120 protein-coding genes, 6 tRNA genes and 1 pseudogene (1 of these 127 running past the window's edge) are annotated in these 112,058 nt (G+C 57.9%); 47 read left to right on the top strand and 80 right to left on the bottom strand.

Translation table 11 applies throughout. From position 1 onward, the window contains the following. A protein-coding gene (locus WCL58_RS17130) for a peptide MFS transporter (RefSeq protein WP_046686847.1) crosses the window boundary here: on the top strand, positions 1–874 show its 3' portion. Its footprint begins 680 nt before the window's first position; only the last 874 of its 1,554 coding nucleotides appear in the window; its start codon lies off the left edge, out of view; the stop codon is at positions 872–874. Positions 875–925: 51 nt separating this feature from the next. Here WCL58_RS17130 and WCL58_RS17125 read toward each other — a convergent pair whose 3' ends face one another. The 4 genes from WCL58_RS17125 to WCL58_RS17110 are packed head-to-tail and all read right to left on the bottom strand — an operon-like array spanning position 926 to position 2,487. After that, positions 926–1,324, bottom strand: coding sequence for a VOC family protein (locus WCL58_RS17125; protein ID WP_038875445.1), 399 nt, complete (start codon positions 1,322–1,324; stop codon positions 926–928). Continuing rightward, positions 1,315–1,743, bottom strand: a complete 429-nt coding sequence (locus tag WCL58_RS17120) for a YeeE/YedE family protein (protein ID WP_084826413.1) — start codon at positions 1,741–1,743, stop codon at positions 1,315–1,317. Before WCL58_RS17120 ends, WCL58_RS17125 begins: the two co-directional genes overlap by 10 nt. 2 nt (positions 1,744–1,745) lie before the next feature. Continuing rightward, the gene (locus tag WCL58_RS17115) at positions 1,746–2,180 is read right to left on the bottom strand and encodes a YeeE/YedE family protein (RefSeq protein ID WP_060440216.1); all 435 of its coding nucleotides are present in this window, start codon (positions 2,178–2,180) and stop codon (positions 1,746–1,748) included. Next, positions 2,170–2,487: an ArsR/SmtB family transcription factor gene (locus WCL58_RS17110; protein ID WP_048233328.1), complete on the bottom strand. Its 318-nt coding sequence runs from the start codon at positions 2,485–2,487 to the stop codon at positions 2,170–2,172. Before WCL58_RS17110 ends, WCL58_RS17115 begins: the two co-directional genes overlap by 11 nt. A gap of 137 nt (positions 2,488–2,624) precedes the next feature. Between WCL58_RS17110 and WCL58_RS17105 the strand changes: the two genes are divergently transcribed. After that, complete coding sequence (locus tag WCL58_RS17105; protein ID WP_336851416.1) at positions 2,625–3,419, top strand: AraC family transcriptional regulator; 795 nt, start codon at positions 2,625–2,627, stop codon at positions 3,417–3,419. Here WCL58_RS17105 and leuA read toward each other — a convergent pair. Further along, positions 3,376–5,058, bottom strand: a complete 1,683-nt coding sequence (gene leuA, locus WCL58_RS17100) for a 2-isopropylmalate synthase (RefSeq protein WP_336851415.1) — start codon at positions 5,056–5,058, stop codon at positions 3,376–3,378. The two genes, WCL58_RS17105 and leuA, sit on opposite strands and share 44 nt — an antisense overlap. Before the next feature lie 209 nt (positions 5,059–5,267). On the opposite strand from leuA, the gene WCL58_RS17095 reads away from it, so the two are divergent. Together WCL58_RS17095 and WCL58_RS17090 are read left to right on the top strand one after the other, a co-directional pair. Next, a complete protein-coding gene (locus WCL58_RS17095; protein WP_102984855.1) occupies positions 5,268–5,645 on the top strand; it encodes a MysB family protein in 378 nt (125 codons plus the stop codon). Positions 5,646–5,678: 33 nt separating this feature from the next. Continuing rightward, positions 5,679–6,224 carry a GNAT family N-acetyltransferase gene (locus WCL58_RS17090; RefSeq protein ID WP_197794364.1) on the top strand — a complete coding sequence of 182 codons (546 nt, stop codon included), beginning with the start codon at positions 5,679–5,681 and terminating at the stop codon, positions 6,222–6,224. 6 nt (positions 6,225–6,230) lie between these two features. Here the strand turns inward: WCL58_RS17090 and WCL58_RS17085 are convergent, their stop codons facing one another. The 3 genes from WCL58_RS17085 to WCL58_RS17075 all read right to left on the bottom strand — a co-directional run bounded on the left by WCL58_RS17085 (position 6,231) and on the right by WCL58_RS17075 (position 10,759). Beyond that, entirely contained in the window at positions 6,231–6,428 is a 198-nt protein-coding gene (locus WCL58_RS17085; RefSeq protein ID WP_046688460.1) for a YceK/YidQ family lipoprotein, read from the bottom strand. Between the two features lie 211 nt (positions 6,429–6,639). Continuing rightward, positions 6,640–9,198 (bottom strand): glucans biosynthesis glucosyltransferase MdoH, encoded by a 2,559-nt coding sequence (mdoH, locus tag WCL58_RS17080; RefSeq protein ID WP_087762311.1) that lies wholly within the window; start codon positions 9,196–9,198, stop codon positions 6,640–6,642. Then, positions 9,191–10,759 carry a glucan biosynthesis protein G gene (locus tag WCL58_RS17075; protein ID WP_170310507.1) on the bottom strand — a complete coding sequence of 523 codons (1,569 nt, stop codon included), beginning with the start codon at positions 10,757–10,759 and terminating at the stop codon, positions 9,191–9,193. The genes mdoH and WCL58_RS17075 overlap by 8 nt, the downstream gene beginning before the upstream one ends. A 259-nt stretch (positions 10,760–11,018) precedes the next feature. Between WCL58_RS17075 and mdoC the strand changes: the two genes are divergently transcribed. From mdoC to WCL58_RS17055, 4 genes are all read left to right on the top strand, one after another. Further along, a complete protein-coding gene (gene mdoC / locus WCL58_RS17070) occupies positions 11,019–12,149 on the top strand; it encodes a glucans biosynthesis protein MdoC (RefSeq protein WP_060419569.1) in 1,131 nt (376 codons plus the stop codon). Between the two features lie 304 nt (positions 12,150–12,453). Continuing rightward, a complete protein-coding gene (locus WCL58_RS17065; protein WP_060440221.1) occupies positions 12,454–12,678 on the top strand; it encodes a hypothetical protein in 225 nt (74 codons plus the stop codon). 283 nt (positions 12,679–12,961) lie between these two features. Then, the gene (locus WCL58_RS17060) at positions 12,962–14,683 is read left to right on the top strand and encodes a potassium/proton antiporter (protein ID WP_060440222.1); all 1,722 of its coding nucleotides are present in this window, start codon (positions 12,962–12,964) and stop codon (positions 14,681–14,683) included. Between the two features lie 252 nt (positions 14,684–14,935). After that, a complete protein-coding gene (locus tag WCL58_RS17055) occupies positions 14,936–15,064 on the top strand; it encodes a hypothetical protein (RefSeq protein WP_336851414.1) in 129 nt (42 codons plus the stop codon). A gap of 62 nt (positions 15,065–15,126) precedes the next feature. Here the strand turns inward: WCL58_RS17055 and WCL58_RS17050 are convergent, their stop codons facing one another. The 5 genes from WCL58_RS17050 to cho form a co-directional block, all read right to left on the bottom strand. Then, positions 15,127–15,258 (bottom strand): hypothetical protein, encoded by a 132-nt coding sequence (locus WCL58_RS17050; protein WP_015377413.1) that lies wholly within the window; start codon positions 15,256–15,258, stop codon positions 15,127–15,129. Between the two features lie 69 nt (positions 15,259–15,327). Next, complete coding sequence (locus tag WCL58_RS17045) at positions 15,328–15,831, bottom strand: YlaC family protein (RefSeq protein ID WP_336851413.1); 504 nt, start codon at positions 15,829–15,831, stop codon at positions 15,328–15,330. 123 nt (positions 15,832–15,954) lie between these two features. Beyond that, positions 15,955–16,254 (bottom strand): sigma-S stabilization anti-adapter protein IraP, encoded by a 300-nt coding sequence (locus tag WCL58_RS17040; RefSeq protein WP_016928230.1) that lies wholly within the window; start codon positions 16,252–16,254, stop codon positions 15,955–15,957. A 185-nt stretch (positions 16,255–16,439) separates the two neighbouring features. Continuing rightward, a tRNA-OTHER gene (locus tag WCL58_RS17035) sits at positions 16,440–16,536 on the bottom strand. 112 nt (positions 16,537–16,648) lie between these two features. Next, positions 16,649–17,497: an excinuclease Cho gene (gene cho / locus WCL58_RS17030; protein ID WP_336851412.1), complete on the bottom strand. Its 849-nt coding sequence runs from the start codon at positions 17,495–17,497 to the stop codon at positions 16,649–16,651. Between the two features lie 240 nt (positions 17,498–17,737). On the opposite strand from cho, the gene WCL58_RS17025 reads away from it, so the two are divergent. The 6 genes from WCL58_RS17025 (at position 17,738) to WCL58_RS17000 (ending at position 24,779) form a co-directional block, all read left to right on the top strand. Then, the gene (locus WCL58_RS17025; RefSeq protein WP_336851448.1) at positions 17,738–18,919 is read left to right on the top strand and encodes an efflux RND transporter periplasmic adaptor subunit; all 1,182 of its coding nucleotides are present in this window, start codon (positions 17,738–17,740) and stop codon (positions 18,917–18,919) included. Then, positions 18,916–20,853: a MacB family efflux pump subunit gene (locus WCL58_RS17020; RefSeq protein ID WP_141958779.1), complete on the top strand. Its 1,938-nt coding sequence runs from the start codon at positions 18,916–18,918 to the stop codon at positions 20,851–20,853. Before WCL58_RS17025 ends, WCL58_RS17020 begins: the two co-directional genes overlap by 4 nt. Positions 20,854–20,856: 3 nt before the next feature. Continuing rightward, positions 20,857–22,224, top strand: a complete 1,368-nt coding sequence (locus WCL58_RS17015) for a TolC family protein (protein WP_336851411.1) — start codon at positions 20,857–20,859, stop codon at positions 22,222–22,224. 414 nt (positions 22,225–22,638) lie between these two features. Beyond that, complete coding sequence (gene proP / locus WCL58_RS17010) at positions 22,639–24,141, top strand: glycine betaine/L-proline transporter ProP (RefSeq protein ID WP_060419579.1); 1,503 nt, start codon at positions 22,639–22,641, stop codon at positions 24,139–24,141. Positions 24,142–24,281: 140 nt separating this feature from the next. Then, positions 24,282–24,419 carry a hypothetical protein gene (locus WCL58_RS17005; protein ID WP_162215441.1) on the top strand — a complete coding sequence of 46 codons (138 nt, stop codon included), beginning with the start codon at positions 24,282–24,284 and terminating at the stop codon, positions 24,417–24,419. A gap of 90 nt (positions 24,420–24,509) precedes the next feature. Further along, positions 24,510–24,779 carry a hypothetical protein gene (locus WCL58_RS17000; protein WP_033646469.1) on the top strand — a complete coding sequence of 90 codons (270 nt, stop codon included), beginning with the start codon at positions 24,510–24,512 and terminating at the stop codon, positions 24,777–24,779. 66 nt (positions 24,780–24,845) lie between these two features. On the opposite strand, the gene WCL58_RS16995 is transcribed toward WCL58_RS17000, so the two are convergent. The 3 genes from WCL58_RS16995 to WCL58_RS16985 all read right to left on the bottom strand — a co-directional run bounded on the left by WCL58_RS16995 (position 24,846) and on the right by WCL58_RS16985 (position 26,244). Further along, complete coding sequence (locus WCL58_RS16995) at positions 24,846–25,397, bottom strand: hypothetical protein (RefSeq protein WP_336851447.1); 552 nt, start codon at positions 25,395–25,397, stop codon at positions 24,846–24,848. After that, entirely contained in the window at positions 25,363–25,650 is a 288-nt protein-coding gene (locus tag WCL58_RS16990; protein ID WP_060419583.1) for a hypothetical protein, read from the bottom strand. Before WCL58_RS16990 ends, WCL58_RS16995 begins: the two co-directional genes overlap by 35 nt. 141 nt (positions 25,651–25,791) lie before the next feature. Continuing rightward, positions 25,792–26,244, bottom strand: coding sequence for a PaaI family thioesterase (locus tag WCL58_RS16985; protein ID WP_060419585.1), 453 nt, complete (start codon positions 26,242–26,244; stop codon positions 25,792–25,794). A gap of 232 nt (positions 26,245–26,476) precedes the next feature. Between WCL58_RS16985 and WCL58_RS16980 the strand changes: the two genes are divergently transcribed. Then, on the top strand, positions 26,477–27,817 hold the full coding sequence (locus WCL58_RS16980; RefSeq protein ID WP_025302367.1) for an anaerobic C4-dicarboxylate transporter: 1,341 nt from the start codon (positions 26,477–26,479) through the stop codon (positions 27,815–27,817). A 179-nt stretch (positions 27,818–27,996) separates the two neighbouring features. On the opposite strand, the gene WCL58_RS16975 is transcribed toward WCL58_RS16980, so the two are convergent. The 5 genes from WCL58_RS16975 to WCL58_RS16955 all read right to left on the bottom strand — a co-directional run bounded on the left by WCL58_RS16975 (position 27,997) and on the right by WCL58_RS16955 (position 30,617). Beyond that, a tRNA-Leu gene (locus WCL58_RS16975) sits at positions 27,997–28,082 on the bottom strand. 10 nt (positions 28,083–28,092) lie between these two features. Further along, positions 28,093–28,166 (bottom strand) — tRNA-Cys (locus tag WCL58_RS16970). 361 nt (positions 28,167–28,527) lie between these two features. Next, positions 28,528–28,980 carry a hypothetical protein gene (locus WCL58_RS16965; RefSeq protein WP_060440229.1) on the bottom strand — a complete coding sequence of 151 codons (453 nt, stop codon included), beginning with the start codon at positions 28,978–28,980 and terminating at the stop codon, positions 28,528–28,530. Between the two features lie 86 nt (positions 28,981–29,066). Continuing rightward, on the bottom strand, positions 29,067–29,402 hold the full coding sequence (locus tag WCL58_RS16960; protein WP_180548381.1) for a TfoX/Sxy family protein: 336 nt from the start codon (positions 29,400–29,402) through the stop codon (positions 29,067–29,069). 237 nt (positions 29,403–29,639) lie between these two features. Next, on the bottom strand, positions 29,640–30,617 hold the full coding sequence (locus WCL58_RS16955) for an MBL fold metallo-hydrolase (RefSeq protein WP_141958772.1): 978 nt from the start codon (positions 30,615–30,617) through the stop codon (positions 29,640–29,642). Positions 30,618–30,702: 85 nt separating this feature from the next. Between WCL58_RS16955 and WCL58_RS16950 the strand changes: the two genes are divergently transcribed. Then, entirely contained in the window at positions 30,703–31,620 is a 918-nt protein-coding gene (locus WCL58_RS16950; protein WP_221626940.1) for a LysR family transcriptional regulator, read from the top strand. Positions 31,621–31,672: 52 nt separating this feature from the next. Here the strand turns inward: WCL58_RS16950 and WCL58_RS16945 are convergent, their stop codons facing one another. The 6 genes from WCL58_RS16945 to uvrY form a co-directional block, all read right to left on the bottom strand. Further along, a complete protein-coding gene (locus tag WCL58_RS16945; protein ID WP_336851410.1) occupies positions 31,673–32,548 on the bottom strand; it encodes an alpha/beta hydrolase family protein in 876 nt (291 codons plus the stop codon). A gap of 159 nt (positions 32,549–32,707) precedes the next feature. After that, positions 32,708–33,478, bottom strand: a complete 771-nt coding sequence (locus WCL58_RS16940; protein WP_060419592.1) for a hypothetical protein — start codon at positions 33,476–33,478, stop codon at positions 32,708–32,710. Positions 33,479–33,792: 314 nt separating this feature from the next. Next, positions 33,793–33,868 (bottom strand) — tRNA-Gly (locus tag WCL58_RS16935). 144 nt (positions 33,869–34,012) lie between these two features. After that, positions 34,013–34,561: a CDP-diacylglycerol--glycerol-3-phosphate 3-phosphatidyltransferase gene (pgsA, locus tag WCL58_RS16930; RefSeq protein ID WP_033642639.1), complete on the bottom strand. Its 549-nt coding sequence runs from the start codon at positions 34,559–34,561 to the stop codon at positions 34,013–34,015. A 58-nt stretch (positions 34,562–34,619) separates the two neighbouring features. Beyond that, the gene (uvrC, locus tag WCL58_RS16925; protein WP_336851409.1) at positions 34,620–36,452 is read right to left on the bottom strand and encodes an excinuclease ABC subunit UvrC; all 1,833 of its coding nucleotides are present in this window, start codon (positions 36,450–36,452) and stop codon (positions 34,620–34,622) included. Then, positions 36,445–37,101, bottom strand: a complete 657-nt coding sequence (uvrY, locus tag WCL58_RS16920; RefSeq protein ID WP_004927947.1) for a UvrY/SirA/GacA family response regulator transcription factor — start codon at positions 37,099–37,101, stop codon at positions 36,445–36,447. Before uvrY ends, uvrC begins: the two co-directional genes overlap by 8 nt. 704 nt (positions 37,102–37,805) lie before the next feature. Between uvrY and WCL58_RS16915 the strand changes: the two genes are divergently transcribed. Both WCL58_RS16915 and WCL58_RS16910 read left to right on the top strand, forming a co-directional pair. Further along, positions 37,806–38,030 (top strand): DUF2594 family protein, encoded by a 225-nt coding sequence (locus tag WCL58_RS16915; protein ID WP_004927950.1) that lies wholly within the window; start codon positions 37,806–37,808, stop codon positions 38,028–38,030. A gap of 121 nt (positions 38,031–38,151) precedes the next feature. Further along, positions 38,152–38,493, top strand: a complete 342-nt coding sequence (locus tag WCL58_RS16910) for a GlpM family protein (protein WP_038875376.1) — start codon at positions 38,152–38,154, stop codon at positions 38,491–38,493. Between the two features lie 19 nt (positions 38,494–38,512). Here WCL58_RS16910 and WCL58_RS16905 read toward each other — a convergent pair whose 3' ends face one another. After that, the gene (locus WCL58_RS16905) at positions 38,513–38,944 is read right to left on the bottom strand and encodes a hypothetical protein (protein WP_038875373.1); all 432 of its coding nucleotides are present in this window, start codon (positions 38,942–38,944) and stop codon (positions 38,513–38,515) included. A 170-nt stretch (positions 38,945–39,114) separates the two neighbouring features. Continuing rightward, the gene (locus WCL58_RS16900; RefSeq protein ID WP_060419594.1) at positions 39,115–39,429 is read right to left on the bottom strand and encodes a hypothetical protein; all 315 of its coding nucleotides are present in this window, start codon (positions 39,427–39,429) and stop codon (positions 39,115–39,117) included. 540 nt (positions 39,430–39,969) lie between these two features. Here WCL58_RS16900 and WCL58_RS16895 point away from each other — a divergent pair. Further along, positions 39,970–40,329: a hypothetical protein gene (locus WCL58_RS16895; RefSeq protein ID WP_004927961.1), complete on the top strand. Its 360-nt coding sequence runs from the start codon at positions 39,970–39,972 to the stop codon at positions 40,327–40,329. Between the two features lie 47 nt (positions 40,330–40,376). Here the strand turns inward: WCL58_RS16895 and WCL58_RS16890 are convergent, their stop codons facing one another. From WCL58_RS16890 to WCL58_RS16875, 4 genes are read right to left on the bottom strand one after another with little or no spacing between them, the layout of a single operon-like run. After that, a complete protein-coding gene (locus WCL58_RS16890; RefSeq protein ID WP_141958766.1) occupies positions 40,377–41,645 on the bottom strand; it encodes an NAD(P)/FAD-dependent oxidoreductase in 1,269 nt (422 codons plus the stop codon). Further along, positions 41,638–41,898 carry a (2Fe-2S)-binding protein gene (locus tag WCL58_RS16885; RefSeq protein ID WP_084826452.1) on the bottom strand — a complete coding sequence of 87 codons (261 nt, stop codon included), beginning with the start codon at positions 41,896–41,898 and terminating at the stop codon, positions 41,638–41,640. The genes WCL58_RS16890 and WCL58_RS16885 overlap by 8 nt, the downstream gene beginning before the upstream one ends. Then, complete coding sequence (locus WCL58_RS16880; protein WP_060440233.1) at positions 41,895–43,019, bottom strand: NAD(P)/FAD-dependent oxidoreductase; 1,125 nt, start codon at positions 43,017–43,019, stop codon at positions 41,895–41,897. Before WCL58_RS16880 ends, WCL58_RS16885 begins: the two co-directional genes overlap by 4 nt. Then, positions 43,019–43,966 carry a 4-hydroxyproline epimerase gene (locus WCL58_RS16875; RefSeq protein ID WP_141958765.1) on the bottom strand — a complete coding sequence of 316 codons (948 nt, stop codon included), beginning with the start codon at positions 43,964–43,966 and terminating at the stop codon, positions 43,019–43,021. Before WCL58_RS16875 ends, WCL58_RS16880 begins: the two co-directional genes overlap by 1 nt. Positions 43,967–44,355: 389 nt before the next feature. Here WCL58_RS16875 and WCL58_RS16870 point away from each other — a divergent pair, with 389 nt between their 5' ends. The 5 genes from WCL58_RS16870 (at position 44,356) to WCL58_RS16850 (ending at position 50,655) form a co-directional block, all read left to right on the top strand. Beyond that, complete coding sequence (locus tag WCL58_RS16870; RefSeq protein WP_060419604.1) at positions 44,356–45,210, top strand: AraC family transcriptional regulator; 855 nt, start codon at positions 44,356–44,358, stop codon at positions 45,208–45,210. A 209-nt stretch (positions 45,211–45,419) separates the two neighbouring features. Then, on the top strand, positions 45,420–46,340 hold the full coding sequence (locus tag WCL58_RS16865) for a dihydrodipicolinate synthase family protein (RefSeq protein ID WP_060440235.1): 921 nt from the start codon (positions 45,420–45,422) through the stop codon (positions 46,338–46,340). Between the two features lie 55 nt (positions 46,341–46,395). Beyond that, entirely contained in the window at positions 46,396–48,012 is a 1,617-nt protein-coding gene (locus tag WCL58_RS16860; protein ID WP_141958763.1) for an aldehyde dehydrogenase (NADP(+)), read from the top strand. A 44-nt stretch (positions 48,013–48,056) separates the two neighbouring features. After that, on the top strand, positions 48,057–49,622 hold the full coding sequence (locus tag WCL58_RS16855) for an APC family permease (protein ID WP_060440237.1): 1,566 nt from the start codon (positions 48,057–48,059) through the stop codon (positions 49,620–49,622). A gap of 19 nt (positions 49,623–49,641) precedes the next feature. Next, entirely contained in the window at positions 49,642–50,655 is a 1,014-nt protein-coding gene (locus WCL58_RS16850; protein WP_060440238.1) for an Ldh family oxidoreductase, read from the top strand. Between the two features lie 46 nt (positions 50,656–50,701). Here WCL58_RS16850 and WCL58_RS16845 read toward each other — a convergent pair whose 3' ends face one another. From WCL58_RS16845 to WCL58_RS16835, 3 genes are all read right to left on the bottom strand, one after another. Further along, a complete protein-coding gene (locus tag WCL58_RS16845; RefSeq protein WP_141958761.1) occupies positions 50,702–51,382 on the bottom strand; it encodes a hypothetical protein in 681 nt (226 codons plus the stop codon). A 177-nt stretch (positions 51,383–51,559) separates the two neighbouring features. Further along, positions 51,560–51,988, bottom strand: coding sequence for a universal stress protein (locus tag WCL58_RS16840; RefSeq protein ID WP_033642623.1), 429 nt, complete (start codon positions 51,986–51,988; stop codon positions 51,560–51,562). Between the two features lie 179 nt (positions 51,989–52,167). Further along, on the bottom strand, positions 52,168–52,884 hold the full coding sequence (locus WCL58_RS16835) for an autoinducer binding domain-containing protein (RefSeq protein ID WP_060440239.1): 717 nt from the start codon (positions 52,882–52,884) through the stop codon (positions 52,168–52,170). A 334-nt stretch (positions 52,885–53,218) separates the two neighbouring features. Here WCL58_RS16835 and WCL58_RS16830 point away from each other — a divergent pair, with 334 nt between their 5' ends. From WCL58_RS16830 to WCL58_RS16800, 7 genes are all read left to right on the top strand, one after another. Beyond that, positions 53,219–54,748: a 3-hydroxyacyl-CoA dehydrogenase NAD-binding domain-containing protein gene (locus WCL58_RS16830; RefSeq protein ID WP_084826459.1), complete on the top strand. Its 1,530-nt coding sequence runs from the start codon at positions 53,219–53,221 to the stop codon at positions 54,746–54,748. Between the two features lie 9 nt (positions 54,749–54,757). Continuing rightward, positions 54,758–55,969 carry an acetyl-CoA C-acyltransferase gene (locus WCL58_RS16825; protein WP_336851408.1) on the top strand — a complete coding sequence of 404 codons (1,212 nt, stop codon included), beginning with the start codon at positions 54,758–54,760 and terminating at the stop codon, positions 55,967–55,969. 15 nt (positions 55,970–55,984) lie between these two features. Beyond that, the gene (gene hemA / locus WCL58_RS16820; RefSeq protein WP_197832769.1) at positions 55,985–57,196 is read left to right on the top strand and encodes a 5-aminolevulinate synthase; all 1,212 of its coding nucleotides are present in this window, start codon (positions 55,985–55,987) and stop codon (positions 57,194–57,196) included. Continuing rightward, positions 57,193–58,365, top strand: coding sequence for an MFS transporter (locus WCL58_RS16815; protein ID WP_336851407.1), 1,173 nt, complete (start codon positions 57,193–57,195; stop codon positions 58,363–58,365). The genes hemA and WCL58_RS16815 overlap by 4 nt, the downstream gene beginning before the upstream one ends. Continuing rightward, complete coding sequence (locus WCL58_RS16810) at positions 58,358–59,077, top strand: enoyl-CoA hydratase-related protein (RefSeq protein ID WP_197784619.1); 720 nt, start codon at positions 58,358–58,360, stop codon at positions 59,075–59,077. Before WCL58_RS16815 ends, WCL58_RS16810 begins: the two co-directional genes overlap by 8 nt. 122 nt (positions 59,078–59,199) lie before the next feature. Then, positions 59,200–59,766, top strand: a complete 567-nt coding sequence (locus tag WCL58_RS16805; RefSeq protein WP_149572206.1) for a GNAT family N-acetyltransferase — start codon at positions 59,200–59,202, stop codon at positions 59,764–59,766. Beyond that, entirely contained in the window at positions 59,750–60,292 is a 543-nt protein-coding gene (locus tag WCL58_RS16800) for a hypothetical protein (protein ID WP_197812656.1), read from the top strand. Before WCL58_RS16805 ends, WCL58_RS16800 begins: the two co-directional genes overlap by 17 nt. A gap of 128 nt (positions 60,293–60,420) precedes the next feature. Here WCL58_RS16800 and WCL58_RS16795 read toward each other — a convergent pair whose 3' ends face one another. After that, positions 60,421–60,723 carry a putative quinol monooxygenase gene (locus WCL58_RS16795; protein ID WP_084826462.1) on the bottom strand — a complete coding sequence of 101 codons (303 nt, stop codon included), beginning with the start codon at positions 60,721–60,723 and terminating at the stop codon, positions 60,421–60,423. Positions 60,724–61,106: 383 nt separating this feature from the next. On the opposite strand from WCL58_RS16795, the gene WCL58_RS16790 reads away from it, so the two are divergent. Both WCL58_RS16790 and WCL58_RS16785 read left to right on the top strand, forming a co-directional pair. Then, entirely contained in the window at positions 61,107–62,420 is a 1,314-nt protein-coding gene (locus WCL58_RS16790) for an MFS transporter (RefSeq protein ID WP_142109657.1), read from the top strand. 74 nt (positions 62,421–62,494) lie between these two features. Continuing rightward, the gene (locus tag WCL58_RS16785; protein ID WP_060419625.1) at positions 62,495–62,998 is read left to right on the top strand and encodes a DedA family protein; all 504 of its coding nucleotides are present in this window, start codon (positions 62,495–62,497) and stop codon (positions 62,996–62,998) included. A 220-nt stretch (positions 62,999–63,218) separates the two neighbouring features. Here the strand turns inward: WCL58_RS16785 and WCL58_RS16780 are convergent. Then, positions 63,219–63,294, bottom strand: a tRNA-Lys gene (locus tag WCL58_RS16780). Between the two features lie 349 nt (positions 63,295–63,643). Between WCL58_RS16780 and cycA the strand changes: the two genes are divergently transcribed. Beyond that, positions 63,644–65,044 carry a D-serine/D-alanine/glycine transporter gene (cycA, locus tag WCL58_RS16775; RefSeq protein WP_070913933.1) on the top strand — a complete coding sequence of 467 codons (1,401 nt, stop codon included), beginning with the start codon at positions 63,644–63,646 and terminating at the stop codon, positions 65,042–65,044. Positions 65,045–65,095: 51 nt separating this feature from the next. Here the strand turns inward: cycA and WCL58_RS16770 are convergent. Beyond that, a pseudogene (locus WCL58_RS16770) lies at positions 65,096–66,019 on the bottom strand (DMT family transporter). A 67-nt stretch (positions 66,020–66,086) separates the two neighbouring features. Here WCL58_RS16770 and WCL58_RS16765 point away from each other — a divergent pair. The 6 genes from WCL58_RS16765 (at position 66,087) to WCL58_RS16740 (ending at position 71,035) form a co-directional block, all read left to right on the top strand. Then, positions 66,087–66,662 (top strand): helix-turn-helix domain-containing protein, encoded by a 576-nt coding sequence (locus WCL58_RS16765; RefSeq protein WP_060440248.1) that lies wholly within the window; start codon positions 66,087–66,089, stop codon positions 66,660–66,662. A 117-nt stretch (positions 66,663–66,779) separates the two neighbouring features. Then, positions 66,780–67,250 carry a helix-turn-helix domain-containing protein gene (locus WCL58_RS16760; RefSeq protein ID WP_049272896.1) on the top strand — a complete coding sequence of 157 codons (471 nt, stop codon included), beginning with the start codon at positions 66,780–66,782 and terminating at the stop codon, positions 67,248–67,250. 86 nt (positions 67,251–67,336) lie between these two features. Beyond that, positions 67,337–67,936: an NAD(P)H:quinone oxidoreductase gene (wrbA, locus tag WCL58_RS16755; RefSeq protein WP_049201633.1), complete on the top strand. Its 600-nt coding sequence runs from the start codon at positions 67,337–67,339 to the stop codon at positions 67,934–67,936. Between the two features lie 236 nt (positions 67,937–68,172). Further along, positions 68,173–68,487 carry a hypothetical protein gene (locus WCL58_RS16750; RefSeq protein ID WP_016928271.1) on the top strand — a complete coding sequence of 105 codons (315 nt, stop codon included), beginning with the start codon at positions 68,173–68,175 and terminating at the stop codon, positions 68,485–68,487. A gap of 134 nt (positions 68,488–68,621) precedes the next feature. Continuing rightward, the gene (locus tag WCL58_RS16745; RefSeq protein WP_060419630.1) at positions 68,622–70,082 is read left to right on the top strand and encodes a TrkH family potassium uptake protein; all 1,461 of its coding nucleotides are present in this window, start codon (positions 68,622–68,624) and stop codon (positions 70,080–70,082) included. Between the two features lie 152 nt (positions 70,083–70,234). Continuing rightward, the gene (locus WCL58_RS16740) at positions 70,235–71,035 is read left to right on the top strand and encodes a DNA/RNA non-specific endonuclease (protein WP_038875289.1); all 801 of its coding nucleotides are present in this window, start codon (positions 70,235–70,237) and stop codon (positions 71,033–71,035) included. Positions 71,036–71,084: 49 nt separating this feature from the next. Here the strand turns inward: WCL58_RS16740 and WCL58_RS16735 are convergent, their stop codons facing one another. Together WCL58_RS16735 and WCL58_RS16730 are read right to left on the bottom strand one after the other, a co-directional pair. Continuing rightward, a complete protein-coding gene (locus WCL58_RS16735) occupies positions 71,085–74,165 on the bottom strand; it encodes a MexW/MexI family multidrug efflux RND transporter permease subunit (RefSeq protein WP_141958747.1) in 3,081 nt (1,026 codons plus the stop codon). A 10-nt stretch (positions 74,166–74,175) separates the two neighbouring features. Continuing rightward, on the bottom strand, positions 74,176–75,261 hold the full coding sequence (locus tag WCL58_RS16730; protein ID WP_141958745.1) for an efflux RND transporter periplasmic adaptor subunit: 1,086 nt from the start codon (positions 75,259–75,261) through the stop codon (positions 74,176–74,178). 145 nt (positions 75,262–75,406) lie between these two features. Between WCL58_RS16730 and soxR the strand changes: the two genes are divergently transcribed. Further along, positions 75,407–75,880, top strand: coding sequence for a redox-sensitive transcriptional activator SoxR (gene soxR, locus WCL58_RS16725; RefSeq protein ID WP_087762292.1), 474 nt, complete (start codon positions 75,407–75,409; stop codon positions 75,878–75,880). 41 nt (positions 75,881–75,921) lie between these two features. Here soxR and WCL58_RS16720 read toward each other — a convergent pair whose 3' ends face one another. The 5 genes from WCL58_RS16720 to WCL58_RS16700 form a co-directional block, all read right to left on the bottom strand. Further along, positions 75,922–76,992, bottom strand: a complete 1,071-nt coding sequence (locus tag WCL58_RS16720; RefSeq protein WP_087762291.1) for a fimbrial protein — start codon at positions 76,990–76,992, stop codon at positions 75,922–75,924. Between the two features lie 18 nt (positions 76,993–77,010). After that, on the bottom strand, positions 77,011–79,503 hold the full coding sequence (locus WCL58_RS16715) for a fimbria/pilus outer membrane usher protein (protein ID WP_336851406.1): 2,493 nt from the start codon (positions 79,501–79,503) through the stop codon (positions 77,011–77,013). Between the two features lie 15 nt (positions 79,504–79,518). Further along, positions 79,519–80,214 (bottom strand): fimbrial biogenesis chaperone, encoded by a 696-nt coding sequence (locus WCL58_RS16710; protein WP_060440256.1) that lies wholly within the window; start codon positions 80,212–80,214, stop codon positions 79,519–79,521. 48 nt (positions 80,215–80,262) lie between these two features. Further along, positions 80,263–80,847 (bottom strand): fimbrial protein, encoded by a 585-nt coding sequence (locus tag WCL58_RS16705; protein ID WP_336851405.1) that lies wholly within the window; start codon positions 80,845–80,847, stop codon positions 80,263–80,265. Between the two features lie 181 nt (positions 80,848–81,028). Then, positions 81,029–81,640 carry a response regulator transcription factor gene (locus WCL58_RS16700; RefSeq protein WP_060440257.1) on the bottom strand — a complete coding sequence of 204 codons (612 nt, stop codon included), beginning with the start codon at positions 81,638–81,640 and terminating at the stop codon, positions 81,029–81,031. A 403-nt stretch (positions 81,641–82,043) separates the two neighbouring features. On the opposite strand from WCL58_RS16700, the gene WCL58_RS16695 reads away from it, so the two are divergent. Both WCL58_RS16695 and WCL58_RS16690 read left to right on the top strand, forming a co-directional pair. Then, positions 82,044–82,841, top strand: a complete 798-nt coding sequence (locus WCL58_RS16695) for a winged helix-turn-helix domain-containing protein (protein ID WP_060440258.1) — start codon at positions 82,044–82,046, stop codon at positions 82,839–82,841. After that, on the top strand, positions 82,842–83,324 hold the full coding sequence (locus tag WCL58_RS16690; protein WP_060440259.1) for a hypothetical protein: 483 nt from the start codon (positions 82,842–82,844) through the stop codon (positions 83,322–83,324). 87 nt (positions 83,325–83,411) lie between these two features. On the opposite strand, the gene WCL58_RS16685 is transcribed toward WCL58_RS16690, so the two are convergent. Together WCL58_RS16685 and WCL58_RS16680 are read right to left on the bottom strand one after the other, a co-directional pair. Next, on the bottom strand, positions 83,412–83,627 hold the full coding sequence (locus WCL58_RS16685) for a hypothetical protein (RefSeq protein ID WP_038875263.1): 216 nt from the start codon (positions 83,625–83,627) through the stop codon (positions 83,412–83,414). A 228-nt stretch (positions 83,628–83,855) separates the two neighbouring features. After that, positions 83,856–83,943: transfer RNA gene (locus tag WCL58_RS16680), tRNA-Ser, on the bottom strand. Between the two features lie 227 nt (positions 83,944–84,170). Here WCL58_RS16680 and yccA point away from each other — a divergent pair. Together yccA and tusE are read left to right on the top strand one after the other, a co-directional pair. Then, positions 84,171–84,830 (top strand): FtsH protease modulator YccA, encoded by a 660-nt coding sequence (gene yccA, locus WCL58_RS16675; protein ID WP_004928091.1) that lies wholly within the window; start codon positions 84,171–84,173, stop codon positions 84,828–84,830. Positions 84,831–84,941: 111 nt separating this feature from the next. Next, positions 84,942–85,271, top strand: coding sequence for a sulfurtransferase TusE (gene tusE / locus WCL58_RS16670; RefSeq protein WP_070913939.1), 330 nt, complete (start codon positions 84,942–84,944; stop codon positions 85,269–85,271). Positions 85,272–85,305: 34 nt separating this feature from the next. On the opposite strand, the gene yccX is transcribed toward tusE, so the two are convergent. The 8 genes from yccX to WCL58_RS16630 all read right to left on the bottom strand — a co-directional run bounded on the left by yccX (position 85,306) and on the right by WCL58_RS16630 (position 91,628). Further along, positions 85,306–85,584: an acylphosphatase gene (gene yccX / locus WCL58_RS16665; RefSeq protein WP_060419652.1), complete on the bottom strand. Its 279-nt coding sequence runs from the start codon at positions 85,582–85,584 to the stop codon at positions 85,306–85,308. Between the two features lie 264 nt (positions 85,585–85,848). Continuing rightward, entirely contained in the window at positions 85,849–86,106 is a 258-nt protein-coding gene (locus tag WCL58_RS16660; RefSeq protein WP_336851404.1) for a hypothetical protein, read from the bottom strand. Beyond that, positions 86,103–86,477, bottom strand: coding sequence for a hypothetical protein (locus tag WCL58_RS16655; RefSeq protein WP_336851403.1), 375 nt, complete (start codon positions 86,475–86,477; stop codon positions 86,103–86,105). The genes WCL58_RS16660 and WCL58_RS16655 overlap by 4 nt, the downstream gene beginning before the upstream one ends. Continuing rightward, positions 86,462–86,968 carry a lysozyme gene (locus tag WCL58_RS16650; protein ID WP_336851446.1) on the bottom strand — a complete coding sequence of 169 codons (507 nt, stop codon included), beginning with the start codon at positions 86,966–86,968 and terminating at the stop codon, positions 86,462–86,464. Before WCL58_RS16650 ends, WCL58_RS16655 begins: the two co-directional genes overlap by 16 nt. After that, positions 86,961–87,194: a phage holin gene (locus WCL58_RS16645; RefSeq protein WP_019456264.1), complete on the bottom strand. Its 234-nt coding sequence runs from the start codon at positions 87,192–87,194 to the stop codon at positions 86,961–86,963. Before WCL58_RS16645 ends, WCL58_RS16650 begins: the two co-directional genes overlap by 8 nt. Before the next feature lie 10 nt (positions 87,195–87,204). Next, positions 87,205–89,664: a phage tail fiber domain-containing protein gene (locus WCL58_RS16640; protein WP_336851402.1), complete on the bottom strand. Its 2,460-nt coding sequence runs from the start codon at positions 89,662–89,664 to the stop codon at positions 87,205–87,207. Positions 89,665–89,679: 15 nt separating this feature from the next. After that, positions 89,680–91,290 (bottom strand): phage terminase large subunit, encoded by a 1,611-nt coding sequence (terL, locus tag WCL58_RS16635; RefSeq protein ID WP_336851401.1) that lies wholly within the window; start codon positions 91,288–91,290, stop codon positions 89,680–89,682. Next, entirely contained in the window at positions 91,287–91,628 is a 342-nt protein-coding gene (locus tag WCL58_RS16630; protein WP_336851400.1) for a hypothetical protein, read from the bottom strand. The genes terL and WCL58_RS16630 overlap by 4 nt, the downstream gene beginning before the upstream one ends. A gap of 128 nt (positions 91,629–91,756) precedes the next feature. On the opposite strand from WCL58_RS16630, the gene WCL58_RS16625 reads away from it, so the two are divergent. Further along, positions 91,757–92,410: a hypothetical protein gene (locus WCL58_RS16625; RefSeq protein ID WP_336851399.1), complete on the top strand. Its 654-nt coding sequence runs from the start codon at positions 91,757–91,759 to the stop codon at positions 92,408–92,410. Positions 92,411–92,627: 217 nt separating this feature from the next. On the opposite strand, the gene WCL58_RS16620 is transcribed toward WCL58_RS16625, so the two are convergent. Genes WCL58_RS16620 through WCL58_RS16585 form a run of 8 tightly spaced genes read right to left on the bottom strand, consistent with a single transcriptional unit; the run spans position 92,628 to position 103,601 of the window. Then, positions 92,628–95,102, bottom strand: coding sequence for a hypothetical protein (locus WCL58_RS16620; RefSeq protein ID WP_336851398.1), 2,475 nt, complete (start codon positions 95,100–95,102; stop codon positions 92,628–92,630). A 4-nt stretch (positions 95,103–95,106) separates the two neighbouring features. Then, positions 95,107–96,570 (bottom strand): hypothetical protein, encoded by a 1,464-nt coding sequence (locus WCL58_RS16615; protein WP_336851397.1) that lies wholly within the window; start codon positions 96,568–96,570, stop codon positions 95,107–95,109. Continuing rightward, positions 96,567–99,092 carry a hypothetical protein gene (locus tag WCL58_RS16610; protein WP_336851396.1) on the bottom strand — a complete coding sequence of 842 codons (2,526 nt, stop codon included), beginning with the start codon at positions 99,090–99,092 and terminating at the stop codon, positions 96,567–96,569. Before WCL58_RS16610 ends, WCL58_RS16615 begins: the two co-directional genes overlap by 4 nt. Then, complete coding sequence (locus WCL58_RS16605) at positions 99,092–99,619, bottom strand: hypothetical protein (protein WP_336851395.1); 528 nt, start codon at positions 99,617–99,619, stop codon at positions 99,092–99,094. Before WCL58_RS16605 ends, WCL58_RS16610 begins: the two co-directional genes overlap by 1 nt. A 2-nt stretch (positions 99,620–99,621) precedes the next feature. Further along, entirely contained in the window at positions 99,622–100,071 is a 450-nt protein-coding gene (locus tag WCL58_RS16600) for a GNAT family N-acetyltransferase (RefSeq protein ID WP_336851394.1), read from the bottom strand. 2 nt (positions 100,072–100,073) lie between these two features. Continuing rightward, positions 100,074–102,068 (bottom strand): hypothetical protein, encoded by a 1,995-nt coding sequence (locus WCL58_RS16595; RefSeq protein WP_336851393.1) that lies wholly within the window; start codon positions 102,066–102,068, stop codon positions 100,074–100,076. Positions 102,069–102,070: 2 nt separating this feature from the next. Further along, on the bottom strand, positions 102,071–102,634 hold the full coding sequence (locus tag WCL58_RS16590; RefSeq protein ID WP_019456275.1) for a hypothetical protein: 564 nt from the start codon (positions 102,632–102,634) through the stop codon (positions 102,071–102,073). A gap of 55 nt (positions 102,635–102,689) precedes the next feature. Continuing rightward, a complete protein-coding gene (locus tag WCL58_RS16585; protein WP_336851392.1) occupies positions 102,690–103,601 on the bottom strand; it encodes a phage capsid protein in 912 nt (303 codons plus the stop codon). A 240-nt stretch (positions 103,602–103,841) separates the two neighbouring features. Here WCL58_RS16585 and WCL58_RS16580 point away from each other — a divergent pair, with 240 nt between their 5' ends. Further along, on the top strand, positions 103,842–104,153 hold the full coding sequence (locus WCL58_RS16580) for a hypothetical protein (RefSeq protein ID WP_336851391.1): 312 nt from the start codon (positions 103,842–103,844) through the stop codon (positions 104,151–104,153). A 35-nt stretch (positions 104,154–104,188) separates the two neighbouring features. Here WCL58_RS16580 and WCL58_RS16575 read toward each other — a convergent pair whose 3' ends face one another. From WCL58_RS16575 to WCL58_RS16500, 16 genes are all read right to left on the bottom strand, one after another. Continuing rightward, entirely contained in the window at positions 104,189–105,013 is an 825-nt protein-coding gene (locus WCL58_RS16575) for a hypothetical protein (protein ID WP_336851390.1), read from the bottom strand. Beyond that, complete coding sequence (locus WCL58_RS16570; RefSeq protein WP_047568214.1) at positions 105,000–105,233, bottom strand: Bbp19 family protein; 234 nt, start codon at positions 105,231–105,233, stop codon at positions 105,000–105,002. Before WCL58_RS16570 ends, WCL58_RS16575 begins: the two co-directional genes overlap by 14 nt. Continuing rightward, the gene (locus tag WCL58_RS16565; RefSeq protein ID WP_336851389.1) at positions 105,233–106,855 is read right to left on the bottom strand and encodes a portal protein; all 1,623 of its coding nucleotides are present in this window, start codon (positions 106,853–106,855) and stop codon (positions 105,233–105,235) included. The genes WCL58_RS16570 and WCL58_RS16565 overlap by 1 nt, the downstream gene beginning before the upstream one ends. A gap of 3 nt (positions 106,856–106,858) precedes the next feature. Beyond that, entirely contained in the window at positions 106,859–107,086 is a 228-nt protein-coding gene (locus tag WCL58_RS16560) for a hypothetical protein (RefSeq protein WP_262033867.1), read from the bottom strand. A 10-nt stretch (positions 107,087–107,096) separates the two neighbouring features. Further along, positions 107,097–107,594, bottom strand: coding sequence for a hypothetical protein (locus tag WCL58_RS16555; protein WP_336851388.1), 498 nt, complete (start codon positions 107,592–107,594; stop codon positions 107,097–107,099). Between the two features lie 28 nt (positions 107,595–107,622). Next, entirely contained in the window at positions 107,623–107,919 is a 297-nt protein-coding gene (locus tag WCL58_RS16550) for a hypothetical protein (RefSeq protein WP_041034508.1), read from the bottom strand. A 154-nt stretch (positions 107,920–108,073) separates the two neighbouring features. After that, the gene (locus WCL58_RS16545; protein ID WP_308322394.1) at positions 108,074–108,379 is read right to left on the bottom strand and encodes a Ref family recombination enhancement nuclease; all 306 of its coding nucleotides are present in this window, start codon (positions 108,377–108,379) and stop codon (positions 108,074–108,076) included. A gap of 8 nt (positions 108,380–108,387) precedes the next feature. Further along, complete coding sequence (locus WCL58_RS16540; RefSeq protein ID WP_336851387.1) at positions 108,388–108,984, bottom strand: DUF1367 family protein; 597 nt, start codon at positions 108,982–108,984, stop codon at positions 108,388–108,390. Between the two features lie 375 nt (positions 108,985–109,359). Beyond that, complete coding sequence (locus WCL58_RS16535; RefSeq protein WP_336851386.1) at positions 109,360–109,584, bottom strand: hypothetical protein; 225 nt, start codon at positions 109,582–109,584, stop codon at positions 109,360–109,362. A 73-nt stretch (positions 109,585–109,657) separates the two neighbouring features. Continuing rightward, complete coding sequence (locus WCL58_RS16530; protein ID WP_336851385.1) at positions 109,658–109,960, bottom strand: hypothetical protein; 303 nt, start codon at positions 109,958–109,960, stop codon at positions 109,658–109,660. Beyond that, positions 109,957–110,196, bottom strand: coding sequence for a hypothetical protein (locus tag WCL58_RS16525; protein WP_336851384.1), 240 nt, complete (start codon positions 110,194–110,196; stop codon positions 109,957–109,959). The genes WCL58_RS16530 and WCL58_RS16525 overlap by 4 nt, the downstream gene beginning before the upstream one ends. A 1-nt stretch (position 110,197) precedes the next feature. Next, the gene (locus tag WCL58_RS16520; RefSeq protein WP_336851383.1) at positions 110,198–110,626 is read right to left on the bottom strand and encodes a hypothetical protein; all 429 of its coding nucleotides are present in this window, start codon (positions 110,624–110,626) and stop codon (positions 110,198–110,200) included. Beyond that, positions 110,626–110,865, bottom strand: coding sequence for a hypothetical protein (locus WCL58_RS16515; protein WP_151522963.1), 240 nt, complete (start codon positions 110,863–110,865; stop codon positions 110,626–110,628). The genes WCL58_RS16520 and WCL58_RS16515 overlap by 1 nt, the downstream gene beginning before the upstream one ends. After that, positions 110,862–111,098 carry a hypothetical protein gene (locus WCL58_RS16510; protein WP_336851382.1) on the bottom strand — a complete coding sequence of 79 codons (237 nt, stop codon included), beginning with the start codon at positions 111,096–111,098 and terminating at the stop codon, positions 110,862–110,864. Before WCL58_RS16510 ends, WCL58_RS16515 begins: the two co-directional genes overlap by 4 nt. Beyond that, positions 111,091–111,843 carry a DNA-methyltransferase gene (locus WCL58_RS16505; protein ID WP_443005157.1) on the bottom strand — a complete coding sequence of 251 codons (753 nt, stop codon included), beginning with the start codon at positions 111,841–111,843 and terminating at the stop codon, positions 111,091–111,093. Before WCL58_RS16505 ends, WCL58_RS16510 begins: the two co-directional genes overlap by 8 nt. Continuing rightward, a partial coding sequence (locus WCL58_RS16500) for a DNA translocase FtsK (RefSeq protein WP_336851381.1) occupies positions 111,830–112,058 on the bottom strand: 229 nt, incomplete at its 5' end. The genes WCL58_RS16500 and WCL58_RS16505, both read right to left, overlap by 14 nt.

Here is a 112,058-nt window from a genome sequence, read left to right as displayed (position 1 = left end):
GAAAAAAGGCGTCGGCGCCTGGCTGCTGGCATTGGCGGTAGTCCTGGCTGCGGTCATCGTACTGATCGCTCAGGGCACCATCGTCATCAACCCGGTTGAGGTAGCCAGCGTGCTGGTGTACGTCATCGCCGCGTCGGTCACCCTGTATTTCATCTACCTGTTCGCCTTTGCCGGCCTGAGCCGCAAAGAGCGTGCACGCCTGCTGGTGTGCTTCATTCTGCTGATCTCCGCCGCGTTCTTCTGGTCGGCGTTTGAACAGAAGCCGACCTCGTTCAACCTGTTCGCCAACGATTACACCAATCGCATGGTCGGCGGCTTCGAGATCCCGGCGGTGTGGTTCCAGTCGATCAACGCCCTGTTCATCATCCTGCTGGCGCCGGTGTTCAGCTGGGCCTGGCCTGCGCTGGCGCGCAATAACGTGCGTCCGAGCAGCATCACCAAGTTCGTGATCGGTATCCTGTGCGCCGCCGGCGGTTTCGGCCTGATGATGTTGGCCGCGCAGAATGTGCTCAGCAACGGCGGCGCCGGCGTATCGCCGATGTGGCTGGTGGGCAGTATCCTGATGCTGACGCTGGGTGAACTGTGCCTGAGCCCGATCGGGCTGGCCACCATGACGCTGCTGGCACCGGAGAGAATGCGCGGGCAAATGATGGGGCTGTGGTTCTGCGCCAGCGCGCTGGGCAACCTGGCTGCCGGCCTGATCGGCGGCCACGTCAAGGCCGACCAGCTGGATATGCTGCCGGATCTGTTCGCTCGCTGCTCCGTCGCGCTGCTGATCTGCGCCGCCGTGCTGATCGTGCTGATCGTGCCGATTCGCCGCATGCTGGAAAATACCCAGTCCAAGAGCGCGCAAAAACCGGCGACCAACGCCTGACGGATAACCCGTTTTTATCTCGCAAACCGGCGCTCGAGGCGCCGGTTTTTTTTATGCTTGCCAGGCCTGATGTTGCAGGACCACCCGGTAGCCGTCAGGATCTTCAAAGGTTTGCCCCGCCCTATCCCAATAGGGGTTATAGGCGACGACCGCCAAGAATCCCGCCGCCCGCATCCGCTCACACCCGGCTCGCCATTCGTTCTCATCCGGCAGGTAAAACACCAGCAGATGATCCTGCGTCGGCGCCTGCCCGACCCGCACCCCGCGATGCTGCGTGAACTCCAGATGGTAGGCATGCTGCGGATGCCCGATCATAATGCCGTCAAAGCCCTGATGATCGACAAACTCGCCCAGCCTTTCAAACCCCAACCCGCGGCAATACAGCGTGGCAATCTCTTGCAACCGATCGGTCGGGCGCGCAATGCGCAGCACCGCCTTGGCTATCGACATGAACGCCTCCACCTCATGATAATCTCATACAGCGCCATGCCCGCCAGCATCGCCAGCAGGAACGGCCATACCCGTTGTATTTCCGCCCCCGCCAACACCCAGGCCGGGCCAGGGCAAATGCCCGCCATGCCCCAACCGATGCCGAACAGCGCGCTGCCCACCAGCAAACGGCGATCCACACGCCCGGCGGCCGGGATCTGCAGCGGTTCCCCCAACAGGCTCCGCTGGCGTCGGCGCGCCCACATAAAGGCCGGCGCCGCCACCGCAATCGCCCCAACCATCACCAACGCCAGCGAAGGATCCCACTGGCCGGTAATATCGAGAAAAGCCAGTACTTTAGCGGGATTGGCCATGCCGGCGATAATTAACCCCAGGCCGAAAATCACGCCGCTCAGCAGCGCCAACAGAGACTTAAGCATCTTCACCCTCCCAGCAGATGGCGCATCAGCCACACGGTCGTAAAGCCCAGCAGCATAAACACCGCCGTGGCGGCCAACGATCGCGGTGCCAACCGCGCGACGCCGCACACGCCGTGCCCGCTGGTGCAGCCGCTGCCCAATCGGGTACCCACCCCCACCAACAGCCCCGCGATCGCCAGCCAGCCGCTGCCGGCCGCGATCTCACCAGGAGGCAAAGCCGCCGCCGCAGCATACAGCCAGGGAGAAATCAGCAACCCGCCAAGAAATGCGGCGCGCCAGCCCCGCTCCCGGCCGCCCGCGCTCAATAAGCCGCCGGTAATGCCGCTGATGCCGGCGATGCGGCCGTTGAACAGCAGCAGCAGCGCTACCGCACCGCCGATAATGGCCCCGCCCGCGAGCGCGGAATAGGGCGTGAAGTGTTGCCAGTCAATGGTCATCGCGGTTCTCCGGCTGTGGGCAATACAGTTGATACAGGGTCGTTAGCAGCGCCAGCGCTTTGGCATCGGCCACCGCATAGTAAATCTGCTTGCCGGCTCGCCGGGTGGAGACCAGCCCCTCCTCGCGCAGCACGCCAAGCTGTTGGGACAATGTCGGCTGGCGGATAGCCAGCGCCTGCGCCAGCTCGCTCACTGCCATCTCGCCCTGGCTGAGTCGACACAGCAGCAGCAGCCGATCTTCATTGCCCAAGGTGCGCAGCATCGCGCCGGCCTGCGCCGCCGCCTTGCGCATCGCGTCAATATCCATCACCCCTCCAATCAATTTATAAAATTATATAATATCATTTTATAAACTATTCATCTGCCGCGTGCCACAGGCTGGTGTGGAACCGCGCCGCATGGCATGCTGTCATCCCCCTTTTTGCCGCGCGGAGGCCGCTAACGATGCTGCTGTTTCATGACGTTCTGCCGGTCGATCAGCCCATCCGGCCGTTGGCCAAGGATTATCGCCACGGCGACAGCGAGCCGGATCACTACCATAACTGCGCGCAGCTGATCCACAGCCTGAGCGGCGTAGTGCAGGTCACGACCCGGCTCGGCAGTTGGGTGGTGCCACCCGGCCGCGGCGTCTGGGTGCCGGCGAAAATAGTGCACAGCCTGCGCATCACCGGCCAGGTGGCGGCCAGGACGCTGTTTGTCGATCCGTTGGCGCGCGCCGATCTGCCGGCCCAATGCCAGGTGGTGCAGATTTCGCCGCTGCTGCGCGAGTTGATTATCTGTGCGATGGAGATTGCACCCGGCTATCCCAGCGGCGGGCGCGATGAGCGCGTGATGGAACTGATCCTGGATGAGTTGAGAATGCTGCCGATCCTGCCGTTGCACCTGCCCGAACCGCGTGAGGCCTCACTGCTTGCCTTATGCCGCCATATTCAGGCCACGCTGGCACAGCCCTGGACGCTGGAACAGGCGGCCGCTCATCTCAGCGTCAGCGGACGCACCCTGTCGCGGCGCTTCCAGCGAGAAACCGGGCTGCATTTTAGTGATTGGGTGCGGCGCGCCCGCTTGCTGGCGGCGTTGAACGCGCTGGCGACCGGCCGCTCGGTGTTGGAAGTGGCGCTGGATCTTGGCTATGACAGCCCCAGCGCGTTCAGCGCCATGTTCCGCCGGTTATTGGGGGTCGCGCCCAGCGACTATTTCAGCCGGACCGCGCCGACGACAGATAGCGCCCGGCAACGTTGAACAGCGCCTGCAGCGAAGCGCTGGCGGAGTCAACGTCGATGCCAACGCCGTAGGTCGCCTCACCTTGCGGCAGCGCACAGCGGATATAGGCCACCGCTCGGCTGTCGCTCTGATGCCCCAGCGTGTGCTCGTGGTAATCCTCAATCGCCAGCGGCAAGCCGAAGCGCTGGCGCAGCGCATCCACCGCGCTGGAAAGCAGACCGTTGCCGGTCCCCTGCAGACGCAGTGGCTCTCCCTCGCAGGCAACTCGCGCGTTGAAGCTGTAGGCCTCTACCCCATGACTTTCCGTCTGGTAGCTCAACAGCTGCAAGCACGGCTGCTCCACCAGCCCATAGGTGTCGCGGAATAAGCGCCACAGCTGTGCGCCGCTCATTTCCTTCCCGCTGCCGTCGGTCGCACGCTGCACCACCTGGCTGAAATCAATCTGCAGACCGCGCGGCAACGCCAGCCCATGATTTTGTTCCAGTAGCCAGGCAGCCCCGCTTTTACCGGACTGGCTGTTGACCCGGATCACCGCCTCATAGCTGCAGCCGACATCGGCGGGATCGAGCGGCAGGTAAGGCACTTGCCACCAGCCATCTTGTCGCTGCCGTTGCGCGGCGAAACCTTTTTTGATCGCATCCTGATGCGAACCGGAGAAGGCGGTAAACACCAGCTCACCGGCATAAGGATGGCGAGGATGCACCGGCAGCTGATTGCACTGTTCCACCACTTCCACCACCTGTTTCAGGCGGCTGAAGTCCAGGCCCGGCGCCACGCCCTGGGTATAGAGATTCAACGCCAACGTAACCAGATCGACGTTGCCGGTACGCTCTCCGTTGCCGAACAGGCAGCCTTCGACCCGATCGGCACCGGCCAGCAGCGCCAGCTCCGCGCAGGCCACGCCGGTACCGCGATCGTTATGCGGATGTACGCTGATCGCCACATCGGCGCGACGGCTGAAGTGACGGCAGAACCACTCAATCTGATCGGCATACACGTTGGGCATACTCACCTCCACCGTCGCCGGCAGGTTGATGATCATCGGCCGTTGCGGCCCCGGTTGCCACACCTCCGCCACCGCCTCACAGATCTCCAGCGCGAACTCTAATTCAGTAAAACAGAAGGTTTCCGGCGAATACTCGAAGCACCAGGCGGTATCGGGCTGAGCCTCGCAATGCCAACGAATGCGCCGCGCGCCGTTCACCGCCAGCGCCACGGTTGCGGCCTTATCCTGACGGAACACGATGTCGCGAAACATCGGCGCCGTGGCGTTGTACAGATGCACGATTGCCCGCGGTGCCCCCAGCAGCGCCTCGAAGGTACGATCGATCAGATCGTCTCGCGACTGCGTCAGCACCTGAATCGTGACGTCGTGCGGGATCAGTTGCTCGTCGATCAGCGTGCGCACAAAATCGAAATCCGTTTGCGACGCCGAAGGGAAAGCCACCTCAATCTCTTTGAAACCGCACTGCAACAACAATTGATAGAATTCGCGCTTGCGCGCGTTATCCATCGGCTCCGCCAGCGCCTGGTTGCCGTCGCGCAGATCGCTGGAGCACCAGCGCGGCGCCTGCCGCAGGGTACGCGAAGGCCACTGACGATCCGGTAATGTCACCGGCGGGAACGGTCGGTATTTGCTTGAAGGGTCGATTAACATGGGCTTCTCCTGGCAACTGAGTGAACGATAGCGCCATTATTTCCCGCCATCGCCTCCTCTTCTCCCGCTTTGCGGACAACCGTCGTCGCAAAGCGGACAACAAAAAAATTTGCATCCTGCGCCAGTGAGACAACAATTAGTTTTGACGTTTATCCCACCGCACCGGCAATGCGCCGGGCGCTCTACTCTCATTGTCAACGGAGGCGAACATGAGCCTGTATGCAACCCTGGAAGAAGCCATCGAGGCCGCACGTGAAGAGTTTATCGACACCGCCGAAGGCGGCGGCGATGACGAACCGCCGGTGCCGCAGCAGTTCAATCTGCAAAAGTACGTGATGCAGGATGGCGACACGATGTGGCAGGCCGAGTTCTTCGAAGAAGAAGGCGAAACGGTGGAATGCCTGCCGCTGCGCAGCGGTGCGGCGGCGCAGGCGATATTCGACGGTGACTACGACGAGGTGGAGATCACCGCCGAGTGGATAGACGAAAATACCCTGTACGAATGGGAAGAAGGCGACTTCCAGCTCGAGCCGCCGCTGGATACCGAAGAAGGCCAGGCCGCGGCCGATGAATGGGATGAACGTTAACCCGCACCACGTTTTTATCGCCAAGGAGGCAGTATGATTATCCGCCGGGCCCGCCCTACCGACTACCCCGCCATTTTACAGCTGCAGGGGGAAAACGTGCCGGAAGCACTCGACGAGCGCCACAAACGGCAGGGATTTATCGTATCGCGCATGAATGAGGCGCAGCTGACGGCGATCAACCGCGGCATCGGCATACTCGTGGCCGAACAGGAGAACCAACTGGCCGGGTTCGTTTGCCTGATGCCCGCCGACGTGCAACCGCGGCCGCCGGTGGTGGATGCGATGCTGGCGACGCTCGCCACGCAGTCCTTCGCCGGGCGGGCGCTGAGTGAGCAGCGGGTGTTTCTCTACGGCCCGGTTTGCCTCGACGCAGCCTGGCGCGGCAAAGGCGTGCTGAAACGCCTCTACGCCGCCGTCAAAGCGCACACCCGTCATGACTACGACGTGGGCGCGCTGTTTATCGACGACGACAATCCGCATTCGTTGGTCGCTCATGTGCAAGGGTTGGGCATGACGGCGCTGGCACCTTTCCATTGCGGGCAGAAAGGCTATCAGCTGGTGGTGTTCGCCACCCGCTGAGCAGGTTTATTCATAGGGGCCATGCTGCGCATCGAACGGCAGCATAAAGGTGTCCACCACCATCGACAGCGGCACGTCTATCACCGTGACGTAACGCCAGGGCGTATCGCGCAAATCCCACTGCACGCCGGGATAGTACTGGTGGCCATGCCCCGCACCGGGCACGGTGCGGCTGATGATGCTGCCGCAACCGGTTAAGACCATCACGCCGGCCGCCACGCAGGCCAGCCGAAGGTAGGAAGAGAGCTTCACGACATTGACTCTGAGCAAAGGGTTGTTTCGCGAGTGAACAACGCATCGGCCGCAGTCTATCACAGTTCCCTTTCTCTTCCGGTACCGGCGCGCGTAAGCAAAAGGTAAAAAAAACGGGGAACGCGCCATGCGCATTCCCCGTCTGAGCGTTACCGTTCAGCGATTAACGTCGGCCCGTTGGGTGTGCCAGCGGGTTGTGCGGCAACTGCTGATAGTGCTCACGCCAGGCGGCGCCTTCCGGCAGCAGCCAGACGCGCTGGTGCAGACGAGCCAGCGTGACCGGATCGCTCAGCAGCTCCAGACGTTTGCCCTTCACCAGCTTCTCCGGCCCCAGCTCCAGCGCTTCGTTCACCCGCTCCTCGCGGTTGCGATCGAGGGTAGCGCGCAGATGGTGACGCGCCGTCGCCAACGCCGTCGCCAGCGCGTTGAAGGACGGGTTGACCACCGCATGCATAAAGCCGTTGGTCAGCGCGCGGTTGCGGTTGAGATGCAGGTACTCTTCCGTCGCCAGCAGCTCACGCGGCGGGTTGTACTCTTCCGGGATCAGGAACAGCTTGGCGCGTTTGCTCTTCATGCCCAGCGTCGCGCGGCTCGACAGCACCGACACGAACGGCGACAGGATCAGCGAGAACACGATCGGCGCCAACCACCACAGGAAGCGAAGATCCAGCCACGCCATGCCGCCGGCCCACACCAGGCCCAGCAACATCTGCGAGCCATGGCGGCGGAACGCTTCGCCCCAAGGCGTATCGTCATCGTCACGCTGCGGCGAATTCCACACCACTTCCCAACCGAGGAAGGCGCTCACCACGAACACGGTATGGAACAGCATGCGCACCGGCGCCAGCAGCACCGAGAACAGCATTTCCATCAGCATCGAAATGAACAGACGGAACGCCCCGCCGTACTCTTTCGCGCCCTTGGCCCAGATCAGCACGATGCTGAGCAGCTTCGGCAGGAACAACAGCACCAGCGTGGTGGAGAACAGCGCTATCGCCAGCTCGGGCCGCCACTGCGGCCAGACCGGGAACAGCTGCCGCGGCTGCAGGAAGTATTGCGGCTCCATCAGGGTGTGCACCACCTGCAATGCGGTGGAGAGCGCCAGGAACATGAACCACAGCGGCGCCGACAGGTAGGACATGACGCCGGTCAGGAACACCGCGCGGTGCACCGGGTGCATGCCTTTCACCAGGAACAGGCGGAAGTTCATCAGGTTGCCGTGGCACCAGCGACGGTCGCGTTTCAGCTCGTCCAGCAGGTTTGGCGGCAGCTCTTCGTAACTGCCCGGCAGATCGTAAGCGATCCACACGCCCCAGCCGGCGCGGCGCATCAGCGCCGCTTCAACGAAGTCGTGCGACAAGATTGAACCGGCGAAGGAACCCTCGCCCGGCAGCGGCGCCAGCGCACAGTGCTCGATAAACGGCTTCACGCGGATGATGGCGTTATGGCCCCAGTAGTGCGACTCGCCCAGCTGCCAGAAATGCAGGCCGGCGGTAAACAGCGGCCCGTAAACGCGGGTAGCGAACTGCTGCACGCGCGCATACAGGGTATCCATACCGGACGCCTTCGGCGCGGACTGGATGATGCCGGCGTTCGGGTTGGCTTCCATCAAACGCACCAGCCCGGTGAGGCATTCGCCGCTCATCACGCTGTCGGCGTCCAGGATCACCATGTAGCTGTACTCACCGCCCCAACGACGGCAGAAGTCGTCGATGTTGCCGCTCTTGCGTTTTACGCGACGACGGCGGCGGCGATAGAAGATGCGGCCGTGGCCGTCGACATCGCGGCACAGCTCCATCCACGCCTTTTGCTCCGCCACGCAGATGTCCGGATCGTAGCTGTCGCTCAGCACGTAGATATCGAAGTGTTCCAGCTGACCGGTGGCGGCAACGGACTCATAGGTCGCACGCAGGCCGGCGAACACGCGTTCGACGTCTTCGTTACAGATCGGCATGATCAGCGCGGTGCGGTGTGCCGGGTTGATCGGCTCATCGCCCTTGATGGTGGAGGAAATACTGTATTTGTCTTTACCGATCAGCAGCTGCAGGAAGCCCATCAGCGCGGTCCAGAAACCGGCCGAGACCCAGCAGAACAGTACGGCGAACAGGATCAGAATGCCGGTTTGCAGCACATAAGGCAGCAGCTGCAGCACCGACTGCATCAGATCCTGATCCAGCATGGCGATAGGATCGATCAGCGCCCAGCCCTGATAAGGCAAGATGGTTTTCATGTACCAGGTAGCGATGCCGGTCTGCACCAGCATCAGCACCAGCAGCACATAGCGGCGCATGGAACCGACAACGCGCCAGCGGTTCTCGGCCTCGGCCTCCTCTTTGGTGGCGTGCCGATTGTGCGGCGAACGCCCCAGCAGAGAATCCCAGAAGCGCGCCACCGGGTTGGTACGCCAGGCTTCCGGGAACATGGTGGTTCGTTTGATCGGCGGCGTCGCCTTCAGAATGGCACGCCCTTCGGCGTCGGTGTCGAAATCGTCATCGCTGACCGCATCCGGCCAGGCGCTTTCGATGCGCGGTTTGACCGAGGCCAACGCCACGTCATCCGCCGACAGGCTGTTGACGTTGGCGTCGGCGGCGCCCATCTGCCGATGGAGCGCCTCCAGTGCCTGAGCGTCATCCGCCGTGTGAGGGTTGAGCGCCTCCGACCGCTCGGCGGTCAGAGGCAGCGCCGCAAGATAATCCTGGGCGGGTTGAGTAGGCTTATTCATTGGCAGGTAGCTGATAGCTCCAGGTTTCCGACAGAGTCTTATCGCCATTGACCAGCGCTGCGCGCATTTCTACCGGCTTCTTGTCGTCTTTTACTTTCAGACGTACCGTCAGGCGCCAGCCTTTGGTCACTGGGTTATAGCGGACGTTGTTTTCTACCATTTCACCGTTGTCGCCGATGCTGATCTGAGAAGCGACCGGGGTGTTGGCGTCCAGCCCTTTCAGCACCGGGCCGACGAAGTCGACCAGGAAGGCCACGCTGCCGTCAGGCTCGCGAATCAGGTTGGACTGCTTCACGTCACCGGTCGAACGCATGGTCCGCGCCACATAGGCGATGTCTTGCGAATGCAGTTTGTCTTCATCGCGGGTGAAGTTCAGACGGTAGCTCAGCGTCAGCGGCTTTTTGGCTTCCGGCAGCGTATCCGGCGTCCAGAACGCCACGATATTGTCGTTGGTTTCATCCGCCGTCGGGATCTCCACCAGCTCGACCTTGCCTTTACCCCAGTCGCCCTTCGGTTCGATCCAGGCGCTCGGGCGCAGATCGTAACGATCGTCCAGATCTTCGTAATCCTTGAAGTTGCGGCCGCGCTGCAGCAGACCGAAGCCTTTCGGGTTCTCGACGGTATAGGTGCTGACGGACAGGTGTTTAGGATTGTTCAGCGGGCGCCAGATCCACTCGCCGTTGCCGGCATGGATAGACAGACCGTTGGAGTCGTGCAACGCCGGGCGATAGTTCAGCGTCGGCGACGGCTGGTTCGGCCCGAACAGGTACATGCTGGTCAGCGGCGCCAGGCCAAGTTTGCCCACCTTGTCGCGCAGGAACACTTTAGACTCGACGTCCACGGTGGTGTCGCGGCCCGGGATCACCGTGAAACGGTAAGCGCCGGTGGCGCGCGGGGAATCCAGCAACGCGTAGATCACCAGGTGTTTGTCGCCCTGCTTCGGACGCTCAACCCAGAATTCGCGGAAACGCGGGAACTCTTCGCCAGATGGCAAAGCGGTATCGATAGCCAGGCCGCGAGCGGAAAGCCCGTAAACCTGCCCTTTACCCACCACGCGGAAATAGCTCGCGCCCAGCAGGCTCATGATCTCATCGTTTTTGTCGGCGCTGTTGATCGGGTAGATCACCTTGAAGCCGGCAAAGCCGAGGTTTTTCACCGATTCAGGGTCGTGTTTGACCGAACCGAAGTTGAAGTAATCCGGGCTGTACTTGATCTGTTTTACGCTGGTGGAGGTGACTTCATTGATTTTCACCGGCGTGTCGAAGTACATCCCCTGATGATAAAACTCAAGCTTGAAAGGGGTTTTCAGCTTGCTCCAATAGGCTTTATCGTGATTGAACTGAATCTGCTGATAGTCTGCGAACTTCATCTCGCGGAACTGAGAAGGAAGGTTGCTCTTCGGGGCTTCGAAACCTTTCGCGGCCAGATCCTGCGCCTGCTTGGCCACATCATCAATAGAAAAGGCCCATGCCGGCGAACTGAACAGCGTGAACAATACGGTAGCACCTAACCAACGAACGCTCGCGGCGCGTGGTTGTCCGGATAATATATTAACTAGCACATCCCCCCCTATTCGTGTGCTCAAATCATTTAAATCCATATTAATGGATTACTCAGCTTTCCGACAACATGATAAATGGATGGTTCATGTTTACGGCTCATTGTTTAAGCAGCTGATGGAACACCAGCGTAGCAAGCCGCGCAACAAGACGCTATGGAAAAATGCGGGGGGCTATAGTAGGGTTTCGGATAACAATTTAACGTTTGACGACTTATTAAGCGTGTTAATGAGCACCCGATTAAATCACCAGCGGTAATCTATGACTAAAGGCAGCAAACAGCGCGAGTTTTTCCTCGATTCGATCCGAGCCTATTTGATGTTGCTTGGGATTCCGTTTCACCTCTCCCTGATTTATTCCAGCCATGCCTGGGCGGTGAACAGCGCGTCCCCCTCCTTCTCGCTCACGGTGCTGAACGACTTCATCCACGCTTTCCGCATGCAGGTGTTCTTCGTGATATCCGGCTACTTCTCCTACATGCTTTACGAGCGCTACGAGCGCCACCAGTGGCTGAAGGTCAGGCTGGAGCGGGTGGCGATCCCGCTGTTAAGCTCCATCCCGCTAATTACGGTGCCGCAGTTTTTCATGCTGAAATATTTCACCGATAAATTAAACGGCTGGGATGAATTTTCTCTCTATCAGAAAATAAATGTAACAGTTTGGGAATTGGTTTCTCATCTGTGGTTCTTATTGACGCTGTCGTTGTTAACCTGTGCCTGCTTTTATCTGTTCCGTAAAATCAAGCGTCAAACTCGTGAGCATATTCCGGCGTTAATAAACAGACTGCGTGGATTAGGAAACATCTCACTGTGTTTCTTTATTTATGCGGTATGCTATTCGGCCGCGCACCGTATTATTTTAATTGTCGCGCCGCAGCTATTATCCAACGGCCTGTTCAATTTCGTGGTGATGGAGACGATGTTCTACCTGCCGTTCTTCATCCTCGGCGCTTATGCGTTTAAGTACGTGTGGCTTAAGGAGATTTTTCTGCGTCGCTCGCCGCTGGCGCTGCTCGGCTCGCTGCTGTTGTTTATCGCATATATGCTGAATCAAAAGCTGTTGGCGCACAGCAGCTATATGTTCGAGCTGGAAGTGGTGATCAAAACCCTAATGGGGATCCTGATGACCAACGTGGTGTTCTCTTTCGGGCATAACCTGCTGAATTATCACTCGCCGCGCATCACCTATCTGGTCAATGCCTCACTGTTTATATATCTGGTGCACCACCCGTTGACCCTGATATATGGCGCTTTCGTGACGCCTTATATCGGCAACAACCTGTTGGGATTCTTGCTGGGCCTGCTGTTTGTGTTCTCGCTGGCCTTTGCTTTATATGAACTGCACAAGCGTATTCCGGTGCTGCGCTTCTTGTTCTCCGGTAAGCCGCAATAACCTTGCGCCCCTGCAAACCCGATCGTTTGCAGGGGTTTCCTGTCATCTTGCCGTCGTGCAAAAAGCCTATACTGGTGGTTTGCATGCAAAGCACACATTGCTCAGCCTGGCGCCGTCCGTTAGGGCAAAGTGATACGGCTGAATACATACCCTAATCGTTATAACTGCGATGTATAAGTAGAAATCCGGATCCCTGCCTTACGGTAGTGATTGGGCTCAACACCCCCGAAGGGCTGCGCGATCGTTTAATTCATTCGATGGCGTTAGCTGCATCTCCCTTCCGTCACGACAGAGAGGATTTTGAATGACTGATAAGAAGACCCCGGCTCAGGAAGCCGAAGTGGAAAACGCCACCCTGCTGAAGATCCTCGGCAGGCTGCTGTCCGCGCTGGACGCCTCAATCAGCGGCAAAGAACGCAGCATTTTGGTCACTGAACTCTCCAACTTCAATCTCGACGGCATTTCCGAAACGGAAAGCAAGTTGGCCAGCGAGCTGATCAAACGGGCGCTGGAATCGCTCGACCACTAACCCTACCGCGCCTGCAAACCATTAAGCCTGCCTGCGCGGGCTTAATGGTTTTTCCCTCAGCCACGATCGGCCATTGTTGCCAAAGCCGAAATACAGCAGCCTGATAATGTTGGATAAAAGGCAGGATTCTCTCTCTTCTCCTCACTTTCTTCGGTTAATCACACCAAAGGGCAATAATTGATCGGTTGTTTTCGCAATCAGCCTTGGCGTTTTACCCACTAAACACGCTATCATCGACATACGCGCAGTGCCCCCTATCCCCCAGCCTCAGGAGAACGATATTTTGGATGCCAGCACCATTAACAGTTTGTTCGTCATCGGTGCCGTGCTGGTGGGGGCAAGCATTCTGCTCAGCTCATTTTCTTCCCGGCTCGGCATTCCGATCCTGGTGATCTTCCTGGCGATCGGCATGTTGGCCGGCGTCGACGGCCCCGGCGGCATCGTCTTCAGCAATTATCCGGTCGCTTACCTGGTCAGTAACCTCGCGTTGGCGGTGATCCTGCTCGACGGCGGCATGCGCACCCGGGTCAGCTCTTTCCGCGTCGCCCTGTGGCCGGCGCTGTCTCTTGCCACCATTGGCGTGGTGATCACCGCCGGCCTGACCGGCATGGCCGCCGCCTGGCTGTTCAATCTCGATCTGCTGCAGGGGCTGTTGATCGGCGCCATTATCGGTTCCACCGACGCCGCCGCGGTCTTCTCGCTGCTGGGCGGCAAAGGCCTGAACGAGCGCGTCAGCGCCACGCTGGAGATCGAGTCCGGCAGCAACGATCCGATGGCGGTGTTTCTCACCATCACGCTGATTGCGATGATCGCCGCCGGGGAAACCGCGCTGAGCTGGACCTTCCCGCTGCATCTGATGCAACAGTTCGGCATGGGCATCGTCTTCGGTCTGGGCGGCGGCTGGCTGCTGCTGACGCTGATCAACCACATCAAACTGGCGGACGGCCTCTATCCGCTGCTGGCGGTGAGCGGCGGCATTCTTATTTTCGCGCTGACCACCGCGCTGGACGGCAGCGGCATTCTGGCGGTGTACCTGTGCGGCCTGCTGCTGGGCAATCGGCCGATCCGCAACCGTCACGGCATCGTACAAACCTTCGACGGCTTGGCCTGGCTCAGCCAGATCGGCATGTTCCTGGTGCTCGGCCTGCTGCTAAACCCGCACGAGCTGCTGCCGATCGCCATCCCTGCCCTGCTGCTGTCGCTGTGGATGATCCTGTTCGCCCGCCCGCTGTCGGTGTTTATCGGCCTGCTGCCGTTCCGCAGCTTTACCCTGCGCGAACGCGGCTTTATTTCCTGGGTCGGCCTGCGCGGCGCGGTGCCGGTGATCCTGGCGGTGTTCCCGATGATGGCCGGCCTGCCCAACGCCCAGCTGTTCTTCAACGTGGCGTTCTTCGTGGTGCTGGTCTCCCTGCTGCTGCAAGGCACCACGCTGTCGTTTGCCGCCAAAAAAGCCAAGGTGATCGTGCCGCCGGCGCTGACGCCTATCTCCCGCGTTGGGTTGGATGTGCACCCGGAGAACCAGTGGGAACAGTTCGTTTATCAGCTTTCGGCGGAAAACTGGTGCGTCGGCGCGGCGCTGCGTGAGCTGAGAATGCCGCCCAACACCCGCATTGCCGCCCTGTTCCGCGGCAAAGAGCTGCTGCACCCTAGCGGCAGTACCCGCCTGCGGGAGAACGATATTCTGTGCGTCATCGGCCATGAGCACGACCTGCCGATCCTCGGCAAGCTGTTCAGCCAGGCGCCGGCCGTGACGCTCGACGAGCGCTTCTTCGGTGACTTTATCCTGCAATCCGACGCCCGTTTAAGCGACATCTCGCAGCTTTATGGCCTCAATCTGCAGGACGACGTGGACGAGCAGCAGACGCTTGGCCAGTTCGTCATTCAGCTGATTGGCGGCGAACCGGTGATCGGCGACCAGGTGGAATGGGACGGCCTGACCTGGACCATCGCCGAAATGGACGGCAATCAAGTCAGCAAGATAGGCGTGCGGATTGTAACCGACTGACGCTGCCGCACCGGCTGCGTTACCAGACGAGGGAACTTCTGGCCTTAAGAACGTTCTTAATCACTATCATGATGCATGAAGTACGGCGTCGCTGAATTATATCCGGTTGATATAAAAACAATTTAACAGCGGCGCCAACAGGGATTAGGGATGTGAACGGCAAGACTCGATTTCTTTCGGTGATGATGATCATGGCGCTGGGCGTAGCGGCGCTCGATCTCAGCATCGCCGGTTTGGTCCATAGACTTTTAATTGGATAATTTCAACGTGACGCAGCGGGAACAAGAAAAAGACATTCTGGGGAAAATACTGGTGACGGTGTCCGCGCTTTGCCTGATTCTGGTGGTGGCGTTCCTCATCTGGGGATTCGTGCTGGATTGATACCGCCCGACGCTCAGAGATAAAAAAAACCGCCGCGGCGGTTTTTTTTATGGGTCAGGCGATCAGATCTTGCAACCTTCGCAGTCCGCTTCGTCTTCGAGGAACTCAGGGACCTCTTTTACCTTCTGCGCCGCTTTTTCTTCGGCTTTCGCCAGTTCGGCATCGATATCAAAATCGAAAATATCATCACTCATCGCTTGGTCCTCACTCTGCTTCACGTTCAAACGCTGAGTATAATCGACAAGCCGCCGGCCGGAAACCTTTCAGTTTGCCGCCGCCAGCTGCGGTGGCTCATCCTGCGGCTTTTTTCCGTAGGCCATGTCATACACGTCGTAGAAGTCGATTTCGCCCTTGTTGCCGATGATCACCCGCATCTTCTGTTTCAGCGCGGCGCCGATAGACGGCTCATCCAGCAGCTGCTGCACCGCATAAGGCGACAGCGCGCGGGTAAAGTACCATTCGCCGTTGTAGCAAACCCGCAGATCCAGCACCCCGATGTCCTCGAAGCGGTATACCGGCCGGATCTCTATCAGCAGCATGGCGAACATGAACAGCACGAAAGCGGTGAAGCCCAAGAAGGCATATATCCCCATGTACGACACCTGGTACATCACGGCGATCACCGCGAAATAACCGGCGAACATGGCAAGGCACAGATAGCGGTGAGTGCGGGCGAATTCGCTGTTGAAGCGCGGCTTGCCGTCACGCCCTTCGCGCCGATTGATCTGTTCAATCTCTTTAACCAAGATGCTTTTAATCGCGTCCATCGTTACAACCTTATGCTGGAAACAGCATTGCCATCAAATCTCACCGCTAAAAGTAACACAAGTACAGTTTCGCCGGGTAGATCAGTTAGCCAACTTAATGGCGGCAACTGTTATAGTTCGGATTCAGCGCGGCTGGGCGGCCTTGCCTTGCGCAAACATGAACATGCGCTGGGCCACATCGTCGGCCTGTTTGATTTTCTGCTTTTGCGGTTCGTTGCTGCGTTGAATGGCGCGGGCGTAAGCGATTTCATGAGCCTGATCGATCATCGCGATGATCCGGTCACGTTCGGTCTTCTCCATATTGCCCAACATGGTGGTGATAATCGCCTGATAAGCGTTGGACGCGGCGCTCAGCGCTTTCTCTCTCGCCTCGAGGGCGGCGACGCGTTGCAAGAGTTCCTGCAGTTGCTCGGAGTGAGACATATCGACCTCCTGTTGCCGGGCAGCAAGCCTGCCTGATTACAGTTTAGCAAAGGATCGAAAGAGAAAGAGGAAGGAAAGCCAGCGGTTACGGTAAAGCACACCCGAAAATCCCAACGAGGAGCCGATAGTGCAAATCAACCCGGGTGCGCTTTACGGTAAGCGCGGTGAGATGAAGGGAAGAAAGCTGGCGCGCTATGCAGGACTCGAACCCGCGTCTATCAATTTTCAAGCCAAAACAAGCCATTATAAAACCAATCACTCTGCCAACTGAGTTAATAGCGCGTTCCTTCGCTTCGGGGCGCCATTATCCATAACAACATTATGGACTCAAGCTTTTTTAGCATAATTCCCTGAATTTACAGATAAGTCTTAGGTTATCGATAGCGTTATGGCATTACGGCAGCTCAATAATCCGGTAATCGCCGGCGATGAGAGGCCTGCACAAAATCTTGTAGCCATCGCTGTCAAAGTGGCTGGCCGCGCTCTGCAGCCGCTGCGCCTGCGCCAGGCTGCTGACCGAGCCCAGATAAAACCAATTGTGAATCACATGGTACTGCCGCAGCGTCTCACCCTGCTCTTCCAACGCCACTCGCCCGGCGAACGGCCAACAGGCGATGCGTAGCTGTTCCAGCGCCGCGCCGAGCCGCCGCGCATGTTCCTGCGCCGGCTCCACGCCGCAGCAGGCGCCGGCGCACTTGCGCAGGCTGTAGCGGAAGCAGGCGCGCCCGGCGGGCAGCTTGTCGATCCCCAGCTTGCCGTAACATAAACGATGCTCGTCGGCGATGGCGCGCAGCTTTTCCAGCGCGGCATGGCGATTGGCAAACAGCCCATAAAGGTGGGGCGTGACGGCGAAATCGATCTCTTTGGCGTGGGCAATCGTCACCGTGTCTGCCTGCAGACGCAGCGCGCACAGCTGTTTCGAGCGCCGCAGGCGTTTGTTGAACAGCGGCTGCTGTTGCTTGATCAATTGCGCCTCCAGCAGCAGTGCCCCCAACTCGCCCGCAGTTTCGATAAAGCTGATGCGCCGGGTTTGACGCAGCATTTTTGCCTCGTCCTGCGCGCGGAAATGCGCCATTACGCGGCTGCGCACGTTGACGCTTTTACCGATGTAAAGCGGCAGGCTTTCGCTTTCGCCGTGAAACACATAAACGCCCGGCCCTTTGGGCAACGGCGCCAGGCAGGCGCGCAGGTGCTCCGGGTATTGGTAAATGTCGAGTTCCGGCTCGAGGCGGTTTGGCATCATGGCGGCGGCGTTATCCTGCTGATGAATGAATACTGGTTTTTTAGCCAGTATAGCGTGCCGCGCAGCCGGTTGCACACCCGGCGGATAATAACTCACCGTGATCTTTAGCGGGAAAGCCTTTACTATCCCCTTTCCAGCGGGAAAGTGCCTCACGTTTAGCACCAGTTCAGGCTGGCGCTGCCATGATGGCAGACTGGAACCGCCGCTTTTATCGTTATGGAAAACCTGGGCATGCCATCACTGAAACTCACACCCCGTCGTCTGGCGTTGATCGCCGTCATCGTTTTCATCGCCGTCGCTGTCGCGCTGGCAATCTATTGGCAACGCCCGCCGCAGCAGGATTACGTTACCGCGCCGGCCCGCCTGGGCGATATCGAGAATGCCGTGCTGGCCACCGGGCGACTGGATGCCGTCGAACGCGTTAACGTCGGCGCGCGCGTCTCCGGTGAAGTCAAATCGCTGAAGGTCAAACTGGGGGATCGCGTCACCAAAGGACAGCCGATCGCCGACATCGACGATCTGCAACAGCGCAACGATCTGCGCAACGCCGAGGCGGCGCTGAACGTCATCAAAGCCGAACTGCAGGCCAAGCAGGCACAGCTTAAGCAGGCCGAGTCGCGTTTCAAACGCCAGCGGCGCATGCTGAACGACGAAGCCAGCTCGCGTGAAGACTTCGAAACCGCCGAGGCCACGCTCGCCACCACCCGCGCCGAACTGCTTTCGCTCAATGCGCGCCTGGTGCAGGCGCAGATTGAAGTCGACAAGAAAAAGATCGACCTGGGGTATACCCGCGTCGTCGCGCCGATGGACGGTATCGTCATCGCCGTGGTCACGCAGCAGGGTCAAACGGTCAACTCCACCCAAAGTGCGCCGACCATCGTCAAGCTGGCGCGGCTGGATATGATGACCATCAAGGCGCAGATCTCCGAAGCCGACATCACCCGCATTTCGCCGGGGCAAAAGGCTTACTTCACCATTTTCTCCGATCCGGATAAACGCTACGACGCCACACTGCGCACCATCGAACTGGCGCCGGAATCGGTGATGAAAGACGACTCGCTCGCCGGCACCAGCTCCGCTTCGGGCTCCGGTACCTCGAACGCGTCGGTCTATTACAACGCGCTGCTGGACGTGCCCAACCCGGAAAACCGCCTGCGCATCGCCATGACCGCGCAGGTTTCCTTACTGCTCGGCGAAGCGAAGAATACCCTGCTGGTGCCGATCCAGGCGGTGCATAAAACCGAAGGAAAAGGGCAACAGGTGCAGGTGCTAACCCAAGATCAGCGGCTGGAAACGCGCGAAGTGACCACCGGCATCACCAACAACGTCGACATTCAGATCCTCAGCGGCCTGAAAGCCGGTGAAACCGTGGTGCTGTCGCAGCCCGCCGCCAAGTCGGCTGAGGATGGCATTTTCCTGTGAACGCGATCATCGAGCTAAAAGGCATCAGCCGGACCTACACCAACGGCGGTCAGGCGCTGACGGTGTTGAAAGACATCGATTTGACCATCGCCGCCGGCGAGCTGGTGGCGATCATCGGCGCCTCCGGCTCCGGCAAATCGACGCTGATGAACATCATGGGCTGTCTCGACGTGCCGGATCGCGGCGACTACTACATCAGCGGCCAGAACGCCGCCCACCTGTCGCCGGACGAACTGGCCCGCCTGCGCCGCGAGCATATCGGCTTTATCTTCCAGCGTTATCATCTGATGCCCGATCTCAGCGCGCTGGGCAACGTTGAAATTCCGGCCATCTACGCCAACGCCCGGCGCGATCAGCGGCGGCAGCGGGCAGCGCAGCTGCTCGCGCGGTTGGGTCTGGAAGGACGCGAAGACCACAAGCCCGGCCAGCTTTCCGGCGGCCAGCAGCAGCGTGTCAGCATCGCGCGCTCACTGATCAACGGCGGCGAAATTATCCTGGCGGACGAACCGACCGGCGCGCTGGACACCCAATCCGGCCAGGAAGTGCTGGCGATCCTCAGCGAGCTGAATCAGCGCGGCCACACCGTGGTGATCGTCACCCACGATATGAACGTGGCACAACATGCGCAGCGCGTCATCGAGCTGCGGGACGGCGAGATCATCGCTGACAGCGGCCGCCAATCGGTACCCGCCGTCGCGCTGCCGCCGCCGAACCGCAGCCGGCAAAGCGGCTGGCAAAGCCTGATCGACCGCACCCGCGAATCGCTGCACATGGCGCTGAAAGCGATGAACGCCCATCGCCTGCGCACCGCGCTGACCATGACCGGCATTATCTTCGGCATCGCCGCCGTCGTTACGGTCGTGGCGCTGGGCGAAGGGGCCAAGCAGCGCACGCTGGAGAATATCAAGGGACTTGGCACCAACGTGGTAAGCATCTATCCGGGGCGTGATTTCTTCGACGACGCCATCGACAGCATCCGCACCCTGGTGCCGGCCGATGCCGACGCGCTGGCGCAGCAAAGCTTCGTCGACAGCGTCAGCCCGGAGGTCAGCGCGTCCGACAGCATTCGTTTTCGCAGTAAATCCGCCACTGCGTCAATCACCGGCGTCGGGCGCGACTATTTCCGCGTCAACGGCATCACGCTGGTGCAAGGCGCCACCTTCCGCGACGATCGCAACGCGCTGCAGGAAGTGATCATCGACGACAACGCGCGCCAGGCGCTGTTCGGCGATTTCGGCGTCGAGCCGCTCGGCCAGATCGTGTTTCTCGGCTCGGTGCCGGCGCGGGTGGTCGGCGTCGCCAAAAGCGAACGCAACTATGCGCCCAACCGCATCAGCGTCTGGATGCCCTACAGCACGGTGATGTACCGCATGGTCGGCAAAACCACGCTCAGCGGCATTACCGTGCGGCTGAAGGATGACGTCGCCAGCGAAGCCGCCGTCAGCGCCATTACGCAGTTGCTGACCCAGCGCCATGGCGTCAAGGATTTCATGACGTTCAACCGCGATCAGTTCCGTAAATCGATCGAGCGCACCTCGATGACGCTCAGTTTGCTGATCCTGATGGTGGCCTCGATCTCGCTGGTGATCGGCAGCCTGGGCGTGATGAACATCATGCTGGTCTCGGTGACCGAGCGCACCCATGAGATCGGCGTGCGCATGGCGGTCGGCGCAAGGCGCGGCGATATCATGCAACAGTTCATGATCGAGGCGGTGCTGGTCTGCCTAATCGGCGGCGCATTGGGCATCGCACTGTCGTTCGCCGCCGGGTCGCTGTTCACCTCGCTGGCGGGCGGCATGTTCACCGCCATCTATTCCTGGCAAGCCGCCGCGACGGCGTTTTTCTGTTCAACCTTAATCGGCATGATCTTCGGTTATCTCCCCGCCCGCAAAGCGGCAAGGATGGATCCGGTCGTTTCATTGGCCAGCGAGTAACCCATGAAAATTTTCTCTCCCTTGGCATTAAGCCTCGCCGCCCTGCTCACCGCCGGCTGCGGCAACACCCTGAAAAGCGACTACCGGGCGCCGCAGGTCAACTATCCGACGAGCTGGCAGCACGCCGCCGAAAACGCCGCGCCGACGCCGTTTGACTGGCGCGATTTCCACGATCCCGAGCTCGATCGCTGGCTGCGACAGGTGATGGCGAGCAACAACGATCTGGCCGTCGCCGTGTTGCGCGTCTACCGCGCGCGCCTCGAGGCTGAACGCGTTGGCATCAGCACCGCGCCCGACGTCAACGCCTCGTTGAACAGCGGCATCAATCGCCCGCTGTCGGAGTCCTCCGCCTGGAGTAAAACCAGCGGCGCGACGCTCTCTACGAGCTATGAAGTCGACCTGTGGGGCAAATTGGCGCGCCAGCGCGACGCCGCCGAGTGGGCCAGCCAGGCTTCCGAGCAGGATCTGCAGACGGCGCGCCTGACGCTGCTGGCCAACGCCGCCACGAATTACTGGCGCATCGGCTTCCTCAATCAGCAGATCGGCGTCAGCCAGGCGAGCATCGCCTACGCCAAACAGACGCTGCGGCTGGCCAACGCCCGCTACCGGGCCGGCAGCATCTCGGCGCTGGACGTGGTGAACGCGGAACAAAACGTGCTAACGCAGGAAAGCCGGCTGCTGACGTTGCAACACGAACGTCAACAGACGTTGAACGAACAGGCGGTGCTGCTGGGCGTACCTTCAGGCCAGACCACCATCGCGCCCGCACGTCTGCCGACGGCGGCAATGCCGCAGATCAGCACCGGCATTCCCGCCAACGTCTTGAGCCGTCGCCCGGATCTCAGCGCCAAAGAGCTGCGGTTGCGCGCCGCTCTGGCCAACGTCGACGAGAAACGTCTGCAATACTACCCCGCTTTCAGCCTGACCGGCTCGCTGGGCGCCAGCAGCAGCGCGCTGCTGGAGTTTCTGCGCAACCCGACGGGCAGCCTCGGCGCCGGCCTGACGTTGCCGCTCCTGCAATGGCGGCAAATGGGCGTGGATATCAAGATCGCCCGTAACGACTACGAACAGCAGGTGCTGGAATTCAGGCAGGCGCTGTACAAGGCGATGGGCGATGTAAATAACGCCCTGTCGCTGCGCGCACAGCTGCTGGCGCAAGAGGCGCAGTTGCAGGCCTCGCTGGCGCTGGCGCGCAAATCGGAGCGGCTGAACGAGGTGCGTTACCGGCAGGGCGCCGTCACCATTACCGATTGGCTGAATGCTCAGGAGCAGCGTCGTCAGGCGGAGCTGGCGGTGGACGAAAACCGCTTCGCGCAGTACCAGAACCTGGCGAAAATCTATCTGGAATTCGGCGGTTCATCGGCCCTCTGATCCAAACTGCCTGGCCATCCGGCCAGGTGGTTTTTTAGCGGCAAACACATCAATTTTTCCTGTTTTATCTCCCGCACTCTCTATACTTCAAACATGGCCAATCAGACGAAAAACCGTCAAATCGCACAATTATTAGACCATTCTCGCACCAAATCGGTGCAAACACTTAAGTTAAACTGCTGAATTTGATCGCCGCAAGATATAACGTTAAGCTATAGATGCAAAATAATTAGTCACCTAAATGACATAACCTTGGCATAAACGACGATATTTTGTGATCCACATCCCAACTTAAATGTGGATAATGAATCGTCTTGAACCGCGATTCGATTAGCCGATTTGATAACTCGAAAACAACAGTGAACGGAGATTACGCTTTCACGAACAACGAATAATTCATTAAGGGATGATTATATGAAGTTAAGAAAAAAACGACATAAACCGATGCACATCAGCGACATCACCATCATCGATGACAGCAAACTCAAGAAAGCGATCACCGCGGCGGCCCTGGGCAACGCGATGGAGTGGTTCGACTTCGGCGTATACGGCTTTGTCGCCTACGCACTTGGCCAGGTCTTCTTCCCCGGCGCCTCGCCCGGCGTACAAATGATCGCCGCGCTGGCAACCTTCTCCGTGCCCTTCCTGGTACGTCCGCTCGGCGGTCTGTTCTTTGGCGCCATGGGTGACAAGTTCGGTCGCCAAAAGGTGCTCTCGGTCACCATTATCATCATGGCGGTCAGCACCTTCTGTATCGGCCTGATCCCGTCCTATGCGTCGATCGGTATCTGGGCACCGATCCTGCTGCTGCTGGCCAAGCTGGCGCAGGGCTTCTCCGTCGGCGGTGAATATTCCGGTGCAGCAATTTTCGTCGCCGAATACTCGCCGGACCGCAAACGCGGCTTTATGGGCAGCTGGCTGGACTTCGGCTCCATCGCCGGATTTGTGATGGGCGCAGGCGTGGTGGTGCTGATCTCCAGCATCGTCGGTGAAGCCAACTTCCTCGACTGGGGCTGGCGTATCCCGTTCTTCATCGCCGCGCCGTTGGGCTTGATCGGCCTCTATCTGCGCCATGCGCTGGAAGAAACCCCGGCGTTCCAGCAGCACGTGGACAAGATGGAGAAAGAGGATCGCAACGCCATCGAAAATCCGCCAAAAACCTCGTTCAAAGAGATCGCGGCCAAACACTGGAAAAGTTTGCTGGTGTGCGTCGGCATCGTGATTTCCACCAACGTGACCTATTACATGCTGTTGACCTACATGCCGAGCTACCTGTCGCATAACCTGCACTACTCGGAAGATCACGGCGTTCTGATCATCATCGCCATCATGATCGGCATGCTGTTCGTACAGCCGGTAATCGGCCTGACCAGTGACCGCATCGGCCGTAAGCCGTTCATTATCGGCGGCAGCATCGGCCTGTTGGCGCTGGCGATCCCGTGCTTCATTCTGATCAACAGCAACGTGATTGGCCTGATCTTCGTCGGTCTGCTGGTGCTGGCGGTGCTGCTCAACTCCTTCACCGGGGTGATGGCCTCGATTCTGCCGGCGATGTTCCCGACGCACATCCGCTACAGCGCGCTGGCGATTTCGTTCAACATTTCGGTGCTGATCGCCGGTGCGACGCCGACCGCCGCCGCCTGGCTGGTCGAAGCGACCGGCAACCTGTACATGCCGGCCTACTATCTGATGGTCGTGGCGGTGATCGGTCTTATCACCGGTCTGTACATGAAAGAAACCGCCAACAAACCGCTGCGCGGCGCGACGCCGGCTGCGTCTGACCGCTCAGAGGCGAAAGAGCTGCTGCAGGAGACCTACGACAACATCGAACAGAAAGTCGAGGACATCAACGCACAGATCGCCGAATTGGAAAAGAAAAAGCAGATCCTGATCGACCAGCATCCCAAGCTGGACTGATCGGCGCTGAAAGACAAAAGCCACCCGATTGGGTGGCTTTTTGCTTTAAATTCAACCGAAATAATACGCCGCGCATTTTATGACAATCGGGTTTGATGGTAGGCTTTACAGCACACTCTTAATTGATGAAACACGCGATCATGAGCAAAATGGACCTTCCCGTCATCATCGGCATCCTTGTTATGCTCACCCTGTGGCTCGGCGCACTCTTCAACATCGGCGATATCACCTTCACCATTTCACGCCTGTTCCACTGGATTGAAAGCCAACGCGGCTAACCCGCACAGGCGGTGGAAAACATCGGCTATGATTGAAAGACCTTACCGCCATTTTCCGCGATTATCGCTCGCGATAAAGGGGACTGTATCATGACCGATTATGCGTTCTACAATCAGATCCTGACCCGGCTGGCCGCCAATCACCCCGGCACGCTGGATGAAAAAACCTACGAACTGTGGAAACAAGACGCCACCAGCCCGCATGCGTTCGCCGATCCCTTCGCCTATCTCAAAACCAAGGGCCTGATACAGGCCTATGTGATGAGCGACATCGACGAGAACAACTATGATATCGACCCGCATCAAACGCGGATCACCGCCGCCGGTCTCGAATTCATTCGCAACGGCGGGTTCAAATAAGGGCGACACGCGCCAATAAAAAACCGCCAGACGGCGGTTTTTTACTCTACAAGCTTGCAGACCGGCTCAGGCGGGGAAAGGCCGATAAAATATGCGCAGCACTTCGTTGTCGCCCTGGCGTAAAAAGCCGCCTTCAGGCTGCCAGCGCAGATCGCGCGCCAGATTGAGATTTTCCCAGCCGACCGCGCCCCCCACGCCGATGCAAAGATTTTTATTGCCTGCGGCAAATCCCGCACCAGTACCGATCATGGCATGCAGCAAACGGGGCGCCGCCGCGTCACGCAGGGAGAATATGCCGATAAAACATCCCTGCGGCGCGCGCAGCATATCGGCCATCGTGCGGATCTCGGTATCGTCCGGGCTAACGAAATGTTTGTATTGCTTATCGAACACCGTCTGCCACAGCTGCTTGTATTTCGCCTTGCTGAGCGCGCCTGAACGGTGGGCACAAAGCACCACCGCATCCCAGCACATCTCCCCGCTCAACAAAAGATACTCTTCCGTATCGGTTTGCGGCTTATCGGCGTAATGCCGTGCAAATTCAGCCGCATTCAAATGCGGCGGCACGGCCTGTCTGGCAACGTCACTCTTGTAGCGCTTGAAATTCAACCAATGCACGGGAAGCCTCCTCTTCACCCGGTAGATTAACAAACCGGCAGCCGTGGATGAGACGCGCCATCAAATCCAGCGCATCGTCAGCAGCGGCGATTTCGTCGTCATTCAGCCCCTGTTCCACCGACCGCTCAATCGCGTTCATCACCCCCGGGGCGCTGGTTTCATCCCCCTGCGCCACCACGTCCAACACGGCTTTGCCAATCGCCAAACAAAGCTCATGATCAAACTCAACCTCTTTATACGGATACGGTTGCATAATCACTCCGATAAATTTTTACCCCAGAATACTAGACCACAATGGCGTATCGCGCCTGCCGCCGTAGCGCAGCGCTGTATGCAACCGAAGAGAAATGCATCAGGCCCCGGGTTGATAGCCCGAAGCCCGATAAAAGGCAGGTTATTGCGGTGCTTGTTCGCTAGGGCGAATGATAAAACAAGTGGCGGTTGCCGAAGCCAGCAGCTTCCCTTGCGCCGTTTTAAGCGTGCCTTCCGCGAAGGCCACGTTTTTGGCCGCATAGACCAGACGCCCCTCGGCGATCAGGTCAGTTTCCTTCGGCACAGGGCGCAACATTTTAACCTGCAGATCGACGGTGCCATACCCAATCCCCGCGCCCAGCGTACTGTGCACCGCGCAACCGGTCACCGAGTCCAAGACCGTGGCGGCAAAGCCGCCATGAACGCCCCCCAGCGGATTCAGGTGGCGCCCGTCAGCCCGCGCCACGATGCGGATATACCCCTCTTCAACCGCCACCGGTTTCATGGGCACGGTTTCAGCGATCGAAGCCGGTGGGATTTTACCGGCCATCGCAGCCTGTAACAGCGCCAGTCCGGTCATTTTTGTCGGGTCCATGGGTTTCTCCTCGGGTCAGTAAACCTCTCATATAGTAGAGGTCTGACCTGTTAGCTTGCTTTTTCGTGCGGATGCCACCTCCGCCCTGACTCCTTTGAGTGTGACCAGCATCACTCTTTAGGGTTAATGACCACAAATTTATTAGTGCCTTTAGATTTAAAACAACTTTCTGCAGCCAACACGGCCGGAAACTGAGCGCAGTTAAGTTCAACATTATTAAGGCGTATTTATCATGGATTTCTTTCTGCAATTAGCGGTGATATTGGCATGCCTGCTGTATGGGGCGCGTAAGGGCGGCATTGCGCTGGGGTTACTGGGTGGGATCGGGTTGATGATCCTGGTGTTCGGCTTTCACCTGCAGCCCGGCAAACCGCCGGTAGACGTGATGCTGGTGATCATCGCGGTGGTAGCGGCCTCCGCCACCCTGCAGGCCTCAGGCGGTTTGGACGTCATGCTGCAGATCGCCGAACGGATGCTGCGACGTAACCCGCGCTATGTCTCGATCATCGCGCCGTTTGTGACCTGCATTCTCACTATTCTGTGCGGCACCGGGCACGTGGTGTACACCATCTTGCCGATCATTTATGACGTGGCGATCAAAAATAACATCCGCCCGGAGCGGCCGATGGCGGCCAGCTCGATCGGCGCGCAGATGGGCATTATCGCCAGCCCGGTTTCGGTGGCGGTGGTCTCACTGGTGGCGATGCTCAGCAGTTACACCTTCAATGGTCGCCATCTGGAATTCCTCGACCTGCTCTCTATCACCATACCTTCTACCCTGTGCGGTATTCTGGCGATCGGCATCTTCAGCTGGTTCCGCGGCAAAGACCTGGACAAAGACCCGGAGTTCCAGAAATTCATCTCGGTGCCGGAAAACCATCGCTACGTCTATGGCGATGCCGCCACCTTACTGGATCGGGTGCTGCCACGCAGCAACTGGATCGCCATGTGGATTTTCCTCGCCACCATCGCACTGGTGGCGGTGCTGGGGGCGTTTTCCGATCTGCGACCCAGCTTCGGCGGTAAGCCGCTCTCCATGGTCCTGGTGATCCAGATGTGCATGCTGATGGCCGGGGCGTTGATCGTCATCATTACCCGTACCAACCCGGCGTCTATCTCTAAAAACGAAGTGTTCCGCTCCGGCATGATCGCCATCGTGGCGGTGTATGGCGTCGCCTGGATGGCGGAAACCATGTTCGGCGCGCACCTGGCGCAGATCGAAGCCACGCTGGGCGTGCTGGTGAAAGAATATCCCTGGGCCTATGCGCTGATCCTGCTGCTGGTGTCGAAATTCGTCAACTCGCAGGCCGCCGCGCTGGCGGCACTGGTGCCGGTGGCGCTGGCGATCGGCGTCAACCCGGCCTATATCGTCGCTTCGGCGCCGGCCTGTTACGGTTATTATATTCTGCCGACCTACCCCAGCGATCTGGCGGCGATCCAGTTCGACCGCTCCGGCACCACCCGCATCGGCCGCTTCGTGATCAACCACAGCTTTATTCTTCCCGGCCTGATCGGCGTCAGCGTCTCCTGCGTCTTCGGCTGGATCCTCGCCGCGGCGTTCGGTTTCTTATGAGTTGTATTTCGGAGCCCTGCGGGGCTCCTCCGTGCAGGCAGGCTGACAATCAAAGGGTATGAGCATGATAAGAAAGGAAAAAGTGCAGGTGCAATACGAATTTCAGGCACAAAAAAACCGCCTCTCGGCGGTTACGACATTACTACTTATTGCTTTGATTATTCGGTATTTTCATTCCCTGGTACCCGGGGCGGGACTTGAACCCGCACAGCCATAAGCCGAGGGATTTTAAATCCCTTGTGTCTACCGATTTCACCACCCGGGCTCGGGAAAGTTGGAGGCGCGTTCCGGAGTCGAACCGGACTGGACGGATTTGCAATCCGCTACATAACCGCTTTGTTAACGCGCCTTTATTCTGTTTGCCTTTTCAGGCCAAAGCCGGTGATTCACCCACTTCGTTTTGTTCTTTTGGTTGGCGATGTTGAAATCGCTTATCCTAATCATCTGATTCTTAAGTAATTTATTTCGTTACCGCCGAATCGATGGACTGCATTATGGACTAAACCCCCCACCTTGGCAACCCCCCGAAATAGCAAAAAGTTCTCTAACGCTTTCAACTGCTTATTTTGTGGGCGCACTGTTCACAATGCCGACGCAAAGGCAAGCGGAATGTTGATTTTATATGCATCGGCTCAGGAATTCACGGGCAAATCGGTTCTTTTTTCTCGGCAGGAACCGCTTACCCGCGCCCTCTCCGGCTTTTCATTTGCTTATGGTGATGGGGTACCGTGCATAACATCCTCATGGGGGGCATCGCGCAACCTCCGGCGCCACCATAAAAACCCAGCGATCGTGCCCGGCAAAACCGCGATCGTACCAAAAATACGCTGATCGGCATTCAGCAAACCAGGAGCAACGGCGGATAGCACCGCGCATAACAGCAGAAACCACCGCAATCGGCGAATGCCGGGATGAGCGATTCCGACGATAGCCCCCACCAAACATGCCGGCAGAAAACCGAGCACATAGGAAAAAGCCCCAATGAACACCAGCATTCCCAGCACATCGCCGACGTTAAAGTACCCGGGATCCACATAGCCACTGATACCAAACGTCATCAGCAGCAGCATCAGCATGCCCCCCAACGGCGGGGCGACCAGCCCGAAGAACAATATGCATCCTGCCAGTCTCCTGACCAGATGCCGTATAGCGCCAGACTTCATACTCCCTCCCGTTCCCGCTTCCTTAATGATACCGGCAGGATTGCAATAATGAGGCCCCTACCCGGCGGGCGCCCCAATCCATAGGCTTAAGTGGGTTTCTTCGAGACCTTTTTCTTCGCAGCAGGCAGCTGAGCATAAGTCAGCGCGATTAATTGGGAAAGCCAGGCGCTATCGCCCCACTTCTCTTCCGGAATCACAAAACAAGGCTTTGCACCCGGATAAGGCGGCGCTTCTGAATATTCGTTCAGAAACGCTTTGCCGCCCTGCGTCGGTTTAACAAACAACCGATCATCGCAGACCAGCGCCACCATTTTCTCAGCGCAATAAATACCATACTCACCGAACATCCTCTTCGCCGAAAGCTTACCCGGTGCAGAAATATTGTCGATGATAAACTCTACCGTACTCAGTTTTGAAACCATCGGGCTCCCTTCTTTGTATTTGCGGTCTGTTCATATCTAACTTGGTTCACTTTGTCATAGAAACCTATGAGTCACACTTTTTTGTCGTCTAAAGAACGCCTCGCCGCAATAGAAAAACGCCCGATAAAACTCATCGGGCGCCAAGGACCTGAACGACATCACGATTAATCAGTGACAAAGGTGGCGGAATCAACGTCGGTAGCGGCTATCCGCCCAAGCGATGCCGCCCGGCAGGGCTTAATCCAAGAGTGCCAGCGGCCGATCGTCGTAATTGGTCGGCACCCACACATACCCTTGCCCCGATTTACGCAGGTGACCGATGCCGGGGAAGGGAAGATGAGGTGCGGCCATCAGCGAGCGTCCCGCAGCAATCCTGGCAAACATCTGTTCACGCACCGCTTGGGCATGGGCAGCATCGGTATCAAAACCAATGGTCAGAGCCGGTTCATCAAACTGAACGAGAGAGTGAATCATGTCGCCAACGAAACTAAGCTTACTCCCTTGCCTCTCGAGTGTGAAAACCGTACTCCCGGGCGTATGGCCACTCAAGACAGTAGCGGTAATGCCCGGCAGCACAACTGCGGTTCCGGTGAATGATTTGACCATTCCCGCATCGACATAAGGACGCAACATCTTCTCTGCAATATCGGATGAAACCGCATCTGCATGGGGCGCGGAAGGACGCGCCGGTTGCAGATAGAAATCCAGATCCGGCTCGCTGATGTGAATAGAAGCATTAGGGAACACGACCTTACCGTCCAGCACCAACCCACCAATATGATCAATATGAGCATGTGTGATCAGGACGTCGTCAATCTGCTCGGGCTTGATCCCAGCCGCCGCCAGACTGTCCATCAGCCGGCTGGCGTTACCACCAAACAGCTTGCCACTTCCGGTATCGACCAAAACGCGCCGCCCATCCATGTCGATCAGAAACACGTTGATCGATGTCCGCACAGGGTTTTCCAGGAAATTTCGTTTCAAAAGCTGATCGACATGCTCTGGCGTTGCCCCATGCAACAGCTTGTGCAGATCCAAATCCACGGTGCCGGCCGACAACGCAGTGACTTTGGCGTCGCCCAGTAAGAATCTGTACACCCCTGCCGGCTGCTCCACACCGCTCTGCGATTGTCCAGCGGTATCGGCTAAAGACGAAAAAGTGGGAAGAATCAAGATGGTGCTCAGGATTGCGGTCAGTAATAAACGTCGTTTCATAACTATTCAAACCTCGTTATCGGAGATGCATAGGGATGAATCCACTCTAGGTTTTGCAGTAATATGCGTCAAATGCATGAGGTGAATGATGAAAATTCAAAAAACGGATATTAATGCCATTGACCTGAACCTGCTGAAGTTCCTGAGCGCGTTGCTTCGCGAACGCAACGTCACGCGAGCGGGCGCCAGGCTTGGGTTAAGCCAACCAGCGGCCAGCAGGGCATTGGGTCGGCTACGCGAGCTGTTTAAGGACAAAGTTGTCGTGCGCACATCGAGTGGCGTGGAACCGACACCCAGAATCCTTGCTTTGGAACCGTTGGTAGAGCGAATGCTGGATGACATCCGCAGTATTGTGGCGCCGGCGCAATTTGATCCCGCGACCGCGCAGCAGCGTTTTACCATCGCCTGCCTGGATCATATCGCTTCGATAGTGCTGCCGAAATTGGTGACGAGAACCGAACAGGCCGCCCCCGGAGTGACATTGAACATACCGACACCCAGCGGTAACAACGTGGATAGCGTCGCTCGTGGCGATGCGGATATCGCGTTAGGCGTGTTTGACAGTCAACAGCTGCCTGCGGGGTTTCATCAGAGGAAACTCTATGATGAAGATCTGGTCTGCGTGGCTCGGCGTGGGCATCCTCTCTTGTCTTCTAAGTTAACTCTGGAGAAGTTCGCCGCATCCTCGCATATCGTCGTTACCATCACCGGACAAGGCAACGCTCAGATCGATACGGCGCTCGCCGCACTGGGTAAAAGTCGGCGAGTGTCAGTACGACTGCCCCATTTCCTGGTTGCACCAATGCTCGTCGCGAGCAGCGATCTCATTCTCTCCCTACCCAGACGGCTGGCCATGCACATCACGCAGAGCCTCCCCCTTGAAGTCACAGAATTACCGTTGAGGGCTGAGACATTTTCAATGTCGATGATCTGGCATGAGCGAGCTCACGGCGATCCTGCACAGATATGGTTACGCCAACAAATTATCGAGCTGTCAAAATAAACGAGGGAAGCATTGCCTAAGCTCTTCGCCTCGTCATGCTGGCATAATCGGGTCATTGCATCAAAAACGCGGCACTCAGCCGCGGCCAAAGCGCAGCGTGGCTGCGCCTGAACATGTTGATATGCCCGATCGCCTGACCATCAACCTCCGCCGGCTGCAGCAAGTGGACGGCATGTCGCGCGTTAGGCAACAGCCGCAGCCAGTCAGCGATACTGCGCGGCGTTACCAGCACGTCATCGGCGGCGGCAACCACGGCGATCGGTGCCTGGAATGCGGCATAGTAATGACGTTGAATTTCCGTACCAAAGGCATTTTCCACGTAGCCCGGCCGCCGACACCAAGCGGCCCATTGCCGGGCGACGCCGGCGGGTAAATCCTCTCCCCACCCCAGCCACTTTGCCGGCCCATAGCCGAGCAGCCGTACCGAGAGCGGAATATAGCCCCACATCAAGCCCATAGCCATCGCTCTGAACGGCCAACGGATATTACCGATATAGCCGGAAGAAGCGGAAACCGCCGTCAGGCTGCGCACGGCATGGTGGTTCGGCATCAACCCCGCCAGCTGAGCGCCGGCGCTGTGCCCGATCACATGCGCCTGTTGCGCAGCCGTTTTCGCCAGCAGCCAGTTCAGCGCCGCCGGCATATCACGCTCTCCCCAGTCCTGTTTACGGGCTTTGGAGTACCGGACATGCGCTTCCGCCAGTGAAACACCGACGCCCCGATAATCGAACACCATCACCGGATGCCCCTGCTCGCTCAGCCACTGTGCAAAGGCATAGTAGAACCCTTGTTTAACGCCTGTGGCGGGGCAAATCAGCACCGGCGTATTGCTACCGCCCAATGCAGGAAAATAGCTGCCGCCCAACACATAGCCGTCCGCAGCGGTAAAGCGGATGGCGTCGTGCGCCGTCTTATTTTCTTCCTGCATGGCGATCCTCCCGGCCTAGCCAAAATTCTGCCGCTCATTCTTGCATCGTTCAACGGCGGCATCCAGCAGGCGAGCGCTTGCGGGAGACCGCGATCGCGTTTCTGCCTCATCGGAACGGCTTTGGCCACAGAAAGAAAACGAGCGTCCAACGGCGCCTTGTTACTCGTTATGCCACAGGTAGCTATTCTCCACCTCAGGCCGCCAGGTTGCGCAGCTCTCCCCCGTTCCATGATTGGCCGAAGTCCAGGGGTTTTCGATAAACGGCCATGGCCTATTTGTGCGTGACGCCTGCTGAACGAGGACCCTCATCGAAAGCACCCCGGAGTGGCTCCAGCTCAACGGGTTCGGGATCTCCGCACAATAGTTCAGCGTGGGCCCAAATTCCCCCGGCGTTTTCGGCAGCGCGAGATTGACAGACACCGAAGCCCCCATGCTCAAAGCATGCCGGTTTTTTGCATACTCAGGTAAGGCAACCTCTGCGCGCTGCAACGCCTGTTGCACACTGGGCTGGCGCCACACAGGTTTCAGAGGCAGCACCAAAGTGACCCCATCCAGCAACGCACCACGGTGGCTGACAGGGAGATTGAAAGTAAGGCGCGTCGGCTGCTGTTCCGACGGGCCAGGTATAATTTGCGGCCGCACGGTCACCGTATGGTCTATTATGTCATCCGCAAAATGCGGTGAGGGGTAACACGTCACGCCGGTCATGCAGCGCGTAAGCTTTAAGCGCCTGCTCTGCTTCCAATAATGCCCGGTCACTCCCGAGCCCTGAATCATCGCGGCCAGCGCGGCTTGATTATCTGTCGGGCTCGCATACGGATAATGCAGCGCGTAAGTTTCAACGGTGAACGCGACGGTGTCGCCGGCTGTCGATTCCGCTGACCAAGACCACCCTATCGTTACCATGACGATCCACAAAATGCGGTGCATACCCACAGCCACCTCCTTGTTATCAGACTTACGGAAATATCCCTTCCTGCAGTCGCTTGTTCATCATCGCCGGGTGGTGACAATGCCTGATCGGTCGCTTAGATATCCAGACTATTTGTCAGGAGAGAAAAAGTACATCATGTAAGAAGAAAGCGCGATTCTGTTGCTTCGGTATATCGAATCGACGGCCAGAAACATAGCCGCTGATTAAAGAGGGGTGAGGTACAGAAAGCGAGAGGGAATAGAAAACGAAAAAGGGGCCGAGGCCCCTTTCGCTTACCTGCCGAATCACGGGGATTCAACAAGCTAATGTTTGGAGCGGGAAACGAGGCTCGAACTCGTGACCTCAACCTTGGCAAGGTTGCGCTCTACCAACTGAGCTATTCCCGCATTACCAGAACTGACTGATTTCTTTGCTATCTTTCGGCAATTCATCGTTGTCGTCTGATGCGATGCATTCTACTTACCTGACGTGATGAGTCAATAAAATTGTTGGCTCATCACGATCGTTTGCCGATTTTTGCAGCGCATCGATCACGGTTCCAGCAGATCGTTGCGCGCGGCATTCAAATATTGGAACATCGACCAGAAAGTCAGCACCGCCGCGATATACAGCAAACCGATCGCCACATACTCTACGGAGCGGTCCGGCCGCCACAGCAAGCCCACCAGCGACATCATCTGCGCCATGGTTTTCACTTTGCCGATCCAGGACACCGCCACGCTGCTGCGTTTGCCAATTTCCGCCATCCACTCTCGCAGCGACGAAATGATGATTTCACGGGCGATCATAGTGGCCGCCGGCAGCGTGATCCACCAACTGTGGTAGTGCTCCGCCACCAGCACCAGCGCCACCGCCACCATCACTTTGTCCGCAACCGGATCCAAAAACGCCCCGAAGCGCGTCGTTTGTTTCCAGCGGCGTGCCAGGAAGCCGTCAAACCAGTCGGTGACGGCGGCAAACACAAAGATAACGGCGCAAACCATCGGAGCCCAGCTGAACGGCAGATAAAACGCCAGCACAAAGAATGGGATCAGAACTACGCGAAACAGGGTAAGCCAAGTCGGTATATTCAATTGCATAATGCTACGGTAACTATCTGGCTAGAGTGGAAATTAAGAGTATGTTGCTACATTGCCCTCAGTGTTTCAATGCATTGTAGATCTTTTCTGCCAATGCTTGTGAAATACCCGGCACTTTTGCAATTTCCTCCACGCTGGCGTTCAACAAAGGTTGCAGTCCGCCCATATACTTCAACAGCACCTGGCGCCGTTTCGGCCCTACGCCTTCAATCAGCTCCAGTGCGCTGGTATTTCTGACTTTCGCCCTTCTCTGCCGGTGGCCGGTAATCGCATGATTGTGCGAATCATCGCGGATGTGTTGGATCACATGCAGCGCCGGCGAATCCGGCGGCAGCGAAATCCCCTCACCTTCCGGCACGAAGAACAGCGTTTCTAACCCGGCCTTGCGATCGGCGCCTTTGGCGATGCCAATCAGCAGCGGCTTGTTCTTGTCCCAGGTAACGTTCAGCGATTTGAACACGTCGATCGCCATGCCGAGCTGCCCTTTGCCGCCGTCGATGAAGATGACATCCGGGATCTTTTTCTCTTCCAGCGCCTTACCATAACGGCGCTTCAGCACCTGCGTCATCGCCGCGTAGTCATCGCCGGGGGTGATGCCGCTGATATTGTAGCGCCGATACTCCGCGCGCACCGGGCCGTTACCGTCGAACACCACGCACGAAGCCACGGTTTGTTCGCCCATGGTGTGGCTGATATCGAAGCACTCCATACGGTTGATTTCCGTCAGGTTCAGCACCTTGGCCAGCTCCGCCAGCCGCTGATGGATCGTCGACTGTTGCGAAAGCTTGGTGGTCAACGCCGTTGCCGCGTTGGTACGCGCCAGCTTCAGATAACGGGCGCGGTCACCGCGCGGTTTGCTTTGAATTTGAATCTTGCGTCCCGCCAGCTCGGAGAGCGACTCCGCAAGCAGGTCTTTTTCCGGCAGGCTGAAATCCAACAGGATCTCGCCGGGCAACGTACGCGCCTGGCTGCCTTGCAGGTAGAACTGGCCGACAAAGGTCTGCACCACTTCGCTCATATCCGTGCCGCCCGGCACTTTAGGGAAATAGCTGCGGCTCCCCAGCACCTTGCCCTGACGGATGAACAACACATGCAGGCACGCCATACCGGCGTCGAACGCCACGCCGATCACGTCCAGATCGTCGCTGTCGCCCGACACGAACTGCCGTTCGGTAACGCGGCGCACGGCCTGAATTTGATCGCGAATGCGCGCCGCCTCTTCGAAATTGAGCAGTTTGCTGGCTGCTTCCATGCGCGCAATCAGCTGATGCAACACCTGCTGATCTTTGCCCGAAAGGAACAGCCGCACGTAGTCCACCTGCTGCCGGTACTCTTCTTCACTCACCAGGCCGGCGACACAAGGGCCCAGGCAGCGGCCGATCTGATACTGCAGGCACGGGCGCGAGCGATTACGATACACGCTGTTTTCGCACTGGCGGATCGGGAACAGCTTCTGCAGCAGCGCCAGCGTTTCACGCACGGCGTAAGAGTTGGGAAAAGGCCCGAAATATTCGCCCTTGGCGTGTTTGGCGCCGCGGTGCACCGCCAAACGGGGATGGGTATCCGCGCTGAGAAAAATCAGCGGATAAGATTTATCGTCGCGCAAAAGAACATTATATCGCGGTTGGTACAATTTAATGTAGTTATGTTCCAACAACAGCGCTTCCGTTTCGGTGTGGGTAACCGTTACGTCTATTTGCGCGATATTTTTAACCAGCGTCTCGGTTTTACGGCTGCTGACCTGCTGCCGAAAATAGCTGGCGAGACGTTTTTTCAGGTCTTTGGCTTTACCGACGTAGACCACCGAGCCCGTGGCGTCGTACATACGGTAGACGCCGGGCTGGCTGGTGACGGTACTCAGGAAGGCTTTGGCATCAAAACGGTCATTCACTGCTTAACAACGTCTCCGCATTGAACAATCCATGTCGGATGGCCAGGTGAGTCAGTTCGACGTCGCCGCTGATATTCAGTTTGCTGAACATGCGGTAACGGTAACTGTTCACCGTTTTCGGGCTGAGACTCAACTGCTCCGAGATCTCATTCACTTTTTTGCCTTTGGTGATCATCAGCATGATCTGCAACTCGCGTTCAGACAGGCAGCTGAACGGCGTTTCGGCCTGGGGCTCCAGCTGACTCAGGGCCATCTGCTGGGCGATATCAGACGCGATATAGCGCTGCCCCGCATGCACGGAGCGCAAGGCGTTAATCACTTCCTGCGGCGCGGCGCCCTTGCTCAGGTAACCGGCGGCCCCCGCCTGCATCACCTTCGCGGGCAGCGGGTTTTCAGTATGGATAGTCAACATGATGACTTTGACGTCGGGTGCATAACGCACAATCTTGCGCGTGGCTTCCAGCCCGCCAATGCCCGGCATATTCATGTCCATCAGCACGATATCGACAGCGTTGCCACGGCACCATTTTACGGCGTCTTCACCGCATTGGGCCTCACCGACAACTTTTATACCTTTGATATCTTCAAGAATGCGTCGTATCCCTGCGCGCACCAGTTCGTGGTCATCAACAAGAAGAACGCTAATCAAGGAAAAATCTCCAAAAAAAGGGAGTAACGCAATCAGCCTCTGTTTTCGCCAGAGATATTACTTGTTTTTCAGACAAGAATGAACACAGATTAATACATACTTCCGAATAACTTTGCGGAGCAGAGCTGATTTTTCAATTTTAGCCATCTATGCCGCCAATAAATCGTCACGTCGGAAAAGATCGGGCGACGAAAATAATTTCGTTGCGCCGCGTCAGACACAGGATAGCGCGATAATCATGCAGCGAGGGGGAAATCTGTGTAAGCAATCACGACATGAATAATATTAGCACGGCGGTTGGCCGTTTGTAATCATTTGATATTTAAAGACGTAGCAAAAACCACCGCCATCGTCGGCCGAACACCCGGCGTGCAGAACTATTATTCCCGGCGAACATCGGCAAAATCGGTGCCAGCCGCCTCAAATAATTATAATAACCCCAATGGTTCAACAATAACGTGCCGGACAAATACTTGTTAACCGCCCCGAAATAACTTACCGATAATGGATGATTCAGGCTGGCGGTGAACGGGCGCTGCCCACCGGCGTGAGTGGAGCAAGCCCGGTGCAGATGATGGACGCATGCTATGCTATACTCCGCGCCCAGTTAAATTCGCCGCCGCGCATGGGGCAACGTTTAGCCCGCGCGCGGTGCGCCAAAGCAGCTTGTATCAGGCTACGGCCTCAAAAAATCAGGAGAGAAAATGAGCAACGTTGATTTCACTACGTCTGCAAACCCGGAGATCTTGGCGACCGAGGTTGCCTGCCTCAAAGCCACGCTGACGCTGATCCTGAAGTCGATCGGCCAGGCCGACGCCGGGAAAGTTATCATCAACATGGAACGTTTTATCGCCCAGATTGAAGATCCCACCCAAGCGGAAATCTTCAAGAACAGCATTCAGCAAATCAAGCACGCTTACCGTCAGTAAGCGTTGCGTCTCAGACCCGCGCTTCATGCGGGTCTGCTTTTCCCCGCGTTACACCACACCCCATTGATCTTGCACGTGCTTTCGGGCAGTGTGTTGGCTTTCCCCCACACCCGAGACCATTATGGGCATCCTTGTCAAAGCGCTGATCGGCGCACTGGTTGTGGTTCTGATCGGCCTGCTGGCCAAAACGCGCAACTATTATATCGCCGGTTTAGTTCCGCTTTTCCCCACTTTCGCCCTGATTGCGCACTACATTGTCGGCAACGAGCGTTCCATTGCGGCGCTGAAAACGACGCTGATTTTCGGCATGTGGGCAGTGCTGCCCTATCTGGTGTATTTGATTTCTCTGTATTTCCTGATTAACAGCCTGCGGCTGTCGTTGGCCCTGGGGGCGGCGGTGCTGTGCTGGATTGCGGCGGCGTGGCTATTAATTACCCTATGGGGATGGTGGCAAGGACGTTAACGCCCTTGCCCGGCCGGGGTTACGGTCGCCCCGCCTGCAAAACGAAACCGCGCTGCCGGTCACCGGCGATGCGCAGATAACGGCTTTCACCGGCGCGCAGCGTCATCGGTATACTGCCTCCGGTATCACGCCAAATGCACAGGTGATTCTCGATCATATCTTGCCCGATACTGACCGAGATATTGCCTGGCGGCACGCGAAACTCTGCTTTTTCTTTCGCCTCCAGCGAAGCGGCAAACTCCCCATTCACATAGACGCCGGTGCGGCAGCTGCCTGCCAGCATTCCGCTGTCGCGAACCACCACCACCGTGGCGTAAGGCGTATCCGGGATATTCTGATAGAGCATCAGACGGCTCGGGGGCGGTAACTGAGCCTGTTGCGGCGGTATGGCTTGAGTCGCACATCCCGTTAACAGCGCAGAGGCAAATAACAACGCGGCGTAATGCTTCATCCTTGGCTCCTGAAGAAAATAATGCTTATCGTAACAAGAGAATAGCTGCCTCCAGTAGCATTCATGTCGCAGAGGCGAAAAAATCGGACAACTTCCCACGCCCCCACCAACCCGCAGGAATAGGAAGATTCTGCATTAAAGCTCTTGAAATAAAGGAGATTCTTGCAAATTTAAAACTTGACCATGCCACGTTGGATATCTGCCGCAAACGCACCGCTGACGTAACTGAAACCATCCGGCGTGACGTAAACCCGGGTATGGCCGGTCTCTGATAACACCGCCACCATATATCCCAGGCTGATCATTTCATGTGAAGGCACATTCATCGGGGTTAGAAATCCACGCCCGCGGCACCACTGATAAAAGCGAGTTCGCCCATATCCCAACACGGTGCCAACATCAGAGAGGTGCTTAAACGTATCATAATCCTCTGATGATGAAGGTAAACCGTCATGACTTTCAGGCGTTTTCTTTATCCCAGACAAAATAAACTCCTTTTTGACTCTGTCGCTAACGGTTATCCTTCATCTGAGCTGAATTTAAAAAATCCAAATTTAAAATGCAAATGAATTCCCTGTAACTAAAAATCCTTTCATGGATGAAATCTGAAAATAAAACCACAATAAAAAAACAGAAATAAAAAAATAAGGTATTAATACCGGGAATTAAATCTTAGGTATGGGTAAATATCCTAAATAAAAATGACATTAAAATAGGATAAGAAAATACTTAGCCTGCATATTGTTTCCCTTCTCAAAATGATGCAATGGCGATCGGTATATTGCGGCAAAAAAGAGAATGGATAAAACCAGCGTCACGTCGCCCTCTCGTCGTGAGATCGCGATCCCTGCCGGCCTCCCTCAATTCGCCACATCCTCTCTCGACGCGGCGCTACCTCAATCATACCTAAACAATAACCATTATCATTTCCAATTGTTCCGTCAGTTTATTACACTTTCTCACCTCGCCAGTTAGGAACATTCCTAGGCGGCGAGCCCCAGGATAGAGAAAGAATTAGGGACACCATGAAGAATTGCCGTTGTTTGATTGTTTTGCCGTTATTGATGTTGACCGCCTGCACACAATGGGAAAGGCCCGGCGCGGTTGAGAGTACCCGGAATGCCGAATATGCCGAATGCCGTAGCCGCGGCTATGATCGCTTCCCCCCGGACGTGGTGCGGGACGTGGAGTTCAGCTACGAAAACAAATACATTCCTTGCGAGAAGAACAAGAAAGACTGCCCATCGGGATACCGCTATGACAAGGAACCGTCGATTAAAACAGTGCAGACCGATCGCAATCAGTCCGCCCGAGACGCCACCATCGAAGCCTGTATGTACGGCAAAGGCTGGCGTGAGAAAACCTACTATTGGCCGCAATGGTGATGCAGCGACGTAGGATTGGACTGAAACGTCACCGCAGCGATGCGCCATCAATTGGCATCGTCGCTGCAATGCCCTCCCAGAGCAACCAGCGTTTCCGCTCTGACCGGCGTTAAAGGCACACGCGGTGGCGGTAAAGGCCAGCCCAAAAGCTGCCTCGCCGCCGTCGCACAGACTTTGCCCTGGCAAGCCCCCATGCCACAACGGCTGCTCAACTTGGCCGTGTTCCAATCTGGCTGATGGCTAATTTGTTCCAGCATGACGTCTTCGCAGCGACACAGTATCGTTTGCGGTTTGGCCAGCGAATTCAAGCGATCATCAAGTGCAAAGGTGCTTGCCACCGCCGTGGCGAAACGTCGCCACTGCCGCCGCTGCGCCGCCAGGCGCTCTGCCTTTTCCCGCTGCCCAGTGGCAGCATAACCGGCGATAGCGCCTTCAGTGAGTGCCAATTCACTGCCGCCGATGCCGGTACACTCCCCGGCAGCAAAAATATGCGCCAGGCTGGTTTGCTGCCAATGATCCACCGCTACGGCGTCGTGTTCTATCCGACACCCCAGCAGCATCGCCAACTCAATATTCGCCACCAGGCCAAAACCGCAGGCCAACCTGTCGCAGGCGATCGTTCTCTCCCGCCCGCCGTTATTGACGTGCACCGAGGTTAAACGTTCCTGCCCCAACGCCGCCAGTACCCGGCTGCCGGCAAGGTAACGACGCGGCATCAGGGAAAACGCCTGACGCAGTTTGGCCGGCCAGCGCCACAGCCCGCCGGCGAACGCCGCCAACCGCCAAAGCGGCGCCTGTTCCGCCACCAGCACTACCTCGCCGCCGGCCTGTTTCACGCTGTTCGCCACCGCCAGCAACAGCGGACCACTGCCGGCGATCGCCACTCGCTCACCGCGGATCGCCAGCCCCTGCTTGATTTGCGCCTGTAGACCACCGGCGCCGGTCACCCCCGGCAGCGTCCAGCCGGGAAACGGCAACAACAGTTCACGCGCGCCATTGCATAAAATCAGCTTCTGATAGCGAATCACGCCGCAGCCTTCGGCATCTTCATAGGCCAATCGGTTAGCGCCACACTGCGCCACCAGCTTGCAGCCGGACTGCAGCGCAATATTTTCCATCGTCGCCACCGCCTGCCGATAGCGGTTCGCCGTTTCAGGCAAAGCCACCTGCGGCCCATCGCGCCAGATTTGCCCGCCGGGATGCGGATTATCATCAATCATTCGCACCTGGCCACCACTTTCCGCTGCGGCCAGCGCCGCCGCCATGCCGGCCGGCCCGGCACCGACGATCAGCACCTCACAGTCGAAGTTACTCATCATCGCTCCTCTCAATGCGCATACCGGCTTGGCACAGCGTCTGGCACGCCAGACGACGCAGACCATTAATGGTCACCCGGCACTCCTGGCAAACGCCCATGCCGCAAAAGGGGGGGCGCGGTTGGTGAGAAATAGACAACCGACAACGATCGTCGCCACACAGGCTGAGTGCCGCAGCAACGCTAATGCCAACCGGCACCCGGCAGGGATCGCCATCGATGCTCAACGTAAGCGTGTTTTGTCCTTCATTCATACCGGCAGCTCCTCGGCAGCAAACGCCCGTGCCGCCAAATACGGGGTATCGTCAATCTCCGGCGTTTGCCGGCCGATCTGAGCAGTAATCAGCGCGGCGCTGCCGAGGGCAGTCGTGACGCCCAATCCCTCGTGCCCCAACGCCAGCCACAGCCAGGAATGCCGCGGATGCACGCCCAGCAGCGGCAGCCCGTCGACAGAGGCGGCGCGCAGCCCGGTCCAGCAGCGAATGATGTTCATCTGCGCCAGCGCGGGCAAGAAATGCTGCGCACGCGTGAGCATCGCCGCCAGCACTGGCATGTCCAACGCCGAATCGACGGCATCGAACTGGCGGGAAGAACCGATCAGCCATTGCCCGGTGGGCCGTGCCTGCACATTGAATGCCACCGATGTGCCGCCGCTGGCATGCGCGCTGGCACCGTATCCCAACTCCACCAACTGATGCCGCACCCGCGGCGGATAGCGATCGGTGATCGCCAGATGGCCCTTCTTGGCGTGCAGCAAAGTCTGCGGCAATAGGCTATTGGCCCTAAGGCCGCAGGCCAGGACCACCGTCGGCGCAGCCAGGCGCCTGCCGTCCGCCAGCCGCACAGCCCCCTCTTCCAGCGCGGCTGCTTCGCCATGCACCACGTCGATCGCCGCGCCACCGTCGGCCAACAGCCAGCGAGCCGCGAGCGGCGCATACAGAATGCCGTCGCCCGGCACCCGCAGCCCACCGGCCAGGCCGTGCCGCAGCATCGGCTCCATGGCGGCGATCTGCTCCGCCGTCAGCAATTCAGCGGCTACGCCCTGCTCCGCTAGCCGCGCCCGCTTTTGCTCGGCGATGGCCATTTCATCCGCTTTATCCGCCAGCCATAGCGTTCCGCAGCCGCGCCAGGCACACGCTTGCGGCATGCGCCCCGTCACTTCACGCCATAACCGCAGCGAATAAGCGCTCAACGCCAGCTCGGCCGGGTTGTCGTCCATGCACACCAGATGCCCCATGCCGGCGGCCGTAGCGCCGGCGCGGCGATCGTCCACCACCGAGACGCGATACCCTTCCCGCGCCAGCCACCAGGCGCAGGCGGCACCGATGATGCCGGCGCCGATCACGATGACATCGGCTTTCCGCCCGACGCCCATCAGCGTATTCCCCAGACAAAGGGATCGCGTTCGTCGAGCAGCAGTTGGCTATCGGCGCACACATAGGCTTGCCCGCGAATAAAGGGGGTAATGCGATCGCCATTCCGGCGATAGTAGGCCTGAAATTCGCTGCCGATCACGCTGGCCTGCTGCCACTGCGTGTCCGGCGGCAGCTTGCCGTCCGCCGCCAGACACGCCAGTTTGGCACTGGTGCCGGTGCCGCACGGGGAGCGATCGTAGGCTTTTCCGGGGCACAGCACGAAGCTGCGGCTGTCGGCCTGCGGATCGTCACCGAACAGTTCGATATGGTCTATCGCTCCGCCGTCTTCACCGCAGATACCCGCCTGCTCCAACGTCTGCCGCACCGCCCAGGTGAACGCGGTCAACGCCTCCAGATTTTGTTTATCGATGGGCAACGGCGACTCGCCGATCAGGAAGAACCAGTTGCCGCCCCAGGCGATGTCACCCGTCACCGGCCCGTAACCCGCCACCTCAAGCCGCACCTGGCGGCGGTAACGATAAGCCGCCACGTTCTCCACCGTGACGCTGCCGTCCTCGTGCAGCGTGGCGTTTACCGGGCCGACCGGGGTCTCTATCAGGTGACGCCCGGCGTGGATGCGCCCCAGGTGCGCCAGCGAAGCGATCAGCCCGATGGTGCCGTGCCCGCACATGCCCAGGTAGCCGCTGTTGTTAAAGAAGATCACGCCGGCGGTGGCCTGTGGCGAACAGGGGCGGCACAGCAACGCCCCCACCAACACGTCGTTACCGCGCGGCTCGAGCATCACCGCACAGCGCCAATCGTCATAATGTTGCGCGAAACGCGCCCGCCGTTCCGCCATGCTACCCTCGCCAAGATCGGGAAAGCCTTCCACGATCAGGCGGGTCGGCTCTCCGCCGGTATGAGAATCGATCGCCCGCAAAGCGGTGATATGCGCAGAAAGTGCCATCGGCGTCTCCTGGGTTAATGAGATGTTACCAATGGCGTTAGCCTGAACGAATGTGGCCATTACGGCTTGATGCGTTTCGGCGCGGCAAATGAAGAAATCAGCACAGTGACAAAAGTCAGGCCTGACGCGTCACGGGCGCGCCCTTAACGAAAACCATAACAATAACTTATTTATCATAGCCTTAATTTCATGCTAAACCTCCCCGTGGCGAGAAGCGCCGCAGTTTTCAAGCAACCGCCACGCACCGCGCGGCAAAAGTATGCGGCAATCCGCATATTTGGCAGGCGGCCGGAAATAGCGCTTGATTCGTTAAAGAAAAGTTAATATTGATGCGAAGACATCAACCCGAGCCGCCTGTTTTTCCGGCTAACGACCGAAAAGGGACAGCTATGCGATTCACTTCAGACTATCAGCCTCCGGTTTCTCTCTCTCCGCCTTCGCTCGTGGGGCTGCCGGAGCAAGAGGACGTTTTCGCCGTTGAACATCTGTCGCGCCTGTGCGACGGCCTGGCGCAGCAGCGCCCGAACAACCTGCGCGATCTGCTGAATACGCTGGCGCTGATCGCGCCGCTGCTGAACGCGATCCCTAACGTGGTGTTCTTTATCAAAGACGCCCAGGCCCGCTACCTGCTGGCCAACCTGACGCTGGCCAGGCGCTGCGGTTTCAAAACTGTTACGCCGTTGCTGGGCAAGACCTCCGCCGACGTTTTTCCCGCCCAGCTCGGATCCGGCTACACCGAGCAGGATCTGCGGGTATTGCGCCACGGCGTGCTGATCCAGGATCAGTTGGAAATGCACCTGTACAACGGCCGCGAAACCGGCTGGTGCCTGACGCAAAAGCTGGCGCTGTACGACGCGCAGGGAAAAATCATCGGTATGGCGGGTATTTCTCACGATCTGCAGGAGGCCAGGGCCCATCACCCGGCCTACCAACGGCTGGCGGCGATCGACGTGCACATCCGCCGCCACTACGCACGGCCGATCGCGCTTGAGGAGCTAACGGCGCTGACCGGCTTGTCGGTGGCGCAGATCGAACGCTACTGCAAACGTATCTTCCACCTCACCCCGCGCCAGATGATCCACAAAGTACGGTTAGAAAAGGCCACGGAACTGCTGGCCGGCGATCTGCCGATCACCGACATCGCGCTGCTGTGCGGCTACACCGATCACAGCGCCTTCAGCCGTCAATTCAAAGCGATGACCGGCTCTACGCCGCGCGATTTCCGCCTGACGCTTTCCGCTTAATGCGCTGATTTATCTGGTTACCCCCCCTCTTTTCACGGTGCACCGGCGCCCGGTTTTTTCACGCCCGCTATTCGGCGCCATTGTGCCAATTTCGTCGCGGCAATCGGCGAAAAGCGTCAAGCCTCTCCGCGCAATACCGGTCAATCTGTCGGTGAGCCTTACCAAAGATTCACTTTTCATTAACACTTTCGGACGACAGGACAAACACGATGAGCCATAAAGCCATAAGCTGGAGCGGCGTATTCCCGGCGGTGACGACCCAGTTCCGCAACGATTTCTCTCTGGACCTCGATGCCACTCATACTGTGATTAAAAACCTGGTGCGCGACGGCGTCTCCGGCCTGGTGGTGTGCGGCACCGTCGGTGAAAACACCTCGATGACGGTGCAAGAGAAGCTGGCGGTGATCGAAGTGGCAAGAGACGCCGCCGACGGTAAAGTTCCGGTGATCGCCGGCATCGCCGAGTTCACCACCGCCTTCGCGCAGAACATGGCGCGTGAAGCGCAAAAGGCCGGCGTCGACGGGATTATGGTGATGCCGGCGCTGGTCTACTCCGCCAAGCCGCACGAAACTGCCGCGCACTTCCGCAGCGTCGCCGGCGCGACCGATCTGCCGATCATGGTCTACAACAATCCTCCCATTTACAAAAATGACGTCACGCCCGACATCCTGACCTCGCTGGTCGACTGCGAAAATATCGTGTGCTTCAAAGACTCTTCGGGCGACACCCGCCGCTTTATCGATCTGCGCAACGAAGTCGGCGATCGCTTCGTGCTGTTTGCCGGGTTGGACGATGTGGTGCTGGAAAGCCTCGCCGTTGGTGCGCAAGGTTGGATCTCCGGCATGTCCAATGCCTTCCCGCGCGAAGGAGAAACGCTGTTCCGGCTGGCGAAGGAAAAACGCTATGAGGAAGCCTTGGCGCTGTACAGCTGGTTTATGCCACTGCTGCACCTCGATGCCCGCCCCGATCTGGTGCAGTGCATCAAACTCTGCGAACAGCGGGTCGGCCGCGGCAGCGCCGTCACTCGTCCGCCGCGCCTGCCGCTGCAGGGCGAGACGCTCACCGAGATCAACGCCGTGATCGAGAAAGCGCTGGCCACTCGCCCTGCGCTGCCGAACGTCGGCCTGTAACACCTTCATCGCCCGGCCATGCCGGGCGTCATGCTTTCTCTACCGGGGGGAACCGATGCCCAACGATCGCTATGCCGCCATCAGCGGCCAACAATTTATCGGCGGCCAGCGCTGCGCCGCAGGGGAAGCGACGCTGCTCAGCCTGCGCGCCGACGACGGTGAACCGACCGGCTACCGCTTCCACCAGGCCACGGCGGCAGAAACCGCCGCCGCCGCAGAAGCTGCCGCCGCGGCCTTTGCACCCTATTCGCAGCTCAGCGCGGAACAACGCGCGAACTTTCTCGACGCCATTGCCAAGGAGTTAGACGCGTTGGATGAGGCTTTCTTCGCCTTCGCCATGCAGGAAACCGCCTTGCCGCCGGCGCGGTTGAGCGGCGAACGCGCCAGAACCAGCGGCCAGATGCGGCTGTTCGCTACGCTGCTGCGGCGCGGCGACGTCGAGGGCGTGCGCATCGACTGCGCGCTGCCGCAGCGCTCCCCCCTGCCGCCCCCCGATCTACGTCAATACCGCACGGCGCTCGGCCCGGTGGCGGTATTCGGCGCCAGCAACTTCCCGCTGGCGTTCTCCACCGCGGGTGGCGATACCGCCGCCGCGCTCGCCGCCGGATGCCCGGTCGTGTTCAAGGCGCACAGCGGCCATATGATCACCGCCGAGCTGACCGCTCAGGCGATCGAGCGCGCCCGGAAACGCACGGGGATGCCTGCCGGCGTCTTCAACATGATCTTCGGCAACCGCGTGGGAGCCGACCTGGTACAACATCCGGCGATTCAGGCCGTGGGATTCACCGGCTCACTGCAAGGCGGTCGAGCGCTCTTCGATCTGGCGACGCAACGCCCTCAACCCATCCCGGTCTTCGCCGAAATGTCGAGCATCAATCCGGTCGTGATCCTGCCACAGGCGCTGGCGCGGCGCGGGCAGCACATCGCGCAGGAACTGGTCTCTTCCTTTACGCTAGGTTGCGGTCAGTTCTGCACCAAGCCCGGCGTGATCGTCGCGCTGCGTGGCGCCGCCTTCGATCGGCTGGCCGAAACGATGAGCGCCTTGGTCAACGCCGCCGAGCCGCAACCGATGCTGAATACCGGCACGCTGGAGCACTACCGTCACGGCCTGGCGGTCCTCGATGCGCACCCGGGTATGCGCCGTCTGGCGGGCCGCAGCGAAACGCCCCCTCATCGGGCGACGGCCCAGCTGTATCAAGCGGAGGAGGCGCTGCTGCTGCAGGCCGATCCGCTGCTGCAACAGGAGGTCTTCGGCCCGGCCAGCATCCTGGTCGCTGTAGATAGCGAAGCACAGCTGTACGCGGCGCTGGCGGCATTGCAAGGTCAGTTGACCGCCACGCTGCTGGCGGATGACGGCGATCTCGATATGGCCGCCGGGCTGACGACGCTGTTGGCACGCAAAGCCGGTCGGGTGCTGTTCAACGGGTATCCGACCGGGGTAGAAGTGTGCGACGCCATGGTGCACGGCGGCCCCTATCCGGCGACCAGCGACGCACGCGGCACCTCGGTAGGCACGTTGGCCATCGAACGTTTCCTGCGGCCGGTCTGTTTGCAAAACACGCCAGCGGCGCTGTTGCCGCCACCGCTGCAGGACGCCAATCCGCTCAACCTGCTGCGGCTGGTGAACGGCGTATTCACCCGAGATCCCCTGGTTTCACCTGCCAAAAATTAGCCCGGCCGCATCTGCCTGCCACTCAATAACAAAAGGGTAATACCATGACAACCCAAGGCAAATTCAAGAAGCAGCTTACGCTCACCGATCTGACGTTCATCGGTCTGGGCGCCATCTTCGGCTCCGGTTGGCTGTTCGCCGCCAGCCATGTCTCCTCCATCGCCGGCCCGGCCGGCATCTATTCCTGGCTGATCGGCGGCCTGGCGGTGCTGCTGCTCGGCATCGTCTACTGCGAACTGGGCGCCGCCCTGCCGCGCGCCGGCGGCATCATTCGCTATCCGGTGTTCTCGCACGGCGAGCTGATGGGTTATCTGCTGGGGTTTATCACGCTGATCGCCTTCTCCAGCCTGATCGCCATCGAAGTCGTCGCCGCCCGGCAATACGCCGCCGCCTGGTTCCCGTTCCTCAGCCAGCCGGGTTCCGGCGACCCTACGCCGATCGGCTGGCTGGTGCAGCTGGCGCTGCTGTGCTTTTTCTTCGCGCTCAACTACTACAGCGTCAAAACCTTCGCCAAATCCAATAACCTGATCAGCGTGCTGAAATTTCTGGTGCCGCTGCTGGTGATCGTGGTGTTGTTCAGCTTTTTCAAACCGGAAAACCTGCACAGCCAGGGCTTTGCTCCCTTCGGTTCCGCCGGGGTTGAGGCCGCCATTTCCGCCGGCGGCATCATCTTCGCCTACCTAGGCCTGACGCCGATCATTTCGGTCGCCAGCGAGGTGCAAAGGCCGCAGCGCACCATTCCCATCGCGCTGATCCTGTCGGTGGTGCTGTCCACCATCATCTATGTGCTGCTGCAGATAGCGTTTCTCGGCAGTATCCCCAGCGAGATGCTGAGCGGCGGCTGGGCCGGTATCAGCCAACAGTTCTCCCTGCCGTTCCGCGATATCGCCATCACGCTGGGCATGGGATGGTTGGCATTTCTGGTGGTCAGCGACGCGATCGTTTCACCGAGCGGCACCGGCAATATCTATATGAACGCCACGCCTCGCGTAATCTACGGTTGGGCGCGCGCCGGCACCTTCTTCAAACTGTTCACCCGGGTAGATGGCGAGTCCGGCATTCCCCGCCCGGCGCTGTGGCTGACCTTCGCTCTCTCGGTATTCTGGACGCTGCCGTTCCCGTCGTGGGAAAAGCTGATCGGCGTGGTGTCCGCCGCGCTGGTGCTGAGCTACGCCATCGCCCCGGTCACCGCCGCCGGGCTGCGGCGCAATGCACCCGATATGCCGCGTCCGTTCCGGGTGCGCGCTTTCTGCGTGCTCGGCCCGTTGTCGTTTATCATTTCGGCGTTGATCGTCTTCTGGTCCGGCTGGGATACCGTCTCCTGGCTGCTCGGTTTGCAGATCCTGATGTTCTTCATCTACATCCTGTTCAAAAATCAGGTGCCGACCCACGCCGTTAGCCTCCGGCAGCAAATTTGGTCCTCGCTGTGGCTGATCGTCTTCTATGCGCTGGTGATCGCACTCTCCTACCTCAGCAGCTTCGGCGGGATCAGCGCCATTGCCCACCCGTGGGACACCCTTACCATGGCGGTGATTGCGCTGGCGGTTTACTACTGGGGCGCCTATACCTGTTTACCCCAGGCCAATTTTATCGGCGATGAAGAAGAATGAACCCAGGGAGGACATCAAGATGACATCCATGCACGTTCTGTCGCTGGAACAGGCTTATCAACTGGCGTTGCGCGCACTGCGCAGCAACGGTTTCAATCAGGCGCATGCCGAGGCGGTAGCGCAAAATGTCACCCAGGGTGAACGCGACGGCTGCGCTTCGCACGGGTTGTACCGGCTCTTGGGCTGCGTGCGATCGCTGCAGGCAGGCAAGGTTTCTGCCGATGCGATACCCAGGCTGTTCGACCAGGCGCCGGCTATCTTGCGCGCCGATGCCGGCGGCGCGTTTTCTCTGCTGGCCTACCGCACCGCTCTGCCGGCCTTTATCGATAAGGTGCGCACCAACGGTATCGCCGCGTTGACGATCAACCGCTGCGTGCACTTCTCCGCGCTGTGGGCCGACATCGAACCGCTGACCGAGCAGGGGTTGGTGGCCTTGGCCTGCACGCCCAGCCACGCCTGGGTGACGCCGGCCGGCGGTTCGCGCCCGCTGTTCGGCACCAACCCCATTGCCTTCGGCTGGCCGCGCCCGGATCGGCCGCCGTTTTTGTTCGACATGGCCACCAGCGCGACGGCACGCGGCGAAATCGAATTGCATCGCCGCGCAGGCACCCCGCTGCCTGAAGGCTGGGGCATTGATAAGGCAGGCAATCCGTCCACCGATGCCGCCAGCGTGTTGGAGGGCGCAATGCTGACCTTCGGCGGACATAAGGGCTCGGCGCTGGCGGCGATGGTTGAATTGTTGGCCGGGCCGCTGATCGGCGATATGACCAGCAAGGAATCGCTGGCCTACGACGACGGCACCGGTTCGTCGCCTTACGGCGGTGAGCTGATCATCGCGTTGGATCCTGAACGTTTTCTCGGTGCGGATAAGGCGAAATATTTCGCCAGCGCAGAGGCGATGTTTGCTGATATGCAGGCGCAAGGCGCACGCATCCCCGGCGAACGCCGTTATCGGCAGCGGAGGCTGAGCGAACAAGACGGCGTGGAGATCCCCAGAACGCTGTTCGACGAAATCGTGGCGCTGTGCGATTAGCGCCGGATTGATTCCCTCGCGCCGGCAATTCGGCGCGAGGCGAGTTTTACCCTGCCTGAGCCAAGTCGCTGTGCAGACGCTTGCGCCATACAGGTTTGGTATCCCAGCGGGCGAAGTGTTTCGCCTCTTTACCCGACTGCACCTGATGCCACATGTCTTCTTGCCACCGGATCGGTTCCTTTCCTCGCAACGTTGGGCGGGTCTGTTTAATCGTCCGTTGCAAAATGCCCGCTTCCTTAGCGGTAATGGGCGGCGCCTGTCTGGCGGCGTCCAGCGCCCGGCGGCCCAACGGCTCCATCACCCGGTACAACACGTTGACCTGCTGCTGCGTCGCCTGCTGGTTAGTGCTCATCCCCTTACCCGACCAACCGTCGAAATTTTCACCGGGATCGTCTCCCTGCGCACGATATTCATTACCCGGCCCCTCGACGATATTCCATCCTTGCCAGGTCACCAAAGTGTGTAATCCATCGCGATCCTGCAGGTTTTTATTCTTGATCTGTTTGAGCACCTCGGCGCGGTTTGGCACACCGATCAGGTTCATAAACTCGTCCAGCGCGTCCCAATGCTGCCCCGCGATCAGACCATTCCAGACATTACGCAAACAGTTCCAGGGAATGGTGTGATGCCAGGTCAGCGTGATAAGCGGTTTGGTTGACGCGTGTTGCCAACGGCTCGGTTCACTGCCCCGATCGCCTCTGATGATCCCATCGACTTCTAATGGCATGGCTGCCCCTCTTCTGGCTGAGATGAAGAATATGCGCAAGGCCGGTGGCCCGGTTGGCATAAAAACGTCAGCTAAAATCGTAGCAGCTCAGGCTGAGATGGCAATAAAACGCCAGGCACGCTCTGCAGCCGACCGGCAAACGCAGAACGCGCCCGAAAACGGTGGGCTTAAAACGGATTATCTGACGACCATCACCGAAATATTGGCATGGCGAACGATAGCGGCAGCGTTAGACCCCAGCAGATAGGTTTTCACGCTCGGGCGGCGCGAACCGATGATGATCAGATCGGCGTCGATCTCTTCCGCCAGCTCCAGCGCCTGATCGCGCGCAGAGCCGAAGCTGACGGTGTAATTGAGGCGATCCAACGGCAGATCGATTTCCGACATGATTTTCTTCAGCTTCTCGACCGCCTTCACTTCCGCCTGATTCTCAAATTCCTTGAGGCCGAACGAATAGGCAGTCACAAAAGCCGAGGCATCCGGCAGCGCATGGAAGAAATGCACTTTAGCGCCGGACATCTTCGCCAAATATTCCACATGCTTCAGCGCATGTTCGGTCAACAGGTCCTCTTCAATATCGATCGGCACCAAAATAGTCTTGTACATATCACGTCCTTTCTATGTAAACCGGGTGCCTACAGAATACTGCCGCGCACGGGCGCGGTGAATCGCTTTATCACGCTTTTGTGATCGGGGGTAAATACTGATAAGGATAGTTCTTAATTTAACAAAATATAAACATCACACCAATAACGGATAGGCGATTAATTATTTAGTACTCGAGATTAAATCAGCTGCAAATAAACCGCTTTGGCGGTGGCGGCGGTCTTATTAGCGACAGAAAGTTTTTTAATCGAGTTGCCGATATGGAAATTGACCGTGCGCTCGCTCACCCCCATCAACAGCGCGATCTCTTCCGCCGTTTTCCCTTCGCTGCACCAGCGTAAAATGTCTTTTTCACGTAGCGTCAGCACATCTTTTATCGCGTCGTCGTTCACCGAGATCAAGGCTTCACGCAGCGTTTTATGGGCGGTTTGCGCCAGCCAAAGAAAAAAAGTTTCATTTACTGCGCGCGCTTGCGGCGCTTGCTCGGGTAGTGCTTTACCGGCAAACGTCAGGATCCCCAGCCGGCCATAGCAATCCTTAACCGACTGCGACCAACCTGCGCACAGGCCGAATTGCGCCATATGCCGCCAAAGCGTCGGCCGCTCGTGATAAAAGCTTTCGTCCCACTGGAACTGCAGCGTGGAATGGTGAGCGCGCTCAATAACCGGATCCTGCAAATACACCCGCTGCCGCCGATAATCCTCGAGATAGTTCGCTGAAAAATTCCCTTCGATCAGCATCTTGGGGCGGCTGGCCGGATAACAGGAAAACACGATGTAGGAGAAATAATCAAACCCCAGCGCCTCGGCGCAGGGTTCCAGCTGCGTCAGAAAGCATTCGCGATCGGCCAGGCTGCCAATCACCTCCGCCATGAGCCGTTGAGTGCGGGTATCCATAACGCAGGTTCTCCAGATAGCGATGCCGATTTATCGATAGGTCAGACTCACTATAGAATATCGTCGCCCGGCGCCAGTAGCCGTTTCATATAATAAAAAATACCAACGCTATAACGAAAACAGCTATTCCCTTTAAAATAAGCCTTTTATTGCACCGAATTGGAAAACTGCGCGAATAGCATAATCTCCTCGGCACGTAAACCTGTCATTTCTACCGTTAGACAGCCGGGACACCGCCAATTACTTTCCAGACAGGCACCCAGTGCCGCCGTAAATCCAAAGAGATAATAAGCATTTGCGAATTTCGCATGGCATACAGTGACGGGGATTTTCTATGGCAGAAAGTAATGCGGCAATTCAGTCGGCTGCGATTATCGGCGCGGGAACGATGGGCAGAGGCATCGCTTATCTTTTCGCGCAAAAAGGCATTCGCACGGTGCTTTATAATCGCAACGGCAATACCCTCAGTCAGGCTCGCGACTATATCGAGCTAGACCTGAACAAGAAAGTCGAACAGGGCAAGATCGCGCTGCAGGATAAAGGCGCGGTGTTGGCCAATCTGGTGTTCACCTCGGTATTTGAGACCATTGCCGACAGCGAGCTGGTGATAGAAACCATCGCCGAGCAAGAGCAAACCAAACTTGAGGTGCTGGCGACCATCGCCGCTGCAGTCAAGCCCGACACGCTGATCGCCACCAATACCTCCTCACTGTCGCTAAATAAGCTGGCAACCGCGGTGACGCACAGCGAGCGGTTTATCGGTTTGCACTTTTTCAACCCCGCGCCGCTGATGAAACTGATTGAAATCATCCCGGCCTACTGTACCGCACACGCCACCACGGAGCGTTGCCGCCAGCTGGTGGCCGCGTTGGGGAAACGTGACGTCGTCTGCCAGGCCACGCCGGGGTTTATCGTCAACCGCATGGCCCGCCCCTACTACCTGGAAGGGTTCCGCCTATTGGAAGAACACGTGGCGCGCGCGCCGCAGATCGACCGTGCCCTCAAGGCCGGTGGGCACTTTCGTATGGGGCCACTCGAACTGACCGATTTTATCGGCCAGGACATCAACTATCAGGTCAGTCGGCAAATCTGGCAGGACATGCAATACGACGCGCGCTATACCCCCGGCCACCTGCAGCGTTCGCTGGTCGATGCCGGTCTATTGGGAAAAAAGAACGGCCGCTCCTATTTTGCCGTCGAAGAAAACGCCCCGCCGGTGATGGCCGCCACCGATGCAGACATTGAGACGCTACACGTTTACGGCGAACACCCTTTTTTTACCCTGTTACAACAGCGGGCCGCGCTTCAGTGGCCACGGCTGCGCGTGGAACAACGGCAGGCATTACCGGGCCTGGGGCCGGCCGTCCGGATCAATGACGCTTTCACCATCAGCATCACCGATGGCCGCACGGCAAACCAGCTGGCCGAGCAGACGGCGGCCGACGCTTTTGTGGTCGATGTTGCCCTGAATTACGCCGACACGGCGTATCTGGTGGCAGCGCACAGCCGCCACGCCTCTGGGGCCAATAAAGCGCTGTTCTTACGCCTGCTGCACACGGCAATCCCGCAGGTTGAATTTATCAAGGATTCCCCGGCCTTGATCGTCGCCCGCGTCCTCAGCAGCCTAATCAACGAGTCGGTGATCATGGTGGAAAGCGGCGTCTGCAGCCGGGAAGACATCGATGTCGCCGCCGTCGCCGGCGTTAACTACGCCGACGGCATTTTCGGCTGGCTCGATAGCCTGGGGGAGAAAAACGTCAGGACGACGCTGAGCAACCTGGCGCAGTTGCTGCACGCGGCGCGCTATGCGCCGCATTACACCCTTCTGCACGCCGCGCAACCGGCGCTGACGACCACGCCTTAAGGATTAATGATGAGCATTCAAGATGACGGCGTTTATCTGATCGACGGCACGCGCACGGCGATCGGCACCTATGGTGGCAGCCTGGCGCATACCCGCCCCGACGACATGGCGGCAACGATCATTCGCAGTCTGCTGCAGCGCCATCCGGCGGCGGAAACGAGCCTGGACGAGGTGGTTCTGGGCTGCGCCAACCAGGCCGGCGAGGACAACCGCAATGTCGCCCGCATGGCGGCGCTGCTTGCCGGACTGGATCCGTCGGTGCCGGCCATCACCCTCAACCGCCTTTGCGCCTCCGGGTTGGATGCCGTGATCTACGCCGCGGCAAAAATCCGCAGCGGCCTTAGCGAACTGATTCTGGCCGGCGGCGTGGAAAGCATGAGCCGCGCGCCCTATGTGCTGAGCAAGGGCGAAACGCCGTTCGACAAAGGCGTGAAGCTGTACGACACCACGCTGGGATGGCGCTTTGTTAATCCGCGGCTGGCGGAGCGCTACGGCAGCGATCCGCTCGGCATCACGGCAGAAAACGTGGCTCAACGGCAGCATATCTCACGCGAGGAACAGGATCTGTTCGCGCTGGCCTCGCAGCAAAAGGCTCGCCGGGCGATCGACAGCGGCCGGCTGGCACGGGAAATCACGCCCGTAGACGTGCCGGCGGATCGTAAAACGACCCGCATATTCGCGCAGGACGAGTTTCCCCGGCTCAGCACGCTGCAACAGTTGCAGACGCTGAAACCGGCGTTCTCCGCCGGCGGTACAGTCACGGCAGGCAACGCTTCCGGCATCAACGACGGCGCCGCCGTGCTGCTGCTGGCTTCCGGGCGCTACGTGAAGCGTCAGGGGTGGCAACCTCTGGCGGAGATCGGCGACAGCACGGCCGCCGGGGTTGAACCTGCTCTGATGGGGCTGGGGCCGATCGCCTCCACCGAGCGCTTACTGCAGCGCGGCGGGTTCACCTTGAACGACTTCGACATCATCGAGATTAACGAAGCGTTCGCCTCACAGGTCCTAGCGGCGCTGAAACACTGGCGTATCGACGCCAACGACGCGCGGGTTAACCCGAACGGCGGCGCCATCGCGCTCGGTCATCCGTTGGGGATGTCCGGTGCGCGCCTGGTGCTGTCGGCGGCGCTGGAATTACGCGACCGACAGGCGAGCAACGCATTGGTGACGATGTGCGTCGGCGTCGGCCAGGGTCTGTCACTAAACCTTAAAGCCGTTTAACACAAGGAATATGCGATGAGCGTACTGAACATTCTTGAAGAAAAGCTGGCGGAAACCAAAAAACAGGGGCGTTTTCGCGAGTTCCTCAACCTTGAGCGCGGCGTGCAGGACAAACCTTGGGCCACCAGCCACGGGCACCACGGCGAGCGCCGTCTCAACGTCTGGTGCTCGAACGACTATCTGGCGATGAGCCACCACCCCAAAGTGCTGCTGGCCACCACCGACGCGGTTAACCGGGTCGGGCTGGGCACCTGCGGCGCCCGCAGCATTTCCGGCACCTCGGTCTACCACAGCGAGCTGGAAACGCTGCTGGCCAGCGCCTACGGCAAAGAGTCGGCCCTGCTGTTCACCACCGGTTTCGGCGCCAACGACGCCACCTTATCCACCCTGTGCGACGCCATTCCCGATCTGATCGTGTTCTCCGACGAGCTGAATCACGCCTCGATGATTTACGGTATCCGCTACAGCAAAGCGGAGAAAAAGATCTTCCGCCACAACGATGTGGCACACCTCGCCGAACTGCTGCAGGCCGCCGATCCGGCGCGGCCAAAGCTGATCGCCTTCGAGTCGCTGTATTCCATGGACGGTGACTTTGCTCCCCTGGCACAGATCGTGGCGCTGGCGGAGCAGTATCAGGCGCTGACCTATCTCGACGAGATCCACTCCGCCGGCGTCTATGGCGAACGGGGGCTGGGCTACGCCGAACAGCTGGGCCTGCTGGATAAAATCACCATTATTCAGGGCGGGTTCGGCAAATCTTACGGTGCGGCGGGCGGCTATATCGCCGCGCCCCGCTCGGTGGTGGAGGCGGTGCGCAGTTGGGCGCCGGCATTCGTCTTCAGCACCTCGTCACCGGCGCCGGTGGTGGCCGCCGCGCTGGCCAGTTTTAAATACAACCTCGAGCATGACACCCAGCGCAAGCATCTGCTGGCGATCGTCGATCACCTGAAAACCGGCCTGCGCGCCGCCGGCATCCCGCTGGTGTCGGCCGACAGCCATATCCTGCCGCTGCGGGTCGGCGATCCCCATCGCAACAAACACATCAGCCAGGTGCTGCTCGATGAGCATGATATCTACGTACAGCCGGTCAATGCACCAACGGTGCCCGCAGGCAGCGAGCGGCTGCGGGTGACGCCAACCTCGGCGCATTCCCATGCCGACGTGGAGACGTTCCTGGCGGCGCTGGGACGGGTCTGGGCAGCGAACGATCTGCGGAGGGCGGGATGAAGTTAGCGGATTATAACGGCCATCTGGTCACGCTTTGTCTGATGGCGACCGGCACGTTCGCCATCGGCACCGACGCCTTTATCGTCGCCGGCGTGCTCAGCGACATTTCCGACACCTTTGCCGTCAGCCCCGCGCAAGCGGGGCAGTTGATATCGGTATTCGCGCTGGCTTATATGCTGTTCGCCCCCCTCACCGCCTGGCTGCTGGGTAACGTCAACCGCAAGCATATCCTGCAGTTGGCGCTGGTGCTGTTCATCGCCGGCAACCTGGCCTGCGCCTGGGCCACCAGCTACCTGCAGATCTCGTTTGGCAGAGTGCTGGCGGCATTGGGGGCGGCCTGTTACACGCCACAGGCCGCTGCCGCTGCGGTGGGGCTGGTGGCGGAAAAGCGTCGCGGCCTGGCCATTTCCATCGTCTATGGCGGTATGACGTTGGCTATTGCGCTCGGCATTCCGTTTGGTACCTTTCTCGCCAAACTGATCGGCTGGCGTGAAATCTTTCTGTTCATCGCCCTGCTGGGAGCGATTGCGCTGCTGGGCCTTTCGCTGGCGCTGCGCGCCATTGCGCCACCGGGCAAGCTTTCGCTGAAAGAGCGGCTCGCTCCGCTGCGGCAAAAGGCGGTGCTGACTACGCTGCTGATCACCTTTTTTGCCGTTTGCTCGGAACACATCGTGTATAGCTACGTCAGCGTATTGCTGAAAAACACCCAGTTCGGCCCGCAGGCGATCCTGCCCCTCGCGCTGCTGGTGTTCGGCATTGGCGCGGTGATCGGCAATTTTGCCTCCGGCGCGCTAACCGATGCCTTCGGCAGCAAGTTCGTGCTGCTGTTTTCCGTGGCGATCCAGACGCTGTCCCTGTTCCTGCTGGCCTTTTATGTCACTTCCCCCTGGTGGGTACTGGCCATCTTCCTGGTCTGGGGCATTACCGGCTGGATGTATCTGGTGCCGATCCAACATCACCTGTTGTCGCTGTCGAAACGCTTTGGCGCACTGACCGTGTCGCTCAACAGCTCGGTGCTGTACGCCGGCATCGCGGCGGGCGGCATGCTGGGCGGCCTGACGCTCTACGCGCTGCCGGCCCATTACCTGCCGCTGTTTTCGCTGCCGCTCGGCGCCATCGCCCTGCTGCTGACGCTGCTGTTTTTCCGGGGAGAGACCAACAATGAATGAAGCCCTCCCGGTGCTTTATGAGCGCCATGGCGAGCTGGTTGCGGTCATCACCCTCAATCGGCCGGAAAAAAAGAACGCCATCAACCTGCAGATGGCCGAGCTGATCCGCACCTACCTGCGGCAGGCAGATAACGATGACTCGGTGCGCGCGATCGTCCTGGCCGGTCAACCGGCGGTATTTTCCGCCGGCATGGATATCAACGCCTTTCATAAGGGTGAACTGCCCATTGTCACGCCGGAGGGGTTTGGCGGGCTGATCCATGCACAGATCGCCAAGGTGATCATCGCCGCCGTTGATGGCATCGCTTACGGAGGTGGCTTTGAGCTCGCCCTGGCCTGCGATCTGATCGTCGCCGGCCAGGGCGCACGCTTCAGCTTCCCCGAAACCGGGCTCGGGTTAGTCGCCGCACAAGGCGGGTGCGCGCGCTTGCCGGCGCGAGTTTCTCCCTATGTCGCACTCGACTGGCTGCTGACCGGCAGAATCGTCGATGCGCAGGAGGCGTTATCACACGGCGCCATTTCCCGTATCAGCGAGGGGACGGCCCGGGAAGAAGCACTGCGCATCGCCGAACAGATCGCCGGAAAAGATCTTGCCGCCAGCCAAACGGTTAAGGCCATCGTGCGCCAGGGGCTGGCACGGCAGGAAGCTCCCTCATTCGATTTTCAACAAGGCCCGGTCGAGCGCCTGCGTCAGGCTGCCGCCCGCCGATAATACCCCTGCCGGTTCGCCTGAACCGGCATTTCCGCTTTTCCGCCACAGCTCATTTTACGCAGCCCACCTCTCGGCGCTGGGCTACACTGCCGGTAACCCTAATGCGCTGATAAGGAAAAACAATGCGCCCTTTGCCTCTGCTGACCCCCAGGCTGATCCTGCGCCCGTTCACGGCCGACGATCTGCCCCACTTTACCGCCTACCGCAGCCACCCGGACGTGGCGCGCTACCAAAGCTGGAGCGACTACGGCGCCGCCGACGCGCAGGCCTTTTTCGAACGGCAGCGGCGGCTTGAGTTCAATCGTGACGACAGCTGGTTTCAACTGGCGGTCGAGCGCCGCGATGACGGCGCGTTGCTTGGCGATGTCGCGGTGCATTTCTTCGATGCGGGGCGCCAGGCTGAACTGGGCGTGACCTTCGCGCCCAGCCATCAGCGGCAAGGGATGGCGCACGAGGCACTGAACGCCGTCATCGCCCTGCTGTTCGGGCCGCTGGCGAAGCACCGCATTACCGCAGTGGTGGACGCCCGTAATCTTGGCGCCGCCGCGCTGTTCGGCAAGCTGGGTTTTCGGCGCGAGGCCCATTGGCGGCAAAACGTGTTTTTTAAAGGCGCGTGGGGCGACGAATTCGGTTTCGCTCTGCTGCAAAGCGAATGGCGGGAGAATGCAAAGCATGGCGCTGCTGAATAAATACCTTGGGCAATACCAGTTCTCGGAGCGGCATGCCATCACCATCGCCGCACCGCCGGCCCAGATACTGGCGGCCGTGGCCGCTTACGATCCCAAGCACGATCGCTTCTTCCGCAGCATGATAGCGCTGCGCGAATTGCCTGCACGGCTGATGCCGCGCGATAAGCCCAGCCCACCGCCGTTTGGCCTGCATAACTTTTGCCTGCTTGAGCGGGATGAAACGGCGCTGGTCTATGGCCTGATCGGCCGCTTTTGGCAGGCCGAATACGGTCTGGAGGACGTCGCCGACGGGCCGGGGTTTCTGGCCTTCGCGCAGCCCGGCGTCGCCAAACTGGCGTTGGGTTACGTCGTGACCCCTTTGCCGAGCGGCCACTGCAGCCTGGTAACGGAAACGCGCATCTTCTGCCCCGACGACGCCAGCCGACGGCGGTTTATTCTCTATTGGTATACTATTCGCCTGGTGAGCGGGTTGATACGGCGCCGTATGTTGCACGCCATCAAAACCGCCAGCGAAGCCCCCACCTAATACATTCATTTAGTGAATGCGTTTAGGAGCATTCTCAGAGCATGCCTCAAGTAATAAGGTTATTTTTTAACCACTACAAAATGCATTGAGAAGCCATTAGCCCCGCCCCCCTGCGGGGCTTTTTTCATCTAGTCGCCGTTCAAACCGGGAAATACCTGCATAAACAGGAAGGTGCAAGGCTTGCGCTGATGCTGATTGATCTGCGGCACCAGCCGGGTGAAATGCTCAGTCTGGCAATGCACATCCAGGGCGGCGCGATCCGGCCAGCTTTCGATAAAAATAAAATGCCCGGGGTCCTGCTGGTCGATGCACAGTTCATAACTGATGCACAGCGGTTCTTGACGGGTTTTCTCCACCAGCTCGCGATACCATGGCATAACGGTTTCAATGTGTTCCGGCTGGATAAAGTCTTCAGCGATGACCTTCAGCATGTTGCGCTCCTACATTCTGTTTTGCCGTGCCTCACCTTATCGTCCTCACTCCCGAGATGAAAGCACCCTACTCCAGGCCTATCGCCGGGTTGCCAATTCGGTGATAGCGCACACAGATCTCGATCAAAGCGCTTGAACCTACCCTGGCCCTGTGTGAACTTCCGGTTAACAAAAAAGCAACACACCATTCACCATGGTGATGTCTGCACCACCCTGCCGACCCGATACGCGGCGTTTTTTTCGCCCTTAAAGGCCTGACCATTAGTCCTTTAGACCTTTAAGGATCGCGAAAAGAAACCGTGGTTACCGTCGTGTTGAGGGCAACGGCATCAGGACGGTCCTGTGACCGACGCTTGTCATTCTCAGAAGAGAGGTTAACGCCAGTGAATCACACCACCTATGCCGCTCCTGCGCTCAACGTCGCCATTCGTAAAACCTGGCGCAGGCTGGTGCCATTGATGTTCGCCATGTACTTTATCGCCTTTATCGACAGGGTTAACGTCGGCTTTGCCAAGGACGCGATGGCCATCGATATCGCGCTGTCGCAATCCGCCTTCGCATTGGGTGCCGGGATATTTTTTGCCGCCTATGCGCTGTTCGGCATCCCGGCCAACCTGCTGATGAATCGCTGGGGCGCCAAACGCTGGCTCAGCGCCACCACTGCGCTGTGGGGGGCGCTGTCGGCCTGCACCGGGCTGGTGACCAACGAACAACAGTTTATCGTCCTGCGGTTTCTGCTGGGGATCGCCGAGGCCGGGTTTTACCCCGGCATCCTGCTGCTCGCGTCGATCTATTTTCCCAATAAGGTGCGCGCCTCGGTCATTGGCATTTTCGTGCTCGGCGTGCCGGCGGCCCTGACGCTCGGCTCCCCGCTGTCGGGGGCATTGCTGGAGATGCACGGCGTACTGGGTAAGCCCGGCTGGTTCTGGATGTTCGTGCTGGAAGGGTTGCCGGCCGTCGCCCTCGGCGTCTTCGCCTTTTTCTATCTCGACGATAGCCCGCAGCAGGCCCGCTTTCTGACTGAGGAAGAGCGCACGGCGCTGGTCGCACAGTTGGCCGCCGAACAGCAGCAGACCGAAACCAGCAGCGTCAAAGCGGCGATGAGAAGCGGCAAAGTTTGGCATCTGGCGTTGATCTACGGCACCCTGCAGATCGGCGTGTACGGCCTGATGTTTTTCCTGCCTTCGCAGGTCGCCTCGCTGATGGGCACCCATCTCGGCTTCAAGGCCTCGCTGGTGGCCGCCATTCCCTGGGCGTTCTCTGCGCTGGGCGTCTATTTTCTGCCGCGCTTTGCCGACAGAAACCCCGCAAGAAGACTACCGATCGCCGTCGCCTGCATGGTCGCGGCGGCGTTAGGGCTGGTGGTCTCTTCCTATGCCGGTCCTTTGCTCGCTATCGCCGCACTGAGCTGTTGTGCAGTCAGTTTCCTGGCGGTACAGCCGATTTTCTGGACGTTTCCCGCTCAGGTGCTCACCGGCCCGGCGCTGGCGGCCGGCATCGGCTTTTGCACCACGCTCGGCGCGGCGTTCAGCTTTTTAGCCCCGCTTATCCGCACCGAGGCGGAACAGCGTTTTCACAGCCCGCATGCCGGGCCGCTGGTGCTGGCCGCCTTTGCACTGCTGTGCGCCGCGCTGTTGTGGGCGCTCAAAAACCGGCGCGCCGACGTGAGCAAGCAAGACGCAAAGATTGCCGGATAGCGGCGCGTTATTTAGCCATTATTGAACCTGCGGATGGGACACTGGCATTCAGCCTCCTCGCCCACAGGTGTTAAATGGATGAATTGACGCACATTATCGCCAAATACAGCCCGGAGCCGGAGATGTTGCTGCTGCTGATTTTCCTGTTTGCGCTGGGTAAATCCGTGATCTTCGTTTCCTCCGTCCTGCCGCCCGCCTCGGTCACGCTGCTGATGGGCATCGTTGCGGGCAAGCACGCGCTGCCTGTCGGCACCGTTTGGGCGGCCATCACCCTCGGGGCCGCGCTGGGATCGATCTTGTCGTTCCACTGCGGCGCGCTGCTATGCCGCCGCGATCTTGGCAGCCGGCTACCGGCGCGTTTTCATGCTCCGCTGCACAAAGCCCAGCGCGCCCTGCAAAAGCGCGGGTTGCCATTGCTGTTCGCCTCGCGTTTTCTGGCGGTAATGCGCTATACCGTACCGCTGATGGCCGGCATGCTGAAGCTGCCGCTGGGGCGCGTCTATGCCACCGCCGCACTCTCGGCCGCCGCCTGGGCGCTGATCTTGATGTCGGCTGCGCATTTATTCCCCGCATCTTGACCTGAAAGATTCTTGGGCAAATGGCCGCCCCATGCGCCGACGTTGCGCCAGCGCACAGCCTCTCTTGCCGTATAAACTGCCGTGCAACACCGCAGTTTGCGCCAGATCACCTTTCTGAACATCAGTCGAAAAATGCGAATTTTTTTGCAGAATGCGCGCTTATAACGGCGCAATGCGGGAAGAAACGGAGAAAAGCCTGGGCGTAACACGCTGATTTGGTTGGTGGGTGGTACAGGGTTCGAACCTGTGACCAATTGATTAAGAGCCAACTGCTCTACCGACTGAGCTAACGACCCAACGAGATAAATTGTCCTCCTCGCCAATGCCGCTGTCAAACGCTTACACTCATTACTTTTTCTCATGCGAATTTTACAACCCTTTGTTTAATCAACGAGATAAGCCGCATAAGGTCTATTAATCCCACCTTTTGAAGAGTAATCTTCCGCTCCCTGAACGTCCGATTTGCCTCCTCCGTGTAAAGATTGATCGACTTTTATCCCGCGTATAAATGTTGTAAACATGTTGCACAAAGGTGGCGTTATTGCACTACCTTACTAAAGCCGGGCCAACCGGATAAATGTATAAAAAAGAGCCACTTCAGAGCTCGCGACTTCACTAATGACAGGTAAAACAGGACATCATCAGATGGTAGATCACTCTAAAATAGCGACTGACGCGACGCCCGCTTCAGAAGATCATCTACGGCGAAACCTCACTAACCGACATATTCAACTGATCGCCATCGGCGGCGCCATCGGCACCGGTCTGTTTATGGGCTCAGGTAAAACCATCAGCCTGGCCGGCCCTTCGATCATCTTCGTGTACATGATCATCGGCTTTATGCTGTTCTTCGTGATGCGCGCCATGGGCGAGCTGCTGCTGTCCAATCTGGAATACAAATCGTTCAGCGATTTCGCTGCAGATCTGCTCGGCCCGTGGGCCGGTTTCTTCACCGGCTGGACCTACTGGTTCTGCTGGGTGGTCACCGGCATCGCCGACGTCGTGGCGATTACCGCCTACGCCCAGTTCTGGTTCCCCGGGCTGTCGCAATGGATCGCTTCGCTGCTGTGCGTGCTGTTGCTGCTCGGCCTTAACCTGGCGACGGTGAAGATGTTCGGCGAAATGGAATTCTGGTTTGCGATGATCAAAATCGTCGCCATCGTCGGGCTGATCGTCGCCGGGCTGGTGATGATCGCCATGCAGTTCCAGTCGCCGACCGGCACCGTGGCCTCATTCACCCATCTGTGGAATGATGGCGGCATGTTCCCGAAAGGCATCAGCGGCTTCTTCGCCGGCTTCCAGATTGCGGTATTCGCCTTCGTCGGCATTGAGCTGGTGGGCACCACCGCCGCAGAAACCAAGGATCCGGAGAAATCGCTGCCGCGCGCCATCAACTCGATTCCGATCCGCATCATCATGTTCTACGTGTTCTCCCTGATCGTCATCATGTCGGTGACGCCGTGGAGCTCCGTGGTGCCGGACAAGAGCCCGTTCGTTGAACTGTTCGTGCTGATCGGCCTGCCTGCCGCGGCCAGCGTGATCAACTTCGTGGTGCTGACCTCCGCCGCCTCCTCCGCCAACAGCGGCGTGTTCTCCACCAGCCGCATGCTGTTCGGGCTGGCGCAGGAAGGCGACGCGCCAAAATCGTTCGCCACTCTGTCCAAGCGCGCGGTGCCGGCCAACGGCCTCACCTTCTCCTGCATCTGCCTGCTGGGCGGCGTGGTGCTGATTTACCTGATCCCGAACGTGATGACGGTCTTCACCCTGGTGACCACCGTATCGGCGATTCTGTTCATGTTCGTTTGGACCATCATCCTGTGCTCGTACCTGGTCTACCGTAAACAGCGCCCGGCGCTGCACCAGAAATCGATCTACAAGATGCCGGCCGGCAAACTGATGTGCTGGGTGTGCATGGCGTTCTTCGTGTTCGTGCTGGTGCTGCTGTCGCTGCGCGAAGACACCCGCCAGGCGTTGATCGTCACCCCGCTGTGGTTCATCGTGCTCGGCCTGTCTTACGTGTTCCTGCGCAAGAAGAAAACCGCATGATGCAAAAAGGGGCGGATATCTCCGCCCCTTTCTTCTTTCTAAGCCTCTGCGCTAATCCGCTTCCGTCGCCACCGCCGCTTTATCCTTGCGCCGCACGCGCAGCTCGCTGACCACCACCCCAATCACGATCAACGCGCCCCCCAATAACGCCACGCCCGGCAAACGCTCGCCGGCCAACCGCCCGACGATGCCGGCCCAGACCGGTTAGCCGGCGTAAATCACCGTGGCCCGCGTCGGCGAAACGCTGCGCTGCGCCCAATTCATGGTCAGCTGAATCAAGGCGCTGGCCAGCCCCAGCCCAATGGCGCTGTACAGCAGGTAATCCGAGTACGGCGGCGGCGACTCACCGGTCGGCGCCATCATCAAAAACGAAGCCAGCGAGGCGGTCGCCAGCTGCACGATGGTCACCCGGCGGATATTGACCTTACCGGCGAAAGCGCCGATCAAAATGATCTCTGCCGCCATGCCCAACGTGCCGGCCAGCGTCAGAATTTCGCCGAGGCTCAGCGTCATGTCGGTGCTGCTCGGCGCCGCCAGCAGCATCAGGCCGGTAAAGGCCAACAGAATGCCGATCCACGACATGATGCCGGGGAACCGCCCCAGCACCAGCCATTGCAACAGTGGCACGATCGGCACGTACATGGCGGTGATAAACGCCGATTGGCTGCTGGTGATGCTCTGCAGGCCGACGGTTTGCATACTGTAACCAAACATAATCGCCAGCCCAATCAGCCCGCCCGCCTTCAGTTCATACAGGGTCAGGCCGCACAACACGCGCAGCGAAAACAGGGTCAGCGCCAGCGTAGCGGTGGCGAAACGCAGGCCGACGAAAAAGAACGGCCCGCTGACCTGCATCGCGTGATGCACCGCCAAAAAGGTGCCGCCCCAGATCATGGTGATGAAAATCAACACCGCTTCCGGCAGCCTGATTTGCGGAACCACGGCGGAAATAAAGGATTTTTTTGCTGCTGACACCGGCTTGCCCTTCCTGCTGAGTGCAATATAATGCACAGATCCTGCCAGTATGAGATAAAGTCCGGCGATGAGCAATACGGCGCATAACGCAAAAACCGATCCCCCCAAGGTGCTGCAGTACCTGAGCAGCAATCTGCGCGGCTACCGCCAACAGGCGGGCCTGAGCCAAATGGCGCTGGCCGAGCTTTCCGGCGTCAGCCGCCGCATGTTGGCGGGCATCGAGGCCGGCGATCGCAACGTCAGCCTGGCGGTGCTCGACAAGATCGCCGCCGCCCTGGCGATTTCCTTTACCGACCTGATCCAGGCACCGGAGGCGCGCGGCAGCCATATGGTCGGGGAATTGGCCTGGCAAGGCGCGCAGCCGGGCAGCCAGGCGCTGTTCGCCGCCAGCGTACCGGCGCGGCAGCGGGCCGAGCTGTGGGAATGGACGCTGATGCCGGGCGAGCGCTATGACTCTGCGCCGGACGCCGAAGGCTGGAGCGAAATGATCTACGTGATTGCCGGTACCCTGACGCTGGAGCTGGAACAAGATACGCTGACGCTCACCGCCGGCGCCGCGCAAACCTTCAACAGCGATCAACGCTACGCTTACGCCAACCACGGCGACCTGCCCCTGCGTTTTATCCGCAACGTCGCCTTCTGACCGCCCGCCGGCCCGCACCGGCGGCGGATGTCGTGTCGCTGTCGTGCCGCTGTCGTGGCGCCGCCAACCCGCTCGCCCTACACTGAATGACAGTGACAGCGAACTCAGGAGTGCACCATGCAAAAGTACCGCATCAGGCCATTACGTCTGGAAAAAGGCTGGTCGCAGGAGCAGCTGGCGACGATCGCCGGCCTCAGCACCCGCACCGTCCAGCGGATAGAAAACGGTGAACAGGCCAGCCTGGAAACCTTGACCGCGATCGCTGCCGCGCTGGGCGTGCAGGTCAGCGATCTCAATGCGCAGCCGCAACAGGCAATGGAGGAGGAGACGCCTGACGAACAGCGCATTCGTCGCCAGGTCGCGGCAGAAGGCAAACTGCTGAGCATGGCGGTACGTTTCGCCGTGATTGGCGTGATGTTGTTCGCCATCAACTGGTTTACCCATCCGCAATATCTCTGGTCGCTGTGGGCGATCGGCGGCATGAGCCTCGCGCTGGTCATGCGGGCGGTGCGTACCCTGCTGCTGCGCAATGTCTTCAGCCGCTGGCAGGAACAGCGGCTGGCGCACAAGCTGCGGCGCTTGCCCTGAATCCGCCATTCGACAAAACCAAATTCGTCATTCGCTTCTATGCTTATCAAGGGTTTTTGTTAATCATCTGAGCGGGAGTACGGAACATGACGAAAGTGTTGGTGCTTTATTACTCAATGTACGGCCATATCGAACACCTGGCGCAGGCGGTGGCCGAAGGCGCGAATCGGGTTAACGGCGTGGACGTGACGATTAAACGCGTGCCGGAAACCATGACGCCGGAGGCCTTTGCCAAAGCCGGGGGCAAACAACATCAGCAGGCGCCGGTCGCCAGCCCGCAGGAGCTGGCGGACTATGACGGCATTATCTTCGGCACGCCGACCCGCTTCGGCAATATGGCCGGGCAGATGCGCACCTTCCTCGATCAGACCGGCGGCCTGTGGGCTTCCGGCGCGTTGTACGGCAAGGTAGGCAGCGTCTTCTCTTCCACCGGCACCGGCGGCGGCCAGGAACACACCATCAGTTCCACCTGGACCACGCTGGCGCACCACGGTTTCATCATCGTGCCGATCGGCTATGCCACGCCAGAGCTGTTTGACGTTTCGCAGGTACGCGGCGGCACCCCGTATGGCGCCACCACCATCGCCGGCGCCGACGGTTCGCGGCAACCGAGCAATGAAGAGTTGACCATTGCCCGCTATCAGGGCGAGCACGTGGCAAAAATCACCGCCAAGCTGAAAAGTTAGGCACCCTCCTGCGCCTGTGATTCAAAGGGCCGCGCATTCGCACGGCCCCATCTTGTTGCCGACCCGCCGCAAGGTTAGAATGCCCCTCCCCCGGCCATTCAGCGTCTGAAGGCCAGGCCCGAATTCGTTCTGCCCGTCGCTTGTCAGCCTTAGGCGCGAGGACGGGCGTTCTGTTTTTTGCGCACAGCGAAGGGAATAAGTCAGTGTCTAAAGATTTTGATGAACTAATAAGAGACATGGATCTTATTATTGAAAATGTAGACAGCTTCAAGGCTCTGGCTCCGCGCGCGCCCGAGCCGGCTCCGGCCCCGCCGCCGCCGGTTCATCACTACGATTCGTTCTGCGAGAACATCGCGCTGAAAGTGGTCTTGAAGGTGCTGCTGTCTTCGGTGGACAAGATAGTCAAGGTGCAAATAGCCAACAAGGTCGAGCAAGAGATCGCCCAGATTGAACAGCAGGTGGTGCGCGCCGGCGGCGGCCCGGTGTCGCCGGACGATCTGGCGCAAATGACGCACTATGTGCGCCGCACGGTCAACGACCTGCTGGAATAACGTCTTCCCCGGCAGGCTCACCGGCCATATTTATTCGGCGATATGAATTTTTACGCTATTTTTATATCGCCTGCTTTATGCTTGATACACTTCAATAAATTGACACATTGTCGGCAGGCATTCCGAGCAACAGCATGGTCAGAACCAAACAAATCCTGGTCGTCATTCATCTTTGCAGCTTTTTGGTCCTTCTTTACAGCCTTTCGATGATCCCACCCCTGCTGATGGGCCTGTTGTATAAAGAAAAAAGCGCCTTCTCATTCTTCTATACCCTGGTGGTGGCCGCCACGCTCGGCGGATTGGGCTGGTTCAGCACCCGCCAGTCGAAAGTGCAGTTGCGCACTCAGGACGGCTTTCTGATCATCGTGATGTTTTGGCTGCTGTTTTCCGCGATCAGCGCCCTGCCGCTGTGGCTGGATGATACGCTGAACGTCCGGCTGGTCGACGCGATGTTTGAGGGAGTCTCCGGCATCACCACCACCGGCGCCTCGGTGCTGAATGACGTCTCGAACGTGCCCAAATCGGTCCTCTACTACCGTTCCCAGCTCAATTTTATCGGCGGCCTCGGGGTTATCGTGTTGGCGGTGGCCGTGCTGCCGCTGCTGGGCATCGGCGGCGCCAAACTTTACCAGTCGGAAATGCCCGGCCCGTTCAAGGAGGAACGCCTGACGCCACGCCTGGCCGATACCTCGAAAAACCTGTGGTTGATCTACCTTGGGCTGGGGTTGGCCTGTACCGTCGCCTTTCGTCTGGCGGGCATGCCGTGGTTCGATGCGTTATGCCACGGCATTTCCACCGTTTCGCTCGGCGGATTTTCCACCCGCAACGAAAGCCTGGGGTACTACGACAGTTCGGCAGTGGAAATGGTCGGCGGCATTTTCTCTATTCTGGCGGCGGTGAACTTCACGCTCTATTTCGTGGCCGTCGGCCGCCGCAGCCTGAAACCGCTGTACCGCAGCCCCGAGCTGCGCTTTTTCCTGTTGATTCTGGCCATCGTCGTGGCGATCGTGTGTATCGAGCTATACCGTTCAGGCATGTACGGCGCCAAAGACGCCTTCGTGCACGGCTTTTTCCTCACCAGCTCGATGATGACCGACAACGGCCTGGCGATTGCCGATTACACCCGGATCCCGTCCCATACCATCATGCTGCTGCTGGCGGCGAGTTTCTTCGGCGGCTGCGTCGGCTCCACCTGCGGCGGCATTAAAGCACTGCGTTTTCTGATCATGTACAAGCAAAGCCGGCTCGAGATCAACCAGCTGGTGCATCCCAACGCCATGTATACCATCAAGGTCGGCAATGCACCGATCCAGGATCGAACGCTGCGCTCCGTTTGGAGCTTCTTCTTTCTCTATGTACTGTTCACCTGCTTGTTTATCTGGCTGCTGAATCTGATGGGCTATGATCTGGTCACCGCCTTCGCCACCGTCGCCGCCTGCATCAACAATATGGGGCTGGGGTACGGAGAAACCGCCGCCGGTTTCGGCACGTTGAACGATGCGGCGAAATGGCTGATGTGCGCCGCCATGCTGCTCGGCCGCCTCGAGATCTATCCGATGCTGATCCTTTGTTCACGCGCATTTTGGCGTTTTTGATCGGCCAAGCGGCGTGTAAGGCGCCGTTCCGCTCTGCTAACGCTGACACATTCGCAACATGAATATGTTGCATTGTTGTATTCGTTTCACTGCGATAAGTTTAATTCACTGTAAATATATACAGTATTTTTTAACTTATTGAGGATATGAATATGCGCTTTAACAACAAGATGTTGGCCCTGGCCGCCCTGCTGTTCGCCGTACAGGCGTCGGCCGACACGCTCGAATCCATCGACAACTGCGCGGTCGGCTGCCCGACCGGCGGCAGCAGCAACGTGTCGATCGTGCGTCATGCTTATACGTTGAACAACAACAGCACCACCAAGTTCGCCAACTGGGTGGCCTATCACATCACCAAAGACACGCCGGCCAGCGGCAAGACGCGCAACTGGAAAACCGACCCGGCGCTCAATCCGGCGGATACCCTGGCGCCCGCCGATTACACCGGTGCCAATGCGGCGTTGAAGGTCGATCGCGGCCATCAGGCGCCGCTGGCCTCGTTGGCGGGCGTTTCCGACTGGGAATCGCTGAACTACCTGTCCAACATCACGCCGCAAAAGTCCGATCTTAACCAGGGCGCCTGGGCGCGGCTGGAAGATCAGGAACGCAAGCTGATCGATCGCGCCGATATCTCCTCGGTCTATACCGTGACCGGGCCGCTGTATGAACGCGATATGGGCAAACTGCCGGGCACCCAGAAAGCGCACACCATCCCCAGCGCCTACTGGAAGGTGATTTTCATCAACAACAGCCCGGCGGTAAACCACTATGCCGCCTTCCTGTTCGATCAAAACACGCCGAAGGGCGCCGATTTCTGCCAATTCCGCGTGACGGTGGACGAGATCGAGAAGCGTACCGGCCTGATCATCTGGGCCGGTCTGCCGGACGACGTGCAGGCCTCGCTGAAGAGCAAGCCCGGCGTCCTGCCGGAGCTGATGGGCTGCAAAAACTGACGAAAAAACCCGCCTCGGCGGGTTTATTTTCCATCCGGGCGCCGGCGGTTTATTCCGTCAGCGCCTTTTGCGCGGCGGCCAACTCACGCTGCCGGGGCGACGCTACCGCGTGATCGCGCGCCAGCAGCGTATACACCGTCGGCAGTACAAACAGGGTGAACAGCGTGCCCACCAGCATGCCGGACACGATCACCAATCCCAGACCGAAGCGGCTGGCAGCCCCTGCGCCGCTGGCGAAGAGCAGCGGGATCAAGCCGAACACCATCGCCCCGGTGGTCATCAGCACCGGCCGCAGGCGAATTTGCGCCGCCTGCAAAATCGCGGCGCGCCGCGTCAACCCCTGATGCATCTGCAGTTCGTTGGCGAACTCCACCATCAGAATACCGTGCTTGCTAATCAGCCCGATCAGGGTCACCAGCCCGACCTGGGTATAAATATTCATCGTGGCGTAACCCAGCGCCAGCGGCAATAAGGCGCCGCAGATCGACAGCGGCACGGTGATGAGGATGATCAGCGGATCCTTCAGGCTCTCATACTGCGCCGCCAGCACCAGGTAGATGATCACCAACGCCGCCAGGAACGCGAACGCCAGCGCGCTGCCTTCCTGGGTATATTGGCGCGAATCCCCCTGCCAGTCGTGGCTAAATTCGGCCGGCAGCGCATTGGCCTGCCGCTCGAGGAAGGCGACCGCTTCGCCCATCGAAACGCCAGGCGCGGGGATGGCCTGCAGGGTGGCGGCGTTCTGCTGGTTAAACTGGGTCAGCTTGTTCGGCTCGACCTTAACGGCCACCGACACCACGGTGGAGAGCGGCACCAGCGTATTGTCCTGCGTGCGAACGAACTGCCGCGCCAGCGCCTGCGGCGTCAGCCGCTGTTCGCGCAGGCTCTGCGGGATCACATCATAGGCGCGCCCGTCCATGCCGAAGCGGTTGAGGTAGTTTTCCCCCACCAGCACCGCCAGCGATTCGCCGATGTCGCTCATGCGGATCCCGAGGCTGTTGGCCTTGGCACGGTCGATATGCACCTCCGCCAGCGGGTTGTTGTAGTCCAGATCGCTGTCCACCACCATAAACAGGCCGCTGTTTCTGGCGTTCTGCTTCACCTCTTCCAGGGTGCGGTACAGCTGCGGGTAGTCCTGCGGCGTACGCAGCACCATCTGCACCGGCAGCCCGCCGGTGGAGCCCGGCAGCGCGGGCAGTTGGAAGGCGAAAATGCTGGTGCCTTCGACGTCGTTCACCGCCCGTTGCAGATCGGCCTGCACCGCCGACGCCGAGCGCTGGCGCGCCTGCCACAGCGTCAGGTTGATGCCGCCGATGCCGGACGCGGTGCCGTCGCTGCCGTTGATGATCCAGCGGCTTTCGGTTTCCGGCATGCGGTTGTAAACCTCGTCCAGCTTGTACGCAAAACGCTCGACATAGTTCAGGTTGGCGTGCTGTGGCGCCTTGATGGCGGTCAGTACGATGGCCTGATCCTCGGTCGGCGCCAGCTCGCGCTGCGGCATCAGGTACAGCAGCGGCAGGCTGATCATCACCAGCAGAGCCAGCACGCCGGTCACCCAACGGTGGTGCAGCGAGAAATCCAGCGCGCGCGCATAGCGCCGCGTCAGGCCGCCGAAGAACCACTCGGCGGCGCGCGCCACGCGCCCTTCGCTCTGTTTGGCCGGCAGTAGAAGAGAACTCATTACCGGCGACAGCGTCAGCGCGACTACGCCGGATACCACCACCGCGCCGGCTAGCGTCAGCGCGAACTCGCGAAACAGCGCGCCGGTCAGCCCGCCCATCAGGCCGATCGGCGCGTAGACCGCCGCCAGCGTCAGGGTCATGGCGATCACCGGCCCCGCCACTTCGCGCGCGCCGATCATCGCCGCCGCCAGCGGCGTTTTCCCCTCTTCAATATGGCGATGCACGTTCTCCACCACCACGATGGCGTCGTCCACCACCAGACCGATCGCCAAAACCATCGCCAGCAGCGTCAGCAAATTGACGCTGAAGCCGAAGGCCAGCATCAGCCCGGCGGCGCCAAGGATCGACAGCGGAATGGTCACCACCGGGATCAGCACGGTGCGCAGCGACCCCAGACACAGGTAGATCACCGCCACCACGATCGCCAGCGCTTCGAGCAGGGTATGCACCACTTCATCGATCGAGGCCTGGATAAAGCGTGCGGTTTCGAACGCCAGCGCCATCTTCACGCCCGGCGGCTGCATCTTGTCAATTGCCGGCATCAGGTGACGAATGCCGTCGACGATCACCAGCGGGTTGCCGGTCGGCGTGGGGAAGACGCCGAGAAACACCGCCGGTTCGCCATCCATCAGCGCGCTGGTTTCCGTGGCTGCGGCGCCCAGCTCCACGGTGCCGACGTCTTTCAGGCGCACCAGGCCGTTGCCGTCGTTGCGCACCACCAGATTACGGAACTCCTCCACGCTGGTGAGATCGGTATTCACCCGCACGTTGGCAACCACATACTGCCCTTTCACCTTGCCCGGCGCCGCCTGGTAATTGTTGCGCCGCACCGCGTCGGCCACGTCGGCGGCGGTCAGGCCGCGGCCGGCCAGCCGATCGCTGTCCAGCCACAGGCGCATCGCCATTTTTTGCCCGCCGAACACTTCCACCTTGGCGACGCCGTCGATAGTGGTGAACATCGGCTCCACCACCCGCGTCAGGTATTCGCTCAGCGCCGGCGTGGACAGCGTTTTACTGGAAAAGCCGACATAGGCGACGGCGGTAGCTTCACCGGCGGAGCGCTCAATCACCGGATCGTAAGCCTGCTCCGGCAGCTTGTAGCGCACCTGGTTGACCTTGGCCATCACTTCAGTCAAGGCCTGGGTCGAATCGCGGTTCAGCGCCATGCGCACCGTCACCACGCTGCGCCCCTGCACCGACGAGGATGAAAGGTAGTCAACGCCCTCGACGGACGACACCGCCTGGGCGATCGGCTGCGTGACAAAGCCCTGCATCAGCTCGGACGACGCACCGGGATAGTCGGTGCTGATGGTGATGGTGGAGTTTTCCAACAGCGGGTATTGACGGATCGGCAGTTGGCTGAGCGCCAGCGCGCCGAACAGCAGGATCAGGGTGCTGACCACCAGCGCCAGCACCGGCCGGCGCACGAACAGATCGGTAAATGTCATCGGTCTCTCCTCAAGAACCGGCCTGGGCGGCGTTCAACGTATCCTGCGCCACCGGCTCGGCCGCCATGCCGTCGCTCAGCTTGAGCTGGCCCGAGGTCACCACCCGATCGCCTTCCTGCAGGCCGCTGACGATCTCGACGCGCCCGTCGTTGCGCTCACCCACGGCGACCGAAACGCGTTTGACCGTCATGCCCTTTTCACCCTGCTGCGCCAGGAACACGGTATCGCCGTAGGCCGTGTAGGTCAGCGCCGTTTCCGGCACCGTCAACACCGCCACGCGCTGCTGCTGCGTGACGCGAATGCCGGCGTACATGCCGGCCTTCAGCAACCCCTGGCGGTTGGTCAACGTCGCCTGCACCTGCACGGTGCGGGATTTGCCGATCATCGGATCGATAGCGGTAATGGCGGCGGGGAATGCGCGATCGGGATACGCCCCAACCTGCACCGACACCGCCTGCCCCAGCGCCAGCCCGGCGCTGCTTTGTTCGTCCAGCGAGAAGTTGACGCGCAGCGTATCGGCGTCCACCAGGTTCGCCACCGCGTCGGCGGCGTTGAGGTATTGCCCTTCATGCACGCGGCGAATGCCGATGGTGCCGGCGAACGGCGCGCGGATCGCCTTTTGCGCGATTTTGGCCTGCGTTTCCTGCACCGCACCGAGCGCCATATCCCGTTCAGCCAGCGCATCGTCCAGCTGTTGCCGCGCGGTGGCGTTGAGGTTCATCAGCTTGCGCATGCGCGCCAACAGCAGATCGGCATTGCGCAATTGCGCCTGCAGGCGCACCAGCTCAGCCTGCTCGACCGCATCGTTGAGCTGCACCAGCAGTTGCCCCTGCCGCACCGTTTGGCCGGATTCGAACAGAATGCGCGTGATGCGGCCGCTGGTCTCCGCCGCCACTGCCACCTGGCTGGCCGCCTCCAGCTCGCCCACGCCGGCGTAACTGCGCGCCGCCTGTTCACGCAGGGCGGGCGCCAGCGCCACTTTCACCGGTGGATAGGCCGGCGCGCCTTCGTTTTGCCGCGCGGTGGATCGCATCGCAACGGCGGCGGCGGCGAGCGCCGCCAGCAGCGCGGCAATAATGAGGTATCGTTTCATCATGTAACGGTTTCTTCCTGATTTTACAGCCAAAGCCATCCTTCCCCCGACGCAGCGCAGGCAGGTGACGAGAGATGCCGGTTGCCAAGCCCGGCTGGCTGCACTATAAAACCTCAGGTTAACTTGAGGTCAAGCTGAGGAACGTGGAATGGCAAGAAATGAACCGATTGACACCTATCGGCTATTGACCGTGGGGGAAGTGGCGAAGCGCAGCGGCGTGGCGGTATCCGCGCTGCACTTTTACGAAAGCAAGGGGCTGATTCAGGCAACGCGCAACGCCGGTAATCAGCGTCGCTACACGCCGGTGGTGTTGCGCTACATCGCGGTGATCAAAATCGCGCAAAGCGCGGGCATTCCGCTGGAGGAGATCCGCGCCACGCTGGGCCGCTTTCCTGCCGGCAGCAAGCTGACCGCCGAACAATGGGGAATTTTGTCCTCCGCCTGGCGCAAAACGCTGGATGAGCGCATTCAGCGGCTGACGGTGCTGCGCGACCATCTCGACAGCTGCATCGGCTGCGGCTGCCTGTCGCTCACCGACTGCCCGCTGCGCAACCCAAACGATATTTTGGGCCAACAGGGCGCCGGCGCACATATTTTCGAACGCATGACGGAACACCGGTGAGCGAAACAGGTTGCGCACCGGTTATTCCGAGCCCGAACCTCTCAGGGATAGATGATGTTCAACGTGGCCGAGGTGTTGATTTCCCCCTGCGTGACGCCATCGCGCTGATAAGGGTAATAATAAGCCCCCATGCCGATGATGAAGTGACTGTTCAGGCTGCCGCCGGCGGCGACGTGAAACAGTGAGGTGGCGCTGCCGCGATCGACGTTGGAAGGCGACAGTACCACCGGCGAACTCGGCATGTCGCGCTTGACCAGGCGCAGCCCCACCCCTTGCGCCCCGCCAGCATTGGCATTGGTCAACACGCTGGCGTCGGAGGCCAGCAGGTTATTGCTGGACAGGAACATCTCAACGGCGCGATCGGCGATGCCTTCCTGCTGCATGTTCTGGCAGCTGATGTTCAGCGAGAACGGCGTGTAGCCGGGTTGGTTGTTACTCAGCACCTGCGCCACGCCCATTTTGGGCAATCTGACCGTCAGGCCGGCGTTGTCGAAACGGCAGGTGGTGGTTTTCGGCGCGTACTTGATGTTCATCGGCTGGCCATACATATCGCGATCGTCATAAGGCCAATTGCCGGTAAGCAACCAAGTGAGCAGTTTCCCCACCTGCTCCAGCAGCCAAAACGGTAACTCCAGTATGCCGATGCCGGTCACGTCACTCACCATTAAAGCATCATCGAGCATCAGTGTATCGCCCGGTACCACCCGCCCATCCTTAGGCTTTTGCACCAGAGAATAACGAATGGTCATCGGGGAATTTAATTCTGAAGCAGAGTGTTCCCCTCTCCCCCTCAACGTTCTGTCACTTATCTTGTTGGTGATTTCTGCGCGGACCCACTGTTGGCCATCGTTAAAACCGAAAATCGCGGCCTGCGAGTCTTTCGTCGGAAGTTTGATGGTGTAGGAAAAGTTGCTTTTGGACTTGCTGCAGTTAAAGGTTCCGGTGTACTGGGTATTGTATTGCGCCTCCCATACCGGCGTATTGGCGCTCAGCTTATCGGAAAGATCGACGAAAATCGGCGACGCAAACTCCACCCCCTTGCCATAGCAGGAAGCATAGCTATAGCCGCTGAACAGCCCAGACAGCAGCAGCAAAAAAATCAGCCTGATCATAGGTTCGGTTATCCTGTATTAGCGGCAAACGCCGGGCGACGCGTCGAGCGCCAGAGTCGGTTTGGCGATGCGGCAACGGCCGTCGCGCAGTTGCACCGTCAACGCCGTCGGCGGCTGTTCGGCGCGCAGGTACAGCACGCTGGCCTGGCCGACAAAGCCTATCGATCGGCCGTTTTCATCCAGCACTTCGGCACCGAACGGCAGCGGTGCGCCATCGGCACGCTGCGCTCGCAGCTGGAATGGCCGACGTGGGTCAGTCTCGAATTTCAGGTAGCTGACCGCACCGTAGTACGGCACGTGGTTGGCAACGTTGCCGCTGATTTCCGCCCCGCTGCTGTGGCCGGTATCCGACAGCGTGACCGAATTTTGCCGGTACGGCGTAGCATAAGGCACCAGCGCCAGGCCCTGCGCGTTGGTCACAATGCTTTCGTCGCCGTTGACCATCAGCCCTTCGGCCTGCGGCGCTTCGACCACCGTCATGGTGTTGCCGATTTCGTTCGACGCCAGCATATGCCAGGGGATCGCCACCAGGCTGCCGCGCGCGCTGAGGCCGCTCTGGCGATAGTCGTTGCCTTCGCTGTAGGAGACGCCGAGCGTCGAGAGGCGGGTGCGATAGGCCGCATTGAGGCCGGCCATGTTGTCTCCGCCACTGCGATTGCTGCCGCTCAGCGAGTAGCTCAGGCGGTTGGATTCCAGCGCGTTGCCGCTCAGGCTGACCGTGCTTTGCTGATAGTGAGAGTCCGTCGCCGACAGGCCGGTGCTGAGATAAGCGTTGTTGTCGAACACCGACAGCGGCAGGCTGAACGACAGGTAATAACGCGTTTCTTCCTCACGCTGGCTATTACGCACCCGACTGGCGGAAACGGAGTAGCTGACGCGCCCCAGATTGTTGGAGTATCCCAGCTGGTATTCGCGGCTTTTCGCGTTGGCCGTCCAGTAATCGCGCTGGGAACCGGAGAAGAACAGCGTGCCCCACCCTTCGTTAAGACGCTGGTTCAGGTTAAGCGTAAAGGTATTTTTCGGCCGGGCGGAACGCAGCGCGTCCCAGGTGTTCATATCCAGTTCGGACACGCCCTCCTCGTCGCGCCAGCGGTCAAACTGCCGTTCCAGTTGGCGGTAGCCGTCATTGGAGTAAATGGCGTCGGTAAAGCTGTAGTAACCGCGGGTGGAGTAACGGTAGGCCGCCAGCGTGAAGTTGGTCGCGGTGACGTCGAGGAATTTACTGTAGGCAATACGGAAACTTTGCCCGCTTTCACGGCGATTTTTCAGGCGGGTATCGGCATGCGTCAGGTCGATGGACACCGCCCCTATCGGCAGGTTCCAGCCACTGCCGAGCAGCCAGGCCTGATAGTCGTCGCTCAAAATGCTGCCGGCATAACCGGTCACCAGGTTGTTGAAACCGTAATGCAGGGTACCCTGCACAAAGCCGGGATCGTAATCGGTATTGCTTTCGTTCACCTTGCCGGCCAGCACGCTGTATTGGCTGACACCCTGTTTCAACATGTTGGGTACGGCGGAAAACGGCACGCTGAACGACTGTTCGCGCCCATCCGCCTCTTTGACCGTCACCCACAGATCGCCCGCCGAGCCGGTCGGCTGAATGCTGTCGAGGGTAAAGGCGCCCGGCGGCACGTTCTCCTGGTAGATCACGTTGCCGTTCTGCATCACTTTCACCAGGGCGTTGGTTTGCGCCACGCCCCGCACGACCGGTGAAAAGCCCTGCTGCGAGTTGGGGCGCATGCTGATATCCGACGCCAGCGCCACCCCGCGGATGCGTATCGAGTCGAACAGATCCCCCGGCGAATAAAAATCACCGGCGGTCAGGTTGGATTTGATGTCGGCGAAGCCGCGCTGTAGGTAGCGCGTGTTGTTCTGCCAGTGGCTCCCCCGTCCGCTGCCGTGGCGAAAGCTGCTGCTGTCGCGAAATTGCCAGCCGGCCAGATTGATCCCGGATTCCAACCCGGTATAAAAATCGTCATTGTTGCTGTGATTGCCGTCGCCGCGCGCCTCGGCGTGGTAGTACGTCGCGTTGTAAGCCAGCGTCAATGCGGAGATGCCGCGATTCCAGAAGGCCGGATCCACGTATCCCGCCTCCGACCGGTTGACCCGCGCCTGCGGCACCGTCAGCCGCAGGCTCAGCGCACTGACGTCCATATCGAACCGCCCACCCTGTACCAGCGTGGCGATCGACAGCGTCGTCAACGGTGCCTGGGGCCTCGGCAGCTGACTCAGATCGATGCCCAGCCGCTGCGCATCCTGGTAGTCGATTTGGATATCGTCGCGTTGTGTGCCAAACAGCAGCGCATAGCGCCCTTTCCAGTCATGGTTGACATACACATCGATCTCCTGTCGGCCGGCAGGCATGTCATTATTGAGGTAAAAACGCGAGAGATCGGAATCGCGTGATTCGCCGGCCAACAGCGAAGTGTCGAACGTCACCGCCCAGGCCGTATCCGGCAACAAGAATGAAGAGGCGGTCAGCAGCGAGAGGACTTTTTTATTCAGCTTCATTGTTGTTCTTTCAGGTTAGTGTGCGGTGATGGCTTTAGACTTGTAAGCCCCCAGATCGTCGATATACATCAGGTCATAACGGACGTTTTTACTGACCGATCGTTTGCTGGCAGCAAACTGGGAGGAAAACGGCGCGACCATCAGCGAATCAACCAGCAGATGCTTGTCCGTACCCTGGCCGATATTCGCTACCGTGATGAAATACGGGCTGTTGTTGATGACGTTGAACCCTTTGCCATTGGCTTGCAGCGTCAGTTTTTCCATCGCGTTTTCTACGCCGCGGGTTAGCGTCTGCGGGCGGTAGAACAGCTTGATGCGTGACTTGATCGCCAACTGCAGCGTATTGGTGCCCTGGAGGTTTTCCGGCGTCGGCGGGATATCCAGCACGTTGAGATAGAACACCGATTCGCGATCCGCCGCCAATGCGGCGCCGACTTTCTGAATGCGCAGCTGCTGCCCGCTGTTGCCGTTCACTTTCACCACCGGCGGCGACAGCAAAAACGGCACGTTGGCGGTTTCCGGGGTGGAATTGATATCGCCGTCGTCGATCCAGGCCTGGACCAGTGAGGGATCGGCGCCGTTATTCAGCAGTTGGACAATCACATCCTTGTTGTTTGCCGGGTAGATCACCCGCGTCCCGTTAACCACCACATTGGCCTGGGCACCAACGGAACCGAGCAACAACGCCGCTATCATCATGTATTTTTTCATCGTTCCCCCGGGTGGCCAGGCCCATCAAGGGCCTGGCTGTCAGCGCGATTACAGGTAAGAAATGGTGTAAGTCACGTTGGAGCTCAGAGCGCCCACTTTTGCCGCTTCGGCGTTGGTTTTGTAGTAGTACGCGTCCAACGTCAGGGTTTCTGAATCCGGTGCCGCTTTGTCGCCCATGATGTCGGTGACATAAGGCACGTTCAGCTGGATGGGGGTGGAAGAACCGGTTTCCGCCAGAGAAAAGCCCACGTTCTTCGCGACGAAAGCGTCGTTCTCGTTGACCGAGTTGTTCAGCAAATATTTGCCGTCGGTGGAGATGTTATCCGCCGAGGAGAAGTAGATTTTCAGCGGAGTGCCTGCGGTACCGGCCGCCGGCGAACAGCCGGAGAAGGTCAGCGAGAAGGACTTCTTGTTCTTGGTGATTGGCCCAACGGTGTTACCCGCGTCAGTCACCGAGATCGGGCTCAGCGCTACGGTGAAATCCGCGCTCTTGCCGCCGTTAATCGTACAGGTGGTGTCGGTAATGGCGCCGCTAAAGTTAATGACGCCACCGGCGGAATTGTCTTCAGCAAAAGCCACTGGCGCAGCGACCGCAGCCGCCATGATTGCAACAGAAAGCATCTTCTTCATCATGAGATAAAACTCCATAACAGTTTGGTTTGAGAGAATAAATAAAAAACGGCCGCTGCCGGCGGGATGAAATAATCCCTCCCCGTAATACAGAGGCAAAAGGGTGAACACATTCCTGTTTTTATAAAATCAAGCCATCGAGTTATTCGTCAGCCGGTAATGCAAATGGTGAACATAACGATTTCTAGATAACCTCCGAGAAACCGGATGAAATCTCCAATAAGTTGTGCACTCGATTTTTCAATCCCATTTTGCGTAATGCACTGCATTTCTGCGTGCTGACCGTTTTTACGCTTTTATCAAGAATTCGGGAAACCTGAGTCACCGTATAGCCGAAGGAAAGCAAATGGAGCGTTTCCACCTCACTTTCCGTCAGGCGGTTTTTCGTATTGCGAACCGTTCCGCCCTCAACGTCTCCATTTAATGCAGAGCACTGCGTGACCTTATCCACCAGAAAAGAAAACTCTTTACTCATACCGGGGATACTGATTTTTTTATCGAGCACAACCACATCACGCGAGACGGAACGGAATAAAAGACGGCGTTTCTCTTCCGTCGTCAAAAAAACCTTTACGCCATGAATAGCAGACAATAATGTCATCGCCATGCTAAAGCGCAGCATGCTTTTTACCGCATCATCGACGATCAGAATATCGTGGCAATTACGCCCCATAGCCAAAGGCAGATCGTCGTAGTAGGCAATAACGTGATCTTTATGAAAAATCCTTGGCATCAATATTCTTTTTATCGCCTCTCTGAAAAAGATGTTTTCAGATACGATACCGATACTGAGCATACTTCCTCCATCCATGGCTAAGGATAACGGCGATACCTTGCACTAAATACCCGCCGTCTTCTTGGAAAATTCGCATTGCCGTTCGGGAGCAAACAATAAGCGACTGGCACGTAAACCGGTGCCGTAAAACACTAAGATAATTCTGCATCAAACCATTAACAACAGGAACATTATTTTTATTAACGTAAATTTTAATTATTATAATCTATAAAATATTGCATTTTCAGAATTTAACACCAAAAAAGACCGGCAAGAGGGTAATTCACCGCACATTCCTTTCGCCGGAAAAATAAAAAAAGACCTGAATTATTTATGTTTTCCGTCCGGAACCTTGACCTCTCCGAAGTTTCACTAAATACTAGCCGCGAACTGGAAGCCTATATCATTATAAAAACCTGAATACATGAAATATATTATCGACCTCTGCGTTATCTATGACGCAAACGCGTGTCGTCTCCAACTCATTGACAATGATGAGTCATCGATACGGATATCCAACCCGGCTTCACGCCTGTTAATTGAAATGCTGACTCATCCGAATATCCCATTGAAACGTGAGATGTTGATAAAAAAGGTATGGGAAGAGTATGGTTTTTCAGGCTCATCGATCAGCCTCAATGTGGCCGTCAGTGAAATAAGGAAAGCATTCAAACTGCTGGGGAGAGAAACCTCCCCCATAAAGACCCTGGCGAAAGTCGGCTTTTGCTTTACCGCCATGATTGATATTTATCCATCACCGCAGACAACCGTGAACGAAACGCCGCCCTCTTCCACATCAGAGCCGCTTTCGCCTCCCCAGCCGGTTGCCGGATCTCATATCACGTCACCGCAGAAGAAGGTAAAGATTAGCGCTATTGCCGCTATCTGCGGCGTATTTATTCCGCTGTTGTTCATCGCGGCCTTCTATCCTATTGAACCGCCCGATCAACCGAGAGAAAAGTTAGTTCCGCTAGGAAAAAAAGACCGCTGCACCTTGTATTCTCTGGATGCGGACAAGCATATTGATGACAATCTGGAAAAAAGCATGGTTAACCAAGCGTTAGAGAGCAGCGGCGTCGATTGCATCAACAGCAAGGCGGATATCTATTTCTCCTCCGTAAAGCACACGTTGACTTATAACACCTTTCTCGGTGTGTGTTATCTCAGTGCGCAAGATCAATATACCCAGTGTGTCACCTACAAAATTCTCAACGGAAAATAAATGGCCGCATTGCACAATCCCAAAATACTGATTATCGGATTTTTGGCGGTGATCCTCTTCATTGTCCTGTTTCGCGTTTTAACACCCGCCGCACCTGTGCATATGAATTGCCAGGCCGATACGATAACTAAAAAACGATTAGCTTCAGGCGATGACCTGGAATTAAAAGTGACGGGCAGTTTATTCATCTATGACGAACACCATGCCATGATCGTGCAGCGCGGGGACATTACCGTAAGAGGAAAAACCTACAGCCTGGATAGAAAAATAAACTTAGATATAAGGAGGTTAGCTCACGGGTTTTACATGACTACCCACCGAGAAATCAGCAAAACCCCCGACGACAACGCACCGGACGAACTGACCAAAGAAATCCCCATGATCTCTCTCGGCATTAAGAACGGCGTTTTTTCGATGCGTAAAGTTCGGCAGGATGCGTACATCGTTCATGGCGTGCTTTTCCCGGTCACGCTATGCCGTTAACGTGAAAACAAAATGTAATGGAGAGGCAGAAACAGTACAAAGGGCGCGTTTATGGCAAACACGCCCCAGATACCGATTGGGGAGGGACTATTTTACCGACATATCCGTGCGGACGATGCCGTGATTCTTCATCACCTCTTCCATGGTGAGGTTCTCATCATACGGCTTATCGTCCACCACGACGTCTTGCGGGCGCACATAGGGTTTGGTCGCGCGTTTGAACATCCACCACCACACGAACACCAGGAAAGCGCCGGACTTCAAAAATATCATGGTCCATAGGGCGACTTGATACCAGTTCATCTCTGTCTCCATAAGAGCATTAAGCGAAATTGATAAGGTGGCGTTGATTATCACCCCGGCGGCGCCTGGCAGCAGCAGGCATCCGGGCAGCCAACCTTGATGACCGCATAATCTCACCGATGCGTGGCCCTTATCAATAGCCGATCGCGTTTCCTGCAAAAGCGCCCCAGTTTCTGAGCACGCAAAAGCAAAAAACCCCGTGCTCAGAGAGCACGGGGTCAGAATGTATGGCGGAGGAGCAGAGATTCGAACTCTGGAACGGTTTCCCGTCGACGGTTTTCAAGACCGTTGCCTTCAGCCACTCGGCCACCCCTCCGCAACGACGCGCACTATAAACAGACCTCATTCGCTTGTAAAGCCCAAGCGCGTTCAACCGCGCGAAAAATCGGCGAAGGCGCAGCAAACGGCGAACAAACGCGCACCTCCCCCCCGCTGTTGCCGTAATGATAACTAAGGGTAAAGATTGGTAAACAAACTTTAATCAAGCGCTTGCGCTGCCTATTATCGGGATTATTTTGTGATGGCTTGATAAGAGAGAGCATTATGGACCGCATTGTCGTCTCATCTTCTTCGCGCGACTCGCTGCTCAGCACGCATAAAGTCCTGCGCAACACCTATTTCCTGTTATCCCTGACCCTGGCCTTCTCAGCCCTGACCGCAACCGCCAGCACGATGCTGGGTCTGCCGGCTCCGGGTCTGCTGCTGATGCTGGTCGGTTTCTATGGCCTGATGTTCCTGACCCATAAACTGGCCAACAGCCCGGCGGGCATTCTGGCGGCGTTCGCGCTGACCGGTTTCATGGGATACGCCCTTGGCCCAATCCTCAGCTCGTTCCTGAACGCCGGCGCGGGCGACCTGATCATGCTGGCGCTGGGCGGTACCGCAGCCGTCTTCTTCTGCTGCTCGGCGTACGTGCTGACCACCCGTAAAGACATGTCGTTCCTGTCCGGCATGATGATGGCCGGTTTTGTGGTGCTGCTGGTGGCGGTGATCGCCAACCTGTTCCTGCAGATCCCTGCCCTGCACCTGGCTATCAGCGCGCTGTTCATCCTGTTCTCTGCCGGCGCGATCCTGTGGGAAACCAGCAACATCATTCACGGCGGCGAGACCAACTACATTCGCGCCACCGTTAGCCTGTACGTGTCGCTTTACAACATGTTCATCAGCCTGTTGAGCATTCTGGGCTTCGCCCGCAGCAACTGATCGCACATAACTCATGCCTTCATGGCCCCGCTCCGGCGGGGCTTTGTTTTTTGCGGCCGAAAAAATTTGCTAAACTGGCGGCCGTTCCGAATTATCCGTTATCGAGGCAGTATGTTGGAGTTTGAAGGTCGGGTTATCGACACTGACGCGCAGGGCTATCTGAAAAACAGCGCCGACTGGCATGAAGGACTGGCGCCACTGCTGGCGGCACAGGAAGAGATCGTGCTCACCGAAGCACACTGGGAAGTGGTGCGCTTCGTGCGCGACTTCTATCAGGAATTTAACACCTCACCGGCGATTCGCATGCTGGTCAAGGCCATTGCGCAAAAATACGGCGAAGAAAAAGGCAACAGCCGCTATCTGTATCGCCTGTTCCCGAAGGGGCCGGCTAAACAAGCCACCAAGATCGCCGGATTGCCGAAACCGGTAAAATGCATCTGACCGCTCCGCCCGCAGCGCCGCTGCAGTCCGGCATTCAATAGCGAATGCCAAACCCGGCGTAATCGACCACGCCCTGCGGCTCCACCAGCACGCGTTCGACGCGCGCGCTGCGCGGGCCGCCCTGTTTCAACCACGCCACCAGCTTGTCCACCTGCGCCTGCGTGCCGCAGGCCACCACCTGAACGCTGCCGTCATCAAGGTTGCGCGCATAGCCGGTCACCCCCAGCGCCTCGGCCTGCCGCTGTGTGGAATAGCGGAACCCGACCCCCTGCACCACGCCATACACATACGCAGCTATGCAAACTTGTGTCATAATCGCCCCCTTATTCAGTTTTCGTTATGGCATTGCCGTGCTTTTGCACCGCCGTGTCACTCTTTTTCTCCTAGCTGGCAGCATTATTAATTATGACCGTACGCCTGTTTCTCGCCAAAAGAAGCAGATAACCCAACAAATAAAATAAAAATCAAATTGTTACCATAAAAACAGCTTAATTAACACACTACATCACACCACAAAAAACGACATTTTCAGTCACTATCAATCAATAACTTACCGCGAATAGTGACCTGTAGAATTCTACTTACACGCCTCATTCGCTGCCAGTAATTCCCGCTCATACCCTATCCGCTGATGACGCTCAGCCCGCAATGCTCTCATCTGCGTATCGATCGGTGCGCCGAGCTGCAACTGGTCAACAGCAAACGCCGGACGCGCAACGTCTGCCGTTTTGCATGGCACGGCCACCGGCACTTTCACCTCGACATATGACGGCGCCGGTGACGCTCCAGAGCAGCCGCCCAATGCCAGGGCGGAAACCAAGATCAGATTTTTCATTGCGCACGCTCCCGTCGCAGTTCAGCGTCAAAGGCCGCCGACGCCGCGGCGCACAAATCGCCTGTGGTTCGCTCGGCCATAACTGCGTTAGCCCTCTCATAATCGCCCTGCGCCTCTCTGTGGGCTTTTTCCTGCTCTGCCTTTGCCTTGGCTTCCAGCTCACCCTGTTTACGCTGCAGCGCCTCAATGCCAGCGTTTTGGCTGGCGATCGCCGCCGCCTGTTGCTTATTACTGGCTTTGCACTGCGTCAGCGCCTCGTTGAGGCGGTCAATCGTCGGCTGATAGTGACGACCAGCCAGCCAGGCGCCAGCGCCTACAATGGCCGCCAGAGCCAGCAAAATCACCACCACAGACGTTATTTTGCCAGGCATAGAGCTCGCTCCTTGTCACGGCGGATCGCCAAACCGTTGAGCTTTACGCCGCCGGCATATACCCAGCGCGGGAACTGATCGCAGGCGGCCTCAGTATCACCCTGGCGGAACAGCCGGAACATCGTCGATTTCTGCATCGTCGAGCAACCGGCATTAAACGTGATGCTCACCGCCGCGTCGAAGGCACCCTGCTGCAATTTTTCACCGGCGGCATAGTTGGTAACGCAACGCTCTGCCGCCAGGATGTTCTTTTGCCAATCCGCGGCGATCTGCTGATCAGTTTTGCGCGCGCCTGGTTTAACGCCGTGCGTGTTGCCAATGCCATCCGTCCACACATCAGCCGGGCATTTGTACGGGTCGCGGCGGCATCCATCGGCATTGCCGATCAGCTCAAGCCCTGCGCGGCTGGTTTTTACCTCACCGCTCGAAAGCACCAGGCCGATGATTACCGCGACAGAACAGATCGCGCCGGCGGCGCCAGTCTTATTCAACTTGCTCACTAGCAACCCTCCCCAAGCGTTCTCGGCGTCGATCCTCACGAATCTTGAAATAAAGGTTCATCAGCCAGGTAAGAAATGCGAAAAACAGCCCGCCCAGCACGCCGATCGCTGCCCATTGCTCTGGAGAGTACCCATCCAGAAGTTGGGTAAACCAAAACGCGGCGCCACCACCGGAGGCGCCATAAGAAATACCTGTCGTGATTTTTTCCATTTTCATACCCCACCCCTTAGGGATGAACAATCGATGATTCAATTTTTGATACACGGTCGGCCAGCGATATTTGCTTTGAAATAACCGCTCTTATCATCCATAGAGCAAGCTCATCCTTTCTAAATGAATAAACACCGCCAGCTGGAATATATTCCTGAATTATTTCGCTGCCTGCCTCCACAGCATCTGAAACAATAACCTGATGCTCGGGAATTTCAGGTTCAATTGTAACCCCGTCGTCGTTTACAACAGCTGCGCGCGCAGGGACTGTTTCATAAACAGCGGGCGTTGCATCCCATGTTCTAATTACCTCTTCTTGCTCTGGCCATGAGTCGTAGCAAAAACATGAGTAATCAGTCCAATCAAGACCATACCGGCCAATAACCTCTATTGCAGCTTGTACTGTTGGTCCGGAGTGAAGACGCGCGTCATCACCCTCTATTGCATATTTGGATAGCCACTGCCACACCCACGGTAAGTTAGATATTTCATAAAAAGCATCTAATTCAGATTGTGTTGGTTGACGCGGTAAGGTTTTATGCGTTGCATCTGATGTATTGATAGATCCATTAACGGCATATACCTGTGTCCACTTTTGCGCCCCATTGCCGCAAGACATTGAGCTATCACTTCCTGGACTAAAGGTTGAAGGGGACACAAACACGCGCCCTAAGGTGCTATTTGTCGTATTGTTTGCGTTTAAATACAAAGTCCCAGCCGGATTGTAGGCCGACAAAACAGTGCCTAATGTATTGAGTACCCATTTCGTCTTGAACCCCTGCAGCCTGCTATTGTCAGCAACAGAGCCAAATCTAAACCCTGATGTATCACCCTCACCATTCACGAACGCCAGCGAGTTAACAAAGCCAGAAGTGCTGCGAGTGCGGATAATGCCAGGATATGAGCCAATCAGCGCCCTATTCGACCAGTTCATATCTAAGATCTGCGGATAGCACAGGCTCAGCTCAGGCTCTGTGAAATTTCCGGTGCTTGAAGCAGATGATGCATTATCAAAGATGAATGATGCGGGGACGCCAAGGCGTGGGGCTACAGGGCAGTCATAGCGCAAAACGCCATTATAACCGCTAAATACGCCCCAACAGTGCCACCAGCTGTCGTCTGTTGATTGCAAATAAACGTCACCTTCGAACGTCATATTTGACATGCTGTAGTCGCATGTGCACTTTGTCATCCCGATGGCGTAAGAGCGCGCGCCACTCGTAGAACCAAAAAAGTTTATATTAAACGAGTTGTTGTAAATATGAGCGCGACCGCCGTTATTAGAAATAACACGTATGCCGTAACCGCCATCAAGAATCTGACACTGGATATTATCCCAGCTGTTGCCATGAAAACTATTATCTCCCAATGTGGTAAGATAAAAAATATTAATATTATTCCTGTCAATTCTCATGTTTCTGAACCGACAGAACTCAGTGAATTGCCCAGCAAGATTGTTATGTAATTTAACACCTACATTAAGAAAACTAATATTTACATTATCAACATATGCAAAGCATGGCCCCTCCAAAAGAATGCCAATCCCTTTCTTATTTGGATTCTCTGCGGTTCCATTTTTGGAAATTATCGTGAGGTTTTTAACTCCGCGCGCCGTATTTGTACCTGAGCCACCGCGCACACTAATAAGCGCATCATCGGCATTCTGCGCATCGAAAATTAATTTCGTGTTATCAATACCTTCGCCATCGATTAGAATACCTGCGTTTCCGTAGTATTCGAAACCGCCAGTATTTAGCTCACCGTTAGCACCACCTTTAAATAGATAGGTTCCAGACGGTACTTTTACAGTTTTGTAACCATTAGCAATGGCGGCAGCAATTGCCTGTTGAAATGCCAATGTGCTTTCTCGCCCCCCTGTAGGGTCGGCGCCAAAATCAAGCACTGTTAACTGCTCGCGCATCTTGTCCTGGAAAGTGCGCGCTACAGCCCCCCAGCCCCATTGAACAAACCAGCCGAAACCACCAACAACGCCCGCGATCATTTTCTCAACGTAGGACTTCATCGAGCGCTTGTTTACAGCATCTAACTCATTTGCAGGATCGGCAAGATTCTCTATGCGATAGCCCTTAGCATTGAAAGGGCCGCCGAGCAGTGGCCGAGTTAATGCCAACCCCCAGTAAATAAATGCCTGCTGAATAGCCATCCATAAGCGGTCGAAATCCTTGTTTACGGTATCGGCCAGCAAATCACCGTTGTCCTGGTAGTCGGTCAGGCGGTAAGTGGGGATCACGCGCTCCAGCATAACGGTAACGCCGTTCGCCGGAGGCGTTAGGAATGAGACCTCGCCGCCATCCACGTTACCAACGCCGGAAACCGTATAGCCGGAGGTGATCACCGATCCATTGAGGGAAACGGCTAAATCACCGGCATTCAGCAGGTAGAACTCGTAGGGGAAAACGGTTGTCAGGCCGTTGGCCGTGTAAATGTTGTATGGGGTCTGGTTAGGTACCGACATAAGGCAGCCTCGGTTTTAATAGTCCACTGCGACCTCATGATCGCCATCTGTTGGCTGCCAATCTTCCCGCCCCTGAGCGGTCGGTTTCCCGACCAATTTACCGATGCGCACCGGCGTTTCGCTGATTGCCCCCGCACCAGAGTCGATAAAGTCGTCCGGCTGATTGGTTACCGCCGGGTTGAAATCTCGCATTTGGTCGTAAGCCGGCCCGTCGAGCACAGCGCTATGAGCCCACAGGAAGCGTGACGACAGCGGCGCCTCAAACGCGTCGAGGATGCGTTTTTGCTTGTTGGTTATGGTGAACTCTTCACGGACACCGCAGCCGGTACCTTTCAGCGCCTGGCGGAGCAGCTTGCCGGCGAAACTGCCGGGCCCGTTAACTTCAACCACTACCTGAGGTATCTGGTACCGGATTACCAGCTCTCGGATCTGCACCACCTGGCCGCCGGTGATTTTGTCGCGTTCGTTGAACTCGGCCAGATCGCCGATCAGCTCCTGGCACACATGCCAATACAGGTGCCCGCGTGAGTCGGTCAGCACCAGAGAAAAGGCGCTGGCATCCGCTTTTGCTTTGCCGGTGGCCACGTCCCACCAGGCGACAGCGCCAACAATCTGCTGGCTGCCCAGCCACATCGAGGCGGTGCGGTTCGCGTACCGGATTTCCGGCTGCACGTTGTACTCGCGGATGCGTTCAGGGTCGAGGCGTGATTCGCCGATCGGTTTGCTGTGAAGCTGGTACTGACTGTCCCATTCGTTGACCGTGCGCGTTTCCTGCCGGCGCTTCTCCATCTCGGCCGGCGTAAACCGCTCTGGCCATGCACATTCGGCGTAGCAGTCCACCGTCGTTCCTGGCGGCTCAGCGAAGGTGATACCTGTGGCCGTCAGCTGATAATCGACGCCCTCGGCGAGCAGACGCGCGCCGATGTGGATGCCGACAAAGACGTATTCCGGCCGGAACGGCAGCGCGTAGCTGCGCACCGTCGACTGTTTTTCATCGATGCGGTGCTCTTTCTCGAAAAGCTTGATGGTCAGGCAGTCGGCGCCCATGGCTTCGACCTCATCGTATAGGCTGTCGTGGGTGTGCGGCGTGCCGATGAACAGCTTACGGCCGCCGGGGACGAGGATGTGTGTTTGCTCGCCGAGGCGGTAGCGCAGTTTTTCGCGCGCCTCCGGCGTCTGGATGTTTCGCGGGACTTCGACGTCATCGTTTTGGCACTCGTCGGCGCGGGCCGATGTGACGTTCGACAGAATGCCTTTTGCGTACATGCTGCCGTTACGCATATCCAGTGAGCCGTTCACCCACCACTGCTCGACGGTTCCCTGCCCGTCCGGCAGCATGCCGCGCGTCAGCGGGTGATTGCGCAGCACGTTCTGCGTGTCGCGGCTGGTTTTGTACGCCGTGCCGTCGGCCTCTGACTGGTGCAGGATTCGGTATTGGCGATTCTGGTAATACCGCCAGGCGTTGTACACCGCAAGAATGGTAGATTTACCGAAGCCACGGAAACAGCGAAGCACCGCGAGATCGCCGCGGTGCTCGAGCCAGTGGCAGGCGCGGTAATGGCAGTCGGGAACATCCCACCCCATCCGCTCCGCCCACATGATGAAAAAGGCGACGAACGAAATCATTTTTTCCGCTGCTGGATACGGTCGAGAACTTCCTGCGCCGCGCGCTCAGCGGCGGATACCTGCTGCCCAAGGAGAAACGCCTCGTCGTCTGGCTCGTCGCCGTTTTTCGGCGTTCCGCCGCGCGTGTGCATGCCGATCAGCGAATGCACCTTCACCAGCAGTGTGAGCGACGCCGCCGCGTTCTTCTTGCACCAGTAGCGATCGCCGCGCTCCTGCTTCGTGTGTTTGTCGAGTGGTTTGTCGGCGCCCGGCCAGGTATCCGGATCGGCTTCCTCGAGCACGACGTCGGTTAACTTGTCGCTCAGCGCGGTAAGGCGGGTTTTGTAATCGTTGTGCATAAAAAAGCCCCATGGTTGTCATGGGGCTATGATGTGGCGGGTGGTTGGTCGGTTTCCTGACTATTGATTGATTGCCTAGTCAAGAAGAATTACATTTATAAGAACGACTAAACTAGCTAGGAAGCAGTATGGAAATTTTTTTTATCGTGGTTGGCGTCGTGGCAGTGATAATTTTTATCATCAGCCAGAACCGCACCAAAGTCTCCGACAGAACCGTTGTCACCCACAACAGAACAATAAAAACCGACGATGGGGAGATCCGCGTACAGCGCACACAGGTTATGGATAGCACTTCAACTCAGTACCACAAGCCTGGGGCTGCAAATGTAACCGACAAAACAGAATATGACCTGCAAGCTATTAATGATTACTACAAGCAGAAGGCCAGCATAGAAACACAGAAAAAAATTGTCGCAGATGAAAAACCCGTGATTGATGTTCAACCAGTACTGGTCAATAAGCCAAAAGAAATTCCCAGTAACACTGATAGGTTTATGACAGAACGAGGCAAGGCTTCCAGCATTTCCGAAGATAAGAAGCAGTGTACAAGATGTAGAATAAACTTGCCGTATAATAAATTCAGCAAATCTAGCAAACATCCCGACGGTTTAACAATATGGTGCACAGATTGTCTTAGGGGAGAAAAGAACACCAAGCACATGAAATGGTGCCCTATGTGCAAGGTTCGTCGGAAAAGAACTAGTTTCTACCCAAATAACTCAAATGCAGATGGTTTAATGGCATGGTGTAAAACTTGTTGGGATAAGCACAAGGGGAGATAAAAATTAGCCCGCACACAGCGGGCTCTGATATTAGTCAGGAGAAAAATACATCAGTTTTCCAGTCGCAATACTCCCGACTAGCAATATCGCGTGTATTATGAACACAAACCAACACAACGCTTTGGCCTGATCGTTCAGTATGAACCTAAAGTGATCCACAGCAAGTAGAACGCCAGATACAGCGAATATAACAATCAACGTAACCAAGGTACCCCCATTACTGAGGCAGCCTATCCTGAGGTCGCCACCAGTAGGTCTGATTGAACTCTTTGCGTGAGCGTTTCTCCATCCGGCGCAAATAGCCGGGAGAGAAATACTCCTGCATCTGGTTGAATATCATATGATCCAAAACGGCTTTTGTGTACCACAGGTTTTGCCCTGGGATCAGCCCCTTCACAAACTTCACGGTATCGCCGCCAGTTTGTTCTGGTTTTCCCTCTACAGCATTAAGCGGCACGCCCTGTGCCAACTTGATCGCATCATCAACCAATCCGGCCACCGGCCCAAGCATAGAGGCCAGCGCACCGGATCCATAGCGCGTGTGGTCAGACAGCAGAAAATCCCCATACAGCCCCAAACCACCGCCTTTAAGCAGGGCGTTAAGCCAGAATTGCGGCGCCTTTTCGCCAAAGGCTTCACGGGGGTTTTTACCCGCGATCAGGTCGCTAATCTGTTGAGACATAGCCCCCAAAATCGTCGTGCTAGCCAAGAACGTCGCGAGGTAAGCGGCGCGTCCGCCAGCCGATGGCATTCCCATAGCACGTGACCAATGGCGCATCATCACTGATATCGGGAAGGATTTGAACAGGAAAAGGCTGCGCCAAAGCTCCCCTGAAACAGTGCCTCGCTGCATGCCCGCGCCTGCGATCATGCGCTCCCGCGCACCAGGCGAGATCACTGCCATGTCAACCTCTTCGGAAACCGTGGCGAGAAGCTTGCGCATCGCCTCGAACTTCACGCGCTCCGGGTTACCAAATGCCTCGAGTTTTTCATTTGGAATACGCATGATACTTTCCGGGGTGAGCATGGTTGCATTACCGTTCCCCCAATCCTCTTGTTCAGCCAAACGCCAGATGCTCCAGTCGCTTTCGGTAATCCCTTTGCTTTTGAGGATCCGGCCATCATCGGCAGCAATTTTCCCAAGGCTTCCATGCTGGCGCACCAAATTACCCACCCCTCCCATCATGGTGACGCCATAGGCGCGTTTATGGGCATCCGACCAGGCAGATAGACCGCTGGCGCGCATAACCGCGTTGGCCGTCCAGCGTGACGCCGACGGGCCCATGTTGTCAGTCGCCCAGCGGTTCACGCTGCCGATCAAGGTTTCCATCGACAGGCCGGCGCCGCGCGCAAGCCGTAACTCTTCTTTGTTCGCCGGATTCATGGCTGCCAACTGGTTACGCAACAGCTGCGCCATGGGAAGATTGTTCACTTTGGCGGTAAGGTACATCGTGCCATTATCCGAAAGTGAAGAGATCAGCGCCGAACCGAGCCGCGTTGCAACAAGCCAGTTTCGGACATTATCCGACCAGCGCGCGATATGTGGGTTCGCGATGGGCTGCGTTTTTCCGGCGACGAAGTTGTAAAGGCTCTCGGTACTGTTGCGCAGACGATTAATGCGCCCTGACCGCTGCGGATTTGCCTTTGCTGTTTCGCTGGTCAGCTGATCCAGCAGAGATCGGAATACGTGATCGGGGTTGGGCCCATAGGTTTCCACGAGCGCGATATCCTTGCTCACGCCATCAATGTGATTTACCAAAATGTCCCACATCGATTTTTCGCCAAAGCGCTGCTGGTATTCGAGGTAGGTTTCGGCATCACGAAAATGAATCTGCCGTTCCGCACTCCCGCGATTTGCGCGAGCGCCGGAAATCCGCATCCCGCTGTCGCCAAGCTTGTTCATCCCACCAGTAGCGATCGTTTTGTAGGCTTCACCCAGGAATGCGGCAAGCTCCGCATCATTCATCATCTCGCCGTTTTCTTTCACATATTTGTTGCGGTCGAGTTTCCCAACAACAAAGCCAACCCATTCATCCTGTGACGCCTTGCCCACCTTCTCCATGGAATGATGCTGCGGCAGCCCCCAATCCTCCAGGAACCCTACATCGCCGCCGGCATCGTTGAAGCGCTGACGCAGCAGTTCTGCGACACGGCGCCACGCTTCGGCGCCTCTTTTCGCCCGCTGATTTCCAGTTTCCTGCCCGCGCATCTCGTAGACCAGATCGCGCACGCCTTGATTGTCCTCGAACAGCTGGAAGAAACGCGGATCGATAGCTTCGAAAAGCTCCTCCAACTGGCTCAGAGCATAATCTCGGGTTGCCTTGGTTCTCGACTCAACAGAAAGAAAATTAGCCTTGCCGTCAGCGTGAAAAGCTATGGTGCGGTTTAGTGCCTCAAGCTTTCCATCCTTGCCTTGGTAGCTGTTGATGTAGTTATCAAGGCGCTGACGCGCGGCAATGGTTAAGGCTATACGCCGCTTTTTCAGTGCGGCCTCTCGCTGCAATTCATCGGCCGCCATCTGCCCGGCGCGCTGCATGCGCTCCGCTTCGCTAAGATTGCGCCATGAGGCGGGATCGTTACGCGCGAGGTTGCGCATATTTTTCTTGATACGCTCTTCAATCCCGTTTATTTCTGCGACGGTAAGTGGTCTCTGTGATGCGGCGGTGATCGCCTGAATGCATTCGTCTCTCATGAAATTATCTCCTCAGGAAGCAGCTCACGGCCACATCAAATAAATTTGCGTCATGCTTGGCATTGGCCACGTCACGATCGGCCTCAGCCATCAGATCGGCAGCCCTTACCACCGTTGTGCTGTCGTCTGGGTTTACGACATGAACTTGCAGATCCGGGTTGTCGGAAATGGCGCGCTGCGCCTCCAGTGTATCGGCCTCAGTTGCGCGGGATTCTTCCCCGCGAATGGCGCGCTCCGCACCCGCAATTTCATCTTGCTGGATCTGCTCTCGCGTTCTGGGTTTCGGTGTGGCGAGGTAATTGGCGCCGGCCACATCGTCGAAACGAACCGCGTCAGTGTCGCGAACTATGGCATCAGGTAATCCCATCGCCCTACGCACCTCTTGCGATGCCAGATCGACGCGCGGGCGCCGCTGAATAAACTCGGCTCCATCCATCAATGAACCGACGTCTACCGGGTGGCCAGCAAGCGCATCAGTCATGGCTTTATCCATTGCGCGGGCATGCGCATTGCGTGATAGGACGCTAACAGGGACGCCAGGCGAAGCCGTAACCTCATAGTTGAGGTGAGAGTTTGAAGTCAGCGCCGCGTCGATCTCTGCCGGCTCTGCACTACGCACTGCCACGCTTTCGCCCCGGCTATTGATAAATCGACCGAGCCCGCCAAAAGCTATGCCGAGCACGGCATCGACCGCCAGCGCCTGGTTATCGAAAACATCGTACTGACGGGCCATATCCTCATAGCCACCGCGTCGGAGGATCTCCGCTGACAAACCGCGCTGCGCCATGCCCATAGCGACGTTGGTGCCAGCTGAATAAAGCAGATCCGGCGCTGCCCGAGCAACAGCACCGGCAGCTGCGCCCGCTGCCGTGCCACCGGTAGTCAGAGCAGCGCCAACTCCTTCAGCTACTGCACCACCAGCACGCAGGCCAAGAGACATAGGAAGCACGGCGCCAAGCGCCGCAGTACCACCAGTAACCAGCGCTTTTTCTACAGTGGTGCCATAATCCACGCCCTCAGCGCGAGACTTCTCGTAATCGGAAAAACCCTGCAAGCCGCCAACTGTTGCCGCGGCTCCGGGCAACCCACCCAACAACGTGCCGGCCGCCGCCTGCCCGCCCACCTCAGCCAGAGAGAAAAGCACCTGACCGGCGGTGCCGGTGGTTCCGGCATCAGGCGTTAATGCTCGCACCTGCTGTTCCGCCAGCTTTCGCTGATTCTTGATGAAACTTTCAGAGGTGTCGTTCACCCCGAACGCATCATTAACAGCCCGTGAGATCGGCGATACAACGGCATCTACGCCTGCCCAGGCAACTTGATCGGCCTGTGTAACCCCGGCGTAAATCCCCTTGAAAGGGGCTGTGAATGCGCCATCAAAAAAATCAGCATCAGAGCGGGCGGAGCCTATCGGGTTTTCTGCTGCATAAGCTAACGCGCGATTACGTTCATCTTGGTTAAAGAAAATCACTGCGGGATCCCTCCATTCCCAAAACGAACCCTGTCAGCATTAATTTGGAGCAATACAGGTTTACCTCTATTGTCCATAAGGTAGCCTGCTCCAAGTTTCACCAAATACTGGCTATCCCCGTTACTTTGCAGGCCATACTGACCAGGAGGTGGTTTAATACCAGCGTCCACAATCTGTGATTTCCATGCGGTATTAATTGCTTTGTCAAACTGCTCTTCGGACATTCCCCATGGCAACAAAATATCCCCTTGTCCGTTATAGTCGTACACTCCGCCGGTAGCGACATTGATCGCCTGCGTCCATGCGGATGCGTCGTATTCTCCAGAAAAGTTACCTTTACGGGCCATCAGGCCCGCGTAATAGTCTTTTGCCACCTCATACGTTTGAGATGCGTTTATTGGATTCCCTGCAAAAGCACGGCCAGCAACAGAATCGAACTCAGGGCGTAAGTCCGAATCCTTCGGTATCTCTATCCCTTTGGTTTTGTTCTCCACCCCGTTCACTTTGGTGGTGATACCGGCCCGAGCATTAGCCCCTTCGATGATTGTTTTTGCCGCATCATCGGGGTTTACCATGGAGTCTGAGATCCATCCTGACTTACCGATCACATTACCGCTCTTACCCATAATCGCGCCCGCAACAGCAGCAGATGGGGCGTAACTGCTAACCTGCTGCAGCGCTGCTGAATACTGCGCACCAGTTCCCAACCCCTGGCGCATAGCATCAAGGTAAGCTACTGACTGCGACGCTGGCGCGGTGCGCAGCATCTCACCAATCTGCGATGCTTCTGCCTTTGAAAATACGGTTAATGGCGTGCCGTAGTGCTGGGCGATCTCCGGGGTGGCGCTGGCGCGGTTGGTAAGGCTGCTGCCGAATGCTTCCGGCGATTGCATATCCAACGGGTTAACCTGGTGCTGACCGGCGGCATAAAGAATGGGATCGGCTTCGCGTACCTTGTTCACGTAATCCACCGCCTTTTGCAAGGTTCCGTATCGCTTAGACGATTCGGCGAAACCTTCGCCGGGTACCGGCTCGCGCGCAATAAGCAGCGCCTGCTGACCGCCCGGGGATAGCTGTTGTACAACCGAAATGTCGCGGCTAAGTTGGCGTGTGTCGAGGTAGCTGGCGTACTCTTTTTGTCCGGCGTCATATCCATAAGCGCGGACAAACTCGCCCTCGCTAAACTCGCGTGGATAGCTCTTGCCCTGGTAGGCGACGGCGTTGAAGTCTTTCAGCTCACTTTCCAGCCCGGCACGATATTCACGCTGCTGTTGGCTTAACTGCCCTTGCGCCATGCTACGCAGTCGCGCCAGCTGTACCGGGTCGAGCTGAGTAACCGCTGTTGCTGCGCCCGCCGCACGCAAATTTCCACCATCTGGCGTGGGTAATGCGGTCATTCCCAATGCAGCCATAGCACCGGTGGTGATCTGCTCTTGCGAATAGGGATTGCTGCCATTTTCGTGTTTGGTGATGCTGGCGCACAGCGCGGTAAGCGTGTTGATATCGGTCAGATCAAGACGTTTATCAGCCGGCACACCGAGAGCCTTAGACACTGCTGCCGTGTAGGCCGCCGTGTCGTTTTCGTTTGGTGGCGCCCACCGCCCGATAATTTGCTCAACAGTGGTGTAACCGCGTTTGTTGTAGGCCAGCAGATTTTTACATAGCGCGCGCAGCCCATGTTCCGGTGTGGCGAACGACGCAAAACGACCATCGCCTTTTACTTCCCCGTCCCAGGTGTTGGCGGTTTTAACCAGATTGCCGGGGTTATTATTGCGAAGCCCTACCGGATCAGAAGCGCCGCCACCGCTGTAGCGCACCGCGCCGCCGACGTCAGAAGGCTCGCCCATCAGTCTAGCGGCCGTGTCGGCATCCGACGCAACCAAGTTTTCCATGGTTTTATATGCGGTTGTTTTAACGTAATTATTTTGTTGTTCGGTTACCTGTTCCGGCGTCCAACCTTGGGCTTTGCCATACTCAGCGATCTGCTGCTGCGCACTACCAACCTCTAACTGATAATTAACGTTGTCACCCCAATAGCTCTGGGCCCGCGTGGAGCTGTTCGCTATGGTCGACTCAAAATTACCCTGCTCCACCTGGCGGCGCTGGCTCAGTTCATGGGTTAATCCTGTGCGCTCGAGTTGAATGCGCTTTGCTATTGCCTGCTGCTGGAACTGCTCGCGCATTTCCTGCGGTAAATCAGCTGCAAGTTTGTTAGCAAAGTCCTCGTACTGGCTGGTGTAGTTTTTGGTCGCACCTTCCGCATTGGTTCCCTGTTGTGCCAGTAAGCCATGGTCAGGATCGTTAACCAGCCCGTTACTGAAATCATCAAGCTGCAGCGTCAGCGCCTGCAGCTGGCTCTGGTTTTCCTGGGCAATTCGGCGCTGCTGATCTTCGGCAACACCGATCCCGACAGTCGCCAGGTGCTGCAATGCATTGGCAGGAGCACCAACGTTCCCAACGTCAATGCGCGTACGCTGCGCCTCCGGCGTCACATTGCCAAAATTTCCGGTGGGTATCCGCATCAGCGCACCCCCATATTCGAGAACATGTTATTCGATGCCGCGGTACCGGTATTTGTCGTGGTTGTTGGATTGGCTTTTTTCCAGCCGGAGTAACCGGTGCCGGCGGCGGAAAGCAGCGAGCCGCCCGCGTTGATATAACTGGACGTCGCCGCATTGCGGCCGCTGAGTCGGTCGGCCTTCGCCTGCGCGTTGTACCGCGCGCCGGTGTTCATGCCGTTCAGGATCGTCGTGTAGGCGTCCTGCTCTGCGTCGCCGGTGATTCCGGATGTGATGCGCAGCGCTGTTCCCTCACCAGTTTCAACGCCAGACGCCGCCAGCGCCGCGTTTGCCTGTGCGGCCTGCTCACGCCCTGCCTTGCGTATTCTGTCAGCCTGTACGCGCGCAGATGCGCGGGCGGACTCTGCATCGGCGTTTGCCTGATCCGCCTGGTAGTTCGCCATTTTCTGCTGCTGAATACCGCCAGCGACAGCGCCGCCGGCAGCCAGCACCGACGAACCGATCACTGCCACCTCTAACCCGGTGCACATAATCAAATCTCCTTCGAATACAACAGGCCAGTGCGCGACAGGCCAAGACGTTCATACATCGCCCCGGTGCGTTCTTCGTGCACGCCGGTGGTGATGCCCATATTGATCACGGCGGCGCCATGGTCAGCGGCCCACGCGATAAAGGTTTTAGCCAAGCGAGGGCCAGCAGATCCGCCGCGGTGCTCCGGCGCGATAAATAGCCCATACTCGAACGCCGCCAGTTTGCGCGAAAACCACTGCTCGGCGATGCCGCCGGCCATCCAGCCAATCACCTCCCCGCCGTGCTCGGCCACCAGCACGCACCCACCAGGTGCGGCGATCAGGTTCTGCGCCAGATCGGCGCACTTCTGCTCATCAAATGGCGAGGTTTCCGCGTAACGCGATTCCAGGTACATGCGGGCGCCAAGTTCAATCAGTGCCGGGATATCCCCGGCGGTTGCGTTGCGGATCATTGTCAGCCCCCGTTGCTGGTGAAAGTGGTGATAATGGACAGAAGGTGGAACGGCAGCGGCTGGCGCTGCTGAATGAGTAGCGTGTCCTCGCCCTTCTCCCAGCCCAATTTTCCGAAGAAGTGATCGCCAGTGAACAACGGCGCCGGCTGATTGAGGATTTTCGGGCCGAAGGTGCGGAACGGGATCACCTGGCCGTTGCACTCGGCGCCGGTAGTTTCGAGGAAACGCATTGTCACTTCGCTGGTTCGCTTCTTGGCGCTCTGCGTTGTCCCCTCGGTGGTTCCCACTTCTGGCGTGAGCGTTTGGATCGTGGATTCAAAATGCAGGCCAATTTCCACGCGGCGAGCTTTTCGTGTCAGAGTGATCTGCCCACCGGAAACCTCCTGCACAGGCATCACAGAACCGTCAGCGACAACATCGACGGTCTGCCCCTCGAGGTGATTTAACCCTGCCCACGTCGTTGCTCCGGCCTCGCTGCTGCCGGTTACGGCGGCGTCGGTGTACAGCGTAGAATCGAACACCTCGACATAGCGCACCACCTGGCCGCCGATCTCACGGCGAACCAGCGCGTAAATTACATCGTTGCTGTCAGACGGGATCGACGCCACTGACTCAAACCTGCCGGCGGTAATTTGGCGAGACCAGGCGATCACCTCCTGAGCCCGGTCGATTGCCATCGTCACCATTACGCCGTCGGTGCGTACCAGCCAAATAAAGGCGTCGGGCTGTTGCTGGTACGCCATATCGATCACCCCGCCTGCAGTGATGTGTTCTGCCAGCACCGTCATATCGTTGGCGGAATACGACACAAAACTGTCCGGGTCATAGGCCACGGCATAGAGTTTGCGGCCGGCGCGCTGCACGAACATGATTTCGGTACCGACACGCACCGGGCGGATCCCGTTGCAACCGTATGGACTGGGGTTTTTCACCGAGATATTTGTCGGGGTGATTGCTGCATCATTGCCGGCGGTGATCGTGAACTCGCCTCCGTACGTCAGCGCAATCAGCGTGTTCATCTGTGCCAGGTGCACAATCGGGTTGAGCTGGTCGGAAGACAGCGTAAAGCTGATCGCCTTGTCGTCGTCGGTACCCAGCTCAAACGACAGGTAAACGCCGGTTTCGCTGAACCAGATGGTTTGCGGGTACCTGACCGAGCCAGCCAGGACGAGGCGCTGCTGGTGCAACGTCACCGCGCCAGGGTAGCCGTATGCATCCGTCCAAACCGTATCCTCTCGCGTCCACGCTCCCGGCGACGCTGCCTGTGTTGCGGTAAGGTCTGTGCGGATAACGCCGACGGCAATCTGCTCGCTGGTGATACTTTTGATCAGCACCAGACCGCCGTTAATGCGGACGTATGAGCCAACATCCTCAGCAACCCAGCCAGGGCCGGTGAATGGCGCCGGATCCTCGCTATCTTTCGGTGGCTCGTCGTCGCTCAGCGTCAGCGTGATTTCTGAGCCGACAAATTCCTTAACTGACGGCTTGCACCATTTTTCCGGCGTGTCGCGGATTTCGTCGAACGGCTCAACGATAAACGGGCACGGCTCAAGCACCCAATCAAGCTGCCCGCGCCGCTGCAGGCGATGAGGCTTCACGCCCTGGTGCACCAGAAACATGGTATCGGCGCCCTGAACGTAGTTTACGGCCGGCAGCATAGCGGAGCTGTAAGGGCTGGCGATTTCATACGGTGTGTTGTCGTCGTTTACCAGCTGCGCGCCATTCTGGAAAATCCGCATGTAGCCGTCGCCAAACTCCAGCACGTATGCCTGAGAGCGGTTGAAAACGTAGGGGATCAGCCGTCCGTTGCGGTCGCCATATTTGGCCGCTGCTGCGTAACGGGTGCCAGGACGACGTATAACCCCGCCCTGCACCACACAAACCGCATTCTCGATCTGCTTGGCGCCGTTGGCGTAACGCGCGATATCAACACGGCCCATGAGGCGCGGGGAAATCTCGCCGGCGGTGAAATTGGTTTTTATCAGGTTGGCACGCACGGTCAGAACCTCGAATTATACGTTGGGTATCCGCCCAGCTCTTCCGGCGGATCTTCTTGCCCGTCGATAGATTTTGCCTGGCGCAGCAGATAGGCCGCCTCTTGAGTCAGGCTGTCGCGCAGACTGGCGGATGCCGTTACCGCATAGGCCAGCTTGGCCGCCATGGTGGCTTCTGCCAGATTCACCAGCGCCGAGTCCCAGGTCGATTCATCTTCGTTGCGGAAGATGTAGCGCAGGCGGATCACGTTCTGATTGGCCAGCAGCTTCTTGCCCTCGATGCGGTACGGGATTTCGTCCCACTCTTCGCCGACGGACAGGATGCGGATCAGGTCACCGGGCAACGGGAATTGAAAGCCGAATCCAAACGCTGGCGCCGTGCTGCTGGGTGAAAGCACTACGCGTTTAACCGCGCAATTCCATGGGTGCTTACGCAGCAGGTCATTACGCACTGTCGGGTAAATGTTGGAGCACAGGCGGGCGTGTTCTGTGTTTTCGTCAAAGCTGTTGATCGGATGAGCTCCGAGCGCGAGCAGTGCGTTAGAACAGATGGAAATACTGGAAGCCATGGCGATACCTCATGAAAAAGGCCGGGGTATTATCCCCGGCAAAGTAGCGCTGGCATTAAGCGGTGAAGTCGATCGCGACAACCTTGTTTTCGGCTGCGCGGCCGGCGCCATAGGACGCATCGACAGAGATCTGAATGGTGTTGTTCTTGTCGCGGCGCGGGCCGATATCGGTGTTGTACTCGGCACCGGTACCGAAATGCACTGCAGACTTACACCAGGCGGCGGCGGTCTTGGTGGTGACAGCCGGATCGCCAGCGCTAGCCGAGTCCAGTTTTTCGTATGCCAACCACTTGAAGCCCAACCAGTTGCCGGACACCGCACCTTCCTGCAGCATTTTCACCGCCATATAGTCGGCGCTGGTCAGGGTGGTATCGCTCAGGATCTGCGTGAGCATGTCGGCGTTGTACGTGATGAATAGCTCTTCGCCGTTCTGCTCGTCACACTCGTTGCGGCGGAACATGGCCTTAGCGGCGATCAGCTTGGCTTTGGTCATGCCGGTACCGCCGGCCACAATCTTCTGAGACGCCGGCAGCGCCACAGGAGCATAAGCGCCAGTGTTCGAGGTTTTGCGCAGGACGGTATCCAGCAACGCGCGATAAATCACGTCGTCCTTTGTGCGGTTCGCAGCCGACAAGGTCAGTTGCAGATATGGCCCCTGCGGGTCAGCGATCAGCTTACGCAGGTCGCGTTTCTCTACCGGCACGAAAACAGCGTAGTCCACCATCAACGCGTTACGGGTACCTGCTTCGGGAAGATCCCAAACAGTGTCACCGAATCGCTCGGTGATCTGCTTCATCTCGATGGTGCCCATATCGTTGATGGTGAACGACGCGCCGGTAATCATCCCGCGGTCGTGTACGGCAGCCTGCAGGCGCGAGTCCTTCTGCTGCGATGCGATTTCGAAAGAATCATGGAACTGCTGCACAAAGGCGGCGGTGATCATGTTCTTATTCGGATCAAAAGCCATTTTTTATCACTCCAAAGATTATCGCCTGCGGGTTATCGGGTTACCGGCCCTGATACACCAGGCGAGTGGCGCGTACGCCTGGCGGGAGATACCAGTTATCCGGCTACCACGCCGGGCTGTTGGAGTGATTTTGTTGCAGGGGTGCGGTCGGAATCCCGACCAAATTAGCTTTGAAGTCTTTCTTTAATTTAAAACTCTTTGCATACTGGATTTGGATTTCCAAAAACACAGCGAGAGACTATGAAAATTCAAAATGAAATAAATAAAACCATACTTTTAACCCTCCGGGAATATTTCCCTCACGCCCTAATGTCAGATGGTTACGCAAGACTTCTTGCGGGATTTGATGAGGATATATTAGACGGTCATATGATCTACTTGAGCCAGAAGGGGCTTATTTCTCTTCCCTCAAAATATCGATATGTCGATGCCCATGGAGACGAGGTTTTTGATCCAGACCCGGTGCGCGGACAAGGGCGCTGGGCATTCATGACAAAAGATGTATTTATCACTGCCGCGGGTCTTGATTATTTGCACTCTATTAAAATTTGACACTTAGTATCAGCCCGCCTCCGCGGGCTTTTTAATTAGGCTACCGTTTGGTCGCCGTAGGTTTTCTGATAGAACGCACGCACCTGGGTGGATACGCGTTCGTGATCTGCGTGTTTCGGGTTGCTGTAAGCTTCTGACTTCATCAGGTCGCGGATGCTCTGCTGCTCTTCGAGATTAATCGCGCCAGTGCCTACAGGGTTATCCTCGCCCATCTCTGCGCCGATTTTTGCCAGCATGCGGATCACAATCGGGTTGTTGCCGATCTCATCCATCTTTCCTTGGTCGGCAGGGTCGGCCAGCGACATAAACGCGCGGTGCGCCAGCCCGATATTTTTCTGGAATTCCGCATCGGTTTTCCACGTGCCGCGCAGCTCGGTAGCCGCCGCCTCTTGATCCAGCTCAGCAGCACCACCCACCAGCGCCGGGGCGCGGTTCATGTATTCGCCGAGGATAAAGCCCATCTGATCGTTGGTGATGCCCTTGGCGTGAGCAGCCTTGAGGAATCCCTGCATCTCAGGATCGGCCTTGAACTCGTCCCACTTGAAGCCCTCAACCTCTACGGTAGGCGCATACTCATCTACGGTTTTCGGTGCCGCGCTGGTGCCGCGCTGTTTTTCCAGGTGCGTGTAGGACTCGGCCAGTTTGCGCGCGGATCCTTCGATATTGAGTTTCCCGTCCTCGCCCATGACGCGGAATTTTTCAGGCACCCAATCATCGCCACCCGGTTGATTCTGTGCGCCGGTGCTCAGCAATGAAGTGCTGCCGCCATCGCCGGTGCCTGGGTTGCCGCCGTCACCAGTGCCGCCACCTTCCCCACCTTCGCCAGCTGCATTCATGAATAAGTGTTTAAGCTTCCACATCGTCGTTTACTCCGTCTGCCAGATTAAGCTGGCGCAAAATGAAATCGAGCACGTCACGTTGCCCGGCCTTAAAACAGGTTTGGCGGTCACCCTCAGGGCCGCCCTTCACAAAAATCGATCCGCCGAAGCGCCGGGTTAATTCGTCCAGCACCTCAGCGCCGCCGGCCGTTTCTTCAAACAGCCGCTTGTAATCCAGTGGTGAAACTTTCTTGATGCCCATCAGCCCCCCGCCAGTTGTTGGCCAATTGCTTCACCGGCACTTTGCCCTGCGGCGCCGGCTGCCTGCTGGCCTGCCTGCATCAGCAATGACTGTTGCTGCTGTTGTTGCTGCGCCTTGGCGCGCTGGTCGCGCAGCGTGGACACGTCCGCCGACGAGCGCAAAACCTTGGCCGGTACGCCGAGCGCCTCACCGACAACGCGACTTGCTTCGTCGCTGTCCATGTTGTCGATAATGTCCGGGTAAACCTGCACCAGCTGCATAACGTTCTGGGCGTAACGCTCAATCGCGGTGACGTCCTCCAGCTTCTGTGCACGAGCCAGCGGCGAGATATAGCGCACGTTGAAGTTGGCGGCGTTCATGCTCTCCGGCGGTTCAGGGAACACGCCTGCACGGAACGCAATGCCGAAACAGCGCTCAACCAGCGGCTGCAGGTATTCCGCCTGGAATCGTCCGTATACCGGCCCCAGCAACTGGCGGATCAGCGCGACGCGCACATGCACCTCGGTGGCTGTCATGGCTGGGCCATCCTGCGGCTGCAACTGGTCGGCCATCATGATTTTGCGGATTGAGGCCTGCAGGCGTTCCTCAGCGGTAAATGCGACGTTGAAATCGGAACCGGTGAGCAGCGGCTTCATGCTGTCGACGCTGTTGGCCACGATGATGCGACGCGGCCCCACCTTCACCGTGCGAGGGTTAAGCACGCCGTCATCCTCGGCGATCCACATGCCGGAAATCGCCAAATCCTGCGCGGCTTTCTCCATGCGTTTGGTTTCGTTCAGCTCCTTGCAGTCAGGCAGAGCGTCATAAACCGGGCCGATGCCGTACGAGCCGCCGGGAATTTTCATCCAGCGCGGCACGCAGCATGGAAATTCGTGATAGCCGGATTCGCGCACCACTTTCTTGGCGGTCACATCGATGTTGTACGACGCGAAGCGCAGGTTTTTAGCCAGGCGCGCGTTAACCATGTAATTCGTGCGTGGGAAGATTGCGTGCAGAAAATCAAACTTGTCGTCTGGCTTTTTCTTGGCGGCGTCACGGATTTTCTCGCTTACAGCATCCTGTCCAAACTCGGCGATCGCTTGCTCGGCGGTCAGTTGGTAGCAGCGGAAAATCGTATCGACAATGCCATCATTGCGAGTCGATGCGACGTAGCACTGCGCCAATGGCCACTGCTGGAATGAATAGCCGCCCTCGTCCCGGTCTTCATCGACGTACAGCACGAACCAGCCAGCGCACACCACATCGAGATTTGCCTCGTAGCCCTCGGCGTCGAAGTTGGCCGCGTGGATGTTTTCCCACACCAGCGTTGCGCAGGTAGAAAGCCACGCCTTGGCGTCGTCCGGCAGGGATTCGCTGTCGAGGTTCAGCCACTGCGCGTTAGCCGGCGTCATGCCGGACATGAGAGCAGACGCCAGCATGCGCGAGCTATCGGTCGCCGTGCCGTCGAGCAGCTTTGCCACCTTGTGCTTTGCGCTCTGAGCGTCCAGCACCTCAGACGAGAAACCAGCGCCGCGCAGCGGGTACGTGTAGTCGTAGCACTCCCGCCAGACACTTTCGTGCACCTGACGGGAAGCCTTGAGCGTGTTCACGCGTTTAATCAGCCTTGCGGCGGTGTCGTCCATCAATCACGCCCCCAGCGTTGATTTATTGCCTGCTGCCTGGGCACCGCTTGCTAGCAGCGAATCACCGGCATCGGTAGCGCCCTCTGCGCCACTGGCCAGCAGTGAGGAGCCTTTTTTGCGCTTCTTGCGGCTGGCGGCGTCAGCGTTTGAGGCTTTAGCCGCGGCGTCTGCTGCTGCGTCTGCCTCGGCCTGCGGGTCGGTCTGAACTACTTTCGGTGCAGATCCACACATAGCGGTTTCCTTAGCCTGGTACGTGCCAGCCGTGTTCGGTTAAAACAGGTTTGCCCGGTGCTGGCTGCTTCTTGCCCTCTTCGTTCGTCACCATCGGGCCAGCGCCACCGGTAGCCACATCGGTGGCTTTCTTCACCAGGTTGAGGAATTCGAGGTTATCGGTCAGGCGGTGATCGTCAGCGTCGAGGAATTCCATCCCTTCGAATCGAGCAATAATTGCGGCACCCTGTTGATTCAGGACGGAAAGGATCGCGTTGCGCTCTTCCAGTGCTGCGCCGTCGAGCAGCTTCGCAACACGCTGCTGCAGAATCGCTGTTTTGTCATCGCCGGCTGGTTCCGGCTCGCCTACAGTAATCAGCGTGGCGCCAGCGGTAGCGGCGTTCAGCTGCTCAGGTGTGTTTGCGGGCTGCTGCACGACAGAATTTAACAGCAGTGCGTCAGTGGCGTTTTCTTCCGGCCGCTGATTTTCCTGCCCGGGAGTTTGGATTTCTTTGCGTGGTCGTCCCATTGCGTTTACTCCTTGGGTTGATGAGCGCTCATTGTCTGCCCTGCTTGCGGTCGGATTCCCGACCAATTACCGGGCGCTTAAACGTCCACCATTGCCGGTAAAGTACGGTCGGCAGGTTGCTACGGTCTGAGCCCGTTGCCTGGCACCAGAGAGCGATCAGCGCCTCCCCATCGCCGTGACGCGGTTCAGATCCCGACTTCCAGCCGAGAACGGCAGATTTCGAAACGCCCAATTCCTCGGCGATGCTCTGCGTTGCCATGCGTGTGCGGTTGATATCGGTAATTACGCGAAACCAGTCGGTGCGGAATGTTGCGACGAGAGGCATAATCAGCCCCCTAAACGCGCGCGTGCGCGAGCATAGAGAGGGAAAAACGCGCCGCCGGCCATTGCAAGAAGATGGGCCAAACAGGATTTTGTTCTTTGCCACCGACGGGCGCCCTGTGACTTTTCGATATTTCCTGCTGGTCTTGGGGGTAGGATTAAATTCTGCATTCGCGCAATTCCTCCACTTCCCTTGTGACTTGTTCCAGCAATTCCAGCTCAGTGCCGTAATTCTCCTCCCATGTTTTTCTTCCTGCGTGTACGGCTACACCGTGGCCGCCGGTGCGGTGATGCGGTGGGCATAACGGGAGGGTTTGCTTATGGGTGGCGCGCTGTGCGGTGCCCTGTCCTGTGCGGATATGGTGTATTTCTGCAGGGGATGAGCCGTAACCCAGATTGCGGCAGACGACGCAGCCAAGATCTGCCACGTCGGATAACCATTGTTTCTCGTCTTTGGTCGCCATGGTTCCCCCTATGCCGTGTAGCTGAGCAGTTGGGAGGCGGCGTTTTCTGCAGCCTGCTGATTGGGGAACGAGCGGAATAGGATGAAATTCCAGAGCACGTCGATGGTGGATCTGTAGAGCTGGGCAAACTCGATATCGTCCATCTTTGCGAACGATACGCTGCGGGGTTCTTTGCGCTCGCTGCCATCCGGCATCTGGTATGCGGTGTAATGGCCGGATTGAATCGTTACCCAGGCGCGGAATGCCTCGAACGATTTTGCGGCGCTGATATTGCCGGCGCGCTTTTCTGCCACATCCTGCAGATATTCGTCGGCGGCTGCCTGCAGCGTGCTTTCGTTCCCGGCATAATATGCGAGGAATTTAACGTAACCGGTAACCAGCTCTTTGTCGGTCGGCGATATGGCGCCGCCGGTCGGTTCCCAATACTGGAAGCCGAGATTCAGCAGGGAGAAATATTTGCGGTGAAAAGCCGGGTTGCGGGCCTGGCTAAAATCGGCATACAGGACGGCGCCGATCTTCACGTTGGTTTTCAGGTATTCGATCGCGTCCGGGGTGGCCGGCACTAACAAATTTCCTGCGGATTTTACAAACGAATACTGCGCCATGGGCTTTCTCCGGTGGCGCAGCAGTTGCTCAGAATTCGAACGGGCTGGGTGTTCAGTCCAGCCCGTTAATTATAGCGCGTTTCCATCAGGTCTTACAACCGAATAACCTGCTAATTTTGCCAAATCAATCAACGCGTTAAGTGATACTACGTGCTCATTTTCCTTAACGATGCGAGTTCCGGTTATTGAGCCGTTTTCGCATGTTATTACTACTCTTCCGGTGTTGGGCAATGACTTAATCAAGTCTTCAATATCAATCAATTAGCTATCTCTTTATTGTGTACAGCAATGATATTTCATCAAAATACTGTACAAATAAACAGTTATGCATTTTGTGTCACGCATCAAACAAAAAACCCGCCTAAGCGGGTTCTGTTATTTCTCGAGTAGCTCGCCCAGGTTTTCTGGGAATGGGACGCCGGGCTCTTTTCTCATCGCGTTGAATCTATTGATGATGCTTAATTTTCCTGTGCTATCAGCTTTTTTATAAAATGGTCGGGCTGCGTCGATCAGTTTGTTCGCTGTGTCCGATGAGCCGATCCCTACTGTGGCTTCCGACTTTGCGAGAACTTCATAAATTTTTCTTTCTAAATCCTGCATGTTGGTCCCTCGGGTTATTGTAATCACAGTAACAATAGCACTATGTGGCACTCAGCGAGTGCCACCTGTAACGCTATTTAAGTTCAGTCAGCACGCGGAACTCGTAATCGTTGTTCGTTGCATGCTCTACGCTCATCTCTGCGTGTTGCTCTGCTGTGATGCGCTCCCAGTCGTGCCAGCAGTTGTAGCCGCTGTTCCAGTAGCGCATTTCCCATGCCACCGGCTGCGCCTCCCGGTTAGCCGCCAGCAATGGTTCGACAACTTCGGCATAGATTGCCTCGGCCACCACATTACGCCCATCTCGCGCCCGCAGGCCTGACGCAACTGCGATTTTCTCAATCATCTCTGCTCTCAACTGCTCAGTCGTTAGTGTCATGCATCCCCCTGCATATGCTTTTGGCAGGCGGGGCAAACCCATCCGCCGTTGATTTTTCTCCAGCCAGCCTCTTTTGCTTCAGCAAACAGTTCGCTCATGCACGCGTCGGCCGATTTTTTTGTGTCATCAGCCATAGTCCACGGGTCGTTGTTATCGTCTGACCAGCACCGAGTTCCGCCATACGGTGACCGACCATCGCCGCGTTCTTCGCAACGCAATGAAATGAAGATTGCCATCCTACTCATCCCCCTCTATGGTGACCGCAAACCCGGCGACGCGGATTACATCGGCTGTCGTCCCTTCCAGCAGCCAGCGATTGCCAACTTTATCCACCCAGGGCGATTGCAACCGCACCGGCGTAGCCAGCCGCTTTTCTGCGTCGCCAAGCCGTCGGCCTAACCCGGCGTTTGTCTTCTCCAGAAATTCGATTCTGTCCTGCTGCTGATTTATGTGGTCGTCCTGCGATGTGTTGGCGCGTTCCAGCTCGGCGATGCGCGCCAGCAGGGCAGATACGTACTCTTGCGAGTAGAACGGTGTCGTGTATTTCTCGTAGTCTTGATGATATCGACTCTCTAGCCCGCGCTCTTTGTTTCGGTTGGTGCACAAGTTCCCGCGTTCGTCAGTCCACGCCACCGGCTTGCTCAGTTCGCTCAGCTTATTGTCCATCACAGCTTCACCGCCTTAATTTCTCGGATGTATTTCAGGCAAAGCGGGCAGGTTATCCCCCCTCGCTCTACAACCTTTGTCTTGGCGACAACGTTTGTGCAGCAGCCAAATGAATAAAATTCACCGGAGCACAACAGCATTGGATCGCCTGATCGCTCTACCGACAGGTGCCAGAATCTCTCTCCGAGAGGCGTTTTTTCGCCGTCATCATTGATGAGTATTTTGACCAGCGTGCTCATAATGCTTTCTCCTGGGCTTCAGTGTTGAAACCTCTTTCAGTGAAAAACTCGAGACCTTCGCGATATGCCTCAATCAGATCCGCTGCGTCACTTGCAAACTCGGCAGGCCAGTTTTTCTGTATTTCCACGCCATCACGTAACTTTTTGACGATTACGCGTTCGATGTATTCCCGCCGAGCTTCAAGCAGCTCCGGAGACGCTTCAGTCATGTAAAACTTGAGTTGCTCAATCACGCTCCACCTCCCTAGCGCTGTCACCGAAAATCCGACGGCGCGCCACTTCGACATATTTCTGTTCTTTCTCGATACCGATGAATCGGCGGCCAGTCGCTGAGCACGCTACGCCAGCCGTTCCGCTCCCCATCGTGAAGTCCAGCACTACATCGCCGGGATTGCTGTACGTCTCGATCAGATAGCGAACCAGGCCAACCGGCTTCTGCGTTGGGTGGTATCGGCCTTTCTGCTTATCGCTCGAGAAGAACTGAACATCGCGCGGATAACGCCGTGTTGAGTCGTATTCCGTCAGCGTCACGGCCTCGCCATACACTTCGGAATTGACCGTTTTACGACGCGACGTTTTGCGTGGGTGTCCATCGGTAAACTGCGGGTTGTATGTCGGCATGCCGCGATAGAACACCAGGATGTTTTCGTGGGCGCGCAGAGGCTGCTTCTTGGCATTGAGGAACCCTGTCGCGTTGCCTTTTTCCCAAATCCACTCCGTTTTCCAATGTCGGATGTTGCTGTTGACCAGAACAGAGGTATACGGCTGCGCACTGAACAGCACGATAGCGGCGTTTGGTTTGGCGATGCGGTGCAGGTGTGACCACATCAGCTCAAGGTCAAGAACAGAGTCCCAGGCACATTGCGTGGTGCCGTAGGGTACGTCAGCGCACACCATATCAACGGAGCCATCGGCGATTAGGTGCATCGCCTCCATACAATCTGCGTGAATGAGCTGAGCGGTTTCATTTGCTGGCATCACTACCTCCATGAATTACAGTACGGACGCCATTCCAGGCAGGTGCGGTTACCACGCCTTCGTTTTCCATCCGCTGGGTAATTCCGCTTGCCATCCAATAGCTGCATTTCAGTTCACGCTGAAGCTTTGCAGCACCCATCATGGCATGCAGGCGAGTGAACTCGACGGCTTTGGTGTACAGCTGCTCTTCGTCTTCGTCTCCGTTGAAAATCACT

It is taken from the genome of Serratia sp. TMDUHS_CL (assembly GCF_037137105.1).
GTDB lineage: Bacteria > Pseudomonadota > Gammaproteobacteria > Enterobacterales > Enterobacteriaceae > Serratia > Serratia nevei.
This window is presented reverse-complemented; position numbering and strand designations above follow the sequence as displayed.

Coding starts and splice junctions, on each gene's coding strand:
- WCL58_RS17125 (WP_038875445.1), bottom strand. CDS start 1,324: ATGTCGATAGCCAAGGCGGTGCTGCGCATTGCGCGCCCGACCGATCGG.
- WCL58_RS17120 (WP_084826413.1), bottom strand. CDS start 1,743: ATGCTTAAGTCTCTGTTGGCGCTGCTGAGCGGCGTGATTTTCGGCCTG.
- WCL58_RS17115 (WP_060440216.1), bottom strand. CDS start 2,180: ATGACCATTGACTGGCAACACTTCACGCCCTATTCCGCGCTCGCGGGC.
- WCL58_RS17110 (WP_048233328.1), bottom strand. CDS start 2,487: ATGGATATTGACGCGATGCGCAAGGCGGCGGCGCAGGCCGGCGCGATG.
- WCL58_RS17105 (WP_336851416.1), top strand. CDS start 2,625: ATGCTGCTGTTTCATGACGTTCTGCCGGTCGATCAGCCCATCCGGCCG.
- leuA (WP_336851415.1), bottom strand. CDS start 5,058: ATGTTAATCGACCCTTCAAGCAAATACCGACCGTTCCCGCCGGTGACA.
- WCL58_RS17095 (WP_102984855.1), top strand. CDS start 5,268: ATGAGCCTGTATGCAACCCTGGAAGAAGCCATCGAGGCCGCACGTGAA.
- WCL58_RS17090 (WP_197794364.1), top strand. CDS start 5,679: ATGATTATCCGCCGGGCCCGCCCTACCGACTACCCCGCCATTTTACAG.
- WCL58_RS17085 (WP_046688460.1), bottom strand. CDS start 6,428: ATGGTCTTAACCGGTTGCGGCAGCATCATCAGCCGCACCGTGCCCGGT.
- mdoH (WP_087762311.1), bottom strand. CDS start 9,198: ATGAATAAGCCTACTCAACCCGCCCAGGATTATCTTGCGGCGCTGCCT.
- mdoC (WP_060419569.1), top strand. CDS start 11,019: ATGACTAAAGGCAGCAAACAGCGCGAGTTTTTCCTCGATTCGATCCGA.
- WCL58_RS17065 (WP_060440221.1), top strand. CDS start 12,454: ATGACTGATAAGAAGACCCCGGCTCAGGAAGCCGAAGTGGAAAACGCC.
- WCL58_RS17050 (WP_015377413.1), bottom strand. CDS start 15,258: ATGAGTGATGATATTTTCGATTTTGATATCGATGCCGAACTGGCGAAA.
- WCL58_RS17045 (WP_336851413.1), bottom strand. CDS start 15,831: ATGGACGCGATTAAAAGCATCTTGGTTAAAGAGATTGAACAGATCAAT.
- WCL58_RS17040 (WP_016928230.1), bottom strand. CDS start 16,254: ATGTCTCACTCCGAGCAACTGCAGGAACTCTTGCAACGCGTCGCCGCC.
- cho (WP_336851412.1), bottom strand. CDS start 17,497: ATGATGCCAAACCGCCTCGAGCCGGAACTCGACATTTACCAATACCCG.
- WCL58_RS17015 (WP_336851411.1), top strand. CDS start 20,857: ATGAAAATTTTCTCTCCCTTGGCATTAAGCCTCGCCGCCCTGCTCACC.
- proP (WP_060419579.1), top strand. CDS start 22,639: ATGAAGTTAAGAAAAAAACGACATAAACCGATGCACATCAGCGACATC.
- WCL58_RS17005 (WP_162215441.1), top strand. CDS start 24,282: ATGAGCAAAATGGACCTTCCCGTCATCATCGGCATCCTTGTTATGCTC.
- WCL58_RS17000 (WP_033646469.1), top strand. CDS start 24,510: ATGACCGATTATGCGTTCTACAATCAGATCCTGACCCGGCTGGCCGCC.
- WCL58_RS16990 (WP_060419583.1), bottom strand. CDS start 25,650: ATGCAACCGTATCCGTATAAAGAGGTTGAGTTTGATCATGAGCTTTGT.
- WCL58_RS16985 (WP_060419585.1), bottom strand. CDS start 26,244: ATGGACCCGACAAAAATGACCGGACTGGCGCTGTTACAGGCTGCGATG.
- WCL58_RS16980 (WP_025302367.1), top strand. CDS start 26,477: ATGGATTTCTTTCTGCAATTAGCGGTGATATTGGCATGCCTGCTGTAT.
- WCL58_RS16965 (WP_060440229.1), bottom strand. CDS start 28,980: ATGAAGTCTGGCGCTATACGGCATCTGGTCAGGAGACTGGCAGGATGC.
- WCL58_RS16960 (WP_180548381.1), bottom strand. CDS start 29,402: ATGGTTTCAAAACTGAGTACGGTAGAGTTTATCATCGACAATATTTCT.
- WCL58_RS16955 (WP_141958772.1), bottom strand. CDS start 30,617: ATGAAACGACGTTTATTACTGACCGCAATCCTGAGCACCATCTTGATT.
- WCL58_RS16950 (WP_221626940.1), top strand. CDS start 30,703: ATGATGAAAATTCAAAAAACGGATATTAATGCCATTGACCTGAACCTG.
- WCL58_RS16945 (WP_336851410.1), bottom strand. CDS start 32,548: ATGCAGGAAGAAAATAAGACGGCGCACGACGCCATCCGCTTTACCGCT.
- WCL58_RS16940 (WP_060419592.1), bottom strand. CDS start 33,478: ATGCACCGCATTTTGTGGATCGTCATGGTAACGATAGGGTGGTCTTGG.
- pgsA (WP_033642639.1), bottom strand. CDS start 34,561: ATGCAATTGAATATACCGACTTGGCTTACCCTGTTTCGCGTAGTTCTG.
- WCL58_RS16915 (WP_004927950.1), top strand. CDS start 37,806: ATGAGCAACGTTGATTTCACTACGTCTGCAAACCCGGAGATCTTGGCG.
- WCL58_RS16910 (WP_038875376.1), top strand. CDS start 38,152: ATGGGCATCCTTGTCAAAGCGCTGATCGGCGCACTGGTTGTGGTTCTG.
- WCL58_RS16905 (WP_038875373.1), bottom strand. CDS start 38,944: ATGAAGCATTACGCCGCGTTGTTATTTGCCTCTGCGCTGTTAACGGGA.
- WCL58_RS16895 (WP_004927961.1), top strand. CDS start 39,970: ATGAAGAATTGCCGTTGTTTGATTGTTTTGCCGTTATTGATGTTGACC.
- WCL58_RS16890 (WP_141958766.1), bottom strand. CDS start 41,645: ATGAGTAACTTCGACTGTGAGGTGCTGATCGTCGGTGCCGGGCCGGCC.
- WCL58_RS16885 (WP_084826452.1), bottom strand. CDS start 41,898: ATGAATGAAGGACAAAACACGCTTACGTTGAGCATCGATGGCGATCCC.
- WCL58_RS16880 (WP_060440233.1), bottom strand. CDS start 43,019: ATGGGCGTCGGGCGGAAAGCCGATGTCATCGTGATCGGCGCCGGCATC.
- WCL58_RS16875 (WP_141958765.1), bottom strand. CDS start 43,966: ATGGCACTTTCTGCGCATATCACCGCTTTGCGGGCGATCGATTCTCAT.
- WCL58_RS16870 (WP_060419604.1), top strand. CDS start 44,356: ATGCGATTCACTTCAGACTATCAGCCTCCGGTTTCTCTCTCTCCGCCT.
- WCL58_RS16865 (WP_060440235.1), top strand. CDS start 45,420: ATGAGCCATAAAGCCATAAGCTGGAGCGGCGTATTCCCGGCGGTGACG.
- WCL58_RS16860 (WP_141958763.1), top strand. CDS start 46,396: ATGCCCAACGATCGCTATGCCGCCATCAGCGGCCAACAATTTATCGGC.
- WCL58_RS16855 (WP_060440237.1), top strand. CDS start 48,057: ATGACAACCCAAGGCAAATTCAAGAAGCAGCTTACGCTCACCGATCTG.
- WCL58_RS16850 (WP_060440238.1), top strand. CDS start 49,642: ATGACATCCATGCACGTTCTGTCGCTGGAACAGGCTTATCAACTGGCG.
- WCL58_RS16845 (WP_141958761.1), bottom strand. CDS start 51,382: ATGCCATTAGAAGTCGATGGGATCATCAGAGGCGATCGGGGCAGTGAA.
- WCL58_RS16840 (WP_033642623.1), bottom strand. CDS start 51,988: ATGTACAAGACTATTTTGGTGCCGATCGATATTGAAGAGGACCTGTTG.
- WCL58_RS16835 (WP_060440239.1), bottom strand. CDS start 52,884: ATGGATACCCGCACTCAACGGCTCATGGCGGAGGTGATTGGCAGCCTG.
- WCL58_RS16830 (WP_084826459.1), top strand. CDS start 53,219: ATGGCAGAAAGTAATGCGGCAATTCAGTCGGCTGCGATTATCGGCGCG.
- WCL58_RS16825 (WP_336851408.1), top strand. CDS start 54,758: ATGAGCATTCAAGATGACGGCGTTTATCTGATCGACGGCACGCGCACG.
- hemA (WP_197832769.1), top strand. CDS start 55,985: ATGAGCGTACTGAACATTCTTGAAGAAAAGCTGGCGGAAACCAAAAAA.
- WCL58_RS16815 (WP_336851407.1), top strand. CDS start 57,193: ATGAAGTTAGCGGATTATAACGGCCATCTGGTCACGCTTTGTCTGATG.
- WCL58_RS16810 (WP_197784619.1), top strand. CDS start 58,358: ATGAATGAAGCCCTCCCGGTGCTTTATGAGCGCCATGGCGAGCTGGTT.
- WCL58_RS16805 (WP_149572206.1), top strand. CDS start 59,200: ATGCGCCCTTTGCCTCTGCTGACCCCCAGGCTGATCCTGCGCCCGTTC.
- WCL58_RS16800 (WP_197812656.1), top strand. CDS start 59,750: ATGGCGCTGCTGAATAAATACCTTGGGCAATACCAGTTCTCGGAGCGG.
- WCL58_RS16795 (WP_084826462.1), bottom strand. CDS start 60,723: ATGCTGAAGGTCATCGCTGAAGACTTTATCCAGCCGGAACACATTGAA.
- WCL58_RS16785 (WP_060419625.1), top strand. CDS start 62,495: ATGGATGAATTGACGCACATTATCGCCAAATACAGCCCGGAGCCGGAG.
- cycA (WP_070913933.1), top strand. CDS start 63,644: ATGGTAGATCACTCTAAAATAGCGACTGACGCGACGCCCGCTTCAGAA.
- WCL58_RS16765 (WP_060440248.1), top strand. CDS start 66,087: ATGAGCAATACGGCGCATAACGCAAAAACCGATCCCCCCAAGGTGCTG.
- WCL58_RS16760 (WP_049272896.1), top strand. CDS start 66,780: ATGCAAAAGTACCGCATCAGGCCATTACGTCTGGAAAAAGGCTGGTCG.
- wrbA (WP_049201633.1), top strand. CDS start 67,337: ATGACGAAAGTGTTGGTGCTTTATTACTCAATGTACGGCCATATCGAA.
- WCL58_RS16750 (WP_016928271.1), top strand. CDS start 68,173: ATGGATCTTATTATTGAAAATGTAGACAGCTTCAAGGCTCTGGCTCCG.
- WCL58_RS16745 (WP_060419630.1), top strand. CDS start 68,622: ATGGTCAGAACCAAACAAATCCTGGTCGTCATTCATCTTTGCAGCTTT.
- WCL58_RS16740 (WP_038875289.1), top strand. CDS start 70,235: ATGCGCTTTAACAACAAGATGTTGGCCCTGGCCGCCCTGCTGTTCGCC.
- WCL58_RS16735 (WP_141958747.1), bottom strand. CDS start 74,165: ATGACATTTACCGATCTGTTCGTGCGCCGGCCGGTGCTGGCGCTGGTG.
- WCL58_RS16730 (WP_141958745.1), bottom strand. CDS start 75,261: ATGATGAAACGATACCTCATTATTGCCGCGCTGCTGGCGGCGCTCGCC.
- soxR (WP_087762292.1), top strand. CDS start 75,407: ATGGCAAGAAATGAACCGATTGACACCTATCGGCTATTGACCGTGGGG.
- WCL58_RS16720 (WP_087762291.1), bottom strand. CDS start 76,992: ATGATCAGGCTGATTTTTTTGCTGCTGCTGTCTGGGCTGTTCAGCGGC.
- WCL58_RS16715 (WP_336851406.1), bottom strand. CDS start 79,503: ATGAAGCTGAATAAAAAAGTCCTCTCGCTGCTGACCGCCTCTTCATTC.
- WCL58_RS16710 (WP_060440256.1), bottom strand. CDS start 80,214: ATGAAAAAATACATGATGATAGCGGCGTTGTTGCTCGGTTCCGTTGGT.
- WCL58_RS16705 (WP_336851405.1), bottom strand. CDS start 80,847: ATGATGAAGAAGATGCTTTCTGTTGCAATCATGGCGGCTGCGGTCGCT.
- WCL58_RS16700 (WP_060440257.1), bottom strand. CDS start 81,640: ATGCTCAGTATCGGTATCGTATCTGAAAACATCTTTTTCAGAGAGGCG.
- WCL58_RS16695 (WP_060440258.1), top strand. CDS start 82,044: ATGAAATATATTATCGACCTCTGCGTTATCTATGACGCAAACGCGTGT.
- WCL58_RS16690 (WP_060440259.1), top strand. CDS start 82,842: ATGGCCGCATTGCACAATCCCAAAATACTGATTATCGGATTTTTGGCG.
- WCL58_RS16685 (WP_038875263.1), bottom strand. CDS start 83,627: ATGAACTGGTATCAAGTCGCCCTATGGACCATGATATTTTTGAAGTCC.
- yccA (WP_004928091.1), top strand. CDS start 84,171: ATGGACCGCATTGTCGTCTCATCTTCTTCGCGCGACTCGCTGCTCAGC.
- tusE (WP_070913939.1), top strand. CDS start 84,942: ATGTTGGAGTTTGAAGGTCGGGTTATCGACACTGACGCGCAGGGCTAT.
- yccX (WP_060419652.1), bottom strand. CDS start 85,584: ATGACACAAGTTTGCATAGCTGCGTATGTGTATGGCGTGGTGCAGGGG.
- WCL58_RS16660 (WP_336851404.1), bottom strand. CDS start 86,106: ATGAAAAATCTGATCTTGGTTTCCGCCCTGGCATTGGGCGGCTGCTCT.
- WCL58_RS16655 (WP_336851403.1), bottom strand. CDS start 86,477: ATGCCTGGCAAAATAACGTCTGTGGTGGTGATTTTGCTGGCTCTGGCG.
- WCL58_RS16645 (WP_019456264.1), bottom strand. CDS start 87,194: ATGAAAATGGAAAAAATCACGACAGGTATTTCTTATGGCGCCTCCGGT.
- WCL58_RS16640 (WP_336851402.1), bottom strand. CDS start 89,664: ATGTCGGTACCTAACCAGACCCCATACAACATTTACACGGCCAACGGC.
- terL (WP_336851401.1), bottom strand. CDS start 91,290: ATGATTTCGTTCGTCGCCTTTTTCATCATGTGGGCGGAGCGGATGGGG.
- WCL58_RS16630 (WP_336851400.1), bottom strand. CDS start 91,628: ATGCACAACGATTACAAAACCCGCCTTACCGCGCTGAGCGACAAGTTA.
- WCL58_RS16625 (WP_336851399.1), top strand. CDS start 91,757: ATGGAAATTTTTTTTATCGTGGTTGGCGTCGTGGCAGTGATAATTTTT.
- WCL58_RS16620 (WP_336851398.1), bottom strand. CDS start 95,102: ATGAGAGACGAATGCATTCAGGCGATCACCGCCGCATCACAGAGACCA.
- WCL58_RS16610 (WP_336851396.1), bottom strand. CDS start 99,092: ATGCGGATACCCACCGGAAATTTTGGCAATGTGACGCCGGAGGCGCAG.
- WCL58_RS16605 (WP_336851395.1), bottom strand. CDS start 99,619: ATGTGCACCGGGTTAGAGGTGGCAGTGATCGGTTCGTCGGTGCTGGCT.
- WCL58_RS16600 (WP_336851394.1), bottom strand. CDS start 100,071: ATGATCCGCAACGCAACCGCCGGGGATATCCCGGCACTGATTGAACTT.
- WCL58_RS16590 (WP_019456275.1), bottom strand. CDS start 102,634: ATGGCTTCCAGTATTTCCATCTGTTCTAACGCACTGCTCGCGCTCGGA.
- WCL58_RS16585 (WP_336851392.1), bottom strand. CDS start 103,601: ATGGCTTTTGATCCGAATAAGAACATGATCACCGCCGCCTTTGTGCAG.
- WCL58_RS16580 (WP_336851391.1), top strand. CDS start 103,842: ATGAAAATTCAAAATGAAATAAATAAAACCATACTTTTAACCCTCCGG.
- WCL58_RS16575 (WP_336851390.1), bottom strand. CDS start 105,013: ATGTGGAAGCTTAAACACTTATTCATGAATGCAGCTGGCGAAGGTGGG.
- WCL58_RS16570 (WP_047568214.1), bottom strand. CDS start 105,233: ATGGGCATCAAGAAAGTTTCACCACTGGATTACAAGCGGCTGTTTGAA.
- WCL58_RS16565 (WP_336851389.1), bottom strand. CDS start 106,855: ATGGACGACACCGCCGCAAGGCTGATTAAACGCGTGAACACGCTCAAG.
- WCL58_RS16560 (WP_262033867.1), bottom strand. CDS start 107,086: ATGTGTGGATCTGCACCGAAAGTAGTTCAGACCGACCCGCAGGCCGAG.
- WCL58_RS16555 (WP_336851388.1), bottom strand. CDS start 107,594: ATGGGACGACCACGCAAAGAAATCCAAACTCCCGGGCAGGAAAATCAG.
- WCL58_RS16550 (WP_041034508.1), bottom strand. CDS start 107,919: ATGCCTCTCGTCGCAACATTCCGCACCGACTGGTTTCGCGTAATTACC.
- WCL58_RS16545 (WP_308322394.1), bottom strand. CDS start 108,379: ATGGCGACCAAAGACGAGAAACAATGGTTATCCGACGTGGCAGATCTT.
- WCL58_RS16540 (WP_336851387.1), bottom strand. CDS start 108,984: ATGGCGCAGTATTCGTTTGTAAAATCCGCAGGAAATTTGTTAGTGCCG.
- WCL58_RS16535 (WP_336851386.1), bottom strand. CDS start 109,584: ATGCAGGATTTAGAAAGAAAAATTTATGAAGTTCTCGCAAAGTCGGAA.
- WCL58_RS16530 (WP_336851385.1), bottom strand. CDS start 109,960: ATGACACTAACGACTGAGCAGTTGAGAGCAGAGATGATTGAGAAAATC.
- WCL58_RS16525 (WP_336851384.1), bottom strand. CDS start 110,196: ATGGCAATCTTCATTTCATTGCGTTGCGAAGAACGCGGCGATGGTCGG.
- WCL58_RS16520 (WP_336851383.1), bottom strand. CDS start 110,626: ATGGACAATAAGCTGAGCGAACTGAGCAAGCCGGTGGCGTGGACTGAC.
- WCL58_RS16515 (WP_151522963.1), bottom strand. CDS start 110,865: ATGAGCACGCTGGTCAAAATACTCATCAATGATGACGGCGAAAAAACG.
- WCL58_RS16505 (WP_443005157.1), bottom strand. CDS start 111,843: ATGCCAGCAAATGAAACCGCTCAGCTCATTCACGCAGATTGTATGGAG.